Below are 115,343 nucleotides of genomic sequence, written 5' to 3'. Positions count from 1 at the left end.
CAGGACCACCCCTTTCCCGTGCTGCCGCTGCTCGGCCCGTAGTCCGTAGCCCGCAGTTCGCAGTTCGTAGTTCGCCGTCCGACCCTCATGTGGTCGCCCCGTTGACTAATCAACAGGGTGTTACGTTTGCTTCATGGCTCTTCGCAACGCGGTGATGGCGGCGCTTCTGGAGGGCGAGGCGTCCGGATACGACCTCGCCAAGGGGTTCGAGGCCTCGGTCGCCAACTTCTGGATGGCGACCCCGCAGCAGATCTACCGCGAGCTGGAGCGCATGGAAGGCGAAGGGCTCGTCGCCGCTCGCGTCGTGCTGCAGGAGCGCCGCCCCAACAAGCGCCTCTTCTCGCTCACCGAGGCCGGACTCGCCGCCGTGCACGCCTACACCGCCGAACCTCCCGCCAGGCCCACCGCGATCAGGGACGAGCTGCTGGTCAAGGTGCAGTGCGTGGACGTCGGCGACATCGGGGCCGTACGGGCCGCCATCGCCGAGCGGATGGAGCTGGCCGCGGCCAAGACCGTGCGCTACGAGCGGATCCGGGAGCGGCTGCTGGCCGGACGCACCGAGGACGAGTTCTTCGACACCGCCGAACGCATCGGGCCCTACCTCACCTGTCTGCGCGGCCTGGCCCTGGAACGGGACAACCTGACCTGGGGCGAGATGGCCCTCGAACGTCTCGGCCGACGCGCGGGGACACGCGACTCCCCGGCCGACGACTGACAGGGCAGGCCGCAGGGGCGGGCCGGACGGACTACGTCACCGGCGGCCCGGGACGCACCGCAGCCATCGCCGGCAGCCTCCGGGCGCGTTCCAGCACCGGCTGTCGACCATCGGCGCCCGAGGAGGCCGCCCCTTGTCGAAGCGGTCGGGCGGGGGCGTCATCCGAAGGCCACCTCCGCCGTGGCGTGCCGTTCCTCCCGGTGGGTGGCGACACGCAGTTCGGCACGGTCGCCGACGGGGGCGCCGCAGGCCACGAGGCGCTCGCCCGCGAACACCGGCCGCCGCAGCCGGTACGACAGGGAGCGCACCCGTCGGTCCGGGGCGTGTCGGCGCGGCAGTTCCAGCATGAGCAGGGCGAGCAGGGGGCCGTGGACGACGAGCCCGGGGTAGCCCTCCTCGGCACGGCAGTAGGGAGCGTCGTAGTGGATGCGGTGGGCGTTCGCGGTGAGGGCGCTGAAGCGGAACAGCAGGGCGGGGTCCGGTCGCAGCGGGAGCTGCCAGGGGGCGCCGGGGTGGGGGAGGGCGGAGTCGTCCACGGTGGGCGGGTGCTGTCCGGCGCTGCGCCCGCAGCGGTAGACGATGTCCTGTTCCTCCACCAGGCGCAGGCGGCCGTGCTGGCGGAACTCCCGGCGTTCGGTCACGAAGAGCAGCTCCCCGGTGCGGCCCTCCTTGGCGAGGACCGAGGCCAGGCTGCTGACGCGTTCGGCGGGTTCGCCGAGCCGGAGCGGTTCGGCGATCTCGCAGCGGCCGCCCGCCCACATCCGCTGCCGGTGGGGGAGGGGCGGCAGGAAGTGCCCGTGCAACGGGTGCCCGTCGGCCCCCAGATCACGCTGTGCGGGCCAGGCGAGGAAGGACAACCAGTGCCACAGCGGAGGGACCGGGTCGCCGGCCTCGGCGACGGCGCCGGGCAGGTTCAGCACCGCCGACAGGGCCGCCACCGGACCGGCGGGCAGCGGGTCGACGTCCGTGACCGGACCCGGAGCCCACGACTCCACGTACGAGCTGAGCGGCGGCGGATCCGGTGCGTGCGTCTGACTCATCCGGGGCGACTCCGTTGCTCGGCGGGGCTCGGCGGGGCTCGGCGGGGCTCGGTCGGTTCCAGCGCTTCTCATCATGGGCTCTGATGGATGGGATTGGACAATAGAAAGAGCTGATGCCCATATGCCTCGTACGCATGGCGGGGACCCGTTGCGGCTGAGCGCGCGAGGTCAGTCGCCCTCGGCCGGAGCGTCCGCGTCCGCTCCCTGCGGCTGCGCGGACGGCCAACTGCCCTGGGCGACCGTCGAGTCGATCCGGTGGATCAGTTCGCGGGCGACTGCCTCCACGGCGGGCGGGGTGCGCCCGGACCGCTGGGTGCACAGGACGATCGAGCGCCACACGTCGGGCTCGCTCAGGGGCGCGGCGCTCAGCGTCCCCCGGGCGACGTCCTCGGCGATGCCCATGCCCGGCAGGACGGTCCAGCCGTGCCCGGCCCGAACGAGCTGTTTCTGCACGCGCATCGAGTTGGTCTGCACGGCGACGTCCATGGCGGACCGGGCCCGCACCGCCGCCGCGTCGATCAGCCGGCGCAGCGCGTGTCCCGAGGCGGGCAGGACGAGGGGATGCGTGGCTGCTTCCGCGAAGGGGACGGGCCGGTCGGAGCGCAGCCCCGCGGAGGCGGGAGCGACGACCCACAGACGCTCCCGCACCAGGGGGCGGGCGTTGAGGGAGGGCGTGCTGCCGAGGTTGTAGAGCAGGGTCAGATCGAGGTCGCCGTCGTCGAGCCACTGCTGCAGATGCCCGGAGTAGGCGGTCATCAGCCGGAGTTCGATGCCGGGGTGGCGACGGGCGATCGCCGTCACCAGCGGTTCGGCGAGCAGGTCGCTGGTGCTCTCCAGCAGGCCGACGGTGACGATGCCGGTCACCTCGCCGGGGGTCGGCTGCACCTCGGCGCGGGCCCGCTCCAGCTCGTCCAGGGCGCGCCGGGCGCGGCCCACCATGATCGCTCCGGCCTCGGTGGGCCGCATGCCCTGCCCGGTCCGTTCGAAGAGGGGGACGCCGAGTTCCTGCTCCAGGGTGCGGATCTGCCGGGTGACCGCGGGCTGCACCAGATGCAGCAGCTCGGCGGCCCGGGTGACGCTGCCCACCTCGGCCACGGTGACGATCGCTTTGAGCTGCTTGATGTCCAAGGCACTCTTCTTCCCGCGTTCGCCCGCCATCCGCAGCGGGCATAGGGGCATCACGTATCGCTATTTCACTCGCTGCCCCATGAGCGTTCATGATGATAGTCCGGGTACGGGACCGCACCCCCAGGAGGCCACCGCATGACCGAGCAGCCCGAGCGCCCCGAGCAGCTGCCGCTGTCCGGCATCACCGTCGTCAGCGTCGAGCAGGCGGTCGCCGCCCCCTTCGCCACCCGTCAGCTGGCCGACCTCGGAGCCCGGGTCATCAAGGTGGAACGCCCGGGCGGAGGCGACTTCGCCCGCCGCTACGACACCACCGTGCACGGGCAGTCCAGCTACTTCGTGTGGCTCAACCGGTCCAAGGAGTCCGTCACCCTCGACCTGAAGTCCGAGCGGGGCCTGCGGATCCTGGAGCGACTCCTCGCCGGCGCCGATGTGTTCGTCCAGAACCTGGCCCCGGGCGCGGCCGCCAGGATGGGCCTCGGCGCGCAGGCGCTCGCCGCCCGCTTCCCCTCCCTGATCCCGTGCTCCGTCACCGGATACGGGTCCAGCGGCCCCTGGGCCGACCGCAAGGCGTACGACCTGCTGGTGCAGTGCCAGACCGGCCTGGTCTCGCTGACCGGGAACGAGCACGGCTCCGCCCGCGTGGGGGCGTCGGTCGCCGACATCGCCGCCGGGATGTACGCGTACTCGGGCGTCCTCACCGCGCTCTTCGCACGCGCCACCACGGGCGTCGTACGGGCGGTGGAGGTGTCGTTGTTCGAGGCGCTGGCCGAGTGGGTCAGTCAGCCCGCCTACTACACCCGCCACGGCGGCGCGCAGCCCCCGCGCATCGGCACGCAGCACGCCACCATCGCCCCGTACGGGGCCTACACCGCGGCCGACGGCAAGGAGGTGTTGCTGACGGTGCAGAACGAGCGCGAGTGGGCCGCGCTGTGCGAGCGGTTCCTCCAGCGTCCCGACCTCGTCGCGGACCGGCGTTTCGCCACCACCTCCGACCGGGTGGCGCACCGCGCGGAGCTGAACGAGATCCTGGCCGCCCGCTTCGGCGAGCTCGACGGCGAAGCGGCGATGAAGCTGCTGGACCAGGTCGGCATCGCCAACGCCGGGGTCAACGACGTCGAGGAGTTCCTCGCCCACCCGGTCCTGGAGGCGCGCGGCCGTTGGCGGGACGTGGCGCTTCCCGGGGGCGCCGTGATGCCCGCGCTGCTGCCGCCGGTCGACCTGGCGGGCACGGCCCCGCGCATGGAGGCCGTCCCCGCCGTCGGGGAGCACACCGAGAGCGTCCTCGCCGAACTGGGCTACAGCGCGGCCGACATCGACGGCCTGCGGACCGACCACGTCATCTGAACCGCACGACCTCAACGGCCCGAGACGGCACCGGCGTTCACGTCAGTCAAGGAGGAGCGGCACCGCATGAGCACCCTCGACATCCTGTCCGCGGACGAGCGGTTCATCGTCCGTACCGTGCGCGACTTCGTCGACAAGGACGTGAAACCCGTCGTCCGGGAACTGGAGCACGCAGACGCCTACCCCGAGGCCCTGATCGAGCGGATGAAGCAGCTCGGCGTCTTCGGCCTCGCCGTCCCGCAGGAGTTCGGCGGCACCCCGGTCTCCACCCCCTGCTACGTCCTGATCACCGAAGAGCTGGCGCGCGGCTGGATGAGCCTGGCCGGGGCGATGGGCGGCCACACGGTCGTCGCCAAGCTGCTGCTGCACTTCGGCACCGAGGAGCAGCGCCGCCGCTGTCTGCCGAGGATGGCCACCGGCGAGCTCCGCGCGACCATGGCCCTGACCGAGCCGGGCGGCGGCTCCGACCTCCAGGCCCTGCGCACGGTCGCCCGCAAGGACGCCGCCGGCGACTACCGGGTCGACGGGGCCAAGACCTGGATCACCAACTCCCGCCGGTCCGGGCTGATCGCCCTGCTGTGCAAGACCGACCCGGACGCGGTCCCCGCCCACCAGGGCATCTCCATCCTCCTCGTCGAGCACGGCCCCGGCCTCACCGTCTCCCGCGACCTGCCCAAGCTCGGCTACAAGGGCGTCGAGAGCTGCGAGTTGTCCTTCGACGACCATCGCGTGCGGGGCGACGCCGTGCTCGGCGGGGTCGAGGGCAGGGGCTTCGCGCAGATGATGAAGGGCCTGGAGACCGGCCGGCTCCAGGTCGCCGCCCGCGCGCTCGGCGTCGGCCGGGCGGCGTTCGAGGACGCCCTCGCCTACGCCCAGGAACGCGAGTCCTTCGGCAAGCCCATCTGGAAGCACCAGTCCATCGGCAACTACCTCGCCGACATGGCCACTTCGCTCACCGCGGCCCGCCAGCTCACCCTGTACGCGGCCCGGGAGGCGGACGCCGGGCGGCGGGTGGACATGGAGGCGGGCATGGCGAAGCTCTTCGCGTCCGAGACCGCCATGCAGATCGCCCTCAACGCCGTCCGCATCCACGGGGGTTACGGCTACTCCACCGAGTTCGACGTCGAACGCTACTTCCGCGACGCCCCGTTGATGATCGTCGGCGAGGGCACCAACGAGATCCAGCGCAACGTCATCGCCGCCCAGCTCGTGAAACGCGGCGGCCTCGACGCCTGAACGAGCGCGCCCACGGACCCGGCCTGCCCCGCGGACCCGGTCCGCCGCGCCGACTCAGCCCGCCCCGCCGCCGAACGCCCGCAGAATGCGCTCGGCGGCCAGCGTGGCCGTCAACTCGCCGTTTCTGACCTGCTGTTCGAGCGTCGGCCCGAGGGCGCGTACGGCGGGGTCGGCGTGCAGGCGGCCCAGCAGCTCGTCGCGCACCATCGTCCACGTCCAGTCGACCTGCTGGTCACGGCGCTTGGCGGCGAGCCGCCCGGTCGAGTCCAGCAGCGCACGGTGCTGTTCGAGCCGCTCCCAGACCGTGTCCAGGCCGGTCGACTCCCGGGCGCTGCAACTCAGCACCGGCGGGGTCCAGGCGGCGTCGACGGGATGCATCAGCCGCAGCGCGCCCGCCAACTCCCGTGCCGCGCCCCGGGCGTCGCGCTCGTGCGGCCCGTCCGCCTTGTTGACGGCGAGCACGTCCGCCAGCTCCAGGACGCCCTTCTTGATGCCCTGCAACTGGTCCCCGGTCCGGGCGAGGGTGAGGAGCAGGAAGGAGTCGACCATGTTCGCGACGGCGGTCTCGGACTGGCCGACGCCGACCGTCTCCACCAGGACGACGTCGTAGCCCGCCGCCTCCATCACCACGATCGACTCCCGGGTCGCCTTCGCCACCCCGCCGAGCGTCCCCGCGGTGGGGGAGGGGCGTACGAAGGCCGCCGGGTCGACGGCCAGGCGTTCCATACGCGTCTTGTCGCCCAGGATCGACCCGCCGGTACGGCTGGACGACGGGTCGACGGCGAGGACCGCGACCCGGAATCCGAGCGAGGTGAGCAGCGTGCCGAACGCGTCGATGAACGTCGACTTGCCCACGCCCGGCACACCGCTGACGCCGATCCGCCGCGCCTTCCCGCTGTGCGGCAGCAGCTCGGTCAGCAGCTCCTGGGCCATGGCCCGGTGTTGGGGCCTCGTCGACTCCACGAGCGTGATGGCGCGTGCCACCAGCGCCCGCTTCCCGTCGAGGACGCCCTTCACATAGGTGTCGAGGTCGATCGCCATGCGGGTCAGAGGTCGTGGCCGAGGTCGGTGGACAGGCGCTCGACGAGGTCGTAGGCCGCGTCCGGGATCACCGTCCCGGGCGGGAAGACGGCCGCCGCGCCCATCTCCAGGAGCGTGGGCATGTCCTGCGGCGGGATCACCCCGCCGACCACGATCATGATGTCCTCGCGGCCCTCCTCGGCGAGCGACTCCCGCAGCGCCGGTACGAGGGTGAGGTGCCCGGCGGCCAGCGACGACACCCCGACGATGTGCACGTCCGCCTCGACCGCCTGCCGGGCCACCTCGCCCGGCGTCTGGAACAGCGGGCCGACGTCGACGTCGAAGCCGAGGTCGGCGAAGGCGGTGGCGATCACCTTCTGGCCGCGGTCGTGGCCGTCCTGGCCCATCTTGGCGACCAGGATGCGGGGCCGGCGGCCCTCGGCCTCCTCGAAGGAGTCCACCAGCGTGCGGGTGCGCTCGACGGACGGGGACTCGCCTGCTTCGGTGCGGTACACACCGGAGATCGTACGGATCTGGCTCGCGTGCCGCCCGTACACCTTCTCCAGGGCGTCGGAGATCTCGCCGACGGTGGCCTTCGCGCGGGCCGCGTTCACGGCGAGCTCCAGCAGGTTGCCCTCGCCGCCCGCCGCCCGGGTCAGCGCGTCCAGCGCGTCCTGGCAGGCCCGCTCGTCGCGCTCGGCGCGCAGCCGCCGCAGCTTCTCGATCTGCTGGGTGCGCACGGAGGAGTTGTCGACCTTGAGGACGTCGATCTGCTCGTCGGTCTCCACGCGGTACTTGTTGACGCCGATCACCGGCTGCCGTCCGGAGTCGATCCGGGCCTGGGTGCGGGCCGCCGCCTCCTCGATGCGGAGTTTGGGGATGCCAGCGTCGATGGCCTTGGCCATGCCGCCCGCCGCCTCGACCTCCTCGATGTGCTGCCAGGCCCGGCGCGCGAGGTCGTAGGTCAGCTTCTCGACGTACGCGCTGCCGCCCCACGGGTCGATGACCCGGGTGGTGCCCGACTCCTGCTGGATCAGCAGCTGGGTGTTGCGGGCGATGCGCGCGGAGAAGTCGGTGGGCAGGGCGAGCGCCTCGTCGAGGGCGTTGGTGTGCAGGGACTGCGTGTGGCCCTGGGTCGCCGCCATCGCCTCGACGCAGGTACGCGTCACGTTGTTGAACACGTCCTGCGCGGTCAGCGACCAGCCGGAGGTCTGCGAATGGGTGCGCAGGGAGAGGGACTTGGCGTTCTTCGGGTCGAACTGCTTGACCAGCCTGGCCCACAGCAGCCGCGCCGCCCGCATCTTCGCGATCTCCATGAAGAAGTTCATGCCGATCGCCCAGAAGAAGGACAGCCGGGGCGCGAACGCGTCCACGTCCAGCCCCGCGCCCAGCCCGGCGCGCAGATACTCCACCCCGTCCGCGAGCGTGTACGCCAGCTCCAGGTCGGCCGTCGCGCCCGCCTCCTGGATGTGATAGCCGGAGATGGAGATGGAGTTGTAGCGCGGCATCCGCTGCGAGGTGAAGGCGAAGATGTCGGAGATGATCCGCATCGACGGCTTCGGCGGATAGATGTAGGTGTTGCGGACCATGAACTCCTTGAGGATGTCGTTCTGGATGGTCCCGGCCAACTTCTCGGGCGGCACGCCCTGTTCCTCGGCCGCCACGATGTACAGCGCGAGGACGGGCAGCACCGCGCCGTTCATCGTCATCGACACGGTCATCTTGTCCAGCGGGATGCCGTCGAAGAGCTGCCGCATGTCGTAGATCGAGTCGATCGCCACGCCCGCCATGCCGACGTCGCCCGTCACCCGCGGGTGGTCGCTGTCGTACCCGCGGTGCGTGGGCAGGTCGAAGGCGACGGACAGGCCCTTCTGGCCGGCCGCGAGGTTGCGCCGGTAGAAGGCGTTGGACTCCTCGGCGGTGGAGAAGCCCGCGTACTGGCGGATCGTCCAGGGCTGGTTGACGTACATCGTCGGGTACGGGCCGCGCAGATACGGGGCGATGCCCGGGTAGGTGCCCAGGAAGTCCAGGCCCTCCAGGTCCTGCCCGGTGTAGAGCGGCTTGACCGCGATGCCCTCCGGGGTCTCCCAGAGCAGGTCGTCCCCGCCGGCCGCCTTCTTGAGGGCGTCGCCCCACTCGTCGGGGCCGCCGCCGGCGGTCGGGACCCCCAGCTCGATCCCGGAGAAGTCGGGGATCCCCGGCCCACCCGGCGTTCCCATCAGGCCCATCAGGACACTCCCATGCGGTCGAGGGTCGCGGACAGGACGGCAACGGCGTCACAGCCCGCGAAGACGTAGGCGTCGACACCGGGGTACTGCCCCGGACGCCCGGCGAGGAACACCTGCGAAGCGCCCGCCGCCCTGAGGGACGCGGCGACCTCGGCGGCCCGCTCCTCGTACAGCGCGTCGCTGGAGCACAGGCAGACCTCGGTGGCGCCGCTGTCCTCGAACGCGCCTTCGGTGACGGGCTCGATGCCGCCCGCCTGGAACAGGTTCGAGGCGAAGGTGAGACGGGCGGTGTGGGCGGCGGCGGGGCCGAGCGCGGCCAGGAAGATCCGCGGCCGGGCGCCGGTCGCCGCGAGGTGGGCGTCGGAGCGGGCGCGCAGCCTCTCGTACGCCTCGTCGCGGCGCACCCGGGGCAGTCCGCCGGAGGGCGGCTCGGGCGCGGGCTCGCGCGCCACCGACCGTTCGGCGAGGTGCGGGAACTCGCTGACCCCGGTGACCGGTTCGCGCCGCTTGGCGAGCTTCGCGCTGCGCGCCGCCCAGGTGGCGGCCAGCTCCTCGCCGACCCGCCCCGACCGCAGCGCGGCCGCCTGACCGCCGGCCCGCTCGATGGACTGGAAGAACTCCCAGCCCGCGTGCGCCAGTTCGTCGGTGAGCCGCTCCACGTACCAGGAGCCGCCCGCCGGGTCGATCACCCGGGACAGATGCGACTCCTCGACCAGGATCGTCGAGGTGTTGCGGGCGATGCGGCGGGAGAACGCGTCCGGCAGGCCCAGCGCGTGGTCGAACGGCAGCACGGTGACCGCGTCGGCGCCGCCGACCCCGGCCGCCAGCGTCGCGACCGTCGCGCGCAGCATGTTCACCCACGGGTCGCGGCGGGTCGTCATCACCGACGACGTCACCGCGTGCTGCACCTGCCCGCCCGGGGCCCCGCAGACCTCGGCGACCCGCGCCCACAGCCTGCGCGCCGCCCGCAGCTTGGCGATGGTCAGGAACTGGTCGGCGGTCGCCGCGTACCGGAACTCCAGCTGCGCACAGGCCTGTTCGACGCTCAGCCCCGCCTCGGTCAGCTGCCGCAGATAGGCGACGCCGGTCGCCAGCGAGCAGCCCAGCTCCTGCGCGGCGGACCCGCCGGCCTCGTGATACGGCAACGCGTCCACGGTCAGCGCCCGCAGCCCCGGGTACTCCTCGGCGCACCGTCGTGCGAGGGCGGCGACCGGCGCGAAGTCGAACCCGCCGTCCCCCGTACGGGCCTCGTGGGCGAGCGGGTCGGCGCCGAGGTTGCCGCGGGCGGCGTCGCGTGCGACTCCCCGCTCCTCGTACAGCCGCAGCAACTCGGCCGCGGCGGGCTCGACTTCGCGTCCCGCGTCGAGGACGACGGGGGCCAGGTCGAGATAGACGCCGTCGAGGACCCGGCCGAGCGACGACACGGGGAAGCCGCCCGCGCCGACGACCAGCCAGAGCGAGGTGACCCCGTTCTCCAGGTCCGCGAGAACCAGCTCGCCGTCGTCGGCCGCGTGCCGCTGCCGTACGTCCCAGCCGCCGAGGGCGTTGCCCTCGGCGCGGCCGCCCCTGACGAAGGGGGCGAAGCCGGGCAGGCCGGGGTCGGGCGCGGAGTCGTGTGCGCTGTAGAGGGGGCGGGCGCGCAGCCCGTCCTCCAGCGCGGTGGACAGAGCTTCCTCAGCCGCCTCGTCCGAGACTTCCCTGCCCGACTTGCGCAGCACACCCGCCACAAGGCGCTGCCACTGCTCATGGGTCGCGTCAGGGAACTCGGCGGCCAGCGAAAGCCCGTCGTCGGGCAGGACCGTCATGCTCGGATGCTAGGCCAGAACCGCAGGTGAGCAGCAGAGGGCGCGGCTGTGACCTTGCCCATCCAGAGGTGGCCTTGATCCCCGGGGCGGGTTCGTACTACGGCAGGGCCGGGGCCGACGCCGGAGCCGACGCCTGGAACGGCCCGGAATCGGATTCCGGCCGCCGAGGCGTCGACAGAGGCGTCAACACCCGGTCGCCGTCGGCGTGCGAAACAGTTTCGGAAACACACCGGTGACATGGCGTCTTCGCGTCCCAATACTGATCCCCACCCCGCGCCCCCGACGTTCAGCAGAGGAAACACCTTGAGAAGAACATGGCTGAGAAAGGCGCTCGCGACGGCGTCCGCATTCGGCGTCGGCCTGGCATTCGCCATCGCCTCCGCGGAGAATGCGTCGGCATATCAGCCGAGCCCGTCGAATCTTTATGTCGCCGACAACACCGCCGCCTGTAACAAGAATCCCTGTGTGCTCTACCCGAAGTCGGCCCAGCTGCCGAGCGGCCGGATCGTGGCGGCGTTCGAGAACAGCCAGAGCGCTCCGGTCGGACAGACGATGCCCGTCTACAAGAGCGACGACTCCGGCGCCACCTGGCAGAAGCTGGCCGACGTCAAAGCGCCCGCCTACCTGTCGAGCGACGCCCAGTACGCGAAGTACACGAGCAACTGGACGAACCCGTATCTCTACGTCCTCCCGCAGGACGTCGGCTCCCTGAGCGCCGGCACGCTGCTGCTCGCCAGCATCGTCTCGGGGGACGACTACTACTACAAGGAGCACAAGGCCGCCGACGCGAGCTGGACGCCGTCCGGCGACGGCGACCGCAAGGACGTGGCGCTCGCCCTGTACTCCAGCACGGACGACGGAGCCACCTGGACCGTCCAGAACATCGTCGCCACCGGCGGCTGGCAGGGCGGAAGCGCGGGAGCCGTCGGCCGGGTCTCGAACGCCAACGCCTCCGCGCAGGTCGACCCCCTCTGGGAACCGCACCTGGTGGCCCGGGGCGGAAAGCTCGTCGCGTACTACTCCGACGAGAACGACTACACCGGTTTCAACGCCGGCACCGGAGTGCCGACCCTCGACCCGGACAACGACACGGCGACGGACTCGGGCGGCCAGATCCTCGTCCACCGGACCTGGGACGGCACCACCGCGGCCTGGAGCCAGCCGGTCGTCGACGTCGCGGGAAGCACCGTGAACAACAACGGCAAGACGGAGATCGGCGGCGGCCGCCCGGGCATGACGACCATCGCCCCGACCGCCGACGGAAAATGGCTGCTCACCTACGAGTACTGGGGCGGCGGCACGAACGTCCGCTACAAGCTCGCCGACGACCCGCTGAAGTTCTACGCCTCCGGGGTGACCGACGCCGCGATCACCGCACTGCCCGTGCCCTCGGGCGGCCGCACGCTGTCCACGGGCGGCAGCCCGGTCCTGCTCGCGATGCCGGACGGCCGGATCGTCTACAACGCGTCCGGCAGCGGAGACGTCTGGGTGAACGAGTCCGGTCTGAGCACCGGCGCCTGGAAGGAGTACCAGACGACGATCGCCGCCGGGTACAGCCGCAATCTCCAGTACGTCCAGGGCACCGGACGCGTCCTCGTCCTCCAGGCCGGGTGGAGCGGCGGCAGCGTCGGGCCCGTGAAGTACGCCGAGGTCGACCTCGGCCGTTCCGACGGCGTCTACGACACCCTCGTCAACCGGCTGACCGGTCAGGCCCTCGCCACCGCGTCCGGGAAGACCCAGGACGCGAACCTCACCGGAGACACCCCCGACCTCGTCCTGGGCGCGGCCGACTCCACCGCCGACACCCAGCGCTGGCACCTGACCGCCAAGGGCGGCGACGTGACCCTGCTCAACAAGGCCGGGGGCCGCGCGGCCGCGATCTGGACCGGCACCGCGACGGCCGGGCAGAGGCTGGCCCAGTGGGTCGACGACGGAGCCACCGACAAGCAGTGGACCCTCGTCGCCTCGACCAGCGGGTACTACAAGCTCCGCTCGGTCCGTAACACGAGCCTGTTCATGACGGGCGCGAGCGCGGGCGGCTCCGTCACCCTGGCGTCGTCGACCGCTGACGGCTCACAGGACTGGCAGCTCGTCCAGGACCCCCTGCCGACCGACGCGACCTTCACCCTGAAGGGCGCCAACTCCGGCCGCTGCCTCGACGTCCCGAACGGCGCGACGGGCGTGCAGGTGCAGATCTGGGACTGCTCCGGGAACGCCAACCAGCTGATCACGCAGACCACCGCGGGCGAGCTGCGCATCGCGGGCAAGTGCCTCGCCGCGGACGGCGACGGCACCGTCGCGGGCACCAAGCTCATCCTGTGGACCTGCAACGGCAAGACCAGCCAGAAGTGGTCGTTCCGGCTGGACGGATCCGTCGTCAACCGCTCCAACGGTCTCGCGATCGACGTCACGAGCTGGGGCACGGCCAACGGATCGAAGGTCCAGCTGTGGACGGCCCTCGGCAACGCCACCCAGCGGTGGAGCCGCGCATAGTCCGCATGGTCACAGTCCGCAGGCTCATCGAGCCTCGTGGCGACGGGGCACGGACGTCGACGTCCGCAGCACCAGCTCCGTCGCCAGCTCGATCCGCGGGGACGCGGGCGGCCGGCCCTCGGCGAGCTGCATGAGGACCCGGGTCGCCTCGTGTCCCAGCTCCTCGAAGGGCTGGCGCACCGCGCTCAGCGGCGGACAGGCCATGGCCGCCACCAGGGTGTCGTCGAAGGACATGACGGCCAGCTCGTCCGGCACCCCGAGCCCCGCCTGGCGGGCGGCCTCCAGCACCCCGAGGGCCTGCGCGTCGCTCGCCGCGAAGACGGCCGTGGGCGGCTCGGCGCAGCGCAGGATGTGCAGGGTGGCGGCCAGCGCCTCGTCGTAGTCGAAGTCGGTGGAGCGGACGATCGCCGGGTCGTAAGGGATCCCGGCCTCTTCCAGGGCGGCCCGGTAGCCGTGCAGACGGGCCGCGCCGGCCAGGGAGTGCGACCGGCCCGCGAGCATGCCGATGCGGGTGTGCCCGAGCCCGAGGAGATGCTGCATCGCGTCCCTGGCCCCGCTCCAGTTGGTCACCCCGATGCTCGGGATGTCCGGGGAGGGCGCGCTGAGCGGGTCGACCAGCACCACCGGGAGACGCTGCTCGACGATCCGGCGCTGGTCGTCCTCGGAGAGCATCGAGATCACGATGATCAGCCCGGCCGCGTCGAGCGCCACGCACTCCTCCAGCCAGCGCGAGATGGGCCGCCGGCTCGTCGTCCCGGTCACCACGTTGATGCCGAGCTCGCCGGCCGCGTCCACGATCCCGCGGGCGACCTCCAGGGTGTAGGGCCCGGACATGTCCCGGAACACCGCGATGATCTGCCGCGGCCGGGCCGCCTCCCGCTCCCACGGGCGGACGTATCCGCTGCGGTCCAGCAGCTCCTCCACGCGGGCGCGGGTCGCCGCACCGACGTCACGACGCCGGTGCACCACCTTGGAAACGGTGCTGAGGGACACCCCCGCCTGGGCGGCTATGTCCGTCAGGAGTCCGTACTGCGCCTCCTGATGAGCCTTGCTCCGAGCTGTCACCCGATCCCGTCCCACTGCCGACACCCACGCGCCGAACCGCACCGCATCCCTGGTCAGAACCTCCGCCGCAAGCTAACGGGCCCGGGCGACCGGGGACAAGACCGCCGCACGCACGGTCCGCCCCCGCCCCCGGGCCCGAGCCCCTCCCGCGCTCACGCCCGCTCGACGCTCACGGGCACGCCGTGGTGTCGTACGGCCGTCGCGTCCCGTTCCTCGCCGACCAGGACGACCGCCCCCCGGGCCGGGGTGTCCAGGCTCGACGATCCCGCGTGCAGCAGGATCTCGCCGGGCTCCACGACCCGCCGCCCCGCCAGCCCGGTGAAGGCCAGGCGGTCGGTGTGGACGGTGAAGCGGACGGTGGCCCGCTCGCCGGGTCCGAGGGGGACCTTGGCGAAGGCCAGCAGCGACCGCACCGGCCGGGTGACCTGGGCCACCGGGTCGACGGCGTACAGCTGGACCGTCTCGGCGCCGGGCCGCGCCCCGGTGTTGCGCACCCGCACGGAGACGGTGAACTCCCCGTCCGTGGGCACCCGTTCACGGTCGACGCCCAGCCCGTCGATCTCGAAGGAGGTGTACGACAGCCCGTGCCCGAAGGGGAACGCCGGGCTCGGATCGAGATTGGAGAGCCAGCTCTGCCGGTCGCCCAGCGGCGGATGCAGATAGGTGTACGGCTGTCCGCCCGGGGAGGTGGGCAGCTGCACCGGCAGCTTTCCGCTGAAGTTCACCGTGCCGGACAGCAGCTCGGCCACCGCCCGGCCCCCCTCCTCGCCGGGCAGGAAGACCTGCACCATGGCCCCGGCGTCCCGGGCGAACCGCCCGACGGCATAGGGCCTGCCGCTGCTGACGACCAGCACGACGGGCCTGCCGGTCGCCAGCACGGCCTCCACCAGCTCCTCCTGTACGCCGGGCAGCCGCAGGTCCTCCACGTCGCAGCCCTCGCCGGAGGTGCCGACGCCGAACATGCCGGCCTTGTCGCCGACGACCAGGACGGTCGCCTCGGCGGCCGCGCAGGCCGCCACCGCGGCCGGGATCCCGGAGCGGTCCTCCTCGCGGATCGGGCAGCCCTGGACGAACTCCCAGTCCACACCCGGCAGTTCGGCGGCCAGCGCGGCGCGCAGCGGGATCGCCTCGACGCCGTCGCCGAGGTCGTCGCGGTCGGCGAGGACGTGGTTGGGGAAGCTGTAGCAGCCGAACAGGGTGCGGACGTCGTCGGCACACGGGCCGATCAGGGCGATCCGGCCCGTGGCGGGGAGGGGCAGGATCCCGTCGTTCGCCAGCAGCACGGCGCTCGCCCGGGCGACCTCGCGGGCCAGCCGCCGGTGCTCCGGCTTGTCCAGCTCGAGCGCGCCCGCGCGCAGGCCCGGCGGCCGTGGATCCCAGTCGGGGTCGAGGAGCCCCAGCTCGACCTTCTGCCGCAGTACCCGGCGCACCGCCCGGTCCACCACGCTCTCGTCCACCAGCCCTTGCTGCACCGCGCCGACGAGCGCCGTGCCGAAGCCGCGCTGGTCCGGCAGCTCGACGTCCATGCCGGCCCGCAGGGCGAGCGCCCCGGCGGCGGGCAGGTCGGCCGCCACCCGGTGGGCGTTCACCAGGAACGGCAGCGACCAGTAGTCGGAGACGACGGTGCCCTCGAAGCCCCACCGGTCGCGGAGCACGGACGTGAGCAGCCACTCGCTGGCGGCGGGAGCCACGCCGTCGATCTCGGCGTACGAGTTCATGACGGACCCCACCCCCGCGGCGACGAGCCGTTCGAAGGGCGGCAGGATCACGTCGAAGAGCTCCCGGCGGCCCATCTGGACGGGCGCGTGGTTGCGGCCGCCCATGGAGGCGGAGTAGCCGGCGAAGTGCTTGAGGGTGGCGATCACTCCCGCGCTCTGCACGCCCAGGACATAGGCCTCGGCCATCTCGCCGACCAGGTGGGGGTCCTCGCCGAAGGTCTCCTCGCAGCGGCCCCACCGGTAGTCGCGGATGACGTCGACCACCGGGGCCAGGCCCTGATGGACCCCGGCCTCGGCCATGTCGGCGCCGATGGCCGCACCGACCCGGCGGACCAGCTCCGGGTCGAAGGCGGCCGCCATGCCCAGGGAGGTGGGGTAGATCGTGGCGCCGTAGGCGGTGAAGCCGGTCAGGCACTCGTCGTGGGCCATGGCGGGGATGCCGAACCTGCTCTGTCCCGTCACCTGCCGCTGGTGTGCGGCCAGCAGCCGGGCGTGTTCGAGGGCGGGCCGGGGGAGGGTGCCGTAGGGGCGGGTGAGCTGGCCCAGACCGTGCCGGGCGGTCTCGTCGAGGTCGCCGACCCGGCCGAAGTGGTTGCTGCCCGGGGCCACCTCCGGGCCGTCGGCCTCGATGTCCTCCCAGGTACTGCTGAGCTGGGCGACCTTCTCCCGGAGGGTGAGCCGGGCGAGGAGGGTCTCGACGCGCTCGGCGGTCGGCAGGGTGATGTCGGTCCAGGGCCGGTCGTCCTCCGTGTGCGGGATGCCGCCGTGGTCCGGGACGGTGGTCGTCATTCACGACTCCTCGTGAGAAGCGCAGGGGTACGCGCACGGCAGCCGGGCATGCCGACGGGCCGCCGCGCGGGACGTGCTTTGGGGAAATGGGGGCTCTATGAGGAAGGGGGGTGCTACTTGGAGAAGCCGGCGGTGAGACCGGCGACGAGCTGCCGTCGGGCGAGGACGAACACCACCAGCACGGGCAGCGTGGAGAGCACCACGGCGGCCATCGTGGCCGGGACGTCGATGCCGAACTGGCCCCGGTAGAGGGTCAGCGCCAGCGGAAGCACCGCCTTGTCTCCGCTCTGGGTGAGGATGAGCGGGAAGAGGAAGCCGTTCCAGACCTGGAGGCCGTCGTACACGGCGACGGTCACGAGGGCCGGGCGGGCCATGGGGGCCGCCAGCGACCACAGCATGCGCCAGTCGCCCGCCCCGTCCACGATCATCGCCTCGAACAGCGAGCGGGGCACGTCCCGCAGGAAGTTCACCATGATCATCACGGTGATCGGCAGGGCGAAGGCCACCGACGGCAGCACGATCGCGAGCAGGCTGTCGTAGAGGTTCATCCGGATGATCAGCAGATACACCGGGATGATCACCGCCTGCAGCGGGATCGCCAGCCCGAGCAGGAACAGCCGGAAGGTCAGCCGCGACCAGCGGCTGTCCGAGTTGCGGACGATCGCGAACGAGGCCATCAGGGCGACGGCGACGGTGAGCGCGACCGTCGCCACGGTCACGACGACGCTGTTGAGCAGATAGGTCGTGAAGTCGCCGGCGAGGACGGTCCGGTAGTTCGCGAGGGTGGGGTCGCCGGGCAGCGCCAGCGGGCTGTCGGCGGTGAAGTCCGTACGGCTGCGCAGACTGGTCACCACCAGCCAGTACAGGGGCACGACGACCAGCGCCGTCCACAGCAGCGCGGCACTGCCGGTGACGGCACGGCGCACGGTCATGACGGTGCTCACATGCCCTCCTGCTGGCTGTCCATCCGGGTGAAGCCGGACAGCCGGGTGGTCAGCAGCGACAGGCCGAGGCCGGTGACCACCAGAAGGGTGGCGACGGCGCTGGCCCGGCCCATGTCGTGGGCCTGGAAGCCGGTGATGTACATGGCGAGGGGAAGGACGCGGGTGGCGGTGCCGGGGCCTCCGGTGCCGCCTGACAGGACGAAGATCAGGTCGAAGTAGGTCAGCGAGCCGACCAGCATGAGCGTGCTCGACGTGACCACCGTGTACTTCAGCTGCGGCAGGGTGATCCGCAGGAGGCGGGTGGTGGGCCCGGCGCCGTCGAGGGCGGCGGCCTCGTACAGCGAGACGGGAATCTGCCGTAGCCCGGCCTGGTACAGCAGGGCGTGGAACGGCACGAACTGCCAGGCGATCACGGCGATCACCGTGTAGAGGGCCAGCTCCGGGGAGCCCAGCAGCGGCTTGGCCAGCCAGTGCAGTCCGGGCGTGGCGCCGACGCCGAAGGAGGGGTCGAGCAGCGCCTGCCAGGTCAGGCCGATCGCCACGGCCGACAGCAGCAGCGGCAGGAACCACAGCACCGCCAGCAGCGCGCGCAACCGGCCCGGGGGAGCCTGGAAGAGCCCGAGCGCCAGGGCGAGCGGCGTCTGGACCAGCCAGCTGATCACCATCACCTTGACCGTGAGCCACAGCGCCTGCCAGGTCGCCCCGTCCGTGAGGACTCCGCTCCAGTTGTCGAAGCCCGCCCAGCCGAGGTCGCCCAGGCCGTCCCAGCGGGCGAAGCCGAGCGCCACCACGCCCACCAGCGGGACCAGGCCGAACAGACCGAACAGGAGCAGGGCGGGAGCGGCCATCAGGACGCCGGTGAAGCGACGCCTCCCGTGGGGCCTGCCGTGGGCCCTGCCCGGCCGCGCCTCCTTGGGCGCGACCGGGTTCGGGGTGGAGACCAGGGTCGTCATTACTGCGCCGCCTCGCTCATGTTCTCGCCGAACTGCGTGGGCTCGATCTGCCGCAGGAACGACTTGTCCACGTTGGTCAGCAGCGGATCGGCCTGGTCCGACGGCAGCGCCTGGTCCCAGGACAGCTGGAAGCTCGGTGCCGTCTGCACCAGGTCGTAGACGAACGTCAGCCACTCCTTGTCGGACGACGACGGCGTGGCCGCCAGCTTCGACTCCAGACCGTTGACGGGCGGGACGCTGCCGGCCGCGAGGTAGGCGTCCATCTGGGAGGCGTTCATCACATAGTCCTTCAGGTACTCCAGCGCCGCCTTCTTGTGCGTGCTCGCCGAGTTCAGCGACAGGAAGTTCGAGGGGTTGCCGACGATGTTCTTCGCGCTGCCGGCCCCGTCGGTCAGCGCCGGGAAGGCGACATAGCCCAGGTCCTTCTTCGCGAAGTCCGGAGCGGCCTTGACCAGGTTGGCGTACTCCCAGGTGCCCATCAGCTCCATGCCCGCCTTGCCGGTGTAGAGCAGGGCCGTGGAGGCGCCCTGGTCGTAGCTCACGGAGGAGGCGTTGTCGCCGAAGGCGCCGGCCTTCGCCAGGTCCTGGAGCTTCTGGTCGGCCGCGGTGACCGACGGGTCCTTCCAGGCGGAGGCGTCACCGGAGGCGATCTTCGAGAACACCCGCGAGCCGCCGGTGCGGTCGAGCAGGTACTCCAGGTACATCAGCGTGGGCCACTTGGAGTTCGCCGCGAGGGACAGCGGCACCTTGCCGTCGCCCTTCAGCTTCTTCACGGCCGTCAGCAGTGCGTCGTACGTCGTCGGCGGCTCGACGCCCGCGTCCTTGAGGACCTTCTTGTTGTAGTAGAGGACGACCGGGGCGAGGCCGTTGGCGGGAACGCCGTAGGTCTTGCCGTCGAAGGTGGCGCTCTCCATCACACTCGGCGTGAACCGGCCGGTGTCCACCTGCGCGTCCGTGAGCGCGTCGACCTTGTCCGCCTTCACGTAGTCGTTCAGCGCGCCGCCGCCCCAGTTGAAGAAGAGGTCCGGCGCCTGGCCCGCGCCGAAGGCGACCCGCAGCTTCTGCTTGTAGTCGTCGTTCGCGTACAGCCGCAGCGTGATCTTCGCGTCGGGGTGGTCCTTGTTGTAGGCGTCCACGGACTCCTTGAGGATCGTCTGGTCGTTCAGCGCCCACATCGTCAGACCCGCCGAGGACGACGACGTGGACGGTCCCGACGTGCCGCAGGCGGCCAGCGCCAAGGCGGCCGACACGGTGGTGAGGGACACGACGACTCGCCGCGTTCTGCTTCTCGGGATCCCGTGCATGCTCTGTCTCTCTTCACTCGCACTGCCATGGGTGACGCAAGGCAGATCAGAAAGCTGAGCGAAAGCCTTTCGAATGCACCGCCACGGCGGCCTGCCTGCTGGAGCGGGACACTGACACGTGCTTCACGCCCAGGACAAGGAGGAGAAATGCCCCGGTTACGAAACTCTTTCGCATACGCGGGCGGGAGTGCGGGCCGGAGGGGGCGGGAGCAGGCGGGGGTGCGCGGGGTACGCGGCGGTGGGCAGGGTGGGCAGGGTGGGCAGGGGCGCCGGGTCAGGCCGTGGCGTCCTGGTACTGGCCCAGCCAGCGGAAGCGGCCGCCGGACGCCTCGAACAGGTACAGCCCGTCCACGGTGTAGCCGGTGCTGGACGAGGTGTAGCGCAGCCGTTTGGTGATCCCCCGGTAGTCGGTGGCGCGCAGCCGGTCCACGATCGCGCCCCGCTCCGCGTGGGACGCGCCCAGCGTCGTCATCGCGCGGGCCACGAACAGCGTCGCGTCGTAGGCCTCGGCCGAGTACCAGGGCGGAGCGGCGTCGAAGCGTGCGCGGTAGGCGGCGACGAAGGGCTTCGCGGCCGTCACCCGGGTCGGGTCGAGGAACGCGGTGGCGAAGACCCAGCCTTCGGCGGCGGGCCCCGCCAGGGTGAGGAAGCGGGGGTCGAGGGCGCGCTGGGTGGCCAGCCGGGCGCCGGTGTAGCCGGCGGAGTCCAGCGCCCGGGCCAGTTTCGCGGCGCGCGCGTACCCGCCGCCGAACACCACCGCGTCCGCGCCCGAGCCGGTCAGCGTCTCGGCCAGGGCGCGGAAGGCGTCGGCCGAGTCGTCCTTCGCGGCGAGGGTGCGCCGGGTCGTGGTGCCCTGTCCGGAGCGCATGGCCTCGCTGACGCGCGTGCAGATCTCCCAGCTGAAGTCGCCCTCGGCCGCGTCGTCGACCAGCACCGTCCGACGGGCCCCGTCGGTGCGGACGAGGTGGGCGACGATCGGCGCGGCCAGGGTGGCGTCGGGCGGGCGGGTCGCCGCGTACACCCGGTTGGCGGAGGCGGACACGTCGTCCAGGCCGACGGACACGGAGACCATGGCGAGCCGCGCCTTCCCGTACTGCGCGAGGGAGGCCTTCGCGCAGGCGTCCGTGGTCGGGCCGATCACCGCGCGGACCCGGTCGTCGGCCGTCAGCCGCTGCGCGAGCTGCCGCGCCCGGGTGGCGCTGCCCGCGTCGTCGTGCACCTGGAGCGCCAGCTCGAAGCCGCGGTCGGCGCGGGAGTTGAACCGGTCGACGGCGACTCGGACGCCGTTCTCCTGGGCACGGCCCGTCGTACGGCCGCCGCCGCTCAGGTCGGCGTGCAGCGCCACGACCAGCCGCGGCAGCCGGGCGGGGGCTCCCTGCGCGGTCGTAGGGTCCCGTCGGTCCGCCGTCCACCAGGCCGCCGTACCGCCCGCCGCGAGCACCCCGGCGGCCGAGCCCAGCACCAGGAGACGGCGTCGCGTGGAGCCGGTCGGCGCCTCGTCCGTGCGGGGCTCCGGATCGTCGTACGGCGCCGCCCCCGGCACCTCGGTCGCCGTCACGTCCGGCAGGGCGAGGACGGCGGCCGATCGGCGCGCGATGAGACGGGTGACCGGCTCGGGCAGCCAGCCCCCGCCCGTGCCGTCCCGGCCCTGCGGCCGCGCTCCGTCCAGCGTCCGACGGACCTCGGCCACGGTGGGGCGGGCCTCGGGGGACTTCTCCAGGCAGTCCCGCAGCAGCGGCAGCAGCTCCGAGGGGACGCCGTCGAGGTCCGGCTCGTCATGGACCGTGCGCATCAGGACCCCGGCCGCTGAGCCCGCGCCGAAGGGGCGTTCGCCCGTCACCGCGTAGGCCAGCAGACAGCCGAGGGAGAACACGTCGCTGGCCGGACCGATCTCCCGGCCCCGGCCCTGGGCCTGCTCGGGGGAGAGGAACCCGGGGGAGCCGACCACCATCCCGCTGGCGGTGAGCGCGGTGTCCTCCGGCGTCCGGGCGATACCGAAGTCGATCATCCGGGGTCCGTCGACCGCGAGCAGCACATTGCCCGGCTTGACGTCCCGGTGCACCAGCCCCGCGCCGTGCACGGCGTCCAGCGCCTCGGCGAGCCGGGCTCCCAGGAAACGGACCGAGGCGTGCGGCAGCGGACCGCATTCCTGCACGGCCTCCGACAGCGAGGGGCCCGGCACGAACGCCGTCGCCAGCCACGGCGACTCCGCGTCCGGATCCGCGTCGAGCAGCGGCACCACCCAGGGGTCGGCGACCCGGCCCGCGGTCTCCACCTCGCGGCGGAACCGGGCCCGGAAGCCCGCGTCGTCCGCGTGCGCGGCCCGGATGACCTTCAGCGCGGCGAGCGAGCCGTCGGTCGAGCGGGCCAGGTACACCACGCCCATGCCGCCCGCGCCCACCCGGCGCAGCAGCCGATAGCCCGCGATCCTGGCCGGGTCGCCGCCGCGCAAGGGCTCCATCAGCGGCCCCTCACGTGGACACCTGGTACGGCGCCGCACCTCGGTACCGGAACCGGCCGCCGATCACCTGCCACAGGAAGACCCCGCCGCCGTCGATGACCAGCCCCCCGGTCTTCTTGTCGAAAGCGAAGTTCTTCGTGATGCCCTTGTACGTCGCCGAGCGCAGCGCCGTGGTGAGGTGCGCGCGGGTGACGTCCCCGGCGGGCAGCCCGCTCATCGTCTTCAGCGTCAGCTGGGCCACGTCGTACGCCTCGACGGCGTACCGCTGCGGATCCGCGCCGAAACGCTTGCGATACGCGGTCGCGAACGTCTTGGCCGCAGGGTCGACGGAGGAGTCCATCACCGGGGCGACGACCACCCAGCCCTCGGCCGCGTCCCCGGCGGCGGACAGGAACCGGGGGTCGAGCACCCCCTCGGCGGCGGCCCTGGCCCCCGTGAAGGCACGGCTGCCGAGCTCCCGGGCCAGCAGCGCGGCCCGGTCGTGGTAGCCGGCGAAGACCAGGGAGTCCGCGCCGTCGGCCAGCAGTGCGTCGAGGGTCGGCCCGAAGTCGGTCCGCAGCGCGCTGACCACCTTCGGCACGGCCGGCAGCCGGGCGTCCCGCAGGACCCTGCTGAGCTGGCTGCTGATCTCCCAGGAGTAGGCGTCCGCCGCGCGGTCGTCGACGATCCCGACCGCGCGCGACTTGGCGGTGCCCCGCAGATACGCGCTGAGATAGAACGGCAGGATCGTGTCCGTGACCCGGGCGTGCAGGAACGACCGGCTGCCCAGCACCGACAGCACGGTCGCGCCGGGCGACACCGCGACGAGGGGCAGCAGCGCCGCGTCGTACGTCAGGAGCGAGGCCTGGGCGGTGGCGTCCGTGGTCGGGCCGATCACGGCGAGCACGGAACGGTCGGCGACCAGCCGGGCCGCGGCGGCGGGCGCGGCGGCCGGGTCGCCGCCGTCGTCCACGGTCTTCACGGCGAGCGTGAAGGGCTGGTCCGCACGGGCGTTGAACTGCTCGACCGCCAGCCGCAGCCCGTTCTCCTGGGCCTGACCGACCTCTTTCTGGTCACCGGTCAGGTCGGCGTGCAGTCCGATGGCGTACGCGGGGCGGGCGGCTCCGGAACCCTTCCCGCCGTCCTTGTCCTCGCCGTCCCCGGAGAGCGCCGCCCAGGCGGCCAGGCCGCCACCTGCCGTGACGGCCGCCGCGCCGCCGGCCAGCAGGAGCAGCCGGCGCCTGCCGACGGCCCGGCCGGGCGGCGGGGCGGCGGCCGGCTCCGTGACGGAGTCGCTCGCCGCGCCGTCGACCTCGGTGTCGTCGACGCCGGGCAACGCGAGCCCGGCGGCCGACCGCTCGGCGATGAGCCGCACCAACGGCTCGGGCAGCCAGGCGGCTTCGTCGCCGAGAGCTTGGTCGCCGGGAGTTTCGGCACCGGGAGTTTCGTCGGCGGGAACTTCGTCTACGGGGGGCTCGTCAACGGGCGTGTCGTCAACGGGCGTGTCGTCGACGGGGGGCTCGTCGGCGGGGGGCTCGTCCACGGGGGTGCCGTCGACGGGGGTGTCGTCGACGGGGCGTTCGCCGTCGGGCGACCCTTCGGCTTCGCCCTCGGTCAGCCGACCGGACGCATCCCCGGGCAGCTCACCGGCTTCGGCGCCGGACGCGACCTCGGCTCGTGGCGCTCGTAGGGCCTCCCGTGGGTCGGCAGGCGAGGCGGGCGTGACCTTCGGCTCGGGACGGAGCACGACGGTGCGCGGGTCGGCCGCCAGGGCGTCGGCGTCGGCGAGGGCGGTGGTGAGGTTCTCCCGGAGCGCCTCGGCCGTGGGCCGTCGGAGGGGGTCCTTCTCCAGGCAGTCGCCCACCGCCCCGGCGATCTCCCGCGGAACCCCTTCCAGATCCGGCGCGTCGTGCACCGCGCGGTACAGCAGCGCGTCGAGCGCGCCGGTCCCGAACGGGGGGCGGCCGGTGGCCGCGTAGGCCAGCACACAGCCCAGCGAGAAGACGTCGCCGGCCGGGCCCACGTCCCGCCCGCCCCGCGCCTGCTCCGGGGAGAGGAAGCCGGGCGTGCCGACCACGACGCCGGTCGAGGTGAGCGCGGTGTCCGCCGGATCGCGGGCCACGCCGAAGTCGATCAGACGCGGTCCGTCCAGCGCGAGCAGCACATTGCCCGGCTTGACGTCCCGGTGCACCAGACCGACGGCGTGCAGATCCCGCAGCGCCTCGGCGAGCCGCGCCCCCAGCACCCGCAGACTGCGCGCGGGGAACGGGCCGCACTCGGCCACGGCCTCGCCGAGCGAGGGCCCCGGTACGAAGGCGGTGGCCAGCCAGGGCTGCGCCGCCTCGGGGTCCGCGTCCACCAGGGCGGCCACCCAGGGGCTGGTCATCCGGCGGGCCGTGTCCGCCTCGCGCCGGAACCGCTCCCGGAAGTCGGGGTCCTCGGCGTACTCGGCCTGGATCACCTTCAGCGCGACCAGCGTGCCGCCGGCCGTGCGGGCCAGGTACACCACGCCCATGCCGCCCGCGCCGAGCCGTCCGAGCAGCCGGTGGCCCGCCAGCTTGGCCGGGTCGGAGGCACGGAGCGGTTCCATCACTCTCCCCACTCGCTCACTTCCCCTTCAGCCGCTGCTGGACGCGCGTCAGCATCTGTGCGAGGGCGTCGGCGCCCACCTTGTCGAGTTCCGCCGGCGTGTGTCCCTCGCCGCCGGTGACGGAGACGGCCGCGACGACCGTGCCGAGCCGGGCGACCATCCACCGGTACGACTCGGCGGCGCCGCCCTGTTCGACGGAGGAGCCGAGTTCGTACACGGAGTCGTCGGCGTACTGCTGCTCGCGGGCGCCGAAGGGGGTGCCCACCGACATCAGGCCGGTGATCCGCTCGTCGGTGCGGGGCTGCTGGTCCGGGCAGCGCAGCACCTCCTCGAGAGTGGTGCTCAGTTGGTCGTCGGCGCCGAGGACCGAGGCGTGCGCGGTGACGGCGGCCGTCACTTTTACGGCGCTCCTGCCCGCGCCGCCGGGCAGCCGGCTGTAACGGGAGGCGCTGGCCAGCACCCCGCGCGGGAGCTTCTCGCGCTGCCAGCGGCAACTGTCGTCCAGTACCGCCCAGGTGCCCTGCTTTCCGGCGGCCGGGTTCTGGGCGACGAAGCCGCGGCCCCAGTCGCCCGGCGCGAGCACCACCGAGTCGACCAGTTCCCGTCCGTCCTTCGCGGTCTTCGGCACGAGGGCGGGATCGGGGGCGGCGGGGGCGCCGGGGACGGATGCGGATGCGGACGCGCTGTTCGAGCCGCCCGGAGTGGTCGCCGTGGCTTCAGGCGAGGCGCTGATCGTAGGTGAGCCCGTCCGCCGGGGAGACGCGCCGTCCGTCCCCTTGGCCGCAGCGCCGGAACCGCCGCCGGCGCAACCGGTCAGCAGACTCCCCGCCACCAGGACGGCCGTCGCCCAACTCCCCCGTACACCACCGGTGTTCCCTCTCACCCAGTCCCCTCTGAACCGCCCGCCTCGTTCGACCCCCGAAGGTACACGGCCGCGATGGAGGCCGCCTCGGTAAAAGCACGTAGTCACTTACGTAGTGCGCCCCGGACCCGCTCCCAGCCCGAGACGGGTCAGGAGTCCGGCCAACGCCGACCGGGACGGCACGGACGCCTTGCGGTAGACGGCGGACAGATGGGTCTCGACCGTACGGCGGCTGAGGTGGAGCCGGGCGGCGATGTCCTGGTTGCTCAGGCCCGCCGCCACCAGTTCGGCCACCTCGAGCTCACGCGCCGTCAGCTCGGCCAGCTCCGCGGGGAGCGCGGGCGCGTCCGCCGTCATCTGGGGACGTGTCAACTCGGCCAGGTCCACCAGCAGACGTGCGCCGCCGTCGACGGCGATCCGATGGGCGCGACGCCACATCGCGGCGGCGCGCGGTCCCTGCCCGGTGCGCCGGACCAGGGGCGCCGCCCGCAGCAGGGAGTACGCCTCCCACAGGGGCTGGCCGCAGCGGACGTACTCCTCGGTCGCCGCGTCGAGGAGGCGTACGGCTTCGCCGGTGTCGCCGTGGTGCTCGGCCAGGGCGGCCTCGGCGCGCAGGGCGGCCGCGCGCTGACCTGAGAGGCCGAGCCGGTCGGCCTCGCGCGCCGCCTGCGCCGCCCAGCGTCGGGCCTGGGCGACGTCGCCGGCGGCGAGGGCCGCGTTGACCAGGGTGTCCAGCTGGCCCGGGCGGATCGACGGTTGCAGCAGGGGCAGGTCGCGGCCCCCGCCGGCCGTCATGACGGCCTCCTGGGCGCGATGCGGATCGCCGGCCACATAGGTCGCGTGGCCGAGCATGCACCAGGCCAGGGCCGACCACCAGCCCTTGGTCCCGCCGGTCGTGGCGACGGCCTCCTCGGCGGTGGCGAGGGCGCTGCCGTCGCCGAAGGGACGGGCCAGCAGGAGCACCAGCGTCTTGATGGCGAGGGTGAAGGCCAGCAGGTCGCCGCCGCCCACGGCCCGGGCGATGGACTCTGCCTCCTCGGCCGCCTCCAGCGCGGACGGCAGTCGGCAGGTGGTGAGGCGGACGAACGCCTGGCTCGTCAACAGGTGCGGCAGCATGGCGAGTTGTCCGCTGCGGCGGGCTATGTCCAGGCCGCGTGTGATGTGCCGTTCGGCGTCGGCGTAGCGCTCCAGCAGGGTCTCCGCCCAGGCCAGCCAGACCAGCGCCTCGCACAGGTCCGTGAGCCCGGGGTCGGTCAGCGCGTCCGTGAGCGCGCAGGCGGCGTCGGCGAAGCCCTCGGCGGCCGCCGTCTCGCCCTCGTACGCCTCTCCCAGGGCCGCCAGCGCCAGGGCGGCCGCCTCGCCCGTGGGGTCGTCGTCGTGCCGCGCGACGGCGGCGGCCTGCGCCACGTCCGCGCGCACCTGTGGATAGGACGCGGTGAGCAGGGCGGACATGCCGAGGGAGAGCCGCAGGGAGACCTCGTGGCCGGGGGACGGCGCGGGCGAGCGCGACAGCTCCCGGCGCAGCAGGGCGGTGGCCTCCGGGGAGTGCCCGAGGTGTCGTTCCATCACGGCGCACTGCGCGACGGCCGCCGTACGCAGTTCGGGGTGGTCCTTGCCCGCCGTCTCGATCAGGGCGTGCAGCAGGGCCCGGCTCTCCCGGGGGCTGCCGCTGACGCCGAGCGCACGGGCGCGCGCCAGGAGGAGTTCGCCGCGCCGCCGGGTGTGGTCCGGCGTGTCCGGCAGACGGGTGAGGACGGCGTCCAGCAGATGGGCGGCGGTGGCCGGGGCGGTCGACGCGAACTGCGCGGCGGCTTCGACGAGCACGTCCGCGGCCTTGGGGTCCCAGCCGGTCAGCGACCGTTCGACGTGGTGGGCCCGCTCGGTGACGGGGGCGTGGCCGCGGGCCAGTTCCCGTGCGGCGCGGCGATGGACCTCGGCGCGCGGGCCCGGGGCCATGTGCTCGTAGACGAGTGCGCGCACCAGCGGGTGGCGCAGCGCCCACCGGCCGCCCGGCCCGGCGCGCAGCACGTCCCGCGCCGCCAGAGCGCCGGTCTGGTCCTCGACGTCCGGGAGCGGGAGCCCGGTCGCCACGGTCAGCAGGGGCGGTGTGGCATGGTCGCCGAGCACCGCGACCGCGTCGACGAGACGGCGCTGCGGCCCGGTCAGCGCGGTCAGCTCGTCGAGCAGCAGCGCCGCGAGCCCGCTGGGCACGCCGACCGCGGCCGAGGCGTCGGCGGGGGCGCCCACGGGGGCGGTGAGGGTGTGCAGCGGCGTTCCGTCGCGGTAGGCGTGCACCAGGGAGAGCAGATAGAGGGGGTTGCCCTCGCTGGCCGCGTACAGCCGGCGGGCGTGGTCCTCGGGGACGTCCGAGGCGAGGGCGTGCAGGGACTCCTGCTCGGGGAGCGGCTCCAGGGCGATGTGGAGCACGGCTCCGTCGTCGGCGCCGCGGGTCAGGGCCGCGGTCAGGGACGTCGGCGTCTGCCGGGCCCGCCGGGCCACGACCAGCAGCACCCGGCCGTGCGCGGGGTGGCGGATCAGATGGTCCACGAGTTCCCGTGACGCCGGATCAGCCCAGTGCAGGTCGTCCATGGCCAGCACCAGACCGCGCTCGCCCAGGCGGGCGAGGAACGCGCCGATCGCACGGTGCACCTCGAAGCGGGCGGCGCCGTCCCGGTCGGAGGCGACGCCGGGCGCGTGCCGGAGGCGGTGCAGCACGGAGTGCACGGCGGATTCGGCCGCGGATCCGGCTCCAGATCCATAGCCGGCTCCATAGCCGGATCCGGCCATGGAGCCGGCTGCTGGGCCTGCTACGGAGCTTGCCGCGCACCCGGCTGCGGGGCTTGTTCCGGCCGGGTCGGAATCAGCGTCCGGCGTCCCCGCAGAGGCGGGCGGCTCGAGCAGCTCGACCGGTTCGAGGTCGGCGAGCGCGTCGGCGAACACCTGGAAAGGCACGTGCTGTTCGTACTCCGTGGCCCGGCCGCGCAGCACCGTGCACCCGGACCGCCGGGCCCGGGCGCACACCTCTCCGAGCAGTCGGCTCTTCCCGATGCCCGGTTCGCCGACGAGGTCGACGACGGTGGGGACTCCGGGTCGCCCCAGGTCGGCGAGCAGGGCGTCGAGCCGCGCGAGTTCCGAGAACCTGCCCACCAGTTGTGCCACGCTCGCGTCCCCCACTCGCAACCTGCCGGCCCGTCGTTCGCCACCCTCACAACGCACCCTAAGGTCAGGCACTGACACACACCGCCGCAGGGGCACCCAAAGACCCCCAGACCGGCCGGGGTGCCGGTACCCCCGCTACTCCGTTGAACCGGTACTCCGGTGAACCCGCGGCCCGTTGACCCTCACGTGCGGCGGCTGAGATCCGCCCGCGCGCCCGCCCGTGCGGAGGCCGCCAGCGCCCGCACCCAGCCGAGCAGCATCACCGAGCACACGGCCGCGAACGCGCACCAGGTGGAGACGAACGCCAGCCGCCACAGCGCCCAGCAGAGCAGCGCGCCCACGGCGACCACGATGCCCAGCCCCCGCAGCCGTCGGTCTCCGGACAGCAGCAACGAGCCGACGGTGGCCAGGAGATAGCCGCTCACCAGCACGGCCGGATGGGGAACGTCGAGCGCGTATCCGATGGTGCGGCCCCGGATCTCGGCCGTCACGGGACCGGTGGCGAGGTCGTAGGCCAGCACGGCGGCGGTCGCCGCGCCGACCGCGAGGAGGAGGACCAGTCGGCCGCGGGCCCGCGCCGGGGCGGCGCACAGGACTCCGGCCGGCACCCACACGGCCAGCAAAGGCAAGGCGATCACGGCCCAGACGACGGTGGCGGGACCGCTGCCCCCGCCCGCGTCCCACACCGCCGACTCGACGATCTGGTGAGCGCCGAGCAGCAGCGGCAACGCGGCGAGCGGCAGCTCCCGGCGGCTGGGCGCCCGAGCCGTACAGGCCACCCCGACGGCCGCGACGCCGACGCCCGCCACGAGATCGGCCGTCGCACTCCAACACATCTCGCCACCAGGGTTTCGACCGTCGAGCGCATCCGCCCTCCTACGACCGCCACGCTACGTTCCGTCGCGTGGCCGACCGGGGTGACACGAGGGGGGCGGCCGAGGTGTCGAACCAGGACAGGTCCTCAGGCCCAGCAGCCGTTGACGGTGGCGGCGAGGCCGTCCATGGCGTCCTTGATGGCGGCGGGGTCGGCCGTGGAGTTGTTCTCGACGAAGGAGAACACCTTCCACTTGCCGTCCTTGCCCTGGGTGAGACCGCTGAGGGCGATGGCGCCGGTGAGGGTGCCGGTCTTCGCGTGCACCTTGCCGACGGCGCACCGGGAGTTGGCGTCGTCAAAGCGGCCCCACTCCGGGCCGAGGGTGCTGCCGGCCTCGCCGGAGACGGGCAGACCGTCCAGGATCGAGCCGAGGGTGGACGCGTAACGGGTTTCCGTCAGCAGTTCCAGGATCTGCGCGAGGGTCGCGGCCGGAATGCGGTCGGCCCGGGACAGGCCGCTTCCGTCGTAGATCTGGAAGTCGGTGAGGGACACGCCGTAGCGCTGGCCGAGGATCTCGCGGACGACCTCCGTGCCGCCCTCGAAGGTGGCCGGGCGGCCCGCGCCGAGGGCGGTCATGCGCAGCAGGGTCTCGGCGATGTTGTTGTCGCTGGTCTTGAGCATCGTGTGGACGATGCCCGACAGCGGGGCCGACGTGTGCTGTGCGACCGGTACGTCAGTGGGGCTCGCCGTGGCGCGGGCGACGCTGCCGGTGACGGTGACGCCGGCCGCGGTGAGCCGCTGGGCGAAGACCTGCCCGGCGTCGAGGGAGGTGTCCTGGACGCCGTGTCCGTCGACGACGAGCGCGCGGACCGGGGCGACGGAGTCGGGGTAGTAGCCGGTGTTCCAGCCGTTGGCCAGCGTCGGCGCGGGGAAGAGGCTGTCGTCGACGGCGACCTTCACGGACGTCAGCCCCGCGGCTTTGAGTCCGGCGACCGCGGTCTGCGCCAGCGTGGCGAGGTCGGCGCTGGTCAGCGTCCGGTCGCCGCCCCCGACGAGGGTCAGGGTGCCGTTGCCGTAGACGACGTTCGTGGTGAACCGGTGGTCCGGGCCGAGGACGGTGAGGGCGGCGGTCGAGGTGGCGAGCTTGGCGTTGGACGCCGGCATCAGCGCGGTGGAGCCGTTGTGGTCCCACACAGTGTCGTCCGACTCGGCGTCCAGGACCACGCCGCTGACGTCGGAGCCCAGCCGTTGGTCGACGACGCGTGCGTCGAGGTTGACGGCCATCTGCCGGTCGTCGGCGTCGAGAGCGGTCGGCGCGGTGTCCTTCGCCGTGGTGCCGATGCTCTTCTCGGCGGCGAAGGCCGAGGGGCCCGCCAGCGCGGCCGAGGCGACGGGCACGGCCATCGCGAGCACGATCGCGCGCCGGACGCCGGTCCCGCCGGGACGGGGCCTACGGTGCCTGCGCCGCCCGCCCGGGACGAATTCGGGCACGGAATCTTCCGCCGTCGACTCACTCATGGGGGTTCTGGGCCTTTGCGTGTGGGGGCCTTGCGCAACAGAATTCCGGCGCACCCTATCACCCGGCACGTGCGACCCACGGGCAGTCAAATCCCCTGCGGGGGAGCGGATGTGAGGGGTTGTCAGTCCTCGGTGACGTTCGCCGTGACGAGCCGCAGAAGGTGCTTGGCCATGGCGTCCTGCTCGGGGGTGAGCCCCATGGCGTCGCCGATGGCGAGGGGGACGGAGCCCGCCCGTTCCCGGAGTCGCGCGCCCTCCTCGGTGAGGCGAAGGGCGACGGAGCGCTCGTCGTCGGGACGACGTTCACGGCGCAGCAGACCGTTCGCCTCGAGGCGCTTGAGGAGGGGGGAGAGGGTGCTGGACTCCAGCTGGAGAGCGGCGCCCAGTTCACGCACGGAGATCGAGTCCTGCTCCCACAGCACGAGCATGACCAGGTACTGCGGATAGGTCAGACCGAGCTCGTCCAGCAGCGGCCGGTAACGGGCGGTGACCGCCCGGGAGGCCGCGTACAGGGCGAAGCAGAGCTGGTCGTCCAGGAGCAGCGACCCGTCGGTCGGTTCGGCGGCTCGGTCCACGGCACGGCTCCCGGTTCCTGTGCTGGTCATCGGCGCTCACCACTCTATCGTTCGAGTCCCCTCGATTCTATCGAGCCCTAATGAGTAGTGCACGACTTAATCGTGCGCTACTGTTATGGATGTGCCGCCGCCCCCGACGGGGACTACCGTCGGAATCTGCCCGCGGTGCCCGAACCGAGGAGGCCGTCATGACCGACACCACCGCCCGCCCCGTCCTCGAACCCGCAGCCCAGGCCTTCGTGGAAGCCACCGCGAATCCGCCGTACCTCTTCGACCTGTCTCCGGCGGAGGGGCGCAAGGCGGTCGACGAGGTGCAGTCCGGGGAGATCGCCAAGCCGGATGTCGACGAGGAGTGGGTCACCGTCTCGGGGGGTCCCACGGGCAGTGTCCGTGTCCGTGTGGTCAGGCCGGCGGGCGTCGGGGGCGCTCTGCCGGTGATCCTCTACATCCATGGCGCCGGCTGGGTGTTCGGCGACGCTCACACCCATGACCGTCTGGTGCGCGAGCTCGCGGTGGGGGCGGGGGCGGCGGTGGTCTTCCCGGAGTACGACCTCTCGCCGGAGGCGCGTTATCCGGTGGCGATCGAGCAGAACTACGCGGTGGCCCGGTGGATCGTCACCGAAGGTGCACAGCACTCCCTCGACGCTTCGCGTCTGGCGGTGGCCGGTGACTCGGTGGGCGGCAACATGACGGCGGCCCTCACGCTGATGGCCAAGGAGCGTGGGGATGTTCCGCTGGTGCAGCAGGTGTTGTTCTATCCGGTGACGGACGCGAGTTTCGACACCGGTTCCTACCGTCAGTTCGCCACGGGTTATTTTCTGCGGCGGGACGGGATGCAGTGGTTCTGGGACCAGTACACGACCGACGAGGCGGAGCGTGCGCAGATCACCGCGTCCCCGCTGCGTGCGACGGTCGAGCAGTTGACCGGGCTGCCTCCGGCGCTGGTGATCACGGGTGAGGCGGACGTGCTGCGTGACGAGGGCGAGGCCTACGCCAACAAGCTCCGCGCGGCCGGCGTGCCGGTCACGGCGGTCCGCTACCAGGGCATCATCCACGACTTCGTGATGCTCAACGCCCTGCGGGAGACCCATGCGGCCGAAGCGGCCATCGGGCAGGCGATCGGCGCGCTGCGCACGGTCTTCGCCGGAGCCTGAACCTCTGCGGCCCCGCTACGGCCCGCGACGGCACTCGACCTCGCGGTCCGGGACGCCCTGCCGTCACTCTGCCGACAGGGCGTCCAGCGCCGTCACCGAGTTCGGCTCGGCCGGCTACGCGGGCGTGGCCGACTACTACGGCGCCGTGAGGTCGTAGCGCAGGACTCCGCCCCGGGCCGGGAAGGCGTCCGGCAGCCAGGAGCCCTGCACCGGACGGCCGTCGAGGGTCAGGCCGCGCACCCGGGAGGCCGTCTCCGACGCGTCCGGCGCGAGGACGGTGAGGTCGACCCCGTCGCCCCGGTGGACGGTGGCGGCGGGGAACAGCGGGCTCGCCAGGGCCAGTCGGGAACTTCCGGGCGTCTGCGGGTACATGCCGAGGGAGGCCCAGACCGCCCAGGAGGACATCGCGCCGAGGTCGTCGTTGCCGACCAGGCCCTCCGGGCGGTCGTTGAAGAGGGTGGTGAGCGCACGCCGTACGACATCCTGGGTGCGGTCGGGGCGACCGGCGTAGTCGTAGGCCCAAGGGGTGTTGAACGAGGGCTCGTTGCCGAGGTAGGAGTACGGCTCGTCGGCGCCCGCGTTGAGGTGGGTGAAGAACGCGTCCAGGCGGGCGGTGACGGCGGCGTCGCCGCCCATCGCGGCGAACAGGGCCGGGAAGTCGTGCGGGACCATCCAGGTGTACTGCGCCGCGTTGCCCTCGACGTACTCCTTGCGCTGGGTCGGGCTGAAGGCCGGCCAGGCGCCGTCGGCGGCGCGGGGCTGGAGGTAACGGCTGTCGGGGTGCAGTAGGTTGCGCCAGTTGCCGGACGCGCGCCGCAGCTCGGTCTGCGTGGCGGTCTCGCCGAGGCGTCCGGCCAGCTGGGCGAGGGCGGCGTCGGCGACGGCGTACTCCAGCGTGGTGGCCGCGCTGCCCCACACGCCCTTGGTCCCGGCCGGAATGTAGCCCAGCGTGTCGTACGTCTCGTGCCCCGGGCGCTGTCGGTCGTCCTGGCGTCCGGCGACGGCGGAGCGCAGCAGCGCGCGGGCGTCGAAATCGGTTGCCCCGAAGGCGTGCAGCGAAGCCGCCATGGCGGGCAGCGGGTCGCCGACCATCACCCGGGTGCCGCCGTTGGCGAGGGTCCAGCGGTCGAAGTATCCGGCCTGGACACCCTGGTCGAGAATGGAGCGGGCGACGTCCGAGGCCTCGCGCGGGGCGAGCAGGGCCAGGAGCTGGACCTGGGAGCGGTAGACGTCCCAGCCGGAGAAGTTCGCGTACTGCACATGCCCGGCCTCGGTCCGGTGGACCTCGCCGTCCATGCCGCGGTACCGCCCGTCGGCGTCGCTGAACGTGCTGGGGTGCAGCAGGGAGTGGTACAGCGCGCTGTAGAACATCCGGCGCTGCGCCTGCGTACCCCCGCGGACGGCGATCCGGCCGAGCCAGTCGTTCCACCGGCCGCGCACGACCCGGCGGACCGCGTCGTACGGCAGACCGCGCTGCTCCGCGCGCGCGTTGTCGCGGGCGGCGGCCACGCTGACGAAGGAGACGCCCACGCGCGCGGTCACCGTGCGGGTCCCGGGGGCGAAGGAGACGTACGCCCCGGACGTCTTGCCGTCCAACGGCTCGGTGTGGGCGAAGGGCTGGTCGAAGACCGCGTGGAAGTAGAGGCGGTAGCGGTTGGTCGACTTGCAGAAACCGCCGCTGTCGGTGAACCCGGACAGCGTGTCGGAGCCGACGGTGATCTCTCCGGTGGCCTTGTTGGCCGCCTGCCCGGCGTCCACCGTCAGCCCGGCGGAGCGTTCCGGGTCCGCCGGATTCACCGGGTCCGCCGGGTCCGCCGCGTTCGCCGGGTAGCTGAAGCGCGCGATGCCGGAGCGCGCGGTGGCGGCCAGCTCCGTACGGATGCCGTTGCCGAGGTCGACGCGGTAACTGCCCGGCGTCGCCTCCTCGTCGGTGTGGGAGAAGGCGGCGTGGCGGGCCGCGGGGTCCGGCGCGGGGCGGCCGGTCAGGGGCATGAACGGTACGTTGCCGTAGTCGCTGCAGCCCGCTCCGGAGAGATGGGTGAGGCTGAAGCCGCGGATCCGGTTGTCGCCGTAGGCGTATCCGCCGAACTGGGGCGTGACCGTGTCCGGGCTCCACTGGATACCGCCCAACGGCGCGGAAGCGCCCGGAAACGTGTTTCCGCCGCCGCCTCCATTGCCGTAGTCGAGTCCGCCCGGAGCGGTGCCGACGAAGGGGTTGACGTAACGGGCCGGATCGTCGACGGAAACGGCCTGATCGGCGGTCGGGGCGTCGGCGGCCCGTGCCGGCGGGGCCAGCAGCAGGGCCGCCGCCGCCAGCGCGGCCCCTAGGGGGGACAGGCGCACGGAGATCTCCTCGCGTCGCAGGGGGAGCCGGCGATTCGCACGGCGGGGGGAGGCGCCCACTCTCACCTCCGGTGCCGCCCGCGCCACGCTGCCGTGCCGCACGGCGCGCGGATGTCAGGCGCACGGCGCAAGAGGGGAGGGGGGAAACGGTGGCGGGGGAGGCGGCGGCGACCCGCCCGCCGAGGGGATGACGGCGGGCGGGCGGCCGCGCGTCCGTCCGTCCGTCGGACGGTCACCGCCCGGCGCGGCCGGGACGACGGCACGACCTGAGCCTCCGGTGGTCTGAACAGCGGGGATGTGTGATCCGTAACCCTGGGTGACTTCCTCCGTGACGTACAGTCGAGCGGGGGAGAGCGCTGTCGAAAAGGAGGGACGACGTGCCGCTGGAGTCGGTGCGGTTCGGGGTGCTGGGCGCTGTTCGGGTGCGCCGGGGAGCGGCCGACCTGGACCTCGGGGGACCGCAGGAACGGGCCTTCCTCGCTCTGCTGCTCGTGCGGGCGGGACAGCCTGTCGCCGTGAGCGAGATCGTCGACGTGCTGTGGGGAGCGGAGCCGCCGCGCAGCGCGGTCAACGTGGTCCGCCGGCACGTGGGTTCGCTGCGCCGGCTGCTGGAGCCCCGCCTCCCCGTCCGCGCGGAGGGCCGCTGGCTGCTGCGGGAGGCGGGCGGATACCGGCTGGCGGCCGACGAGGACTCCTCGGACCTCCTGCGGTTCCACGCGCTGCGCGAGGCGGGCCGCCGGGCCGCGGACGAGTCGCCGGGCCGCGCGGTCGAACTCCTCACCGAGGCACTGTCGTTGTGGCGCGGACCGGTCGCCGCGGGCATCCCCGCCCAGGCCCGAGCCCACCCGGCGTTCGCCGCGACCGACCGCGAACGGCTCGCCGCCGTAAGGGAGCTGGCCGACGCGGCCCTGCGCGCCGGGCGACCGGACACGGTCCTGCCCGAGCTGCGCCGGGCCGCCGCCGAGCACCCGCTGGACGAACCGGTGCAGGCCGGGCTGGTCCTGGCGCTCGCCGCGGCCGGCCGACGGCCCGAGGCGCTGGCCGCCTACGAGACCGTACGGGCCCGGCTGGCCGAGGAGTTGGGCATCGACCCGGGCGTCGAACTGCGGGACGCGCTCGCCGCCGCCGGACTCGAGGCCGAGCCCGCCCCACCCCTCCCCGTCGACCCCGACCTGTCCGCTCCTCCTCTCCTTCCTCCCCTCCCGGTCCTTCCTCCCGCCCAACTGCCGCACGACATCGCTACGTTCACGGGGCGACAGCCGGAACTGGACGAGGTGCTCACGCTGTTCGGCGAGGACGTCCCGCCTCCCGGGATCTCGAATCCTGGGATCTCGAATCCCGGGATCCCGCATCCGGGGATCTCACATCCCGGGACCGTCGTCATCAGCGCCATCGGCGGTATGGCGGGCGTCGGCAAGACCACCCTCGCCGTGCACTGGGCGCACCGGGTCGCCGACCGCTTCCCCGACGGCCAGCTCTACGTCAACCTGCGCGGCTTCGACCCGTCCGGCGCGGTGCTGGAACCGGGGGAGGCCGTCCGTGGATTCCTGGACGCGCTGGGCGTGCCGCCCGACCGGGTCCCGCACGGCGTGGACGCCCAGGCCGCCCTCTACCGCAGCACGCTGGCCGGACGACGGGTCCTCGTGGTGCTGGACAACGCCCGCGACGCCGAGCAGGTACGCCCGCTGCTGCCCGGCACGCCCGGCTGTCTCGCCATCGTCACCAGCCGCGACGAACTGCCCGGCCTGGTCGCCGCCCACGGCGCGCACTCACTGACCCTGCGCCCCTTCGACGCGGGCCAGGCCCGGACGTTCCTCGTGCGCCGGCTGGGCGCCGAGCGCGTCGCCGCCGAGCCCGCGGCCGCCGACGAGATCGGCGAACTGTGCGCCGGACTGCCCCTCGCCCTCGCCTGCGTCGCCGCCCGCGCCGCCCTCCACCCGCACTTCCCGCTCGCCGCCGTCGCCGCCGAACTGCGCGAGGCCCACGGCAGCCTCGACGCCTTCACCCGCTCCGACGCCTCCGTGGACGTCGGCACAGTGTTCTCCTGGTCCACACGCGCCGTGTCCGAGGCGGCCGCCCGGCTGTTCCGGCTGCTCGGCCTCCACCCCGGCCCCGACTTCTCCCTGCCGGCCGCGGCCGCCCTGGTCGGCCTCCCGGTACGCCGGACCCGCCCGCTGCTGGCCGAGCTGACCGGTCTGCACCTCGTCGCCGAGTACAGCCCGGCCCGCTACGCCTTCCACGACCTGCTGCGCGCCCACGCCGCCGAACTCGTCCACGAGCAGCACACCGAGACCGAACGGCAGGCGGCCCTGGACCGGCTGCACCACCACTACCTGCACACCGCGCACACCGCCGACCGGCTCCTCGCCCCCAACGCCGACCCGCTGCCCCCGCCGCCCGCGCCCGAGGGCGTACACCCCGAGCCGCTCGGCGACGACGACCGCGCCCTGGCCTGGCTCACCGCCGAGCACGCGGTGCTGCTCGCCGTCGTCGACACCGCCGCCGCCTCCGGGCGCCCGGAGCAGGAACGTCTCGCCTGCCAACTGGCCTGGTCCCTGGAGCCGTTCTTCGACCGGCGCGGCCACTGGCATGACGGGCTGACCGTGCAGCGCACCGCGCTCGACGCCGCCCGACGGCTCGCCGACCCCGTCCTGGAGGCCCGCGGACTGCGCGGACTGGCCCGCGTCGAGGGCCGGCTCGGCCTGCACTCCCGGTCCGTCCCCCGGCTGCAACAGGCGCTGGAACGATTCGCCGAGCTGGGCGACGACACCGGCCGCGCGCACACCCACCGCAGCCTCGGCTGGGAGAGCGAGCAACTCGGCGACCTCCCCGGCGCCCTGCGCCACAACCAGCTGGCCCTCGCTCTGTTCCGCACCCTCGACGACCGCGCCGCCCAGGCCAGCGTCCTGAACTCCGTCGGCTGGTACCACGCCCTGCTCGGGGAGCACCGGCAGGCCCTGACCCACTGCTTCGAAGCCCTGACCATGCTCCAGCAGCTCGGCGACCGCTACGGCCAGGCCGCCACCTGGGACAGCATCGCCTACGCCCACCACCACCTCGGCCGCCATCCGCACGCCCTCCTCGGCTACCGCAACGCCCTCGCCCTCCTGCGCGACCTCGGCGTGCCCTACGTCGAGGCCGACATCCTCGTCCGCGTCGGCGACACCCACCTGGCCATGGGCGACGGCCCCGCCGCCCGCACCGCCTGGACCCAGGCCCTCACCCTCCTCAGAGCCCTCGACCACCCCGACGCCGAACGCGTCGAGGCCCTGCTGAGCGGACGGGAGGGACGCGTCGATGCCGGCTGAGAAGAGGGACGCAACTGCTGTGCCTGAGGCATCTGCTGCTCCTGCTGCTCCTGCTGCACCTGCTGCACCTGATGTGACGGGCGCGGCCTGCCCCCCGGGCACGACCCTGCTCACCACGCTCGGCGGACGTCGCTCATCGCTGCCGGTCCCACGGCGTACTCCGGCCGTTGACCGAGCGTGCACCGGATCTGTCCGCACAGCGCCCCTGGACCGTGCCGCCGCCGGACGGGTTCCTACGCTGGTGCGGGGAAGTCCGGCACGGTCTTGACCGGAGAGGCGGGGTGAGGTCGGAGCTGGGTGGGACGATGCGGTTCGAGGTGCTAGGGCCCGTACGGGTGTGGCGCGAGGAGCGGGAGCTCGATCTCGGCTTCCCCCAGCAGCGCGCCCTGCTCGCTCTGCTCCTGGCACACGCGGGCCGCCCCGTGCCGACCGGCGAGATCCTCGACGCCCTGTGGGCCGAACGCCCGCCCGCCAGCGCCCTGAACGTCGTGCGCCGTTACGTCGGCGCGCTGCGCAAGCTCCTGGAACCCGGGCTGCCGCCCCGCGCCCCCGGCCGGCGTCTGCTGCGCCGCGCCGGCGGCTACCTCCTGGAGGCCGCCGCCGACGAGGTCGACCTGCTGCGCTTCCGCGAACTGACCCGGCAGGGCAAGCGGGCGGCGGCCACCGGCCGGCCCGAGACCGCGACCGGCCACTTCGCCCAGGCGCTGGAGGAGTGGCGGGGGCCGGTCGCGATGGGGATCCCCGAGTCCGTGCGCGCACACGTCCAGTTCACCGCCGTACAGCGGGAACTCCTGCACACCGTGCGGCTGGCGGCCGATGCGGCGCTGCTGTGCGGCCGCGCCGGGCAACTGCTGCCCGCCCTGCGCCGCGCCACCGCCCACGAACCCCTCGACGAACCGCTGCACGCCCGGCTCGTCCTTTCCCTGGCCGCCTGCGGCCTGCAGGCGGAGGCCCTGAAGGCGTACGACGACCTCCGCCGGCGCCTCGCCCGGGAACTGGGCGTCGCCCCCGGCCCCGAACTGGCCGCGGCGCACACCCGCGTGCTGCGTCAGGACGTACGACGGCTGACGACCGGCCCCACGGTGGACCTGGGGCAGGAGGCCACGATCGTCCGGATGGGCGCGCGGTCCGGCTCCGCCGACGCAGAGGCGACCTCCCCGCCCGCTCAACTCCCCTCCGACCTGGCCGTCTTCGGCGGGCGGAAGGCCGAGCTGGAGTGGCTGACGGAGGTCGCCGACGCGGCGACGGACTTCACGGGGGCGCCGCAGGCCGTGGTGATCGGCGGGATGGCCGGCGTCGGCAAGACCGCCCTCGCGGTGCACTGGGCGCACCGCACCGCCGACCGCTTCCCGGACGGTCACCTGTACGTCGCCCTGCGCGGCGCCGACCCTGACCGGCCCGCCCTGGCGCCCGCCGACGCCCTGCGCGGGATGCTCACCGCGCTCGGCGTGCCCCCGCCGCGCCTCCCGGACGGCCTCGCCGCCCTGACCGGCCTCTACCGCACCCTGCTGGCGGGCCGGCGCGTCCTCGTGCTCCTCGACGACGCCGCCGACACCGAGCGACTGCGTCCGCTGCTGCCCGCCGCGCCCGGCTGCCTGGCGCTGGTCACCAGCCGCAACGCCCTGCCCGGCCTGGTCGCCTCCGGAGCCCGGCCGCTGCGCCTCGAACCGCCGTCCGCCGAGGACGCCCGCGAGACGCTGGACCGGCGGATCGGCGTCGACCGATCGGCCGCCGAGCCCCGGGCCGCCGACGAGATCGTCGCCCGCTGCGGCCGACTGCCCCTGGCCCTCGCCTGCGTCGCCGCCCGCGCCGTCAGCAGACGGGACTTCCCCCTCGCGGCCGTGGCGGCCGAACTCCGCGCCTGCGACGGCAGCCTCGACGCCTTTCCGGCCGTACGCGCCGCCTTTGCGACCTCCTACCGGCTGCTGCCGCCCGAGAGCGCGCGCCTGCTCCGGCTCCTGCCCCGGCACCCCGGACCCGACGTCACCCCGGCGGCGGCCGCCGCGTTCGCCGGCCTGCCGGTCCGCCGGGCCCGGCAACTCCTCGACGCACTCGCCGACGCCCACCTCCTCACCGAGCACGCGCCCGGCCGCTACACCCTGCACGTCCTGCTCCGGGCCTTCGCCACCGAGCAGGCCGAGCAGGACCGGGAGGACGCGGAGGACGAGTCGGACGGGGGCGACGAGTAGGACGGGGGCGACGAGTAGGACGGGGGCGACGAGTCGGACGGGGAGGACGGGGAAGCCGGAGAAGAAGGCGCTGTCACTCCGTTGTCACTCTTTTTGCACATCCTCCGACCTACCGTCCGGACAAGCGATTGACGTCCCCCCGGAGGCAACGGCGGAAGATGACCACCACCAGCACCATCGACACCCACACCTACCGGACACCCCCCGGTATCGAGATCGTGACCTGCGAGAACGCCCCGGCCCGGCTGCCGGGCCGGGGCCACGGGCAATCCCACCCGACGCACCTGCTGGCCGCCCGCGACGACGGCGAGTACCTCTTCGTCGGCCTGCGCGGCGGCAACGGCCTGCCCGACTCCGACCTCGACCCCGAGCCCACCCGTCTGCACCTGACGCCCGGCGACATCTGCTTCTACGACGCCCAGCACACCCCCGCCCTCGACTTCCCCGAGCGGTTCCGGGCGACGGTGTTCCTCGTCCCGGGCGAGCTGCTCGGGCTGACGGAACCCGACGTACGGCGCATCGTGCGCACGCCCGTCGACCGCGCGTCCCGGCTCGGCGCCCTGCTGTCGCCGCTGCTGTCCGACCTCGCCCGCACCGAGGCCGAGGCCGGGCCCCCGGTCGGCGACATGCTCGCCTGGAACGCCGTGAACCTCCTGGCGACCCTCGCCACCGAACACCTGGGCGCCCGGGCCCCCGGCGCCCAGGGCACGCAACCACCGGTCCTGGCACGGATCATGCAGTACGTCGAACTGCACCTCACCGACCCCGACCTGTCCCCGGAGGTCATCGCCCGCGCCCACCACATCTCCGTGCGCTACCTGCACAAGCTGTTCAAGGACGAGGGCGCCACGGTCGGCCGGTGGATCCTGCGCCGCCGTCTGGAGGAGTGCCGCCGCGACCTGATGCGTCACGGGCGCGGCAGCCGCACCATCGCGGCGGTGGCCGGCCGGTGGGGCTTCCTCAGCGCCACCCACTTCAGCCGGGTGTTCCGGGCCGCGTACGGGATGTCCCCGCGCGAGTGGCGGGACACCGTGGGACGCCCGCGGGTCAGCCCGCCGCGTGCTCCCCGATGAACGCCTGGGCGTAGACGATGCCCAGGCCGTAGGCGCCGCCGTGCTCCTTCACCACGTCCGTCGTGGCGGCGTACGTGTCCGTACGGGCCCAGTCCCGCTGGAGCTCCAGTAGCACCTGCACCCAGGTCACCGGGATCGCGCCGCCCTGCACCAGGCGCTGGATCGCGTGCTCGTGGGCCTGCGGGCTGACGCCGCCGGACGCGTCCGTGACGACGTACACCTCGTAGCCCTGGGCGAGTGCGGAGAGGGCGGGCAGGACCACGCAGACCTCGGTCCACAGGCCCGCGATGACGAGCTTCTTGCGGCCGGTGGCCTTGACGGCCTCGACGAAGGCGACGTCCTCCCAGGCGTTCATCGTGGTCCGGTCGACGGTCTTGCGCCCGGGGAAGACGTCCGCGAGCTGCGGCAGGATCGGGCCGGAGAACGACTCGGCGGCCACGGTGCTCAACACCACCGGCACGTCGAACGCCTTCGCGGCCTTCGCCAGACCCACGGTCGCGTTGATGATCGCGGTGCGGTCGCCGCTGCCCGTGCCGAAGAACATCTGCGGCTGGTGGTCCACGAAGAGCACCGCACAGTTCTCCGGCGTGAGCAGATCGGGGCTGGGGGACGCGGTGACCTGAGTGATGTCGACCATGGGCGAGCCTTTCGAGAGAGATTCCAGAATTCCGGCTGAAAATCGTACGAGGCGCAGGGAATTCCCGGCCCTCCACACAAGCCGCTCGGGCCGGGACCATGTGTTCCGCGAGCGCATGGGGTAATTCCCGACAGCGCATGGCGTTCTGTGTGTTGTGTACGTTCTGTGCACTGTGAGGACATCGGTCGTGCACCCGCGGGCAATTTCCGGCCGCCTGGCGGAATTAGCTTGAAAGGGCAGGACAGTGCGAGACAACGCACCCAGCTTTCAGAGCACACACCGAGAACAGCAGGAGAAGCTCATGTCCGACGTCGTCGAGCCGGTCACGCCGGTGCTCGAACCCGAGGCCGCGGCGTTCGCCGAGGCGACCGCGAATCCGCCGTACCTCTTCGACCTGTCTCCGGCGGAGGGGCGCAAGGCGGTCGACGAGGTGCAGTCCGGGGAGATCGCCAAGCCGGATGTCGACGAGGAGTGGGTCACCGTCTCGGGGGGTCCCACGGGCAGTGTCCGTGTCCGTGTGGTCAGGCCGGCGGGCGTCGGGGGCGCTCTGCCGGTGATCCTCTACATCCATGGCGCCGGCTGGGTGTTCGGCGACGCTCACACCCATGACCGTCTGGTGCGCGAGCTCGCGGTGGGGGCGGGGGCGGCGGTGGTCTTCCCGGAGTACGACCTCTCGCCGGAGGCGCGTTATCCGGTGGCGATCGAGCAGAACTACGCGGTGGCCCGGTGGATCGTCACCGAAGGTGCACAGCACTCCCTCGACGCTTCGCGTCTGGCGGTGGCCGGTGACTCGGTGGGCGGCAACATGACGGCGGCCCTCACGCTGATGGCCAAGGAGCGTGGGGATGTTCCGCTGGTGCAGCAGGTGTTGTTCTATCCGGTGACGGACGCGAGTTTCGACACCGGTTCCTACCGTCAGTTCGCCACGGGTTATTTTCTGCGGCGGGACGGGATGCAGTGGTTCTGGGACCAGTACACGACCGACGAGGCGGAGCGTGCGCAGATCACCGCGTCCCCGCTGCGTGCGACGGTCGAGCAGTTGACCGGGCTGCCTCCGGCGCTGGTGATCACGGGTGAGGCGGACGTGCTGCGTGACGAGGGCGAGGCCTACGCCAACAAGCTCCGCGCGGCCGGCGTGCCGGTCACGGCGGTCCGCTACCAGGGCATCATCCACGACTTCGTGATGCTCAACGCCCTGCGCTCGACGCACGCCGCCGAGGCCGCCATCAAGCTGGCCACGAGCACCCTGCGCGACGTCCTGCACACGGCCTGACCCGAGGAGACACCACAGCCATGACCACCCCCACCGTCGTCCTCGTCCACGGCGCGTTCGCGGACGCCACGAGCTGGTCCGGCGTCATCGCCGAACTCCAGAAGCACGGCGTCTCCGTCGTCGCCCCGCCCAACCCGCTGCGCGGTCTCGCCTCCGACGCCGCGTACATCGCGTCCTTCGCCGCCCAGATCGACGGCCCCGTCGTCCTCGTCGGCCACTCCTACGGCGGCGCCCTGATCACCGTCGCCGGCACGACCGAGAACGTCGTCGGTCTGGTCTACGTCGCCGCCTACGCCCTGGAGGAGGGCGAGAGCCTCGGCGAGCTGCAGGGCCGCTTCCCGCTCTCGTCGCTGGTCGACAACCTCAAGGAGTGGACCTACCCGGTACCGGGCGGCGACCCGGCCGTCGAGGTCACCATCGCCGAGGACGCCTTCCCGTCGGTGTTCGCCGCGGACGTGCCCGCCGACGTCACCAAGGTGCTCGCCGCGGCCCAACGTCCGCTGGCCGCCGCCGCGTTCGGCGAGACGGCGGCCGCGGCCGCCTGGCAGACCAAGCCGTCCTGGGCGTTGATCGCCGGCGCGGACGAGGCGATCAACCCCGAGGTGGAGCGCTTCGGCGCCAAGCGGGCCGGGGCGATCGTCGTCGAGGTCGAGGGCGCCTCGCACGCCGTCGCCGTCTCGCAGCCGAAGGCGGTCGCGGACCTGATCCGCGACGCGGTGCGCGCGACGAGCTGACATCCGAGACGGCCGAGACGGCCGAGACGTCCGGCCACCGGTCGGCCGCGCGGGCGCGATTCCCCCGTATCGCGCCCGCGCGGCCCGCCGTGGTGCTGTCCACGTCGGCGCCGCCTGCGTCGGCGCCCCCAGGTCAGCTCGCCTCGCTCACCAGGCCACCGGCAGCTCGTACACCCCGTACACGATCCCGTCGTTCTTGAACGGGATCTCCTTCAGGTCGGCTGCCACGCGCAGTTCGGGCACCCGGCGGAACAACGTGCCGTAGACCACCTGGAGTTCGATGCGGGCCAGCGGCTGGCCGAGGCACTGGTGGATGCCGAAGCCGAACGCCATGTGCCGGCGCGCGTCGCGGCGTACGTCGAGCCGGCCGGGGTCGGGGAAGCGGTCCGGGCTCCAGTTGCCGGTGGCGCCCGGGATGATGACGCCCTCACCGGCGCGGATGAGCCGGCCGCCGACCTCCAGGTCCTCCAGCGCGAGCCGGCGCTGACCGCTGTGCACGACGGTCAGATAGCGCAGCAGCTCCTCCACCGCGCCCGCCATGACCTGGGGATCGTCGGTGTCGCGGACGATCGCCAGCTGCTCGGGGTGCTCCAGCAGCGCCAGGACGCCCAGCGCGATCATGTTGGCGGTGGTCTCGTGCCCGGCGCCGAGCAGCAGCACGCCCAGGGTGGCGGCCTCGTGGCGGGTCAGGTCGCCCGCGTCCGTCCGTGCCGCCAGGTCGGAGAGCATGTCGTCGGCCGGAGTGGCGAGCTTCACGTCGAGCAGCCTGTCCAGGTACTGGTACAGGGCGATGTTGGCGGCGCGGGCCTGCTCCGCCGTCGAGTCGCGGCTCACCCCCACCTTGCTGTGGGTCTGGAAGAAGTCGTGATCCTCATAGGGGATTCCCAGCAGTTCGCAGATCACCAGCGACGGCAGCGGCAGCGCCAGCGCGTCGACCAGGTCGACGGGGTTCGGCCCGGCCAGCATCGCGTCGATCAGGTCGTCGGCGATGCGCTGCACCACGGGTCGCAGAGCCTCCATCCGCTTGATCGCGAAGGGGGCGGTGACCATCCGGCGGATCCGTGCGTGGTCGGGGTCGTCCATGTTGAGGAACGACGGCGGGGTCTTGCCCGCGGTCTCCTTGAACCCCTGGCTCAGGTAAGGGAATCCGGACCGGGTGACGTCGACGCTGAGCCGTTGGTCGCCGTAGAGGGCCCGCTGGTCGTCGTAGCGGGTGACGAGCCAGTGCGTGGTGCCGTCCCACAACCGGACCTTGGCGACCGGCTGTTCGTCGTGCAGTCGCAGCATCTCCGGGGGCGGCGCGAACGGACAGGCGGCGTCCCGGGGCATCGGGAAGTCCGGTACGGACTCGGACGGATCGTGCGCAAGGGTGGGGGTCATGGCACTCCTCGTGGGGGGAACGTCCGGCGCCATCGAACCGCAGGTTCCTGACAGCCCGCCGTCAGACGCCTGACACCCAACTGTTAGTGACCCACGTCACCTTGACCGACGGCCGACGGCCGACGGCCGGCAGCCGGCCGCCGGCCGCCGGTAACCGGTGGCCGACGTCATCGGTCAGCGCTCGCGCACCCGCCCTACGAGGTCCTCGGCGGCCTGCGGCCATTGTGCGTGGTCGAAGGCGAAACCCGCCGTGAGGAGGCGGCCGGGGACGACGCGCCGGCTCTTCAGGAGCAGTTCGGTGTCCGAGCGCAGGGCGAACGCGCCGAGTTCCGCCATCCACCTCGTCGCGGGCAGACCCACCGGGACGCCCCACGCGGCGCGCAGCGCCCGCATGAACGCGCGTTGGGGGAGGGGGGTCGGCGCGGCGAGGTTCACCGGCCCGGCGAGATCCTCGCGCGCGATGAGGAACTCGACCGCACGGACGAAGTCGTGGTCGTGGATCCAGGACACGTACTGCGCGCCGCCCGCGACCGGGCCGCCGAGGCCGAGCCGGGCCAGCCGCAGCAGGACGTCGAACACCCCGCCCCGGTCGGGGCTCATCACCATGGCGGAGCGCAGGGCCACCTTGCGGGTGTGCGGGGTGTCGGCCTTCTCCTGTTCCCGCTCCCACGCCGTGGCGATGTCGACGCTGTAGCCCCAGTAGCCCGGAACGCCCGCTTCGGCGCCGCCCAGCAGGCCGGTGAACTCGTCGTTGGGGGCGTCGAAGCGGTGGGCGTAGATCGTGGCGGTGCTCATCTGCAGCCAGACCTTCGGGGGGCGGCCGGCGGCGGCGATCGCCTCGCCCACGACCCGCGTCGAGTCGATCCGGGAGTCCATCATGGCCTGCAGGTTGGCCGGGGTGTAGCGGCAACTGACGCTGCGCCCGGCCAGGTTGACCACGACGTCGCTGCCGTCGACCGCCTCGGCCCAGCGCCCCGGGGTCCGGCCGTCCCAGCCGATCTCACCGGGCCCCGAGGGGCGTCTGCTGAGCACCACGACCTCGTGCCCGGCCGCGCTCAGCGCCCGCCGCAGCACCGAGCCCACCTGCCCGGTCCCACCGGGCATCACGATCTTCATCAGCGGGGTCCCTTCCGTCTTGGAAGAGGACCCTACCTTGTTTTGAACGCGTTCAAAACACGTCGACTCCTCTTGGGCTCCATCAGGTCAACTGTCCCGGACTATTGACTCGGAATCCGCCAGTCGCGATCCTCAACGCATATCTTGCGTCGGTCATGACAACCCCAAGGGCGATCAAAACGCCCTAGTCGACCGCGCGATCCCGTCGACCGAGGGACGTGTGCCCATGACCATGACCGGACGCTCGTACCGCAGACGCAGACAAGTCACCCTCGTCTCGCTGCTCCTGCTCGTGCTGGGCACGATCCTCGGCCCCACGCCGAGTTCGGCGGCCGCCGCCGACTGGTGGACGCCGACCGCGCGGCCCACACCGGACTCCCAGGTCAACGTCACCGGCGAGCCGTTCACCGGTACCAACTCGGCAGGGGAGGTGAAGGGGTTCATCGACGCCCACAACCACCTGTTCTCCAACGAGGCCTTCGGCGGGCGGCTGATCTGCGGCAAGGTGTTCTCCGAGTCGGGCGTGGCCGACGCCCTCAAGGACTGTCCCGAGCACTACCCGGACGGCACGCTCGCGCTCTTCGACTACATCACCCACGGCGGCGACGGAAAGCACGACCCGGTCGGCTGGCCGACGTTCAAGGACTGGCCGGCGTACGACTCGATGACCCATCAGGCGAACTACTACGCCTGGGTGGAGCGGGCCTGGCGCGGCGGACAGCGCGTCCTGGTCAACGACCTCGTCACCAACGGCATGATCTGCTCCATCTACCCGTTCAAGGACCGCAGTTGTGACGAGATGACGTCGATCCGCCTCCAGGCGAAGCTGACGTACGACCTCCAGGCGTTCATCGACAAGATGTACGGCGGCACGGGCAAGGGCTGGTTCCGGATCGTCACCGACAGCGCGCAGGCCCGACAGGTCATCCAGCAGGGCAAGTTGGCGGTCGTCCTGGGCGTCGAGACCTCCGAGCCGTTCGGCTGCAAGCAGATCCTCGACATCGCGCAGTGCAGCAAGGCCGACATCGACAAGGGCCTGGACGAGCTGTACGCGCTGGGCGTGCGCAGCATGTTCCTGTGCCACAAGTTCGACAACGCGCTGTGCGGCGTCCGCTTCGACGAGGGCGGCCTCGGAACGGCCATCAACGTCGGCCAGTTCCTGTCGACCGGCACCTTCTGGCAGACGGAGACCTGCAAGGGCCCGCAGCACGACAACCCGATCGGCACCGCCGCGTCCGAGGCCGAGGCGGACCTCCCCGCCGGCACGGACGTCCCGGAGTACGACACGGCCGCCCAGTGCAACACCCGCGGGCTCACCAGCCTCGGCGAGTACGCCGTACGCGGGATGATGAAGCGCAAGATGATGCTCGAGATCGACCACATGAGCGTCAAGGCCACCGGCCAGGCGCTCGACATCTTCGAGGCCGCCTCCTACCCCGGCGTGCTCTCCTCGCACAGCTGGATGGACCTCAACTGGACCGAGCGCGTGTACAGCCTCGGCGGCTTCGTCGCCCAGTACATGCACGGCTCCGAGGCGTTCGCCACCGAGGCCGAGCGCACGAACGCCCTGCGCGACAAGTACAACGTCGGCTACGGCTTCGGCACCGACTTCAACGGCATCGGCGACCACCCCGCCCCGCGCGGAGCGGACGCCGCCAACAAGGTGACGTACCCCTTCAAGAGCGTCGACGGCGGTTCCGTCATCGACAAGCAGACCGTCGGCACCCGCACCTTCGACTTCAACACCGACGGCGGCGCCGACGTCGGCCTGATCCCCGACTGGATCGAGGACATCCGGCTCGTCGGCGGCCAGGACGTGGTGAACGACCTCTTCCGGGGTGCCGAGTCCTACCTCGACACCTGGGGCGCGGCCGAGCAGCACCAGGCGTCGGTCAACCTCGCCAAGGGCCAGACGGCCACGGCCAGTTCGTCGGAGTCCAACCCGTTCACCAGCTACCAGCCGGGCCGGGCCGTGGACGGCGACGACGACAGCCGCTGGGCCAGCGACTGGAGCGACGACCAGTGGTGGCAGGTCGACCTGGGCTCCACCAACCTGGTGTCCCGGGTCACCCTGGACTGGGAGCGCGCGTACGGGAAGTCGTACCGCATCGAGCTCTCCACCGACGGCACGACCTGGACGACCGCCTGGTCCACCACCTCCGGCGACGGCGGTCTGGACACGGCCAAGTTCACCGGCACACCGGCCCGCTACGTCCGCGTCCACGGCCTCGACCGGGGCACCGACTGGGGATACTCGTTGTACGAAGTGGGCGTCCACAGCGCCTGACGTACGACACCGGGGGACTCACACATGGCACGCATGCCGTCGGCCGAGCGACGCAGACAGCTGACGGAAGCGGCGATCAGGGCGATGGCCCGGGACGGCGTCCCCAGGACGACCACCCGGTCCATCGCCGCCGAGGCCGGTGTGTCCCTGAGCGTCTTCCACTACTGCTTCGACTCCAAGGAGGCCCTGGTCGAGTCGGTCATCACGACGCTCACCGACCACTCGGTGAGCGTCGTGAAGGACGCGATCCGGCCCAGGGCCACCCTGGAGGAGACGGTCCGGGCCGGCTTCCAGGCGTACTGGGACCACGTCCGAGCCCACCCCGACGAGCACATGCTCACCTACGAACTCACCCAATACGCCCTGCGTCAGCCCGGGTTCGAGCATCTGGCACGCCGCCAGTACGAGCTGTACGGCGAGGCGTACGCCGAACTCATCGAGGAACTGCGCCGGAGCATGGAACTCCGGCTCGCCGTGCCCGTCTCCGTCCTGGCCCGCTACCTCGCCGCCATGACCGACGGCCTGACCCTCAACTACCTCGTCCTCGGCGACGAGGCCGCCTGGACCGACATCCTGGACACCGTCACCGCCCATATCGCCGGGCTGGTCCAGCGGCCGTAGCCGTCAGGCACGCCGGGACGGCCAGGTGAAGACGAGTCGGCTGTGCGGCTTGTCCAGGACCCGGCCCTCGGGGAGGTCCCGGTCGGCGGCTCCGGCCGGGTGCACCGTCAGGCGGGGGACCGTGTCGCGTGCGTCGCGGTCCCAGGCGGTGACGAGGCCCGCCATGGCGTCGGCGAGTCCGTCGGCGTGCGGGCCGTACGCGTGCACGCCGAACTCCCAGAGAACGGCGCCGGATACGGCGTCCGGGGCGAGTCTGCGGGTCAGGAGACGGGCGAGGGAGCCGTCGCGGACGAGGGCCGCGGCGTCCCACCGGCCGGGGCGGTGCAGGACGCCGGTGTCGAGGTCGGCGTCGACGGCGATCCGGGCGAACCCGTCGCCCAGATGCGTCGCCAGCCACAGCAGGAGCATGTCGAACGGCACGTCGCCGGGGACGGTGACCCCGGTCCACCGTTCGACGCGGGGCAGGTCGAGGGCCGCTTCGAGCGAGCCGGTGTCCACGGGGACGCCGTCGGCGAAGCGCACGCCGACCTCCCCGCCGCGCAGCCGGGTCACGGCGTCCTCACGGTAGCCCGGACCCTGCAGCGGGACGAACCCGCACACGGTGAAGGAGTCGGCGACCAGGTGTCCGCCGCGCTTGGTGAACGGGATCGACCAGGTGTAGCCGTGCACGCGCAACGGCACGACGAGGCGTCCGCCTTCGACGAGTGCGCCGATCCAGGCGGGCGGGATGTCACGGGCCTCCACGGTGACGACCACGGCGTCCACGCTGCCGGGCGCCGCGAGGCGGGCCGGGGCGGTGACACCGTCGCCGAGGTGGACGTGAATCCGGTGGTAGCCGGTGTCGGCGAGGAAGCGGCGGGCGCGGTCGGTGACGTAGGGGTCGATGTCGACGCTGATCACGGTGCCGTGCGGGCCGACGACCTCCTGGAGGAGGGCGGCGTGGTAACCGCCGGAGCCGATCTCGACAACGGTGTCTCCGGGGCGGAGCGCCGCGTCGCGCAGCATCAGGGCCTGCAGCCAGGGGGCCGAGACGCTGCTGGTGGCCTGCCCGCCGGGGGCGTGCCTGGTCACGGGCGACTGATCCACGGCGTACGCCTCCGCCAGGGCGATCCCGGGCAGGAAGCGATGCCGCGGGACCTGCCGGAAGGCCGCCTCGATCACGCCGCCCGCGTCGGCCCGGCCCTCCGCGACCAGCCGGTCGGCCATCGCGTGCCGCAACTCGACTGCTTCTGCCGCCTGTTGGGCGACCCCGGGTGTCTCAGACCTTTCCGTCGGGGCGATCGGGTAGCGGCGGACCGGCGGCAGGCCGGTCAGCAGGCCGGGCCAGACGGTGTCGATGACATGCGCGCTCGGGGTGAACAACGGCTGGGCGAGCGTCGGCAGGTCGCTCACCTCGTGCCACTCCAGACGGTGGAGCAGATGCGGTTCGGCGACCGTCGGCTCGCCGGTGCAGTCGGTGATCCGGACGGCGGCCGTCATCCGGGGGATCCCGTGGACGGAGTCCATCAGGAAGGCCAGCAGCCGCGCGTTCGCGGGGTCGGCCTTCAGCCCGGTCTCCTCCTCCAACTCCCTTACCGCGGTGTCGACGTAGTCCTCGTCGGCGTCGTTCTTCCCGCCGGGCAGCTCCCAGACCCCGCGGACCGACCAGCCCAGCAGGATCCGCCCCGCGGGGTCGGTGACGACGACTCCGGCGCCGGTGAGCGCATGCGGGGAGGGACGCCCCTTCGCGGCGCACCTGACATGGTCGGGTGCGGGAACGGGGTCGCGCAGCACGACGAAGGCCAGCCCGTCCGCGTCATGGCGTTCGACGACCGACCAGCCCGAGCCCAGCAGCGCGAGCTCGTCCTCGTCGAGGGCGATGTTCCGCCTGTCGTCGGTTACGGACGTGGCGACCGGCGTGATGACGCAGAGGGCGCCGCCTGGACGCAGTCGCTCGCGCAGCCGGTTCGTCACCCGGGTGCGGTCGCGGACGAAGGCCCAGCTGAGGCGGAAGACGATCAGGTCGTAGACGGGACGGGGCAGGTCGTCGAGGGAGTCCTGCTCGATGTCGAATCGCCGGTAGACGATGCCTTCGCCGCCTTCGCGGTGGTTGCGGGCGAGGTCGAGGGCGGCGGGGGCGTGGTCGACCGCGTCGACCTCGTAGCCGATGTCCGTGAGATGGCGGGCGAGTTCGCCCAGCCCGCAGCCGACGTCCAGGGCGAGCCCGCCCTCGGGAGCCGGGAGGTGTTCGGCGAGCAGCCGCCGCTCGGCCTCGCCGAGACCGTGGAAGCTCCTGCCGCTGGTGTAGTGCGCGTCCCACTCGTCGGGCGTGGTGTATCCCACCGTGAGGGTCTCCTTAGGTGTGAGGCGACGGACGGTCAACGATCATGGGACAACGCCAGGAGTTCGGCGAACAAGCCGCCGCCGTGGGCGAGTTCGTCGTAGGCCCCCTGTTCGGCGATCCGGCCGTGCTCCATCACGATGATCCGGTCGGCGATGCGGGTGTTGACCAGCTGGTGGGTCACCACGATCGTGATGCAGTCGCCGGCGAGCGCCTTGATCTGTTCGAGGATCCGGTGCTCGCCGCGGGCGTCCATCTGGCTGGTCGGCTCGTCCAGGATCAGCAGGCCCGCCCTGCGGTACAGGGCCCGGGCGCATGCCAGACGCTGCCACTGCCCGCCGGACAGCTCCGTGCCGCCCCACAACTCCCGGGCGAGCAGCGTGTCCAGGCCGTTCGGCAGCTCCTCGACGGCCTCGCGCAGGCCGACGGCGTCCAGCGCCTGCCACACCAGGTCGTCCCCCTCGGCCCGGGGCTGTCCGAGGGTGACGTTGTCCCGGACCGACAGCGGCCACTGGGCGAAGTGCTGCGGGACCAGCCCGGACTGGTCCCACAGGCGGTCCGGATCGAGCCCGGCGACGTCGTGACCGTTCCAGCGGACCGTCCCCTTGTCGGGGAGGAAGAGCGCGGCGAGCAGCCGGGTGAGCGTCGATTTTCCGGAACCGTTCTCACCGACCACGGCGAGGATCTCGCCCCGCCGCACCGTCAACGACACCCCGGCCACGGCGGGCGACTCCTTGCCCGGATAGCGGTAGACGCCCTCGTCGACCCGGATCTCCTCCAGCGGGCCGGTGAGCGCCGACTCGCCACGGTCGGGGGCGCGCCTGGCGGCGTAGTCGAGGAAGCCGTCCATGTCGGCGAGGTAGAGGGAGCTGTGGAACATGGCCGCGCCGTAGACGACGAACTGGCTGAGCGCGGCCAGGGTGGTCTGCACGGCGACCACCGCGGTCGCGGCGATCGCCGCCTCGACCCGTCCCGTCGCCGCCAGCCAGGCCAGCGCCGCCCAGGTGAGGACGAGGAAGACGCCGCCGATCGCCGAGCTGGCGAGCACGATCCGCAGCATCCTGGGGGCCACGGCGAGGATGCGGGCGTCGATGCGCTCGGAGATCGCCCGGTACCAGAACACCAGGTAGCCGGTCATGCCGTTGGCGCGGATCTCGTCCGTGAACTTCACGGTGGTCGCCCAACCGCGCATGTTCTGCCGGACGTTGCGGTCGCCCACGTTGGCGTAGTGCGTCTCGTAGGTGACCTTCGCGTGCAGCACCGCGCCCACCGCGGAGGGGACGACGGCGAGGAGCAGCAGCGGCAGCATCAGCGGATGCAGCACCGACAGCACCCCGCTCGCGGTGACCATGCGGACCACGGAGGCCGTGAACCGGGTGGCGTCCTGCACCATCAGATGACTGCGCACCACCCCCATCTCCGCGGCCTCCTGCCGGTCCGTGCAACCGTCCTCGGCCCGCGCCGCGGCCTCCATCCGGCATACGGCCGCCACCAGCGCGCTGTCCGCCTCCGTCGTCAGCCGGGGCGTGATCCGCCCGTCCGCGTACGAGGACAGCGCGCTCGCGATCCGGCCGGCCCCCGCGGCGAGCGCGATGACCACCAGTGCGGGGAGCGCCTGATGCACCCGGTCGGCCACCTCCCCGGCAGCCAGCAACGACCGCATCGCACGGGCGGTGGAGGTCAGCAGGACGGCGGCGCTCACCCCGACGGCCAGCTGGCAGCCCGCCAGCAGCAGCACGGCCCGGCGGTCGATGGCCCACGCCATCCTGGCGGTCTGCGTCAGCACCGACGGCAGCCGCCGGCACATCGCCGCGAACGTGGCCTCTTCCAACGGGTTCCTGCCGTGGCGGCCGCCGTAGCGCAGCTCGGCGGGCGGCGGAGGCGGTAACCGGCGAGGCGCGGCCGACGTCTGCGAAGCGCCGGCCTGCTGCCGGTGCGTGGACGTCATTCCCCGCACCCCGACTCCGGTCGAACGGCGTCAACACCGTGCATCGGACGCATCCGACCGGCGGCAGCGATCCGAGCGGGCTGTTCGAAGGCCGAAGGCGTGGGGACGAGGGCGGGGACGGTAGGCACGGGTTCCTCCTGCGATCGCTCGGGTGGATCGGACACCTCAAGAACGTGCCTGATCAAGAAGCCGTCACGGGGGAGGGCGGGCGAATCATCGGGCGAAAGTTCGAGCAGGGGGGTGCTGCCCCGGTGGCCCTTGGGGGATGCCGCCGACATGTCGTGTTCGACGACCCGTGTGGAGCACTGTCACCCGATCGAGCGATTGCGGGCACGGCAGCGGACATACGACAGCGGGCCCCGGCGGAAGGGAATCCGCCGGGGCCCGCTGCCCAGGTGTGCACGACGCGTACGACCGCCGACCGGCCTCAGTCCGTGCCGGACTCCATCGCGGCGCGGTCCAGCATGGTCTCCTCGTCCGTGGCCTCGCCGCGCGAGGCGATCACCTCGGCGCCGCCCTCGTCCATGGCGCCGATCAGACCGGTCGACGCGGCCTGCGCGGCGCCGATCGGCCTCGGGTGGTCGCTGCCGACCAGGCCCAGGCCCGCGTACTGCTCGAGGCGGGCCCGCGAGTCGGCGATGTCCAGGTTGCGCATGGTGAGCTGGCCGATCCGGTCCACCGGGCCGAACGCCGAGTCCTCGGTCCGCTCCATGGAGAGCTTGTCCGGGTGGTAGCTGAGCGCCGGGCCCCGGGTGTCGAGGACCGAGTAGTCCTCGCCGCGCCGCAGCCGGACGGTCACCTCGCCGGTGATCGCCGTGCCGACCCAGCGCTGGAGCGACTCGCGCACCATCAGCGCCTGCGGGTCCAGCCAGCGGCCCTCGTAGAGCAGCCGGCCCAGGCGCCGGCCCTCGTTGTGGTACGCGGCGATGGTGTCCTCGTTGTGGATCGCGTTGACGAGGCGCTCGTAGGCGATGTGCAGCAGCGCCATGCCTGGGGCCTCGTAGATGCCGCGGCTCTTGGCCTCGATGATCCGGTTCTCGATCTGGTCGGACATGCCGAGGCCGTGCCGGCCGCCGATCGCGTTGACCTCCATGACGAGATCGACGGGGGAGGCGAACTCCTTGCCGTTGACGGTGACCGGGCGGCCCTGGTCGAAGCCGATCGTCACGTCCTCCGTGAGGATCTCCACCGACGGGTCCCAGAACCGCACGCCCATGATCGGGTCGACCGTCTCGATGCCCGTGTCGAGGTGCTCCAGGGTCTTCGCCTCGTGCGTGGCGCCCCAGATGTTGGCGTCCGTGGAGTACGCCTTCTCCGTCGAGTCCCGGTACGGCAGCCCGTGCGCGAGCAGCCACTCCGACATCTCCTTGCGGCCGCCGAGCTCCGTGACGAAGTCCGCGTCCAGCCAGGGCTTGTAGATCCGCAGGTGCGGGTTGGCGAGCAGCCCGTACCGGTAGAACCGCTCGATGTCGTTGCCCTTGAACGTGGAGCCGTCGCCCCAGATCTGGACCCCGTCCTCGAGCATGGCCCGCACCAGCAGCGTGCCGGTCACGGCCCGTCCCAGCGGCGTGGTGTTGAAGTACGGACGCCCGCCCGACTTGATGTGGAACGCGCCGCAGGCGAGCGCCGCCAGTCCTTCCTCGACCAGCGCGGCACGGCAGTCGACGAGCCGGGCGATCTCGGCGCCGTACGCGTTGGCACGGCCGGGCACGGACGCGATGTCGGGTTCGTCGTACTGGCCGATGTCGGCGGTGTACGTGCACGGGACGGCGCCCTTGTCGCGCATCCAGGCGACGGCGACGGAGGTGTCGAGCCCGCCGGAGAAGGCGATGCCGACGCGCTCGCCGGTGGGAAGGGAGGTGAGGACCTTGGACATAGCAAGACTATGCATCAGAATGAATTTTCATGCAACGTCGGCAGGTGGGGCCGGTCGCCTCCGGGCCGGATCCGGGGTAGGGCGTCGAGGCCGGCGCCGAGGCCCGGCGTCGAGCGGGTGCGGGGCGCCGGGCCGTCGACTGCCGATCCTTTAGGCGTGGGGCGCTGTGGGGCGGCCGGTCTGCGGCGCGTCTCCGCTCGTTTCCGGTCCCGGTTCGGCTTCCTCCGGTACGAACGCGATCTCGCCGTCGAGCACCTTCTTGACCCGGTCCATGTCCAGCGCGCCCTCCCAGCGGGAGACGGCGAAGACGGCGACGCAGTTGCCGAGGAGGTTGGTGGCGACGCGCATCGAGTCCATGATCCGGTCGACGCCGAGGAGCAGGGCGACCGCGCCGACGGGGATGACCCCGAGCGCGGACGCGGTCGCCGACAGCGCGAGGAACGCCGAACCGGGCACGCCTGCCATGCCCTTGCTGGTCAGCATCAGGACGAGGACGACCGTGACCTGCTGGCCGAGGGAGAGGTCCACGCCGACCGCCTGCGCGATGAACAGGGTGCCGATGGAGAGGTAGATCGACGCGCCGTCGAGGTTGAAGGAGTAGCCGGTCGGCAGGACCAGGCCGACGGCGTCGTCGCGGCAGCCGGCCTGGCGCAGCTTCTGCATCATGCGGGGCATGACGGTCTCGCTGGAGGCGGTGCCGAGCGCGAGCAGCATCTCCTCGCGGGTGTAGCGGACGAACTTCCAGAGGCTGACGCCGGAGACGGCCTTGAGGGCGACGGCCAGCAGCAGGAGGAAGAGCAGCGCCGACGCGTAACAGACGCCGATGAGCTTGCCGTACGTGGACATGACGCCGATGCCGTACTGGCCCACGAGGTGGGCCGTCGCGCCGAAGACCGCGAGCGGGGCGAGCTTCATGACGAAGCCGACGATCGCGAAGACGACGTCCTGGGCCTGCTCTGTCGCGGGCAGGATCTTGGGCACTCTGGTGTGGCCGAGGTGCAGCACGGCGGCCCCCACCAGACAGGCCAGCACCAGCACCTGGAGCAGCGAGTTCTCGGCGAACGCGCCGACCGCGCTGTCGGGCAGCGCGTGCAGGACGAACTCGGACGTCGAGGGCAGTGAGCCGCCGCCCGTCTTCTCGTCGACCGCCGCCGCGTCCAGCTTCGCCGGGTCCACGTTCATGCCGACGCCGGGCTGGACGAGGTTCCCGGCCAGCAGGCCGATCAGCAGCGCGAACGTGGTCGCGACCTCGAACCAGATCAGGGCCTTGAGGCCGATCCGTCCGAACGCCTTGAGGTCTCCGGCCTTGGTGATGCCGACGACGACCACGCAGAACACCAGGGGCGCGATGACCGCCTTGATGAGACGGACGAAGCCGTCGCCGAGCGGCTGGGCGGCCGTGCCGACGTCGGGCCACAGCCTCCCGACGGCGACTCCGAGGACGAGGGCGAAGGCGACCTGCGCGAACAGCGAGGTGCGCAGGGTGCGTGCGAAGCGTCGTGGCAGGGACGGTACGGACGATGGCACGGTATTCCTCCAAGCAACTTCTGCTATGCGGAAACTCACTTCCGTATAGTGGTGAGCGCCACTCTGGACCAGCGGCACGCATCGTGGAAGACCCCGGTCTCCGGCCGCACCGAATCTTGTACGTTGCTCCAAGAGCGCCCGCGGTGACGGCGGCGCCCGCCCCGGCCGGCGATCGAGGCGCCCCCCGGCCGGCGATCGACGGGTCTTCGGCCTTCACGATGTGTACGTCACCCCATCGCGGCAAGTTAGTGAGTAGAATCTCACTATGAGCTCTATGTCGACGACGAGGCCGGTGACGTACACACAGGCACGGGCGTGCCGGCTGGCCATCGGGGTGGCCGCCATGGCGCAGTGGGTGGCCATGTTCAACGCCACCCTCCCGACCGCCTTCCCGCTGGCGGAGGTCGCCGCGGGAGGTTTCGACGCGGCCACGTGGCGGCTGACCGTCCTGTACGCCTGCGCGCTCGCGGCTCCCCTGGTGTCCGCCGTCGCCCTCCGGCGGAGGGCCGGCCCGCGGTCGGCGTTCCTCGTCGGCCTGTCCGGGACCGCGGCCACCTCGGTGCTCCTGGCGGCGGCGCCCAACGCCGGCGCTTTCGCGGCCGGCTGCGTCCTGGAGGCGGCCTTCGCCTCGCTCGTCCTGTCCGGATCGCTCTCGCTCGCACTCACCGCGTTCGCGCGCCCGCCGTCCCCGCCCGCCCGCCGCCCCGCCGCGCGCGGCGGCCCGCTGAAGGTCATCGGGCTGTTCGGCGTGATCGCCGGACTCGGGGCGGCCGCGGGACGGTCCGTCGGCGACCTCCTCACCCGGCAGCTCAGCTGGCGCTGGGTGCTGTGCGGCAGTTCGACCCTGGCGCTGTTGACCCTCGCGCTCGGCGTCGTCAAATGCCTGCGCCACCCCGCCCCGCCGGAACCCCGGTTCCCGGCCGACGACCGGACCAGGACCCGGCTCCCCGCGCGCGCGGTGGCGGCCGTGGCCGTGGCCGTCGCGCTCGCCGTCGCCCTCCTGCTCCTGCTCCTGCGCTGGTGGCGGCCCGGACCGGCCGTCCTCGACCTGCTCCCCTTCTGGGCGCTGACCACGGCCGCCGCCGTGGCGGCGCACGCGTTCCGCCGACGACGCGGACACGTGTCCACCACCGTGACGGACCGGCCCGGCCCGGACGAACCGCAGGCCCGCGTGCTCGGCAGCGTACGGTCCGACGACGGCAGGCCGCTGGCAGGCGCCGTACTCACCCTCCTGACCCCCGAGGGAGCCGAGGTGTCGCGTACGCACACCGACACGGAGGGACGGTTCGCCCTCGAGGCCCCCGGCGCGGGCGGGTTCTTCCTCGTCACCGACGCCGGCACCCATCACCCGGCCGTCACCGAACTCGTGCTGCCCTCGGTCGAGACGGAGCTGCGCCACCAGGTGACCCTCGCCGCCGACCCCGTACGCTCCGACACCCACTCGGTGACCGGACGCGCGTGGGACGCCTCGGGCGGTGCTCCCGTGCCCGGCGCCCGGGCCATCCTCATGGCCTCCGACGGCGCTCTCGCCCGTACCGCCCCGACGGACGAGGACGGCCTGTTCCTCCTGGCCAGACTCGCCCGGGAGACCTACACGCTCGTCCTGCTCCACGAGGGCTACCGCCCCTCGGCCCTCTCCCTGCAGATCACCTCGACGGGCCCGTCCCCCTTCGACGTCGTGCTCACTCCCCGGGCGGACCTCGGCCGTCTCGAAGGGGTGATCCGGAGCGAACGCGGCACGCCCTTACCGGGGATCCTGCTCACGCTCACCGACCGCAGCGGCCTCGGGCTCACCACCACCACCGAGCCGAACGGCAGCTACCGCTTCGCCGACGTTCCGGTGGGCGACTACACCCTCGTGGCCGCCGGCGACCCGCCCACGGCGGCGGCGGTGCGCATCACCCAGGCGCGCCTCGAGAGGAACCTCCTGCTGCGCACCCCCCGATAGGACGTCCGACCGGGCCCGGCCGGCGTACGACGACGCCGGCCGGGCCCGGGGACGAGGACTACAGCAGGACGGCGTTCGACTGGAAGAGGGCCGGCGACAGGTCCTCACGCCGGTTGATGCTGAGCTTGCGGTAGACCCTGGTGAGGTGCTGCTCGACCGTGCTGATGGTGATGTGCAGCTTCTGCCCGATCTCCCGGTTGGAGTAGCCGAGCGACGCCAGCATCGCCACCTTCTCCTCGGCCTTGCTCAGCTCGTCGGCGCCGCCCAGACCCCCGCCCTCCGCCACGGCCGGATGCTCCGCCAGGGCGAGTTCCTCACCGCACGAACTCAGCTGCGCGACCAGGGCCTCCGCTCCACAGGCCTCCGCCACCCGGCGCGCCCGTCGGGCGATGTGCCGGGCGCGGTGACTCTCGCCCAGTACCTCGTGCGCGTCCACCAGATCCCGCAGAACCCTGGCCAGGCCGTAGCGGTCGCCGCAGTTCTTGAGCACCTCGGCGGCCCTGCGCAGGATCTCCGGACGCCGTTCCGGCTCCGACACCGCGGCCAGCTGCCTGAGCGCCATGCCGTACGAGCGGCTGCGGCTGTCGCCCCGCAGGAGCCCGAGCTGTTCGTCGACCAGGCCCTTGGCGCGCGCGTGTTTGCCCATGCGCGTCAGTGCCTCCGCCGCACCCGACCGCCAGGACACCAGACCGGGCGTGTCCATGTTCCACCGCCGCATCAGCGCGCCGGCGTCCGTGAAGTCCCGCAGCGCCGCGTGCGGCTTGTCCGTGGCCAGGTAGTAGTGGCCACGCGCATAGCGGTAGTGCAGGCAGCTGCGGTTGTGCAGCGAGGTGTCCAGGTCCCCGAGCCGGAGGGCCTCACCGGCCTCGTGGACCCGTCCGGCGGCCAGTTGGGCCAGGACGAGGGCGGCGACCGGGTACCCGATGTCGGTTCCCCACTCCTTGGCCGGCATCTCGGTCAGCGCAGCCTTCGCGCACCGGGTCGCCGTCTCCAGTTCGCCCGTCTGCAGAGCGGTCTCCGCGCGTAGGTGGAGGAACGTGGCGCGCCAGGACGGCGCTTGCATCCGCTCGGCCTCGGCGAGCAGCGCAGCACACCACCGGTTGACGCTGCCGGCCCGGTCCGCGTAGATCAGGGCGGTCAGCCCGGACACCAGCGGATCGAAGGTGTCCTCGTTCAACTGGTAGACCCGCAGCGCCTGTTCGGCTTCCTTGATGTCTCCGTCGCCCGCCGTACGACTCAGCACGGAGCCGAGCAGGGCGGTCGTCCACATCGGCAGCACGTTGCGCTCGGAGACCGTCTCCGCCGTGTCGGACCCCGTGAGATCACGGGAGAACTGCTCCGCCACGCCCGGGAACGCCACGGGCAGCCAGGCGCGCAGCAGGCACATCTCCTCCGCCGTCTCGGGGGACGAGTCGGCGGTCTCCATGAGGCAGTGCAGCAGCTTCCGCGCCTCCTTGAGCTGTCCGCGGTGCAGGAGGTAGCGGACGAGCAGGAAGTCGTGCGAGGTGATGTGGCCTTCCTGGTGATGCCGGCTCATGATCGGCGCGAGGCGACGGAACGCCGCCCTCGGGCTGTGCTTCCACAGCAGTCTGGCCAACGAGGCGAGGATCGCCGCCCGTTCACCCTTGTCGGTGGAGAGGAGATGGGCCCGCTCCAGGCAGGCCTCGGCCCGGTGCGGGTGACCGCTGTCGAGCGCGTGGTCGGCCGCCTCCTTGAGCGCGGTGACGCCCCAGGTGTCCAGCATGCTCCCGTCGTCGACGTCGGGCCTGACCCCGAGCAGGTGCTCGGCCACGTTCTCGCTCGGCGCCCCGCTCTCGTAGAGGACGCGCGCGGCCCGCAGTTGCAGGGCGGCACGGGGCTCGTCCGCCATCTGCTCCAGCACGATCCTGCGGGTGACCGGATGCCGGAACCGGCCCTTGTGCAGCAGGCCCGTCACGCCGACCGAGCGGAGCGCCCGCTCGGCCGACGGGGTGCCGATCTGCAGGACCTCGCCGAGCAGTTCGGCCGAGGCCGCGCTCCCCACCAGGGCCAGGGCCTCCGCTGCCTCCCTGGCCTCGGGATCGAGGCGGCCGAGAAGCAGCGCCACGGCCTGCCCGAACGATTCTCCGGCCAGCTGGTCCGGTTCGACGGCTTCGGCGCTTCCCGGGCTCCCGGCGGTCTCGTGGTCCGTGGCCAGGGCGGCGGTCAGCAGGGGATTGCCCCCCGCGAGCTCCGCGCAGGCGCCCTCGATCGACTCCGCCGCCACCGGACCGAGGCGCTGGGAGAGCAGGGCGGCCACGCCGTTGCGGCTCAGCAGCGGCAGCCTCAGATAACCCAGTTCCGGCTGCTGCATCAATTCCGCGCGGAAGAGCGGATGTGGGGGACGTACATGGTCCGACTCTATGAACACCATGAAGATGCGAGTCAGCCTGACGCGCCGCACGAAATAGAGAAGGAATTGCAGGGAGAGTGGATCCGCATAGCGGGTGTCATCGATCACCAGAATGATCGGCGCCTTTTCCGAGGCGGCCACCAGAATGCACCAGAGTTTTTCCGCTATTTCCGCGTGCGGCTGGATGATCGTCGACGTCGGAGGATGTTCCGTCCGCGCGATTCCCGCCTCGATCAGTTTCTCCGCCGCCCCCGACTGGTCGGGGGCCAGATCCGCTCCGGCGAAGAGCTGGCGGACGACGCCGAGCGAGATGCTCTCCTCGGCGGGCGAGGAGGTCGCGCTCAGCACGAGAGCCCCCTGTTGTAACCAGCGATCGGCGGCTTCCCGGGCCAGTAGGGTCTTGCCGGTGCCGACGGCGCCGCTGAGTACGACGGTTTTCCCTCGCCTTTGGGTGGCCTCCAGGAGAATACTGTCGAGTAAGGAGAGTTCTCTGTCCCTCTCAATCAAAGGCATGAATATCTGAACCCCCGTGATTCCGCCCTGTCGCTGGTGAGAACGTATCGATCGGGGACAAAACGACGAAGATCGCAACTCGGCGGTCGTCCCCCGGTTCCGCCCAACTTTACCGTTGACAGTGAAGCATAAAAATATTAAAGAGTCGATAAATTCTTCCTCATGGTCGGATAAACGCACGGCCGTGAACGGGGATACGGCGGCGACGGGTCCGGAAAGCGAGGAAGTGCAGGGAAATTAGCCCGTTGACCTTCGGGCTCGCGATGCGGAACGACGGTGAATGAGAAGCGTAGATTCCGGTTCCGTATCTCGTGTGCGGGAAACTCAGCCGGCCGTGGCGCTGCGTTCCAGGACGTCGGCGGCGCGCAGGGTGCCGCCGGCCGCCCGTATGTGCTCACGCATCTCGGCCACCCGGCCGCGGATCTCCAGCGAGTCCGCGGCAGTGGAGACGGCCTTGTGCACCTCGGCGGCGGACGGCTCGCCCGGCGCCAGCATCACGCCCAGCCCGAGCTCGACCGCCCGGCCGGCGTCGATGACCTGCTCACGGCCGTGAGCGGCGAGAACCAGCGGGGTACCGCAGGCGAGCGCCTCCATCAGACTGCCCATCCCGGCCTGGCACACGAACGCCTCGGCGTGCGGCAGCACCGCCAGGTGCGGCAGCCAGCGGTGCACCTCGACGTTGGCCGGCAGCGGCTCGAGCACCGCCGGGTCGACCCCGTTCTGACCGAGGGTCATGACCACGTGCCAGGGGCCGTCGGCGAACGCCTCGACGCAGGCGCGGAAGAACTCGGGGCGGTTGCCGTAGGTGGTGCCGAGGGAGACCAGCACCACGCGCCTGCCGTCCGTCGGCGGTTCCCAGGCGCCCCGGGCGGCCTCGAAGTCCAGACAGGGCCCGACGAAGGCGAAGTGGTCGGCGAAGAGCTCGCCGCCCTGCTGGAACTCCCGGGGGAAGAACGCCAGCCGGGTTCCCCCGAATCCGGCGGCGAATTCCCGCAGGGAATAGTCCTCGGCTCCGTGTTCGGCGAGAAAGCCCGACATGGCCTCGTGGAAGGCGCGCATCGCGGGACGCGGCCCACCGCCGCCGTTCCCGCCCTCGGCCCCCTCGACCAGTTTGCCGAGGGAGAAGGACTTGACGCCCTGCCCCTGCGGAAGGAAGACCGGGAACATCTCCACGCCGGGGCGGTCCCACTGGCGTGCCAGCAGCCGTCCGGCCGCGTTCATCGCCGAGTCGTAGGCCAGTACGTCCGGGGGAGTGGCCGGGAAGCGCGCTCTGAGAACGGGCACCAGTGCCGAGGATTCGGCGACGGCCATGGTGAGCGCGAGCGCGAGCCAGTCCTCGGCGTCGGCGGGGACCTCCTTGGCGAGGTCCTCGACCGTCGATTCGTAGAGCAGCACCTCGGCGCCGGTGGCGGCCACGTCGTCGTGGAACTGTGCGGTCGTGGCGTAGCTGACGCGGTGACCTCGTCGGACGAGCTCTGCGGCGATGGGCAGGGTGGGCCGCACATGGCCATGGGCGGGGGTGGAGAAGAACGCGAAGTGGCGTTTCGCGGACGAGGTCGCCGGAAGGGTCGGCACAGCCGATTCGGAGGGCACTCGGGACACGGGCGGGATCTCCTGGAGAGGCGCTGTGGACGGATGGGGTGGAACGCGGCGCCGGGCCGGGTCCTACTCCGTGCGCAGGGCCTCGCGCACCAGAGGGGCGGACGCGGTCGCCCGCCGGACGATCTCGCAGACACGGTCGACGTCGGGGTGGCCGACGCCGGTCCCGGTCGGCAGGGAGATCACCCGCTCGCCCAGGGCCTCGGAGTGCGGCAGCGGCAGGGGGGCGTGCCGCCGCGGATCCCTGACGTAGGGCTCGGTGCGGTGACAGCCGGGATGGAAGTGGGTCCGGATCAGTACGTTCTCCGCCTGGAGGACCGCGGCGAGCTCGTCCCGGGTGAGGCCGGCCTGTTCCGCCTCGACCTCGATGACGACGTACTGGTGGTTGGCGTCCTCCGGGGCCGGGTCGCGCAGCCGGACGCCGGGCACGTCGGCGAACCCGGCGAGGTAGCGCAGGTGATGGGACCGGTTCACCTCGATGAGGGCCGGCATGTTCTCCAGGGAGGTCAGCCCCATCGCCGCCGCCACCTCGGTCATCTTCGCGTTGGTGCCGATGCCCGAGACGTGCTCGCCCTCGCCGCGGCCGTAGTTGTGGATCGAGCGCACGCGCGCCGCCAGTTGGTCGTCGTCCGTCACGATCGCGCCGCCCTCGAAGGAGTTGATGAACTTCGTGGCGTGGAAGCTGAACACCTCGGCCGTGCCGAACGAGCCGACGGGGCGTCCCAGGTGCCGGCTGCCGATGGCGTGCGCGCTGTCGAAGAAGAGCGGGATGCAGTGGTCCGCGGCGAGCTCGCTCAACGGCCCGACCGGGGCGGGGTTCCCCCACAGGTGGACGCCGACCAGGGCGGCGGTGCGTTCGTTGATCAGGAGCCGGGCGTGCTCGGGGTCGATGTTGCCGGTCTTCTCGTCGATGTCGCAGAAGACGGGGGTGACGCCCTCCCACAGCAGGGTGTGCGCCGTCGCGATGAACGTGAACGACGGCAGGACGACCTCCCCGCGCAGACCGAGGGCGCGGATGAGCACCTGCAGAGCGATGGAGGCGTTGCACGTGGCGATGCAGTGTCTGACGCCGGCCGTTTCGGCGATACGCGCTTCGAATTCCTTGACCAAGGGACCGAAACTCGTCAGCCAGCGACGGTCGAGTGCGCCCTTGATGCGCTCGAGGACCCGTTCGGGATCGAGTACGTTGGGACGGCCCACGTGCAGCGGTTCGGCAAAAGCGGGGGTGCTGCCCAGAACGGCGAGTCCGGCAGAAGTGCTGGTCATGTGTTTTCACTCCAACTCACCGGTAAAGGCGGACGAACTCCCGTAGGGACTCGGTCATGTAATCCGTCATCTCCTGGGTGATGCCGGGATAGACGCCCACCCAGAACGTGCGGTCCGTGACGATGTCGCTGTTGGCGAGGTCTTCCGATATCCGGTAGGGGCGGTCCAGATAGGCGGGGTGGCGTGCCAGGTTTCCGGCGAACAGCAGACGCGTGCCGATCTTGCGGGATTCCAGGAACTCCACGACGTCCTTGCGGCCGAACGGGGCGTCCTCCGTGAGCGTCAGCACGAATCCGAACCAGCTGGGATCGCTGTCGGGCGTGGCGGAGGGCAGCAGGAACCAGGGCAGACCGTCCAGCCCCTCGCGCAGCCGGCGCCAGTTCTCCCGCCGGGCGGCGCCGAATTCCATCACCCTGGTGAGCTGGCTGAGTCCCAGCGCGGCCTGCATGTCGCCGGCCTTCAGGTTGTAACCGACGTGCGAGAAGATGTACTTGTGGTCGTACCCGTACGGGAGGTTCCCCAGCTGGTAGGAGAACCGCTTGTGACAGGTGTCGCTCTCGCCGGGTTCGCACCAGCAGTCGCGGCCCCAGTCGCGCAGTGACTCCACGATGCGGGCGAGCACGAGGTTGTCGGTGAGGACGCAGCCGCCCTCGCCCGTGGTGATGTGGTGGGCCGGGTAGAAGCTCACCGTGCTCAGGTCGCCGAAGCCGCCGGTGAGGCGGCCCTTGTAGGTGCTGCCGACGGCGTCGCAGTTGTCCTCGACCAGGTAGAGGTCGTGCGAGGCGGCCAGTTCGGCGACCTCCTGCACCTGGTAGGGGTTGCCGAGCGCGTGCGCGATCATGATCGCTCTGGTGCGCGGGCCGATCGCGGCCGCTATGCGCTCGACCGTGGTGTTGTAGGTGCCCAACTCGATGTCCACGAAGACCGGGGTGAGGCCGTTCTGGACGATCGGGTTGACCGTGGTCGGGAAGCCGGCCGCCACGGTGATCACCTCGTCGCCCGGCCGCAGCCGGGCGTCCCCGAGCTGGGGCGAGGTCAGGGAGGCGAGCGCGAGAAGATTGGCGGAGGAGCCGGAGTTGGTGAAGTGCGCCTTGCGGGTGTTCAGCGTGCGGGCGAGCAGCCGCTCGAACCTGCGGGCCGAGACTCCTGCGGCGATCCGCATCTCCAGCGCGGCCTCGACCAGAGCCATCCGGTCGTCCTCGTTGAGCACCGCTCCCGAGGGGAGGATCGGTGTGATGCCCGGCTGGAAGGGAGAAGTCCGCTGCGAGGACTCCTGATCGTATTTGCGTACCAGCTCCAGGATCTGCGTTTTGGTGTCCACCTCGGACTCGCTTCCTCCGTGCGTCGTCGGGTAACCCGGGAATCCCGGGCGCGGTCGTACGGAATCGACCGAAACGGCGGGTTGTGCGGTCGTGGACGGACGCCGGCGTCGTGCGTCGGAAATCTGCGGATGCCGGAGAAGTGGCCGTCGGGAACGTGAATTGTTCGGTGTTCCCGCCTTGTCGGCCCGGGGCCTTCGAGCCGGGGCCTTCGGAATCGTCCGTCGAGGGCCGATCCTACTGAGGGGCTGAGCCCGGGGGTCAACCCCTAGAAGTCCCTGTGCCACCCCTAGCCCGTACTTTTTCGACGGGCCCGGATCAAGGGGTGGCCGGGTGGTCCTGTTCCTTTTTCGTGTCGGACTGCTCGCCGCCCGTTTCGGGACGGGAATCAATGAGCCAGAACACCGCGATCGTGCCGACCGCAATGAGAGCACTGGACCAACTGGCGGCCACTGCCGTACCGTGCACCAGTGCCTCCGCCGTGAATTGCTCGGTCGTGCCCGTGGCGGTGTGCGAGACGACGTAGGACGCGACCGCGCTGGCCGCGAGGGTGTTGGCGAGGGCCAGGCCGACGGAGCCGCCGACCTGCTGGGACGTGGTGCGGAACGCGGCCGTGATGCCCCGGTCGTGCGGCAGGGTGCCGAGCATCACCGTGTTGGTCGCGGAGGGAGTGATCAGGCCGAGGCCGAGCCCGAGTACGGTCCAGATCGGCAGGATCGTGCCCAGATAGGTGCTGTCGGTCGACATCAGGTTGAACATCGCGATGCCCCCCGCGATGCACAGCAGGCCGGGCGCGATCAGCCAGCGGGACGACACATGGGGCAGCAGCCTGGCCGCGATCTGGGTGGCCGCGACGACGGTCACGACGACCATCGGAAGGAACGCCAGCCCGGCCTTGACGGGGCTGTAGTGCATGATCACCTGAAGCTGGTAGGTGGCGAACAGCGACACCCCCAGCAGGCCGAACTCCGAGAGGGCGACGGCGAGGAACGCGCCCGCGCGGTTGCGGTCGTTCAGCACCCGCAGGGGCAGCAGCGGCTGACTCGCCCGCGCCTGGCGCAGCACGAATCCGGTCAGGAGGACGACGGACAGGGCCAGCAGGCCCAGGACCCGGCCGGAGCCCCAGCCGTGCCCCTCCACCTCGGAGAAGCCGAAGACCAGTGCGGCCATGCCGACGCCGGCCAGCGCGATGTCGGGCACGTTGGGCCTTGCGGTGCGGTCGCCCGGGACGACCGGCAGCAGGAAAGGCGCCGCGGCGAGCGCCATCGCGGCGATGGGGACGTTGATGAAGAGGCACCAGCGCCACGACAGGTACTCGGTCAGCATGCCGCCGATCAGCAGACCCAGGACGGCGCCGCTGGCGATGATGCCGCTGTAGACGCCAAAGGCCTTCGCGCGCTCCTTCTTGTCGGCGAAGAGGGCGGTGACCATGGACAGCGTCGACGGGGAGAGGACGGCGGCGAACACGCCCTGCAGTGCGCGGGCGGCGATGAGCATGCCCCCGCTGCCGGCGGCGCCGCCGACGGCGGACATCACGGCGAAGCCGGTGATGCCCACCATGAAGGTGCGTTTGGGGCCGAAGCGATCGGACAGCCGGCCGCCGAAGAGCAGCAGACCGCCGAAGGCCAGGGTGTAGGCGGTGATGATCCACTGGCGGTCCGCGTCCGCCATGTGTAAGGACCTCTGCGCCGAGGGGAGCGCGATGTTGATGACGGTCTCGTCGAGCATGGCCACCAACTGCGCGGACGCCACGACGACGAGACCGGCCCAGCGACGTCGGTGCCGGGCCGTGCTGAGGACGAGCGCCTCGGCGCTGCTCGCACTGGTCATGACTCCGGTGTCCCTTCCGGGCGTGGGGTGCGTACCTTGGCCAGCAGCTTCGCCAGCGCCACCCGCTCGTCGGCCGGCATCTGCGCGAAGAGCTCCTCCGCCAGTTCGGCGGACGTCTGCTCGATCTGCTGCATCAGCGCCTCGCCCTTCTCGGTCAGCGAGACCAGGATGACCCGGCGGTCGTCCGGGTCCGGTGTGCGTGCGGCCAACCCCCGCTTCTCCAGTCCGTCCACCAGGGACGTCACGGTCCGGGGCGCCACGCCGTGGGCCTGGGCCAGCACCGCCATCCGCCGGGGGCCGCCCACCTCGTGCATCTGAACCAGCAGATTGGCCTGGGAGAACGGCACCTGATGGCTGGCGAAGATGTCGGCCGTGCGGTCCAGCAGCGGGCTGACCACCTCGGCGAAGGCGTTCAGCAGGGAGTGCGCGTCGGGCACGTCCTCGTGCTGCGCCGTCACGACAGGACCCCCGCGCCCGGCCGGCACGGCCTCCGGGAGTGACGGTGTTCTCTTAGTGTGTAGGTGCTCATACTGAGATGGTACACGCTATCTCGGTCCGTGGCGGCGGCCCGCGCACTCCGGTGAGAGCGCACACGAAGAACCGGCCCGTGTTCGCACGGGCCGGTCTGTTCGTCTCGTTCCGCCGGGTCAGGCGCTCGCGCAGGCGACGTCCATCACGTAACGCCCGTACTCGGTCGACCCTCCGGTGCGCCGGCCGAGTTCGAAGAGCTGGTCGGCGTCGATGAAGCCCAGACGGTAGGCGACCTCCTCGATACAGGCGATGCGGATGCCCTGGCGCTTCTCGATGAGCTGGACGAACGTCGCCGCGTCGAGCAGGCTGTCGTGCGTCCCCGTGTCGAACCAGGCGCTGCCCCGGCCCAGGTTGACCAGGCGGGCCCGGCCCGCTGCCAGGTACTTGTTGTTGAGATCGGTGATCTCCAGCTCCCCCCGGGCCGACGGGGTCAGCTCACGGGTCAGCGCCAGTGCGTCGTTGTCGTAGAAGTACAGTCCCGTCACGGCCAGGTTCGAGGTCGGCTTCTCGGGTTTCTCCTCCAGCGAGACGAGCGTCCCGTCGGCGTCGGTGACCGCGATGCCGTACCGCTCGGGATCGGCGACCGGGTAGCCGAACAACGTGCAGCCGTCGAGGAGCACCCGCTCGTGCTGGAGCATCGTGGGCAACTGGTGGCTGTAGAAGATGTTGTCACCGAGGATGAGCGCGATCTGCTCGTCTCCCACGAAGTCGCTGCCGATGCGCAGGGCGTCGGCGAGGCCGTCCGGGCTCGGCTGCTCGGCGTACCGCAGATCGAGCCCGAGCCAGGACCCGTCACCGAGCAGGCTCCGGTACGCCTCCAGGAACCCCGGGGTGGTGATGATCAGGATCTCCCGGATCTCCGCACACATCAGCACCGAGAGCGGGTAGTAGATCATCGGCTTGTTGTAGACCGGGAGCAGCTGTTTCGAGGCGACGCGGGTGACCGGCCGCAGCCTGGTGCCGGAGCCGCCGGCCAGCAGGATTCCACGCATGATGTCCTTCCGACTCCGCGTCAGGGCAGCAGCGGCTTCCACCAGGAGCTGTTCTCCCGGTACCAGTTCACGGTCGCCCGCAGACCTTCACGGAAGGGGACCCGGGGCCGGTATCCGAGGGCGCGGAGTTTTGAGTCGTCGAGTGAATAACGTCGGTCGTGGCCAGGCCGGTCGGGGACCTGCTCGATCATGTCCGTGGTGCAGTCGAATTCGTCGAGGAGAAGCCGGGTCAACTCCCGATTGGACAGCTCGACCCCGCCGCCGATGTGATAGACCTCGCCCGGTTCTCCCCTGTCGAGGACCAGCCGGATTCCCGCGCAGTGGTCGTCCACATGAAGCCAGTCCCGCACATTCCCGCCATCGCCGTAGAGCGGGATCCGGTGTCCTCCCATGAGGAGGGTCACAAAATACGGAATCACCTTCTCCGGGTATTGGTGGGGGCCGTAGTTGTTGGAACACCGGGTGACGGAGACGTTCATTCCGTAGGTGCGCTCGTAAGCCAGCGCCAGATGATCGGCGGCCGCCTTGGACGCGGCGTAGGGCGAGTTGGGGTCCAGCGGGGAGCTCTCGGTCCACGAGCCCTCGTCGATCGACCCGTACACCTCGTCCGTGGAGACCTGCACAAACCGCTTGACGCCGGCCCGAAGCGCCGCGTCCAGCAGCGTCTGCGTGCCCAGGACGTTCGTCCGCACGAACACCGAAGGACCCTCGATCGAGCGGTCCACATGGGTCTCGGCGGCGAAGTTCACCACGGCGTCATGCCCGGGCAGCACGGCGGCCAGGTGATCCGCGTCGGTGATGTCCCCCCGTACGAAAGTGAATTCGGGCCGATCGGCGACAGGGGCCAGGTTCTCCAGGTTTCCCGCGTAACTGAGCGCGTCGAACGCGGTTATATCCAGCTCGGAGGGCTCGGATCCAGAATTCAGGAGGGCGTTTCGGACGAAAGCCGAACCGATGAATCCAGCAGCCCCGGTAACTAGGGCACGCATTTGCATTCTCCCTGGTTGCCCCATTAATTGGCCGCTACTGTAATGGGGCGTCACCAGGTTGGTCCAGCCCCTCATCAGGGGCCACCCCGGACGCATTTGATAGGGGGCTTTAGGGGTTCGGTTCGGGTAGGGGCGGCTGCTTAGGTTTCCTGGCGAGGCGGCCTGGAGCCGTCGCCGCAGGTCGAGCGGCGATCCCGGTTTCCACCTCGGTCGACGGGAAGACACGGAGCATTCCCGAGGATCTCGGAACGATCCGCAGTCGTCGCAACGGGCACGTGACGGGGGACCACGCCCCCTCGTCACGTCGCCCGCCGCGCCCCGGCCGCCTCGCCGGCGAGCAGGTGAACACCCCTCACACACGACCTCGGTCGAAAGGTTGGCAGACATGGACATGGACATCATGGGGTTGGCCGCGATGGGCTGGGTGGGCAAGTCGCTCAGCGCCGCGGCGGAGCTCCGCCTCGCCGACCGCCTCGCCGAGCGTCCGATGACCGTCGCGGAACTCGCCAAGGAGACCGACACCCAGCCGGACGTGCTGGAAGCGCTGATGCGCATTCTGCCCGTACTCGGCCTCTTCCAGCGCGACGACGCCGACGTCTACCGCAACTCCCCGCTCTCGGAGCGGCTGCGCGAGGACCACCCCCAGTCGATGCTGCACTACGTGCGGCTCTCGACCGGCCTGTACGCCGACACCTTCACCGCCATCACCCACACCCTGCGCACCGGCGAGTCCGCCTTCCGGTCCCTGCACGGCACACGGATCTACGAATACCTGGAGCAGAACTCCGAAGCGGCCGACCTGTACGACAAGGCCATGGCCGACCTGGCCCGCCCGGTCGCCGCGGCGCTCGCCGACACGTACGCCTTCGAACGCGTCGGCACCGTCCTCGACGTCGGCGGCAACAGCGGAGAACTGCTCAAAGGCCTCCTGCGGGCCCATCCGCACCTGAAGGGCGTCAGTTTCGACCGCTCCGGCGTCTGCGAGCGCGCCACCGCCGACCTCGCCGCGTCCGACCAGGCCGCACTCGCCGAGCGCCTCACCTTCCACCCCGGCAGCTTCCTGGAGGAAGTACCGGCCGGCGCCGACCTCTACCTCGTCAAGAACGTGCTGCACAACTGGAACCACGACAACAGCGTCGTCATCCTCAGCCGCATCCGCGAGGCCGTCGAACGCACCGGCGCCGACCGCGCGCCGAGCGACCGGCCCCGCCTGCTGGTCATCGAACCCCTCGTCGAGACCGACGTGGACTGGATCCGCGTGCTCTTCCAGATGGTGGTCTGCGAGGACGGCACCCGCGGACGCACCGACGACGTACAGCGCGCGCAGATCACCGAGGCCGGGTTCGAGGTGCGCTCCACCTTCCGCCTCGCCACGGGCCACACCGTCCACGAGTGCGTCGTAGGCGCCGAAGGAGCCTCGTGACCGTCTCGCAGCAGCCCCTGACCACGACCGCCTCGCCCGGCTGGAAAGTACTCGACGAAGGAGACGGCGAAGGCGTCGTGCTCGCCGTGGACTTCGCCGCCTCCGGGCGTCCGGAGTCCACCTTCACCGAGCTGGCAGGCCTGCTGGACCCGCGTCTGCCCATGTGGGAGACCCGGCAGCCCGCCCCCGACGACGCCCGCCTCTTCCACGGCGAGGACTTCGTCGCCCACTGGGCCCAGGCCGTGCGCACGGCCGGCCGCCCCGTGCGCGCCGTACTCGGCTACTGCGTCGGCGGCCTGTACGCCGCCCGGCTCGCCCAGCATGTGTCCACCTGGCAGGACACCGCACCACTCGTCCTGCTCCTCGACCCCGAACCGCCCACCGTGCCCGGCATGACCGCCGACTTCCGCGCCGCGATCTCCCGGCTCTCGTCGGTCCTGACCGCACAGGAAACGGACCTGGCCGCCGCGGCCGCCGAGGAGGCGGCACACGACTTCACCGCCTTCCCCGACCTCGGGGCCGGCCTCGTCAAGATCTTCGACGACATCGCCCGCGCGGCCTTCGACCGGGCCGGACTGCCCGCCGAGCTCGCCGACGAACTCAGCACCGCCTACGGCGCGTTCGTCTCGTACATCGCCGCGGCCTCCGCCTTCGACCCGGCGCCCCTGTGGACGACCGCCACAGCGGTCACCTCCACCGGCGCCGACCCGCACGCCCGGCACGCCGGCCACCGCCTGCGCGTGGACGTGGCGCACGACGACATCCTGCGCAGCACGCTCACCGCAGACCTCGTCTCCGGCCTGCTCCTTCAGCCACCGTCGGCGCCACGCGACACCGTCGGCGGCCACCGCTCCTCAGGAAAGGGGTGATCCACCGTGCACCCAGTCGAGAAGCCGACCCCGGCCGGCGGCGCCGCGGCGGCGCTGCTCGCCGCGCTGACCCGTAAGAGGCGCCTCGACGCCGCCACGCCCAAGGAGACCGGGCTGTGGCTCCTCGACCGGCTGCTGCCCGACGCCGGGGTCAACAACGTGCCCTTCGCGGTCCGCGTCGCCGGACGCCTCGACCCGGACACACTCCAGACGGCCTTCGACACCGTGGTGCGCCGCCACGAGGTGCTGCGCACCGTCTACCTCGACCGGCAGGCCGGCCTCGTCCGCGAGCTGCTCGACCCGGACACCCCCGGACCACGCGTCGAACTCCGCGCCACCGACACGGACGCACCCCACGCCGAACTGCGCGCCTTCGCCGCCGCGCCGCTGCGCTGCGACGGCACCCTCATGCTGCGCGCCACCGTGCTGCGCGGACCGCGCACGGACGTCCTCGCCGTGGCCGTCCACCACCTCGTGTTCGACGCCCTGTCCGTACCGCTCCTGCTCGGCGAACTCGCCACCGCCTACGACGCCGTCCGCGCCGGCGGCGACCTCCCCGAGGCCCTGCGCACCCCTGCCCCGGCCCTCGTCCCGCCCCCGCCGAGCGAGGACAGCCTGACCCACTGGCGCACGGCACTGGCCGGATTCGACCCGGCCCGACTCGACCTGGACCTGGGCAGCGGCGGCGTGGCACGGCCCACCCTGGCCGGCGACATCGTCCTGCACGTCCTGGGAGACGAAGCCCGCGACGCGGTCCGCGCACTGCAGCGCACGGCCCGGGCGCCGGAGGCGGTGGTCCTGCTGACGGCCTTCTACCTGCTGCTCGCCGCCCACGGCGCCGGACCGGACCTCGTCGTCGGTTCACCCGTCAACGTCCGGCCTCCCGAGGCGCAGACCGCACTCGGCTACCACGTCAACACACTGCCCCTCCGACTGACCGTGGACACCGGCCGCAGCTTCCGCGCCCTGGTCGCCGAGACCCGCCAGGTCTTCTTCGGCGCGCTCGCCCACGCGGACGTCCCCGTCGACGCCATCGCCCACGAGACGCGCCGCGAGACCGTGTCCTGGCGGGACACCCTCTTCCAGCACATGTTCAACTACGTGCCCCAACAGGCCTCCGGCGCACTGACGGTCGGCGGCCTGGAGGTCCAGCCGCTGCACGTGGAGACCGGCTACAGCAAGTTCGACCTGGAACTGTTCGTGCAGTCCGGCGCCGACCGCGTCGTACTGCGCGTGCTGTACTGCACCGAGACGCTCGCCCGCGCCGACGCCGAAGCCCTGACCAACCGGTACGAGGCCCTGCTGCGCGCCGTCGCCGCCGAACCCGACCGCCCGGTGGGCGAGTTCGACGTGTGGGCCGCCGACGACCACACCCTGCTCGACGGCCCCCGCGGCGCCGGCACGACCCGGACCGCCGCGGACCGCGCCGACGAGGCGGACCGCGACCACGACGCCTTCCACGTCGCCCCGGACGGCCCCGCCCTGAGCCTCGCGGACGCCTGGACCGCCGCACGCCGCACCGACACCGCCTACCCGTACGCCGTCCACCCCCTGCACCGCGCACACGTCGCCGTGACCGGACCGACCGGCCGCCGACTGCCCGCCGGCGTACGCGGCGAGGTGTGCCTGGTACGGGCCGACGGCACCCACCACGTGCCCACCGGCTGGACGGGACGGTGGCGGCACGACGGCGCCCTGGAGCTGTTCGGACGCGCCGACCGCGCCCTGCGCACCCGCGGCCGGCTGCTGCACCCCGAACGGGTGGAGGCCGCCCTGCTGCGGCACCCCGACGTCACGGACGCCCGAGTCGTCACCCGCGCCGGGGCGGACGGCACCGCAGAGAGCCTCGCGTTCGTCGTCGCGCCCGACCGACCCGGCCTGGCCGACGCCCTGGCCGCCCACGCCGCCCGTCTGCTGCCACGGGCCGCCCAGCCCGCCAGGGTGCTGCGCACGGACGAACTGCCCACCCGCGCGCAGGGCGGCGTGGACACCGACGCGCTGCTGAGCCTGGCGGCCAGGCAACCGGGACTCGTCACCGACGACACCGACGACGGCCTCCTCGGCGACCTCCGCAAACTCTGGTGCGAACTCCTCGGGCTGGAGGAGGTCGCCGCCGACGCCAACTTCTTCGCCCACGGCGGCCACTCGCTCCTGGGCGCACAACTCCTCCAGCGCGTCGAACAGGTCACCGGGATCCGCATCAGACTGGCCGATCTCTTCGACAACCCGACCCCCACCGCGCTGGCCCTCCAGGTGCGGACCCTGGACGACGCCGTCTGACCAGCCCCCTGACCGCCACCTCGGTGGCAGTGCCCCTGCCGCGCCACCCCCGTCGCGGCAGGGGCACACCGACGGCCGAACGGCCGCCGCTGAGCCTCGTGTGAAAAGCCGACGACGGGAGCAAGATCGTGTCCGAACACAGTGGCAGCGCCGGCGCCTCCCCGCTGTTCCCCTCGCCCGACGCCGTGCTGCCCTGGGTTCTGACGGGCCCCACGAGCATCGCCGTGCGGGCCCGGGCCCGGGCGCTGCACGCACATCTGACCGGACACCCCGGCTGGACGCGCGCCGGCGTCGCGCACGCGCTCGCCACGGCCGCCGACCGCGCGGCCGACACGGTGTGCCGGGCCGTCGTGCTCGCCGCCGACGACGCCCAGGCGCTCCGGGCGCTGGAGGCCCTGTCCGACGGGGAACAGCACCCCGCCCTGGTCACCGGCGAACCCGACACCCCCGCCCACCGCATCCCCCACGCCGGCCCCGTCTTCGTCTTCCCGGGCCAGGGCTCGCAGTGGCCCGGCATGGCGCGTGAACTCCTCGAGGCGTCACCGGTGTTCGCCCGGCAGCTGCACGACTGCGCGGACGCCTTCGCTCCCTATCTGGACCACTCGCTCCTGGACTCCGTGACCGGCGCACCGGACGGACCCCCGCTCGACGGCGCCGACGTCGTCCAGCCCGCCCTCTTCGCCGTCATGCTCTCGCTGGTCGCCCTCTGGCGCGCGGCCGGCGTCGAACCGGCCGCCGTCCTCGGACACAGCCTCGGCGAACTGGCCGCCGCCCAGGTGGCGGGCGCCCTCTCGCTCGACGACAGCGCCCGCGTCGTGGCCCGCTGGAGTCAGGCCCAGGCCACCCTGACGGGCCTCGGCGACATGGTCTCCGTCCTGATGCCCGAGGACCGGGTCGCCGAACTCCTCGCACTGCGCTGGCCAGGACGCCTCGTCGTCGCCGCGGAGAACAGCCCCGGCTCGGCCGTCGTCTCCGGGGACGCCGACGCGGTCGCCGAACTCGTCGCCCACCTCACCGCCCGGGGCGTCCACGCCCGGCGCGTCGACGTGGGGCTCGCCGCGCACTCCCCGCACATCGACGGGATCCTCGCCCGGATGCGCGAGGACTTCGCCCCGATCCGCGCCAGGAACCCGCACCTGCCGTTCTACTCCGCGCTCCTCGGCGGTCGACTCGACGGCCTGGCCACCGACGCGGCCTACTGGTGCCGCAACCTGCGCTCCAAGGTGAGCTTCGCGGCCGCGACCCGCGCCGCCCTGGACGACGGACACCGCACCCTCATCGAGGTCAGCCCGCACCCGGTGCTCACCTCCGCCATGGAGGTCACCGCCACCGCCGCCGGCCGCCCGGTCACCGTCCTGGGCACCGTACGCCGTGGCGACGGAGGACCCGCGCGCTTCCTCGCCTCGCTCGGCGAACTCCTCACCGCCGGCGACGACGCCGACGTCCAGGCCGTCCTGCCCGCCGCCGAAGACCACACCCTCCGGCTGCCCGCGGACGTCCTCGACGCCGCCCCCGCCGCCGACGACGACGCCACACCCGCCACGGACGAAGCCGGATCCGCGCTGCGCACCCGGCTGTCCGCGCTGCCCCCGGCCGAGCGCCGGGCCGAACTCCTCATCCTGGTACGCGCGCACACCGCCGCCGTCCTCTTCCCCGACGACGACAACGCCGCCCGAACCCTCGACGCCCGGCGCGCCTTCCGCGACCTCGGCGTCGCCTCCCTGGCCGCCGTCGGCATCCGCGACCGCCTGCGCGCCGCCACCGGAACGCGACTGTCACCGACGGCCGTCTTCGACCACCCCACCCCCGCCGCCCTCGCCGACCACCTGGACACGGAACTCTTCGGCGAGCCCCACGACACCACCGACACCGACACCATCGATCTCGCCTCCGCCGCCCCGGCCGTCCTGGACGAACCCATCGCCATCGTCGGCATGGCCTGCCGCTACCCCGGAGACATCTCCACGCCCGCCGACCTCTGGCAGGCCGTCGCCTCAGGGAGCGACATGATCGGCGGCCTCCCCGCCGACCGTGGATGGAACATCGCCGACGGCTACGACCCCGAACTCCGCGGCCCCGGCCGGTTCTCCCAGCGAGAGGGCGGATTCCTGCACGACGCCGCCGAGTTCGACGCGGAACTCTTCGGGATCTCCCCTCGCGAGGCGCTCGCCATGGACCCCCAGCAGCGGCTCGCCCTGGAGTCGGCATGGGAGGCGATCGAGGACGCCGGACTCGACGCCGGCACGCTGAAGGGCTCCCGCACCGGGGTGTACCTCGGCCTCATCACCCAGGACTACGGCCCCCGCTCCGGCGAGCCCACCCCGGAGGCGGGTCAGGTGGAGGGCTACGCCTTCCTCGGCAGCACCGGCAGCGTGGCGTCGGGCCGCATCTCCTACGTCCTCGGTCTCGAGGGCCCGTCCCTGACCATCGACACGGCCTGCTCCTCCTCCCTGGTCGCCCTGCACCAGGCCTGCCAGGCGCTGCGCACCGCCGAGTGCGATCTGGCGCTCGTCGGCGGCGTCACCGTCATGCCGAGCACCGGCATGCTCGTCGAGTTCTCCCGCCAGCGCGGCCTGGCCCCCGACGGGCGGTGCAAGGCGTTCTCCGCCGCCGCCGACGGATTCGGCCTCGCCGAGGGTGCGGGGATGCTGTTGGTGGAGCGGTTGTCGGATGCGCGGCGGTTGGGGCATCGGGTGTGGGCGGTGGTGCGGGGGAGTGCGGTGAATCAGGACGGTGCGTCGAACGGGTTGAGTGCGCCGAGTGGTCCGGCGCAGCAGCGGGTGATCCGGCAGGCGTTGGTGAATGCGGGTCTGCAGGCGGGTCAGGTGGATGCGGTGGAGGCGCATGGTACGGGTACGCGGTTGGGTGATCCGATCGAGGCGCAGGCGTTGCAGGCGGTGTACGGGCAGGCGCGTGGGGATGGGCAGCGGCCGTTGTGGTTGGGGTCGTTGAAGTCGAACATCGGGCATGCGCAGGCTGCTGCGGGTGTGGGCGGTGTGATCAAGATGGTGATGGCGTTGCGGGCGGGTGTGCTGCCGCGGACGTTGCATGTGGAGGAGCCGTCGTCGCACATCGACTGGTCGGCGGGTGAGGTGCGTCTGCTGGCGGAGGAGCAGGAGTGGCCCGCGACGAGTGAGCCGCGCCGGGCCGGAGTCTCCTCGTTCGGCGTGAGCGGCACCAACGCCCATGTCCTCATCGAAGAGGCGCCCGAAAGCGCCCCCACCGAGCGGGAAGCGGGCCGCAACGCCCCTTCGACCCCCGAACTGCCCTGGGTGCTCTCGGCCGCGTCGGCTGACGGCCTGAGGGCCCAGGCGGCGAAGCTGCGGGAGTTCCTCGTCGAGCGGCCCGAACTGTCGCCCGCCGACGTCGCCTTGTCGCTCGCCACCCGACGCACCGCTCTCGACCACCGCGCCGTCGTCCTCGGCGCCGACCGGACGGAACTCCTCACCGGCCTCGACGACCTCGCCGCCGTCCGGCAGACCCGCCGCACCGTGGTCGGCGGCACGCCCGCGTACCCCCGTAACCCTGTGTTCGTGTTTCCGGGGCAGGGGGCGCAGTGGGTGGGTATGGCGGTGGAGTTGTTGGGGGCGTCGCCGGTGTTCGCGTGGTGGATGGGGGCGTGTGGGGAGGCGTTGGGGGAGTTTGTGGAGTGGGATCTGTTGGAGGTGGTGGGGTCGGGTGATGAGGGTGTGTTGGGGGCTGTGGATGTGGTGCAGCCGGTGTTGTGGGCGGTGATGGTGTCGTTGGCGGGTGTGTGGCGGGCGTGTGGGGTGGAGCCGGGTGCGGTGGTGGGGCATTCGCAGGGGGAGATTGCGGCGGCGGTGGTGTCGGGTGGTCTGTCGTTGCGTGAGGGTGCGCGGGTGGTGGCGTTGCGGAGTCGGGTGATCGGGGGGTCGTTGGCGGGTCGGGGTGGGATGGCTTCGGTGGTGTTGTCGGAGGGTGAGGTGCGGGGGCGGTTGGCGGGTTGGGAGGGGCGGTTGTGGTTGGCGGCGGTGAATGGGCCGTCGTCGTGTGTGGTGTGTGGGGGTGTGGATGTGTTGGAGGAGTTTTTGGGGGGGTTGGAGGGTGAGGGGGTGAGGGTGCGTCGGGTGGCGGTGGATTATGCGTCGCATTCGGCGGTGGTGGAGGAGGTGGAGGGTGTGTTGGCTGGTGTGTTGGGGGGTGTTGAGGCGTGTGGTGGTGGGGTGCCGTTTTATTCGACGGTGACGGGTGGGTTGTTGGAGACGGGGTTGTTGGACGGGGGGTATTGGTATCGGAATCTGCGGGAGACGGTGTGTTTCGAGGGGACGGTGCGGGGGTTGGCGGGGCGGGGGTTCGATGGGTTTGTGGAGGTGAGTGCGCATCCGGTGTTGGCGGTGGGGGTGCAGGAGACGTTGGATGCGGTGGGGGTGCGGGGTGTGGTGGTGGGGTCGTTGCGTCGGGGTGAGGGTGGTGTGCGGCGGTTGTTGTCGTCGTTGGGCGAGGCGTGGGCGGGGGGTGTGGACGTCGACTGGACGGCCGTTCTGCCGGCCGCGCGTCCGGTGGAGTTGCCGACGTACGCCTTCCAACGAGAGCGCTACTGGCTCGACAGCACCTCCCGGGCCCCCGGCCGAACCGGCGCCGACGAGGACGCCGCCTTCTGGGACGCCGTGGAGAACGCCGACCTCAACAGCTTCGCCGACGCCCTCGCCGTACCCGCCGACGCCCCGCTCACGGCCGTGCTGCCCGCGCTGGCGGACTGGCGGCAGCGCACCCGCGCCGAGCACACCGTGGACGACTGGCGCTACCGCGTCACCTGGCAGCGGCTGCCCGAGCCCGCCACACCGGCCAACCTCAGCGGACACTGGTTCGTCGCGATCCCCGCAGGCCACCGTGAGCACCCGCTGGTCGCCACCGCGCTCCAGGCCCTGGAGGACGCCGGCGCCCAGACCGTTCCCCTGGAACTCACCGACGCCGACGCCGACCGCGACCGGCTCACGGAGCGACTGCGCAAGGCCGTCGCGGACCAAGGCGCCGCACCCGCGGGCGTGCTGTCCCTCCTCGCCCTGGACGAGAGCCGCCATCCCGACCTTCCCGCTCTGGCCACCGGCCTCGCCACCACCCTGTCCCTCATCCGCGCCCTCGGCCGTGCCGAGGTGACCGCGCCCCTGTGGCTCGCCACCGCCGAAGCGGTCGCGGCAGGCGGCGCCGAACACCCGCAGCATCCGCTGCAGAGTCTGGTCTGGGGCCTCGGACAGGTCGCCGCCCTCGAACACCCCGCCCGCTGGGGCGGCTTGGTCGACGTGAGCGCCGAGCCCGACGAGCGGACGGGGCTGCGGCTGTGCGCCGCCCTGGCCGGCCACGGAGCCGAGGACCAGCTGGCCGTCCGCCCCTCCGGCACCTTCGTACGACGGCTCGTCCACGCCGGCGCCGACGAACGCCCCGCCCACCGCGGCTGGCGACCCCGCGGCACCGTCGTCGTCACCGGCGGCACGGGCGCCCTCGGCGTCGTACTCGCCCGATGGCTGGCCGAGAACGGAGCCGAACACCTCGTCCTCACCGGCCGCCGGGGCCCCGACGCCCCGGGCGCGGCCCGCCTACGGGACGAACTGACCGCCGCCGGCGCACGGGTGACCCTCGCCGCCTGCGACACCGCCGACCGTGAGGCCGTCAGGCAACTGCTGGACCGGCTCGCCGCCGACGGCGAGACGGTACGCGCGGTCCTGCACGCCGCCGGCGTCGCCGACCTCACCTCCATCGAGGACACCGGCCCCGAGGCCTTCGCCGCCGGCATCGCCGCCAAGGTCGACGGAGCACTGCACCTCACCGAACTCCTCGACCACAGCGAGCTGGACGCCTTCGTCCTCTTCTCCTCCATCGCCGGCGTGTGGGGCAGCGGCGACCACGCCGCCTACGCCGCCGCCAACGCGCACCTCAACGCGCTCGCCGAGGCCAACCGGGCCCGGGGCATCCCCACCGTCTCGGTGGCCTGGGGCGTGTGGAACGCCTTCGGCGTCCAGGGCTCCGGCGGCATCTCCGAAGCCATCGACACCGACCAGCTGCACCGGCGCGGCCTGCCGATGATCGAACCGGAACTCGGTCTCACCGCCCTGCAGCGCGCCCTGGACCGGGACGAGACCTTCCTGACCGTCGCACCCGTCGCCTGGGACCGGTTCTTCCCCCTGTTCAGCGCGGCCCGCCCCCACCCTCTGTTCGACGACCTCCCGCAGGTCCGGGCGCTGGCTGCACCGGAACCCCGCATCCTCGCCACGGACGGCGCCACGGCCGGACCGACCGGCACGCTGGGCGCGGAACTCACCGCCCTCCCGGCCGCCGACCGGGAGAGCGCCCTGCTCGGCGCGGTCCGCGCCGAGGCGGCCGCCGTCCTCGGATTCGAACGTCCGGAACACCTGGAACCCGACCGCGCCTTCCGCGACGTCGGCTTCGACTCACTGACCGCGATGGAACTGCGCAACCGGCTGGGGGTCGCCACCGGCCTCACCCTGCCCGCCTCCCTCGTCTTCGACCACCCCACCCCGCTCGCCGTCGCCCACCACCTCAGGACCGAACTGTTCGGCCCCGACACAGCCGACGCCGGCTCCGTGCTCGGCGAACTCGACCAGCTGGCGAAGCGACTGGACGACCTGGACCCCGACGGGAACACCCGGCTGGAGGTCACCCTGCGTCTGCGGTCCCTCCTGACGCGCTGGACCGACGAGAGCGGCGCCCAGCCGACCGCCCGACAGGCGGCGAACGAACTCGAGTCGGCCAGCGTCGACGAGGTCCTCGCCTTCATCGACAGCGAACTCGGCAGCTGACTGCACCGACAGCACACCGCACCACGTACCACGTACTACGCACCACGTACTACGCACCACGTACCACTCGTCTCCGACGAAATCTCCACAACGCAACGCAACGCAACTCGCGACGCATCTCCGCAACGCATCTCGGCAGACGCAACTCCGCAACGAAGTCTTTGCAGCGACATGTTTTCGACGAACCACGGGGGCTGGAACTGATGGCGGATCACGACAAGCTGGTGGACTACCTGAAGCGGGTCACGGCTGATCTGCACCAGACGAAGCAGCGCCTGCGCGAGTACGAGGCCCAGGACGCCGAGCCGATCGCCATCGTCGGCATCGGCTGCCGCTACCCCGGAGAAGTCGCCTCGCCCGACGACCTGTGGCGGCTCGTGCGCGACGGCGTCGACGCCGTCGGCGGCCTCCCCACCGACCGCGGCTGGGACGTCGACGCCCTCTACGACCCCGACCCCGACCGCCCCGGCACCACCTACGCCCGAGAAGGCGGATACCTCACCGGCGCCACCGAGTTCGACGCGGACTTCTTCGGCATCTCACCCCGCGAGGCCCTCGCCATGGACCCCCAGCAGCGCCTCGTACTCGAAGTGGCCTGGGAGAGCGTAGAGCGCGCCGGCATCGACCCCGCCACCCTGAAGGGCTCCCGCACCGGCGTCTTCGTCGGCTGCAACTACCAGGAATACCGGGCCCGGCTCACCGAGGTGCCGGAGGGACTCGAAGGCCATCTGGTCACCGGCAGCGTCTCCAGCGTCGTCTCCGGCCGTGTCTCCTACGTCCTCGGTCTCGAGGGCCCCGCGCTGACCGTCGACACGGCCTGCTCCTCCTCCCTCATCACCCTGCACCTCGCCTGCGAAGCGCTGCGCCGCAAGGAGTGCACCATGGCGCTCGCGGGCGGTGTCGCCGTCATGAGCACCCCGCACACCGTCACCGGCTTCAGCCGCCAGCGGGGGCTCGCGGCTGACGGGCGGTGCAAGGCGTTCTCCGCCGCCGCCGACGGCATGGGCTTCGGCGAGGGTGCGGGAATGCTTCTGCTGGAGCGGTTGTCGGATGCGCGGCGGTTGGGGCATCGGGTTTGGGCGGTGGTGCGGGGCAGTGCGGTGAATCAGGACGGTGCGTCGAACGGGTTGAGTGCGCCGAGTGGTCCGGCGCAGCAGCGGGTGATCCGGCAGGCGTTGGTGAATGCGGGTCTGCAGGCGGGTCAGGTGGATGCGGTGGAGGCGCATGGTACGGGTACGCGGTTGGGTGATCCGATCGAGGCGCAGGCGTTGCAGGCGGTGTACGGGCAGGCGCGTGGGGATGGGCAGGGGCCGTTGTGGTTGGGGTCGTTGAAGTCGAACATCGGGCATGCGCAGGCCGCTGCGGGTGTGGGTGGTGTGATCAAGATGGTGATGGCGTTGCGGGCGGGTGTGCTGCCGCGGACGTTGCATGTGGAGGAGCCGTCGTCGCACATCGACTGGTCGGCGGGTGAGGTGCGTCTGCTGGCGGAGGAGCAGGAGTGGCCCGCGTCGGGTGAGCCGCGCCGGGCGGGCGTCTCGTCGTTCGGGATCAGCGGCACCAACGCTCACGTCATCCTCGAAGAGGCTCCGACCGCTGAGCCCGTCGACGCCGGGGAACCGGCCGTAGCCGAGGGACCCGGCGAGGCCGAGGGCCTCGTGGGCGCCGAGGCGCTGTTGTCGGCAGAGAACGAGCTCGTCCCCTGGCCGATCTCCGCCGCCTCGCCGGAGGCTCTGCGCGGCCAGGCGGCGAAGCTGCGGGACTTCCTCGTCGAGCGGCCTGAACTGTCGCCCGCCGCCATCGGCCACGCCCTCGCCACCACCCGCTCCGCCCTCGCGCACCGTGCCGTAGTCGTCGGCGCCGACCGCGAAGAACTCATGGCCGCACTGGACTCCCTCGCCGCCGGCCGCCCCGGAGCGGGCCTGGTCAGGGGCGTCGCCGATGCCGGCACCAACCCTGTGTTCGTGTTTCCGGGGCAGGGGGCGCAGTGGGTTGGTATGGCGGTGGAGTTGTTGGGGGCGTCGCCGGTGTTCGCGTGGTGGATGGGGGCGTGTGGGGAGGCGTTGGGGGAGTTTGTGGAGTGGGATCTGTTGGAGGTGGTGGGGTCGGGTGATGAGGGTGTGTTGGGGGCTGTGGATGTGGTGCAGCCGGTGTTGTGGGCGGTGATGGTGTCGTTGGCGGGTGTGTGGCGGGCGTGTGGGGTGGAGCCGGGTGCGGTGGTGGGGCATTCGCAGGGGGAGATTGCGGCGGCGGTGGTGTCGGGTGGTCTGTCGTTGCGTGAGGGTGCGCGGGTGGTGGCGTTGCGGAGTCGGGTGATCGGGGGGTCGTTGGCGGGTCGGGGTGGGATGGCTTCGGTGGTGTTGTCGGAGGGTGAGGTGCGGGGGCGGTTGGCGGGTTGGGAGGGGCGGTTGTGGTTGGCGGCGGTGAATGGGCCGTCGTCGTGTGTGGTGTGTGGGGGTGTGGATGTGTTGGAGGAGTTTTTGGGGGGGTTGGAGGGTGAGGGGGTGAGGGTGCGTCGGGTGGCGGTGGATTATGCGTCGCATTCGGCGGTGGTGGAGGAGGTGGAGGGTGTGTTGGCTGGTGTGTTGGGGGGTGTTGAGGCGTGTGGTGGTGGGGTGCCGTTTTATTCGACGGTGACGGGTGGGTTGTTGGAGACGGGGTTGTTGGACGGGGGGTATTGGTATCGGAATCTGCGGGAGACGGTGTGTTTCGAGGGGACGGTGCGGGGGTTGGCGGGGCGGGGGTTCGATGGGTTTGTGGAGGTGAGTGCGCATCCGGTGTTGGCGGTGGGGGTGCAGGAGACGTTGGATGCGGTGGGGGTGCGGGGTGTGGTGGTGGGGTCGTTGCGTCGGGGTGAGGGTGGTGTGCGGCGGTTGTTGTCGTCGTTGGGCGAGGCGTGGGCGGGGGGTGTGGACGTCGACTGGACGGCCGTTCTGCCGGCCGCGCGTCCGGTGGAGTTGCCGACGTACGCCTTCCAACGAGAGCGCTACTGGCTGGATGCGCCTGTTGGTTCCGGTGATGTGACGGCTGTGGGCCTCGACTCCGTCGGCCATGGGCTGTTGGGTGCGACGGTGGCGCTTGCGGGGAGCGGCGGATCGGTGCTGACCGGTCGTGTTTCGTTGGCGTCGCATGCGTGGCTGGCTGATCACGCGGTGCGTGGTGTGGTTCTGGTGCCGGGTGCGGCGTTGGTGGAGTTGGCGTTGCGGGCGGGTGAGGAGGTGGGCTGCGATCGCCTGGAGGAGCTGACGCTGCAGGCGCCGCTGGTGTTGCCGGGGGCGGGTGGTGTGCAGGTTCAGGTGGTTGTCGGTGGTGCGGGTGAGGGGGGTGTGCGGGAGGTTGGTGTGTATTCCCGGTTGGAGGTGGCCGGGGGCGGGGGTGTGTGGACGTTGCATGGGAGTGGTGTTCTGGGTTCGGGTGGTGGGTCGGGTGGTGGTGTGGATCTGTCGGTGTGGCCGCCGAGGGGTGCGGTGTCGGTGGATGTACGGGACTTCTACGAGGGTCTGGCGGGGCGGGGGTATGAGTACGGGCCTGCGTTCCAGGGGTTGCGTGGGGTGTGGCGGCGTGGTGACGAGGTGTTCGCGGAGGTGGTGTTGCCGGAGGTGGTGGCGGGGTCTGTAGGGGAGTTCGGTCTGCACCCCGCTCTCCTCGACGCCGGCCTCCAGTCCGGCCTGACCAGCCTCTTCGCGCCCGCAGACGACCACGAAACCAGCAACCGGCTGCCGTTCTCGTGGCGGGGCGTGACACTCCACGCGGTCGGCGCGACATCCCTGCGCGTACGCATGGCGCCCGCCGCTGGCGACCGGGCCACGGTGACCCTCGATGTGGCGGATGCGTCGGGTGCGCCGGTGGCTTCGGTGGAGGAGCTGGTGACTCGGGAGGTGTCGGAGGAGCAGCTTGCTGCTGCGGCGGTGGCGGTGGCTTCGGTGGGTGGGTCGGGTGCTGAGTCGTTGTTCCGGGTGGAGTGGGTTCCGGTTCCGGTTCCGGGTTCGGGTTCGGGTTCGGGTTCGGGGGCTGGTTCGGTTTCGGGTGGGGTGGTGTCGGATGAGTCGGTGGTGGTGTGGGAGTGCCCGGTGCTTGAGGGTGGGGTTGTGGAGGTGGCTCGTGAGGGGTTGGTGCGGGTGTTGGAGGTGGTGCAGGGGTGGCTGGCCGATGAGGAGTCGGCTGGTCGGCGGTTGGTGATTGTCACGCGGGGTGCGGTGGCCGCCGGCGCCGGCGCCGGTGCTGGTGGTGCGGTTGTGGATGTGCGGTGGGCTGGTGTGTGGGGTTTGGTGCGGTCGGCGCAGGCGGAGCATCCGGGTCGGTTGGTGTTGGGTGATGTTTCTGTCGATGCGGGTGTGGAGGCGGTTGAGGCGGGGTTGGCGTCGGGTGAGGCGCAGTGGGCGGTGCGGGAGGGTGTGGTGTTGGCGCCGCGTCTTGCCCGGGCTGGGTTCTCTGTCGGTGATGTGCCTTCGGCCGGTGTCGTGTTCGGTGGGGGTGCGGTGTTGGTGACGGGTGCGTCGGGTGTCTTGGGTGGTGTGGTGGCCCGGCATCTGGTGGGTGTGCACGGGGTGCGGGACTTGCTCCTGGTGAGTCGGCGTGGTCTGGGGGCCGAGGGTGTGGGGGAGTTGGTGCGGGAGTTGACGGGGATGGGGGCTCGGGTGGAGGTGGTGGCGTGTGATGTGGCTGATCGTGACGGGTTGGCGGGTGTGTTGTCGGGTCGGGTGTTGTCGGGTGTGGTGCATGCGGCGGGTGTGCTGGACGACGGGGTGGTGGAGTCGTTGGACGGGGGGAGGTTGGGTGCGGTGTTGGCGCCGAAGGTGGATGCGGCGTGGCATCTGCATGAGCTGACCCGGGACATGGACCTCTCCGCCTTCGTTCTCTTCTCTGCGGGCGCCGGCACACTGGGGACGGCGGGTCAGGCGGGTTATGCGGCGGGGAATGTGTTCCTGGACGCGTTGGCGCAGGCGCGTCGGGCGGAGGGTCTGCCCGGTCTCTCGCTCGCCTGGGGCCTGTGGGCGCAGAAGAGCGCGATGACCGGCACGCTCGACGAGACCGACCTGAAGAGGCTGGCCCGGCTGGGTGTCGTACCCATGGAGTCGGACAAGGCTCTCGCCCTCTTCGACGCGGCGATCGCCGCCGACGACTCCTTCCTTCTTCCTATGGGGCTCGATCTGGCGGCCCTGCGGCAGCGCGCTGCCGTCGACGAGGTACCCCCGCTGCTGCGCGGCCTGGTGCCGCAGCGCGTCAGGCGGCAGGCCGTCGGCGCCGGTGCCCCGGCCTTCGAGGGCGAACTCGGCCGCCGACTGGCCGAGATGAGCGGAACACAGCGGCAGGCGTTTCTCCTTGACATGGTCCGAGGCGAGGTGGCCGCCGTACTGGGGCATGCCTCGCCGGACGCCATCGAAGCCGAGCGCGCTTTCAAGGACATCGGCTTCGACTCCCTCACGGCGGTCGAGTTCCGTAATCGGCTCGGTGCCGCCACCGGTCTGCGCCTGCCCGCGACTCTCGTCTTCGACCACCCCAACTCCGCCGCGGTGGTGCGACTTCTGTCATCCGAACTGGGTGGCGCAGCGACCTCCGCGACCGACGCTCCGATACGGCCACGTTCTGCCGCCACCGACGACGAGCCGATGGCGATCATCGCCATGAGCTGCCGTTTCCCCGGCGATGTGGCGTCCCCGGAGGAACTCTGGGACCTGGTGCTCGCAGGCAAGGACGCCATCACCGCGATGCCCGACGACCGGGGCTGGAACCATGAGTCCCTCTATGACCCGACACCGGGCGTCCCCGGCCGGATCTACGCCCGTGAGGGTGGGTTTCTGGGGGGCGCGGCGGAGTTCGATGCGGGGTTCTTTGGTATTTCGCCGCGTGAGGCGTTGGCGATGGATCCGCAGCAGCGGTTGTTGTTGGAGGTGTCGTGGGAGGCGTTTGAGCGGGCGGGTGTGGATCCGGTGGGGTTGCGGGGGAGTCGTACGGGTGTGTTCGCGGGGGTGATGTATCACGATTACGGGTCGCGGTTGGGTGTGGGTGCGGTGCCGGAGGGGGTGGAGGGGTACGTCGGCAACGGGAGTGCGGGGAGTATCGCGACGGGTCGGATCGCTTACACGTTCGGGCTGGAGGGTCCGGCGGTGACGGTGGACACGGCGTGTTCGTCGTCGTTGGTGGCGTTGCATCTGGCGATGCAGGCGATCCGGCAGGGTGAGTGCACGATGGCCCTCGCCGGCGGCGTCACCGTCATGTCGTCCGTCGAGATGTTCCTCGAGTTCAGCCGCCAGCGAGCCATCGCACCGGATGCCCGGTGCAAGGCGTTCGGCTCGGGGGCGAACGGAGCCGGGTTCAGCGAGGGTGCGGGGATGCTGCTGGTGGAACGGTTGTCGGATGCGCGGCGGTTGGGGCATCCCGTTCTGGCTGTGGTGCGGGGCAGCGCGATCAATCAGGACGGTGCGTCGAACGGGCTGACGGCGCCGAGCGGTCCGTCGCAGCAGCGGGTGAGCCGGGTTGTCGGCGGGTCAGGTGGATGCGGTGGAGGCGCACGGGACGGGCACGACGTTGGGGGATCCGATCGAGGCGCAGGCCCTCTTGGCGACGTATGGGCAGGAGCGGGCTGATGCCGGGCGGCCGTTGTGGTTGGGGTCGTTGAAGTCGAATATCGGGCATGCGCAGGCTGCTGCGGGTGTGGGTGGTGTGATCAAGATGGTGATGGCGTTGCGGGCGGGTGTGCTGCCGCGGACGTTGCATGTGGAGGAGCCGTCGTCGCACATCGACTGGTCGGCGGGTGAGGTGCGTCTGCTGGCGGAGGAGCAGGAGTGGCCTGCGACGGGTGAGCCGCGCCGGGCCGGCGTGTCGTCCTTCGGAGCCAGTGGGACCAACGCGCATGTGATCTTGGAGCAGGCGCCTGGTCAGGAGCTGGACGCGGAGGTGGAGGCGCCGGGGCTGGTGGATGGGGTGGTTGATGGGTCGGTGGTGCCGTGGGTGATCAGTGGCGGGTCTGAGTCGGCGTTGGTGGCTCAGGCGGGGCGGTTGCGGTCGTTCGTGGCGCGGCGGCCGGGGGTGCGGCCGGTGGATGTGGCGTTCTCGCTGGCCACGGAGCGTGGTGTGCTGGAGCACCGGGCGGTGGTGGTGGGCGCCGATCGGGAGGAGTTGCTGGCGGGGCTTGCTTCTGTGACGTCGTCGGAACCGGTCGTCGGGGGCATGTCGGCGTTCTTGTTCACGGGGCAGGGTGCGCAGCGGCTGGGTATGGGCCGGGAGCTGGCGCGTACGTTCCCGGTGTTCGCGAGGGTGTTGGATGAGGTTTTGGGGGTGTTGGAGCCGCTGGTGGCGGGGTCGGGGGTGCTGCGGGATGTGATGTGGGGCGAGGACGCGGGTGTGTTGGCGCGGACGGAGTTCGCGCAGCCTGCGTTGTTCGCGTTGGAGGTGGCGCTGTTCCGGCTGCTGGAGTCGTGGGGGATCCGTCCGGACATGGTGGCGGGGCATTCGATCGGTGAGATCGCGGCCGCGCATCTGGCGGGGGTCTTCTCGCTGGAGGATGCCTGTGTTCTGGTCGCGGCTCGTGGCCGGCTGATGCAGCGGCTGCCTTCCGGCGGTGCGATGGCCGCGGTGGAGGCGGGCGAGGACGAGGTGCGTGGGCTGTTGGCGGGGCGTGAGCACGAGGTGGGCGTCGCGGCCGTGAACGGGCCGGCCTCTCTCGTCGTCTCCGGTGTGGAGGCGGCTGTTGAGCGGGTGGTGGAAGTTCTGGCGGGGCGGGGGCGTCGGGTGCGACGGTTGGCGGTGAGTCATGCCTTCCACTCCCCGTTGATGGAGCCGATGCTGGACGATTTCCGCGCGGTCCTCGAGGGTCTGCGCTTCACCGCTCCGACGCTGCCGTTCGTGTCGGCGGTGACGGGCGCCGTCGTGGGCGAGGAGATCGCCACCGCTGACTACTGGGTGCGGCACGTACGCGAGGCGGTGCGTTTCTCGGACGCCGTCGTCGTTCTGTATGGCCAGGGTGCGCGGGTGTTCGTGGAGGTGGGTCCGGACGCGGTGCTGGCCGGGCTGGTCGGTCAGTGCCTCCAGGACGTGGCGAGTGTGCCGGTGTTGCGGCGTGATCGGGACGAGGCGCGGTCGGTGATGTCGGCTGTGGGGCGGTTGCATGCGGCCGGCATGGCGGTGGACTGGAACATGGTGGTGCCGGGTGGTCGGCGGGTGGAGTTGCCGACGTATGCCTTCCAGCGGGAGCGGTACTGGCTCGATGCACCTGTTGGCGTTGGTGACGTGACGGCTGCGGGTCTGGGGTCTCCTGGTCATGGTCTGTTGGGTGCGTCGGTGGCGCTTGCGGGCAGTGGGGGGACCGTGTTGACCGGGCGTGTCTCGCTGGCGTCGCATGCGTGGTTGGCCGATCACGCGGTGCGTGGTGTGGTTCTGGTGCCGGGTGCGGCTTTGGTGGAGTTGGCGTTGCGGGCGGGTGAGGAGGTGGGCTGCGATCGCCTGGAGGAGCTGACGTTGCAGACGCCGCTGGTGTTGCCCGAGACGGGCGCGGTCCAGCTTCAGGTGTCGGTCGGGAACGCTGATGCGGAGGGACACCGGACATTCGAGATTCACTCACGGCCCGAGATCGACACAGGAGAGGCGACCGGCTGGTCCTGCAACGGCCGCGGCACGCTTGCTCCAGCAGATGAGGACTCGGTCCTCACAGGTCCGCAGGTCTGGCCTCCTCAGGGTGCGGTGTCGGTGGATGTACGGGACTTCTACGAGGGTCTGGCGGGGCGGGGGTATGAGTACGGGCCTGCGTTCCAGGGGTTGCGTGGGGTGTGGCGGCGTGGTGACGAGGTGTTCGCGGAGGTGACGTTGCCGGAGGAGGCAGCAGGGTCTGCGGCGGAGTTCGGTCTGCACCCGGCTCTCCTCGACGCGGCCCTGCACGCCATGAACTTCACGTCGGTGGCCGACGGCATGGCTACACCGCTGCCGTTTGCCTGGTCGGGCGTGTCGTTGTATGCGACGGGTGCGAGGGCGGTGCGGGTGTGTGTGTCGGTGGTCGAGCGTGGTGGTGTGGTGGGGGTGGCTCTGTTCGATGAGGGCGGTCTGCCGGTGGCTTCAGTCGAGTCCTTGACTCTTCGGGAGGTGTCGGAGGAGCAGCTTGCTGCTGCGGCGGTGGCGGTGGCTTCGGTGGGTGGGTCGGGTGCTGACTCGTTGTTCCGGGTGGAGTGGGTTCCGGTTCCGGTTCCGGGTTCGGGTTCGGGTTGGGGGGCTGGTTCGGTTTCGGGTGGGGTGGTGCTGGATGAGTCGGTGGTGGTGTGGGAGTGCCCGGTGCTTGAGGGTGGGGTTGTGGAGGTGGCTCGTGAGGGGTTGGTGCGGGTGTTGGAGGTGGTGCAGGGGTGGCTGGCCGATGAGGAGTCGGTCGGTCGGCGATTGGTGATTGTCACGCGGGGTGCGGTTGCCGCTGGCGGCAGTGCCGCTGCTGGTGGTGCGGTTGTGGATGTGCGGTGGGCTGGTGTGTGGGGTTTGGTGCGGTCGGCGCAGGCGGAGCATCCGGGTCGGTTGGTGTTGGGTGATGTTTCTGTCGATGCGGGTGTGGAGGCGATTGAGGCGGGGTTGGCGTCGGGTGAGGCGCAGTGGGCGGTGCGGGAGGGTGTGGTGTTGGTGCCGCGTCTTGCCCGGGCTGAGCTCGTTTCGTCCGTTGTTCCCGCCGGTGTCGTGTTCGGTGGGGGTGCGGTGTTGGTGACGGGTGCGTCGGGTGTCTTGGGTGGTGTGGTGGCCCGGCATCTGGTGGGTGTGCACGGGGTGCGGGAGTTGGTGTTGGTGAGTCGGCGTGGTCTGGGGGCCGAGGGTGTGGGGGAGTTGGTGCGGGAGTTGACGGGGATGGGGGCTCGGGTGGAGGTGGTGGCGTGTGATGTGGCTGATCGTGACGGGTTGGCGGGTGTGTTGTCGGGTCGGGTGTTGTCGGGTGTGGTGCATGCGGCGGGTGTGCTGGACGACGGGGTGGTGGAGTCGTTGGACGGGGGAGGTTGGGTGCGGTGTTGGCGCCGAAGGTGGATGCGGCGTGGCATCTGCATGAGCTGACGCGGGGTATGGGCTTGTCGGCGTTCGTGTTGTTCTCGTCGGCGGCCGGTGTGTTCGGGACGGCGGGTCAGGCGGGTTATGCGGCGGGGAATGTGTTCCTGGACGCGTTGGCGCAGGCGCGTCGGGCGGAGGGTCTGCCGGGTCTGTCGTTGGCGTGGGGTCTGTGGGCGCGGGCGAGCGCGATGACCGGCGACCTGACGGAGGCGGATGTGAGGCGGCTGGAGCGTTCGGGTGCGCGGGCGTTGTCGGACGAGGAGGGTCTGGCGTTGTTCGACGGGGCGCTGGCCGGGGGTGAGCATGACGGTCTGCTGGTGCCGATCCGGCTTGATCTGGCGGCGTTGCGTCGGGGTGTGGAGGGTGTGCCTGGGGTGTTGCGGGGGTTGGTGCCGGTGCGCGCGAGGCGTCAGGCGGTGGCCGGTGTGGGTGAGGGTGAGGGTGGTGGGCTGGCTGGGAGGCTGGCGGCGATGGGTGAGGAACAGCGCTCCGCTCACCTGCTCGAACTCGTGCGCACGGAAGTGGCCGGCGTACTGGGGCACGGCTCTCCGGCGCTGATCGAACCCGGGCACGCCTTCAAGGAGTTGGGCTTCGACTCGTTGACGGCGGTGGAACTGCGCAACCGACTGAATGCGGTTACCGGCCTGAAGCTGGGCGCGACGTTGGTCTTCGACTACCCGACGGCCGGAGAACTCGCCCAGCATCTGCGGATGCGGATCCCGGGCCTTGAGGCTCCCAGCCTCAGCGGAGTGCTCGACGAACTCGACCGGATCGAACGGACGTTGACCGAAGTCGACGCGACCGACGAGGAGAACGTCGACATTCAGCGCCGGCTCTCCGCGTTGCTCGCCCGATTCGAGGAGAGGGCGAGGTCGACGGAGGCCGACGGCGTCGCCGACCAGCTGGACTCCGCCACGGACGACGAGATCTTCGCCTTCATCGACAACGAACTCGGCTGAGCGCCGACCGTACTCAGCGATCCCGGCCGACAACGGCCGTTCTGTACAGCGAACCGGGCTGAATGCCGATCGTCCCCGACGACGACTTGGACGACGACGCGAAATGGTGAGTGACTGATGTCCAACGAGCAGAAGCTGCGCGACTACCTCAAGCGGGTCACGACCGACCTGCACGAGACTCGGCGTCGGCTCAACCTGGCCGAGGCGGCACAGCACGAACCCATCGCGATCGTGGGAATGGCCTGTCGCTACCCCGGCGGCGTGGAGTCCCCCGAGGGCCTGTGGGAGCTGGTCGCGGCGGGCCGCGACGCCGTCGGCGACATGCCCGACGACCGGGGCTGGGACATCGACGACCTCTACGACCCGGACCCCGAGAGCCCGGGCAAGAGCTACGCCCGTGAGGGTGGGTTTTTGCATCGTGCGGCGGAGTTCGATGCGGGGTTCTTTGGCATTTCGCCGCGTGAGGCGTTGGCGATGGATCCGCAGCAGCGGTTGTTGTTGGAGGTGTCGTGGGAGGCGTTTGAGCGGGCGGGTGTGGATCCGGTGGGGTTGCGGGGGAGTCGTACGGGTGTGTTCGCGGGGGTGATGTATCACGATTACGGGTCGCGGTTGGGTGTGGGTGCGGTGCCGGAGGGGGTGGAGGGGTACGTCGGCAACGGGAGTGCGGGGAGTATCGCGACGGGTCGGATCGCTTACACGTTCGGGCTGGAGGGTCCGGCGGTGACGGTGGACACGGCGTGTTCGTCGTCGTTGGTGGCGTTGCATCTGGCGATGCAGGCGATCCGGCAGGGTGAGTGCACGATGGCCCTCGCCGGCGGCGTCACCGTCATGTCCACTCCCGAGACGTTCATCGAGTTCAGTCGGCAGCGGGGGCTTGCGGCTGATGGACGGTGCAAGGCGTTCTCCGCCGATGCGGACGGCACGGGGTGGGCTGAGGGTGCGGGGATGCTGTTGGTGGAGCGGTTGTCGGATGCGCGGCGGTTGGGGCATCCGGTGTGGGCTGTGGTGCGGGGCAGTGCGGTGAATCAGGACGGTGCGTCGAACGGGCTGACCGCGCCGAACGGTCCGTCACAGCAGCGGGTGATCCGCCAGGCCCTGGCCTCGGCCGGACTGCAGGCGGGTCAGGTGGATGCGGTGGAGGCGCATGGTACGGGGACCACGTTGGGGGACCCGATCGAGGCGCAGGCGTTGCAGGCGGTGTACGGGCAGGCGCGTCTCGGGGAGCGGCCGTTGTGGTTGGGGTCGTTGAAGTCGAACATCGGGCATGCGCAGGCTGCTGCGGGTGTGGGTGGTGTGATCAAGATGGTGATGGCGTTGCGGGCGGGTGTGCTGCCGCGGACGCTGCATGTCGATGAGCCGTCGCCGCACATCGACTGGTCGGACGGCGCCGTACGACTGCTCTCCGAGGAGACGTCCTGGCCCGAGACGGGCGAACCTCGCCGGGCCGGCGTGTCGTCGTTCGGCGTCAGCGGCACCAACGCGCACATCCTTCTCGAGCAAGCCCCGCAGCTCGAACCGGCCACCGCGTCCCCGGAGGGGGAGGCGACGGCGGAGAGCTCCGCGGTGATTCCCTGGGCGATCTCCGCCAAGACGGTCGACGGTCTGCGCGCACAAACCGCGCGACTGCACGCGCACCTTCTCGCCCACCCGGAGCAACACCCCCTCGACGTCGGGCTGTCACTCGCCTGCACTCGTACGGCATTCCCCCACCGGTTCGTCGCGCTCGGCAACGGCCGCGACGAACTGCTGCACGCCGTCGCCGAGTTCGCCATCGCCGAACTCCCGGCCGGCATTCCCACCGCTCCCACCCCCGGCACGACCGTCTTCCTCTTCTCCGGGCAGGGGTCGCAACGGGCGGGCATGGGGCGGGAGTTGTACGACAGGTTCCCGGTGTTCCGGCAGAGCCTCGACGCCGTGTGCACCGCACTCGCTCCCCTTCTCGAACAACCGCTGCGGGAAGTGATGTTCGCCGCGCAGGGCTCACCGGAGGCAGCGCTGCTCGACACCACCGCCTACACCCAGCCCGCCGTGTTCGCCCTGCAACTGAGCCTCTTCCGTCTTCTGGAATCGTGGGGCGTACGGCCCGACGTCCTCGTCGGCCACTCCATCGGTGAGATCGCGGCCGCCCACGTCTCCGGCATTCTCTCCCTGGAGGACGCCTGCACCCTGGTCGCCGCGCGCGGCCGCCTGATGCAGCGACTCCCCGCCGGCGGAACCATGGTGGCCGTTGAAGCCACCCAGGACGAGGTACGTCCACTCTTGACCGGACGTGAGCACGAGGTCGGCCTGGCCGCGGTGAACGGGCCCAGGTCGGTGGTCGTTTCCGGCACCCAGGCCGCGGTGGGTGAGATCGTCGCCCAGCTTGCCGCACACGGCGCCCGGACCAAGCGGCTCACGGTCAGCCACGCCTTCCACTCCCCGCTGATGGAACCGATGCTGGACGCGTTCCGCCGCACGGTCGAGAACATGACGTTCCATGAGCCGATGATCCCCCTCGTCTCGACGGTCACCGCGACCATGGACACGCAGGAGATGCGGTCGGCCGACTACTGGGTCGCCCACGTCCGCGGGACCGTCCGATTTGCCGACGCCGTCGCCACCCTGGAGACGCAGGGCGTCGGCAGATACGTCGAGATAGGACCGTCCGCCGCGCTCGTCCCCATGGTCCAGGAAGTCCTCGACCAGCAGGCGCAAGGGGATGAAGGCGAGCGGGGCGCCGCCGACGGCGGCGGTCCGTCGGCGCTGCTCGTGGCCGCGCTGCGTAGGGACCAGCCGGAGGAACAGACCCTCCTCGCCGCCCTCGGGCGGCTGTACGCGGCCGGTACGACCATCGATTGGGCTGCGGTTCTCGACGGTCTCGGCGGCAGCCGCGTGGAACTGCCGACGTATGCCTTCCAGCGGGAGCGGTACTGGCTGGATGCGCCTGTCGGCACCGGCGACGTGGCGGCCGTTGGACTCGGCGCCCTCCGTCACCCGCTCCTTGGCGCGTCGGTTGCTCTGGCCGAGGGTGACGGTGTTCTGCTCACGGGTCGTGTTTCGTTGGCGTCGCATGCGTGGCTGGCTGATCACGCGGTGCGTGGTGTGGTTCTGGTGCCGGGTGCGGCGTTGGTGGAGTTGGCGTTGCGGGCGGGTGAGGAGGTGGGCTGCGATCGCCTGGAGGAGCTGACGCTGCAGGCGCCGCTGGTGTTGCCGGGGGCGGGTGGTGTGCAGGTTCAGGTGGTTGTCGGTGGTGCGGGTGAGGGGGGTGTGCGGGAGGTTGGTGTGTATTCCCGGTTGGAGGTGGCCGGGGGCGGGGGTGTGTGGACGTTGCATGGGAGTGGTGTTCTGGGTTCGGGTGGTGGTTCGGGTGGTGGTGTGGATCTGTCGGTGTGGCCGCCGAGGGGTGCGGTGTCGGTGGATGTACGGGACTTCTACGAGGGTCTGGCGGGGCGGGGGTATGAGTACGGGCCTGCGTTCCAGGGGTTGCGTGGGGTGTGGCGGCGTGGTGACGAGGTGTTCGCGGAGGTGACGTTGCCGGAGGAGGCAGCAGGGTCTGCGGCGGAGTTCGGTCTGCATCCGGCTCTCCTCGACGCGGCCCTGCACGCCGTGGGACTGACGGCACTTGCCGCCGACGGAGGCACGCGACTGCCGTTCACGTGGTTCGGAGTGTCTCTGTACGCGGTCGGTGCGACAGCTCTGCGGGTGCGGCTCGCGGCAACCGGTGCGGACAGCTTCTCCGTTGATGTGGCGGATGCGTCGGGTGCGCCGGTGGCTTCGGTGGAGGAGCTGGTGACTCGGGAGGTGTCGGAGGAGCAGCTTGCTGCTGCTGCGGCGGTGGCGGTGGCTTCGGTGGGTGGGTCGGGTGCTGAGTCGTTGTTCCGGGTGGAGTGGGTTCCGGTTCCGGTTCCGGGTTCGGGTTCGGGTTCGGGGGCTGGTTCGGTTTCGGGTGGGGTGGTGTCGGATGAGTCGGTGGTGGTGTGGGAGTGCCCGGTGCTTGAGGGTGGGGTTGTGGAGGTGGCTCGTGAGGGGTTGGTGCGGGTGTTGGAGGTGGTGCAGGGGTGGCTGGCTGATGAGGAGTCGGCTGGTCGGCGGTTGGTGATTGTCACGCGGGGTGCGGTGGCCGCCGGCGCCGGCGCCGGTGCTGGTGGTGCGGTTGTGGATGTGCGGTGGGCTGGTGTGTGGGGTTTGGTGCGGTCGGCGCAGGCGGAGCATCCGGGTCGGTTGGTGTTGGGTGATGTTTCTGTCGATGCGGGTGTGGAGGCGGTTGAGGCGGGGTTGGCGTCGGGTGAGGCGCAGTGGGCGGTGCGGGAGGGTGTGGTGTTGGTGCCGCGTCTTGCCCGGGCTGAGCTCGTTTCGTCCGTTGTTCCCGCCGGTGTCGTGTTCGGTGGGGGTGCGGTGTTGGTGACGGGTGCGTCGGGTGTCTTGGGTGGTGTGGTGGCCCGGCATCTGGTGGGTGTGCACGGGGTGCGGGAGTTGGTGTTGGTGAGTCGGCGTGGTCTGGGGGCCGAGGGTGTGGGGGAGTTGGTGCGGGAGTTGACGGGGATGGGGGCTCGGGTGGAGGTGGTGGCGTGTGATGTGGCTGATCGTGACGGGTTGGCGGGTGTGTTGTCGGGTCGGGTGTTGTCGGGTGTGGTGCATGCGGCGGGTGTGCTGGACGACGGGGTGGTGGAGTCGTTGGACGGGGGGAGGTTGGGTGCGGTGTTGGCGCCGAAGGTGGATGCGGCGTGGCATCTGCATGAGCTGACGCGGGGTATGGGCTTGTCGGCGTTCGTGTTGTTCTCGTCGGCGGCCGGTGTGTTCGGGACGGCGGGTCAGGCGGGTTATGCGGCGGGGAATGTGTTCCTGGACGCGTTGGCGCAGGCGCGTCGGGCGGAGGGTCTGCCGGGTCTGTCGTTGGCGTGGGGTCTGTGGGCGCGGGCGAGCGCGATGACCGGCGACCTGACCGAAACGGACCGGAGGCGCATCGCGGACCTCGGCGGTGAAGCGCTGAGCGAGGAAGACGGGCTCGGTCTCTTCGACCTGGCGTTGAGCGACACAGCCGCGGCTCTACTGGTACCAGTGCGCCTCAACCGCCTCGCGCTCCGCACCCAGGCGGAGGCCGGAACGCTGGCTCCGATCCTGCGTTCCTTGGTGCCGGTGAATGCGCGGCGGCAGGCGTCCGGCAGTGCTGCGGTGGGCGCGGACGCCGGTGGACTGGGGAGCACTCTGGCAGGAATGTCGAGGGCTGAACAGGAGCAGTTCGTCAGCGACTTGGTGCGCCGTGTCGTGGCTGGTGTCCTCGGGCATGCCACTCCCGACACCATCCATGCGACACAGTCTTTCAAGGAACTGGGCTTCGACTCGCTGACGGCCGTCGAGCTGCGCAACCGCCTGACTGCGGCGACCGGTCTGCGCCTGCCGGCCACACTCGTCTTCGACTACCCGACCTCTGCGGAACTTGCCGGACATGTACTGGCCCAGGTGGTGGGTGCATCGGTCCAGACGCCTGCGGCAGCGGCAGCCACCGTCACGTTCAATGATGAGCCGATAGCGATTGTGGGGATGGGGTGCCGTTTCCCGGGTGGTGTGGAGTCGCCGGAGGATTTGTGGAGTCTGGTGACTGCTGGGCGGGACGCGATTTCCGAGTTTCCGACCGATCGTGGTTGGGATGTCGAGGCTCTGTACGACCCCGATCCGGATCATGCGGGTACGACGTATTCGCGTGAGGGTGGGTTTTTGCATCGTGCGGCGGAGTTCGATGCGGGGTTCTTTGGTATTTCGCCGCGTGAGGCGTTGGCGATGGATCCGCAGCAGCGGTTGTTGTTGGAGGTGTCGTGGGAGGCGTTTGAGCGGGCGGGTGTGGATCCGGTGGGGTTGCGGGGGAGTCGTACGGGTGTGTTCGCGGGGGTGATGTATCACGATTATGCGTCGCGGTTGCGTGAGGTTCCGGCGCATCTTGAGGGTTTGATGGGGACGGGGAACGCGACGAGTGTGATTGCGGGGCGTTTGTCGTACACGTTCGGGTTGGAGGGGCCTGCGGTCAGTGTGGACACGGCGTGTTCGTCGTCGTTGGTGGCGTTGCATCTGGCGGTGCAGGCGTTGCGGTCGGGTGAGTGTGAGATGGCGTTGGCCGGTGGTGTGACGGTGATGGCGACGCCTGAGGCGTTTGTGAATTTCAGTCGGCAGCGGGGGCTTGCGGCTGACGGGCGGTGCAAGGCGTTCTCGGCGGGTGCGGACGGCACGGGGTGGGCTGAGGGTGCGGGGATGTTGTTGGTGGAGCGGTTGTCGGATGCGCGGCGGTTGGGGCATCCGGTGTGGGCTGTGGTGCGGGGCAGTGCGGTGAATCAGGACGGCGCGTCGAACGGGCTGACCGCGCCGAACGGTCCGTCACAGCAGCGGGTGATCCGCCAGGCCCTGGCCTCGGCCGGACTGCAGGCGGGTCAGGTGGATGCGGTGGAGGCGCATGGTACGGGGACCACGTTGGGTGATCCGATCGAGGCGCAGGCGTTGCAGGCGACGTACGGGCAGGCGCGTGGGGATGGACAGCGGCCGTTGTGGTTGGGGTCGTTGAAGTCGAACATCGGGCATGCGCAGGCCGCCGCCGGGGTGGGCGGTGTGATCAAGATGGTGATGGCGTTGCGGGCGGGTGTGCTGCCGCGGACGCTGCATGTCGATGAGCCGTCGCCGCACATCGACTGGTCGGACGGCGCCGTACGACTGCTCTCCGAGGAGACGTCCTGGCCCGAGACGGGCGAACCTCGCCGGGCGGGCGTCTCGTCGTTCGGGTTCAGCGGCACGAACGCTCACGTGATCGTCGAGCAGGCGCCGCAGACGGCCGAGGTCCCTGAGGCGATGTTGGAGCCGGTGGATGGGTCGGTGGTGCCGTGGGTGATCAGTGCCGGGTCTGAGTCGGCGTTGGTGGCTCAGGCGGGGCGGTTGCGGTCGTTCGTGGCGCGGCGGCCGGGGGTGCGGCCGGTGGATGTGGCGTTCTCGTTGGCCACGGAGCGTGGTGTGCTGGAGCACCGGGCGGTGGTGGTGGGCGCCGATCGGGAGGAGCTGCTGGCGGGGTTGGATGCGGTGGTGCCGGTGGAGGCCCCGGGGGCGGGTCGGGCGGCGTTCTTGTTCACGGGGCAGGGTGCGCAGCGGCTGGGTATGGGCCGGGAGCTGGCGCGTACGTTCCCGGTGTTCGCGAGGGTGTTGGATGAGGTTTTGGGGGTGTTGGAGCCGCTGGTGGCGGGGTCGGGGGTGCTGCGGGATGTGATGTGGGGCGAGGACGCGGGTGTGTTGGCGCGGACGGAGTTCGCGCAGCCTGCGTTGTTCGCGTTGGAGGTGGCGCTGTTCCGGCTGCTGGAGTCGTGGGGGATCCGTCCGGACATGGTGGCGGGGCATTCGATCGGTGAGATCGCGGCCGCGCATCTGGCGGGGGTCTTCTCGCTGGAGGATGCCTGTGTTCTGGTCGCGGCTCGTGGCCGGCTGATGCAGCGGCTGCCTTCTGGCGGTGCGATGGCCGCGGTGGAGGCGGGCGAGGACGAGGTGCGTGGGCTGTTGGCGGGGCGTGAGCACGAGGTGGGCGTCGCGGCCGTGAACGGGCCGGCCTCGCTTGTCGTCTCGGGTGTGGAGGCGGCGGTGGGCGAGGTCGTGACGGAGCTCGCCGCGCGCGGGGCCCGCACCAGGCGGCTCACGGTGAGCCATGCCTTCCATTCGCCGTTGATGGAGCCGATGCTGGACGATTTCCGCGCCGTTCTCGAGGGTCTGCGCTTCACCGCTCCGACGCTGCCGTTCGTGTCGGCGGTGACGGGCGCCGTCGTAGGAGAGGAGATCGCCGCCCCCGAGTACTGGGTGCGGCATGTGCGTGATGCGGTGCGTTTCTCCGACGCTGTCGGTGTGCTGCACGCCCAGGGTGTGCGGGTGTTCGTGGAGGTGGGTCCGGACGCGGTGCTGGCCGGGCTGGTCGGTCAGTGCCTCCAGGACGTGGCGAGTGTGCCGGTGTTGCGGCGTGATCGGGACGAGGTGCGGTCGGCGATGACGGCTGTGGGGCGGTTGCATGCGGCCGGCACGGCGGTGGACTGGAACATGGTGGTGCCGGGTGGTCGGCGGGTGGAGTTGCCGACGTATGCCTTCCAGCGGGAGCGGTACTGGCTCGATGCACCTGTTGGCGTTGGTGACGTGACGGCTGCGGGTCTGGACTCCCCCGGTCACGGTCTCCTCGGTGCGTCGGTGGCGCTTGCGGGCAGTGGGGGGACCGTGTTGACCGGGCGGGTGTCATTGACCTCGCACCCGTGGCTGGCCGATCACGCCTTGAGCGGGACGGTCCTGGTCCCAGGCTCCCTGTTGGTGGAGTTGGCGTTGCGGGCGGGTGAGGAGGTGGGCTGCGATCGCCTGGAGGAGCTGACGTTGCAGACGCCGCTGGTGTTGCCGGAGACGGGCGCGGTCCAGCTTCAGGTGTCGGTCGGAAACGCTGATGCGGAAGGACACCGGACCCTCGAGATCCACTCGCGGCCGTCTGACTCCGGTATGGCGCCAGGTGCGGAGTGGACGGTGCACGCTGATGGCGTTCTCGCCACGGCGGCCCAGGGGCCAGGCAAGAGTGAGGAGTCGTGGCCACCGAGCAACGCCACCGCCGTCGATTTGGCCGACGTGTATGGGCTGCTCTCTGAGAAGGGGCTGACCTACGGGCCTGCGTTCCAGGGGTTGCGTGGGGTGTGGCGGCGTGGTGACGAGGTGTTCGCGGAGGTGGTGTTGCCGGAGGAGGTTGCGGAGTCTGCGGCGGAGTTCGGTCTGCATCCGGCTCTCCTCGACGCGGCCCTGCACGTCATAGGGCTCCTGGTGCCCGCGGGTGAGAACGGCGCACGGTTGCCGTTTGCCTGGTCGGGCGTGTCGTTGTATGCGACGGGTGCGAGGGCGGTGCGGGTGTGTGTGTCGGTGGTCGAGCGTGGTGGTGTGGTGGGGGTGGCTCTGTTCGATGAGGGCGGTCTGCCGGTGGCTTCAGTCGAGTCCTTGACTCTTCGGGAGGTGTCGGAGGAGCAGCTTGCTGCTGCGGCGGTGGCGGTGGCTTCGGTGGGTGGGTCGGGTGCTGAGTCGTTGTTCCGGGTGGAGTGGGTTCCGGTTCCGGTTCCGGGTTCGGGTTCGGGTTGGGGGGCTGGTTCGGTTTCGGGTGGGGTGGTGCTGGATGAGTCGGTGGTGGTGTGGGAGTGCCCGGTGCTTGAGGGTGGGGTTGTGGAGGTGGCTCGTGAGGGGTTGGTGCGGGTGTTGGAGGTGGTGCAGGGGTGGCTGGCCGATGAGGAGTCGGCTGGTCGGCGGTTGGTGATTGTCACGCGGGGTGCGGTTGCCGCCGGCGGCAGTGCCGCTGCTGGTGGTGCGGTTGTGGATGTGCGGTGGGCTGGTGTGTGGGGTTTGGTGCGGTCGGCGCAGGCGGAGCATCCGGGTCGGTTGGTGTTGGGTGATGTTTCTGTCGATGCGGGTGTGGAGGCGATTGAGGCGGGGTTGGCGTCGGGTGAGGCGCAGTGGGCGGTGCGGGAGGGTGTGGTGTTGGCGCCGCGTCTTGCCCGGGCTGAGCTCGTTTCGTCCGTTGTTCCCGCCGGTGTCGTGTTCGGTGGGGGTGCGGTGTTGGTGACGGGTGCGTCGGGTGTCTTGGGTGGTGTGGTGGCCCGGCATCTGGTGGGTGTGCACGGGGTGCGGGAGTTGGTGTTGGTGAGTCGGCGTGGTCTGGGGGCCGAGGGTGTGGGGGAGTTGGTGCGGGAGTTGACGGGGATGGGGGCTCGGGTGGAGGTGGTGGCGTGTGATGTGGCTGATCGTGACGGGTTGGCGGGTGTGTTGTCGGGTCGGGTGTTGTCGGGTGTGGTGCATGCGGCGGGTGTGCTGGACGACGGGGTGGTGGAGTCGTTGGACGGGGGGAGGTTGGGTGCGGTGTTGGCGCCGAAGGTGGATGCGGCGTGGCATCTGCATGAGCTGACGCGGGGCATGGGCTTGTCGGCGTTCGTGTTGTTCTCGTCGGCGGCCGGTGTGTTCGGGACGGCGGGTCAGGCGGGTTATGCGGCGGGGAATGTGTTCCTGGACGCGTTGGCGCAGGCGCGTCGGGCGGAGGGTCTGCCGGGTCTCTCGCTCGCCTGGGGCCTGTGGGCCGGTGATGAGTCGATGGCAGGTGGGCTTGGTGCGGTCGATCGGCAGCGGATCGCGCGGCAGGGCGGGGAGGCGTTGAGCGAGGTAGAAGGTCTGGCCTTGTTGGACGGCGCCCTCGCAGTGGCTGAGCATGACGGCCTGCTGGTCCCCACACGCCTCAACTTCCCTGCCCTTCGCGCGCTCGCTGATTCCGGACAACTCCCGGTCATTCTCAGTGGACTTGTCCGGACCCGAATCCGACGTGCGATCGAGGCGTCTGGCGATCCGGGTCTGCGTGAACGCCTGGCCGTCATGGGCGAGGCGGAGGCCATACGGCACTTGGTTCAGTTGGTACGGAGCGAGGTCGCCGTAGTGCTGGGGCATACGACACCGGACGCAGTGGGTGCCGAGAAGCCGTTCAACGACCTGGGCTTCGATTCACTGACAGCAGTGGAACTGCGCAACCGGCTGAGCTCGGCGGCCGGTATGCGGCTGCCTGCCACCCTCGTCTTCGACTACCCGAATCCCACACAGCTTGCCGAGCAGATCTGGCGTGAGATTGCTCCCGAAGGTTCCATGACGGAGCTGGACCCCGAGGAAAAGGCATTCCAAGAGGCCATTTCCTGCATCCCCATGTCTCGATTCCGCGAGGCCGGCCTGCTGGACCTCGTGCTGAAACTCGTCGATCCGGCGAGGGAAAACAGGACGGACGGCGAAGCGGAGGCGGAGTCCATCGACGAGATGGACGTCGACAACCTCATCCGCATGGCACTTGACGGCAAAGACTCCTGACCGACCTCGTATCTCGGAGCGCACATCATGGCTACGCCCAATGACAAGCTCGTCGAAGCACTTCGCGCCTCCCTCAAGGAAAACGAGCGGTTGCGTGAGCAGACCGGCGCTCTCCTCTCCGCATCGAGCGAAGCCATTGCGATCGTGGGGATGGGGTGCCGTTTCCCGGGTGGTGTGGAGTCGCCGGAGGACTTGTGGAGTCTGGTGGCATCGGGGGGCGATGCCATATCCGAGTTTCCGACCGATCGTGGTTGGGATGTCGAGGCTCTGTACGACCCCGATCCGGATCGTCCCGGGAAGACTTACGGGCGGAGCGGTGGGTTTTTGCATCGTGCGGCGGAGTTCGATGCGGGGTTCTTTGGCATTTCGCCGCGTGAGGCGTTGGCGATGGATCCGCAGCAGCGGTTGTTGTTGGAGGTGTCGTGGGAGGCGTTTGAGCGGGCGGGTGTGGATCCGGTGGGGTTGCGGGGGAGTCGTACGGGTGTGTTCGCGGGGGTGATGTATCACGATTATGCGTCGCGGTTGCGTGAGGTTCCGGCGCATCTTGAGGGTTTGATGGGGACGGGGAACGCGACGAGTGTGATTGCGGGGCGTTTGTCGTACACGTTCGGGTTGGAGGGGCCTGCGGTCAGTGTGGACACGGCGTGTTCGTCGTCGTTGGTGGCGTTGCATCTGGCGGTGCAGGCGTTGCGGTCGGGTGAGTGTGAGATGGCGTTGGCCGGTGGTGTGACGGTGATGGCGACGCCTGAGGCGTTTGTGAATTTCAGTCGGCAGCGGGGGCTTGCGGCTGACGGGCGGTGCAAGGCGTTCTCGGCGGGTGCGGACGGCACGGGGTGGGCTGAGGGTGCGGGGATGTTGTTGGTGGAGCGGTTGTCGGATGCGCGGCGGCTGGGGCATCCCGTTCTGGCTGTGGTGCGGGGCAGTGCGGTGAATCAGGACGGTGCGTCGAACGGGCTGACCGCGCCGAACGGTCCGTCACAGCAGCGGGTGATCCGCCAGGCCCTGGCCTCGGCCGGACTGCAGGCGGGTCAGGTGGATGCGGTGGAGGCGCATGGTACGGGGACCACGTTGGGGGACCCGATCGAGGCGCAGGCGTTGCAGGCGACGTACGGGCAGGCGCGTGGGGATGGACAGCGGCCGTTGTGGTTGGGGTCGTTGAAGTCGAACATCGGGCATGCGCAGGCCGCCGCCGGGGTGGGCGGTGTGATCAAGATGGTGATGGCGTTGCGGGCGGGTGTGCTGCCGCGGACGTTGCATGTGGAGGAGCCGTCGTCGCACATCGACTGGTCGGCGGGTGAGGTGCGTCTGCTGGCGGAGGAGCAGGAGTGGCCTGCGTCGGGTGAGCCGCGTCGGGCGGGTGTGTCGTCGTTCGGGTTCAGCGGCACGAACGCTCACGTGATCGTCGAAGAGGCGCCTGATCGTCTGGTGGACGCGGAGGTGGAGGCGCCGGGGCTGGTGGATGGGGTGGTTGATGGGTCGGTGGTGCCGTGGGTGATCAGTGGCGGGTCTGAGTCGGCGTTGGTGGCTCAGGCGGGGCGGTTGCGGTCGTTCGTGGCGCGGCGGCCGGGGGTGCGGCCGGTGGATGTGGCGTTCTCGTTGGCCACGGAGCGTGGTGTGCTGGAGCACCGGGCGGTGGTGGTGGGCGCCGATCGGGAGGAGTTGTTGGCGGGGCTTGCTTCTGTGACGTCGTCGGAACCGGTCGTCGGGGGCATGTCGGCGTTCTTGTTCACGGGGCAGGGTGCGCAGCGGCTGGGTATGGGCCGGGAGCTGGCGCGTACGTTCCCGGTGTTCGCGAGGGTGTTGGATGAGGTTTTGGGGGTGTTGGAGCCGCTGGTGGCGGGGTCGGGGGTGCTGCGGGATGTGATGTGGGGCGAGGACGCGGGTGTGTTGGCGCGGACGGAGTTCGCGCAGCCTGCGTTGTTCGCGTTGGAGGTGGCGCTGTTCCGGCTGCTGGAGTCGTGGGGGATCCGTCCGGACATGGTGGCGGGGCATTCGATCGGTGAGATCGCGGCCGCGCATCTGGCGGGGGTCTTCTCGCTGGAGGATGCCTGTGTTCTGGTCGCGGCTCGTGGCCGGCTGATGCAGCGGCTGCCCTCCGGCGGTGCGATGGCCGCGGTCGAGGCGGGCGAGGACGAGGTGCGTGCGCTGTTGGCGGGGCGTGAGCACGAGGTGGGCGTCGCGGCCGTGAACGGGCCGACCTCTCTCGTCGTCTCCGGCCTGGAGGCGGCGGTGGGCGAGATCGTGACGGAGCTCGCCGCGCGCGGGGCCCGCACCAGGCGGCTCACGGTCAGCCATGCCTTCCACTCCCCGTTGATGGAGCCGATGCTGGACGACTTCCGCGCGGTCCTCGAGGGTCTGCGCTTCACCGCTCCGACGCTGCCGTTCGTGTCGGCGGTGACGGGCGCCGTCGTAGGAGAGGAGATCGCCGCCCCCGAGTACTGGGTGCGGCACGCACGCGAGGCGGTCCGATTCGCTGACGCCGCTGCCGCCCTGCACGCCCAGGGTGTGCGGGTGTTCGTGGAGGTGGGTCCGGACGCGGTGCTGGCCGGGCTGGTCGGCCAGTGCCTCCAGGACGTCGCGAGTGTGCCGGTGCTGCGACGCGACCGGGACGAGACGCGGTCGGCGATGACGGCCGTGGGACGGCTGCACACGGCCGGCACGGCGGTGGACTGGAACATGGTGGTGCCGGGTGGTCGGCGGGTGGAGTTGCCGACGTATGCCTTCCAGCGGGAGCGGTACTGGCTCGATGCACCTGTTGGTGCAGGCGATGCGTCGGCCATGGGTCTCAGTGCCGCACGGCACCCTCTGCTCGGCGGCTCTATCACACTGGCGGACAGGACCGGTGTATTGCTCACCGGACGGCTGTCGCTCGCGACGCATCCGTGGCTGGCCGACCATGAGATCCACGGCACGGTCCTTGTCCCCAGCACCGCCCTTGTGGAGCTGGCGCTGAGGGCGGGTGACGAAGTCGGCTGCGACCGCCTGGAGGAACTGACTCTCCAGGCACCGCTCGTCCTGTCGCCCACCGGTGCCGTACACGTACAAGTGGTGGTCGGAGAGCCGGACTCGCGCAACGCTCGTGCTATCGACGTGTACGCGCGCTCGGCGGACGACACCGGCGACGCCCCGTGGACCTGCCATGCAACGGGCTTCGTCGCGCCCGGCGCGGCGCGGGCGGAGGCTGCTGACCTGGCCGTGTGGCCTCCGCGAGGGGCCGAGCGGGTGACTCTGGAGAGCTTCTACGAGGGTCTGGCGGGGCGGGGGTATGAGTACGGGCCTGCGTTCCAGGGGTTGCGTGGGGTGTGGCGGCGTGGTGACGAGGTGTTCGCGGAGGTGACGTTGCCGGAGGAGGCAGCAGGGTCTGCGGCGGAGTTCGGTCTGCATCCGGCTCTCCTCGACGCGGCCCTGCATGCTGCGGTAGCGGCGGTGCCTGGGGATTCGGGGAGTGCGCGGGTTCCGTTCGCGTGGCGTGGGGTGTCGTTGTGGGCTGGTGGTGCCACGAGTCTTCGGGTGCGTCTGGGGCTCGGTGGTGATACGGGTGTCTCGTTGGTGGCTGTGGATGGTGCGGGTGAGTTGGTGGTGTCCGTCGAGCAGCTGGTGACTCGGGAGGTGTCGGAGGAGCAGCTTGCTGCTGCGGCGGTGGCGGTGGCTTCGGTGGGTGGGTCGGGTGCTGACTCGTTGTTCCGGGTGGAGTGGGTTCCGGTTCCGGTTCCGGGTTCGGGTTCGGGTTCGGGGGCTGTTCCGGTTTCGGGTGGGGTGGTGTCGGATGAGTCGGTGGTGGTGTGGGAGTGCCCGGTGCTTGAGGGTGGGGTTGTGGAGGTGGCTCGTGAGGGGTTGGTGCGGGTGTTGGAGGTGGTGCAGGGGTGGCTGGCCGATGAGGAGTCGGTCGGTCGGCGGTTGGTGATTGTCACGCGGGGTGCGGTGGCCGCCGGCGCCGGCGCCGGTGCTGGTGGTGCGGTTGTGGATGTGCGGTGGGCTGGTGTGTGGGGTTTGGTGCGGTCGGCGCAGGCGGAGCATCCGGGTCGGTTGGTGTTGGGTGATGTTTCTGTCGATGCGGGTGTGGAGGCGGTTGAGGCGGGGTTGGCGTCGGGTGAGGCGCAGTGGGCGGTGCGGGAGGGTGTGGTGTTGGCGCCGCGTCTTGCCCGGGCTGAGTTCTCTGTCGGTGATGTGCCTTCGGCCGGTGTCGTGTTCGGTGGGGGTGCGGTGTTGGTGACGGGTGCGTCGGGTGTCTTGGGTGGTGTGGTGGCCCGGCATCTGGTGGGTGTGCACGGGGTGCGGGACTTGCTCCTGGTGAGTCGGCGTGGTCTGGGGGCCGAGGGTGTGGGGGAGTTGGTGCGGGAGTTGACGGGGATGGGGGCTCGGGTGGAGGTGGTGGCGTGTGATGTGGCTGATCGTGACGGGTTGGCGGGTGTGTTGTCGGGTCGGGTGTTGTCGGGTGTGGTGCATGCGGCGGGTGTGCTGGACGACGGGGTGGTGGAGTCGTTGGACGGGGGAGGTTGGGTGCGGTGTTGGCGCCGAAGGTGGATGCGGCGTGGCATCTGCATGAGCTGACGCGGGGCATGGGCTTGTCGGCGTTCGTGTTGTTCTCGTCGGCGGCCGGTGTGTTCGGGACGGCGGGTCAGGCGGGTTATGCGGCGGGGAATGTGTTCCTGGACGCGTTGGCGCAGGCGCGTCGGGCGGAGGGTCTGCCGGGTCTGTCGTTGGCGTGGGGTCTGTGGGCGCGGGCGAGCGCGATGACCGGCGACCTGACGGAGGCGGATGTGAGGCGGCTGGAGCGTTCGGGTGCGCGGGCGTTGTCGGACGAGGAGGGTCTGGCGTTGTTCGACGGGGCGCTGGCCGGGGGTGAGCATGACGGTCTGCTGGTGCCGATCCAGCTAGACCTGGCGGCGCTGCGCAGCCACGGGGCCTTTGCACAAGAAATGCCGACGATGCTCAGCGGTCTGATACCGCCCCAGACCCGGCGTAGGGCCGCGGGCTCCGGGGCTGGCGAGGCGAGTGGTGGCGAACTGGCGCGCACCCTGGCCGCACTGGACGCGCCCCGGCGAGGAGCTCATGTACTCGGAATCGTGCGCACGGCTGTGGCCGGGGTCCTCGGACATGCCTCCGTGGACGCTGTCGAGCCGGAGAAGTCCTTCCGCGACCTCGGGTTCGACTCGCTGACGGCTGTCGAGCTGCGCAACCGTCTCACCTCGGCGACCGGTCTGCGGTTGCCCGCCACCCTTGTCTTCGACTATCCGACCTCTGCTGAACTCGCTGAATACGTGCTGGCTCAGCTCGTAGGTGTACCGGCATTCACGGGCACAGCACCGGTGGCCAACGTGGTGGCCAATGATGAGCCGATAGCGATTGTGGGGATGGGGTGCCGTTTCCCGGGTGGTGTGGAGTCGCCGGAGGATTTGTGGAGTCTGGTGACTGCTGGGCGGGACGCGATTTCCGAGTTTCCGACCGATCGTGGTTGGGATGTGGAGGCTCTGTTCGATCCGGATCCGGATCATGCGGGTACGACGTATTCGCGTGAGGGTGGGTTTTTGCATCGTGCGGCGGAGTTCGATGCGGGGTTCTTTGGTATTTCGCCGCGTGAGGCGTTGGCGATGGATCCGCAGCAGCGGTTGTTGTTGGAGGTGTCGTGGGAGGCGTTTGAGCGGGCGGGTGTGGATCCGGTGGGGTTGCGGGGGAGTCGTACGGGTGTGTTCGCGGGGGTGATGTATCACGATTACGGGTCGCGGCTGCGTGAGGTGCCCGGGCATATGGAGGGGCTGATGGGCACGGGGACGGCGGCGAGTGTGGCGTCGGGTCGGCTTTCTTACACGTTCGGGCTGGAGGGTCCGGCGGTGACGGTGGACACGGCGTGTTCGTCGTCGTTGGTGGCGTTGCATCTGGCGGCGCAGGCGTTGCGGTCGGGTGAGTGCGACATGGCGTTGGCGGGCGGGGTGACGGTGATGGCGACGCCGGGTGCGTTCGTGAACTTCAGCCGGCATCGCGGTCTTTCCTCGGACGGGCGGTGCAGGGCGTTCTCCGCCGATGCGGACGGCACGGGGTGGGCTGAGGGTGCGGGGATGTTGTTGGTGGAGCGGTTGTCGGATGCGCGGCGGTTGGGGCATCCGGTGTGGGCTGTGGTGCGGGGCAGTGCGGTGAATCAGGACGGTGCGTCGAACGGGCTGACCGCGCCGAACGGTCCGTCGCAGCAGCGGGTGATCCGCCAGGCCCTGGCCTCGGCCGGACTGCAGGCGGGTCAGGTGGATGCGGTGGAGGCGCATGGGACGGGGACCACGTTGGGGGACCCGATCGAGGCGCAGGCCCTCTTGGCGACGTATGGGCAGGAGCGGGCTGATGCCGGGCGGCCGTTGTGGTTGGGGTCGTTGAAGTCGAATATCGGGCATGCGCAGGCTGCTGCGGGTGTGGGTGGTGTGATCAAGATGGTGATGGCGTTGCGGGCGGGTGTGCTGCCGCGGACGTTGCATGTGGAGGAGCCGTCGTCGCACATCGACTGGTCGGCGGGTGAGGTGCGTCTGCTGGCGGAGGAGCAGGAGTGGCCTGCGACCGGTGAGCCGCGTCGGGCGGGCGTCTCGTCGTTCGGGTTCAGCGGCACGAACGCTCACGTGATCGTCGAGCAGGCGCCGCAGACGGCCGAGGTCCCTGAGGCGATGTTGGAGCCGGTGGATGGGTCGGTGGTGCCGTGGGTGATCAGTGCCGGGTCTGAGTCGGCGTTGGTGGCTCAGGCGGGGCGGTTGCGGTCGTTCGTGGCGCGGCGGCCGGGGGTGCGGCCGGTGGATGTGGCGTTCTCGTTGGCCACGGAGCGTGGTGTGCTGGAGCACCGGGCGGTGGTGGTGGGCGCCGATCGGGAGGAGCTGCTGGCGGGGTTGGATGCGGTGGTGCCGGTGGAGGCCCCGGGGGCGGGTCGGGCGGCGTTCTTGTTCACGGGGCAGGGTGCGCAGCGGCTGGGTATGGGCCGGGAGCTGGCGCGTACGTTCCCGGTGTTCGCGAGGGTGTTGGATGAGGTTTTGGGGGTGTTGGAGCCGCTGGTGGCGGGGTCGGGGGTGCTGCGGGATGTGATGTGGGGCGAGGACGTGGATGTGTTGGCGCGGACGGAGTTCGCGCAGCCTGCGTTGTTCGCGTTGGAGGTGGCGCTGTTCCGGCTGCTGGAGTCGTGGGGGATCCGTCCGGACATGGTGGCGGGGCATTCGATCGGTGAGATCGCGGCCGCGCATCTGGCGGGGGTCTTCTCGCTGGAGGATGCCTGTGTTCTGGTCGCGGCTCGTGGCCGGCTGATGCAGCGGCTGCCTTCTGGCGGTGCGATGGCCGCGGTGGAGGCGGGCGAGGACGAGGTGCGTGGGCTGTTGGCGGGGCGTGAGCACGAGGTGGGCGTCGCGGCCGTGAACGGGCCGGCCTCGCTTGTCGTCTCGGGTGTGGAGGCGGCGGTGGGCGAGATCGTGACGGAGCTCGCCGCGCGCGGGGCCCGCACCAGGCGGCTCACGGTGAGCCATGCCTTCCATTCGCCGTTGATGGAGCCGATGCTGGACGATTTCCGCGCCGTTCTCGAGGGTCTGCGCTTCACCGCTCCGACGCTGCCGTTCGTGTCGGCGGTGACGGGCGCCGTCGTAGGAGAGGAGATCGCCAGCCCCGAGTACTGGGTGCGGCATGTGCGTGATGCGGTGCGTTTCTCCGACGCTGTCGGTGTGCTGCACGCCCAGGGTGCGCGGGTGTTCGTGGAGGTGGGTCCGGACGCGGTGCTGGCCGGGCTGGTCGGTCAGTGCCTCCAGGACGTGGCGAGTGTGCCGGTGTTGCGGCGTGATCGGGACGAGGTGCGGTCGGCGATGACGGCCGTGGGACGGCTGCACACGGCCGGCACGGCGGTCGACTGGGCCGCGGTCCTCCCCGCCGCCCACCGGGTAGAACTGCCCACCTACGCCTTCCAGCGCGAACGCTATTGGCTCGATGCACCTGTTGGTACCGGTGACGTGACGGCTGCGGGTCTCGACTCACCCGGTCACGGTCTCCTCGGCGCGTCGGTTGCTCTGGCCGAGGGTGACGGTGTCCTGCTCACGGGTCGTGTTTCGCTGGCGTCGCATGCGTGGCTGGCTGATCACGCGGTGCACGGTGTGGTTCTGGTGCCGGGTGCGGCGCTGGTGGAGTTGGCGTTGCGGGCGGGTGAGGAGGTGGGCTGCGATCGCCTGGAGGAGCTGACGCTGCAGACGCCGCTGGTGTTGCCGGAGGCGGGTGGTGTGCAGGTTCAGGTCGTCGTGCATGGTGTGGGCGAGGGGGGTGTGCGGGAGGTTGGTGTGTATTCCCGGTTGGAGGTGGCCGGGGGCGGGGGTGTGTGGACGTTGCATGGGAGTGGTGTTCTGGGTTCGGGTGGTGGTTCGGGTGGTGGTGTGGATCTGTCGGTGTGGCCGCCGAGGGGTGCGGTGTCGGTGGATGTACGGGACTTCTACGAGGGTCTGGCGGGGCGGGGGTATGAGTACGGGCCTGCGTTCCAGGGGTTGCGTGGGGTGTGGCGGCGTGGTGACGAGGTGTTCGCGGAGGTGACGTTGCCGGAGGAGGCAGCAGGGTCTGCGGCGGAGTTCGGTCTGCATCCGGCTCTCCTCGACGCGGCCCTGCATGCTGCGGTAGCGGCGGTGCCTGGGGATTCGGGGAGTGCGCGGGTTCCGTTCGCGTGGCGTGGGGTGTCGTTGTGGGCTGGTGGTGCCACGAGTCTTCGGGTGCGTCTGGGGCTCGGTGGTGATGCGGGTCTTTCGTTGGTGGCTGTGGATGGTGCGGGTGAGTTGGTGGTGTCCGTCGAGGAACTGGTGACTCGGGAGGTGTCCGAGGACCAGTTGGCTGTTGCAGGGCGTGCTGAGTCGTTGTTCCGGGTGGAGTGGGTTCCGGTTCCGGGTTCGGGTTCGGGTTCGGGTTCGGGGGCTGGTTCGGTTTCGGGTGGGGTGGTGTCGGATGAGTCGGTGGTGGTGTGGGAGTGCCCGGTGCTTGAGGGTGGGGTTGTGGAGGTGGCTCGTGAGGGGTTGGTGCGGGTGTTGGAGGTGGTGCAGGGGTGGCTGGCTGATGAGGAGTCGGCTGGTCGGCGGTTGGTGATTGTCACGCGGGGTGCGGTGGCCGCCGGTGTCGGCGGCAGTGCCGCTGGTGGTGGGGATGTGGTTGTGGATGTGCGGTGGGCTGGTGTGTGGGGTTTGGTGCGGTCGGCGCAGGCGGAGCATCCGGGTCGGTTGGTGTTGGGTGATGTTTCTGTCGATGCGGGTGTGGAGGCGATTGAGGCGGGGTTGGCGTCGGGTGAGGCGCAGTGGGCGGTGCGGGAGGGTGTGGTGTTGGTGCCGCGTCTTGCCCGGGCCCGGCTGAGGCCTGCCGCTGCAGGTCCTGCTGATGTCGTGTTCGGTGGGGGTGCGGTGTTGGTGACGGGTGCGTCGGGTGTCTTGGGTGGTGTGGTGGCCCGGCATCTGGTGGGTGTGCACGGGGTGCGGGAGTTGGTGTTGGTGAGTCGGCGTGGTCTGGGGGCCGAGGGTGTGGGGGAGTTGGTGCGGGAGTTGACGGGGATGGGGGCTCGGGTGGAGGTGGTGGCGTGTGATGTGGCTGATCGTGACGGGTTGGCGGGTGTGTTGTCGGGTCGGGTGTTGTCGGGTGTGGTGCATGCGGCGGGTGTGCTGGACGACGGGGTGGTGGAGTCGTTGGACGGGGGAGGTTGGGTGCGGTGTTGGCGCCGAAGGTGGATGCGGCGTGGCATCTGCATGAGCTGACGCGGGGTATGGGCTTGTCGGCGTTCGTGTTGTTCTCGTCGGCGGCCGGTGTGTTCGGGACGGCGGGTCAGGCGGGTTATGCGGCGGGGAATGTGTTCCTGGACGCGTTGGCGCAGGCGCGTCGGGCGGAGGGTCTGCCGGGTCTGTCGTTGGCGTGGGGTCTGTGGGCGCGGGCGAGCGCGATGACCGGCGACCTGACGGAGGCGGATGTGAGGCGGCTGGAGCGTTCGGGTGCGCGGGCGTTGTCGGACGAGGAGGGTCTGGCGTTGTTCGACGGGGCGCTGGCCGGGGGTGAGCATGACGGTCTGCTGGTGCCGATCCAGCTAGACCTGGCGGCGCTGCGCAGCCACGGGGCCTTTGCACAAGAAATGCCGACGATGCTCAGCGGTCTGATACCGCCCCAGACCCGGCGTAGGGCCGCGGGCTCCGGGGCTGGCGAGGCGAGTGGTGGCGAACTGGCGCGCACCCTGGCCGCACTGGACGCGCCCCGGCGAGGAGCTCATGTACTCGGAATCGTGCGCACGGCTGTGGCCGGGGTCCTCGGACATGCCTCCGTGGACGCTGTCGAGCCGGAGAAGTCCTTCCGCGACCTCGGGTTCGACTCGCTGACGGCTGTCGAGCTGCGCAACCGTCTCACCTCGGCGACCGGTCTGCGGTTGCCCGCCACCCTTGTCTTCGACTACCCGACCACGGCAGCGCTGGCCGACTTCGTGCTGGCACAGGTCATCGGCGAGACGCAGGACGCCGGTGCCGGCGCCGTGCCGACCCGCACAGGGATCGACGACGATCCGATCGTCATCGTGGGCATGAGCTGCCGTTACCCGGGTGACATCACCTCCCCGGAGGACCTGTGGGACCTGGTGTTGTCCGGCGGTGACGCGATCTCCGGCTTCCCGGAGGACCGTGGTTGGGATGTGGAGGCTCTGTTCGATCCGGATCCGGATCATGCGGGTACGACGTATTCGCGTGAGGGTGGGTTTTTGCATCGTGCGGCGGAGTTCGATGCGGGGTTCTTTGGTATTTCGCCGCGTGAGGCGTTGGCGATGGATCCGCAGCAGCGGTTGTTGTTGGAGGTGTCGTGGGAGGCGTTTGAGCGGGCGGGTGTGGATCCGGTGGGGTTGCGGGGGAGTCGTACGGGTGTGTTCGCGGGGGTGATGTATCACGATTACGGGTCGCGGCTGCGTGAGGTGCCCGGGCATATGGAGGGGCTGATGGGCACGGGGACGGCGGCGAGTGTGGCGTCGGGTCGGCTTTCTTACACGTTCGGGCTGGAGGGTCCGGCGGTGACGGTGGACACGGCGTGTTCGTCGTCGTTGGTGGCGTTGCATCTGGCGGCGCAGGCGTTGCGGTCGGGTGAGTGCGACATGGCGTTGGCGGGCGGGGTGACGGTGATGGCGACGCCGGGTGCGTTCGTGAACTTCAGCCGGCATCGCGGTCTTTCCTCGGACGGGCGGTGCAGGGCGTTCTCCGCCGATGCGGACGGCACGGGGTGGGCTGAGGGTGCGGGGATGCTGTTGGTGGAGCGGTTGTCGGATGCGCGGCGGTTGGGGCATCCGGTGTGGGCTGTGGTGCGGGGC

General features: G+C 71.2%; 55 protein-coding genes and 4 pseudogenes (2 of these 59 only partly in view). 26 read left to right on the top strand and 33 right to left on the bottom strand.

Going from position 1 to position 115,343, the window contains the following annotated elements:
* Both OG562_RS04600 and OG562_RS04595 read left to right on the top strand, forming a co-directional pair.
* Positions 1 to 42: the final stretch of a carboxylesterase/lipase family protein gene (locus OG562_RS04600; protein ID WP_266393842.1), read on the top strand. The gene continues 1,647 nt to the left of window position 1, outside the view; only the last 42 of its 1,689 coding nucleotides appear in the window; the start codon falls outside the window, past its left edge; its stop codon occupies positions 40 to 42.
* Positions 43 to 133: 91 nt separating this feature from the next.
* Positions 134 to 715, top strand: coding sequence for a PadR family transcriptional regulator (locus OG562_RS04595; RefSeq protein WP_266393840.1), 582 nt, complete (start codon positions 134 to 136; stop codon positions 713 to 715).
* 158 nt (positions 716 to 873) lie between these two features.
* On the opposite strand, the gene OG562_RS04590 is transcribed toward OG562_RS04595, so the two are convergent.
* Positions 874 to 1,755 (bottom strand): hypothetical protein, encoded by an 882-nt coding sequence (locus OG562_RS04590; protein ID WP_266393839.1) that lies wholly within the window; start codon positions 1,753 to 1,755, stop codon positions 874 to 876.
* Between the two features lie 168 nt (positions 1,756 to 1,923).
* On the bottom strand, positions 1,924 to 2,883 hold the full coding sequence (locus OG562_RS04585) for a LysR family transcriptional regulator (RefSeq protein ID WP_266393838.1): 960 nt from the start codon (positions 2,881 to 2,883) through the stop codon (positions 1,924 to 1,926).
* A 135-nt stretch (positions 2,884 to 3,018) separates the two neighbouring features.
* Between OG562_RS04585 and OG562_RS04580 the strand changes: the two genes are divergently transcribed.
* Together OG562_RS04580 and OG562_RS04575 are read left to right on the top strand one after the other, a co-directional pair.
* Positions 3,019 to 4,227, top strand: coding sequence for a CaiB/BaiF CoA-transferase family protein (locus tag OG562_RS04580; RefSeq protein ID WP_266393837.1), 1,209 nt, complete (start codon positions 3,019 to 3,021; stop codon positions 4,225 to 4,227).
* 66 nt (positions 4,228 to 4,293) lie between these two features.
* Positions 4,294 to 5,463: an acyl-CoA dehydrogenase family protein gene (locus OG562_RS04575; protein WP_266393836.1), complete on the top strand. Its 1,170-nt coding sequence runs from the start codon at positions 4,294 to 4,296 to the stop codon at positions 5,461 to 5,463.
* A gap of 54 nt (positions 5,464 to 5,517) precedes the next feature.
* On the opposite strand, the gene meaB is transcribed toward OG562_RS04575, so the two are convergent.
* Genes meaB through OG562_RS04560 form a run of 3 tightly spaced genes read right to left on the bottom strand, consistent with a single transcriptional unit; the run spans position 5,518 to position 10,516 of the window.
* Positions 5,518 to 6,504, bottom strand: coding sequence for a methylmalonyl Co-A mutase-associated GTPase MeaB (meaB, locus tag OG562_RS04570; RefSeq protein WP_266393835.1), 987 nt, complete (start codon positions 6,502 to 6,504; stop codon positions 5,518 to 5,520).
* Positions 6,505 to 6,509: 5 nt separating this feature from the next.
* Positions 6,510 to 8,702 (bottom strand): methylmalonyl-CoA mutase, encoded by a 2,193-nt coding sequence (gene scpA / locus OG562_RS04565; protein ID WP_266409017.1) that lies wholly within the window; start codon positions 8,700 to 8,702, stop codon positions 6,510 to 6,512.
* An 8-nt stretch (positions 8,703 to 8,710) separates the two neighbouring features.
* The gene (locus OG562_RS04560; protein WP_266393834.1) at positions 8,711 to 10,516 is read right to left on the bottom strand and encodes a methylmalonyl-CoA mutase family protein; all 1,806 of its coding nucleotides are present in this window, start codon (positions 10,514 to 10,516) and stop codon (positions 8,711 to 8,713) included.
* Positions 10,517 to 10,981: 465 nt separating this feature from the next.
* Between OG562_RS04560 and OG562_RS04555 the strand changes: the two genes are divergently transcribed.
* Positions 10,982 to 13,009: an RICIN domain-containing protein gene (locus OG562_RS04555; RefSeq protein ID WP_266393833.1), complete on the top strand. Its 2,028-nt coding sequence runs from the start codon at positions 10,982 to 10,984 to the stop codon at positions 13,007 to 13,009.
* Between the two features lie 24 nt (positions 13,010 to 13,033).
* On the opposite strand, the gene OG562_RS04550 is transcribed toward OG562_RS04555, so the two are convergent.
* From OG562_RS04550 to OG562_RS04495, 12 genes are all read right to left on the bottom strand, one after another.
* Entirely contained in the window at positions 13,034 to 14,074 is a 1,041-nt protein-coding gene (locus tag OG562_RS04550) for a LacI family DNA-binding transcriptional regulator (protein ID WP_266393832.1), read from the bottom strand.
* Positions 14,075 to 14,226: 152 nt separating this feature from the next.
* Positions 14,227 to 16,581 carry a glycoside hydrolase family 3 N-terminal domain-containing protein gene (locus OG562_RS04545; RefSeq protein WP_266393831.1) on the bottom strand — a complete coding sequence of 785 codons (2,355 nt, stop codon included), beginning with the start codon at positions 16,579 to 16,581 and terminating at the stop codon, positions 14,227 to 14,229.
* Between the two features lie 113 nt (positions 16,582 to 16,694).
* Positions 16,695 to 17,525 carry a carbohydrate ABC transporter permease gene (locus OG562_RS04540; RefSeq protein ID WP_266393829.1) on the bottom strand — a complete coding sequence of 277 codons (831 nt, stop codon included), beginning with the start codon at positions 17,523 to 17,525 and terminating at the stop codon, positions 16,695 to 16,697.
* On the bottom strand, positions 17,522 to 18,373 hold the full coding sequence (locus tag OG562_RS04535) for a carbohydrate ABC transporter permease (protein WP_266409015.1): 852 nt from the start codon (positions 18,371 to 18,373) through the stop codon (positions 17,522 to 17,524). Before OG562_RS04535 ends, OG562_RS04540 begins: the two co-directional genes overlap by 4 nt.
* Before the next feature lie 104 nt (positions 18,374 to 18,477).
* Positions 18,478 to 19,743, bottom strand: coding sequence for an ABC transporter substrate-binding protein (locus OG562_RS04530; protein WP_266393827.1), 1,266 nt, complete (start codon positions 19,741 to 19,743; stop codon positions 18,478 to 18,480).
* A gap of 313 nt (positions 19,744 to 20,056) precedes the next feature.
* A complete protein-coding gene (locus OG562_RS04525) occupies positions 20,057 to 22,243 on the bottom strand; it encodes a bifunctional serine/threonine-protein kinase/ABC transporter substrate-binding protein (RefSeq protein WP_266393825.1) in 2,187 nt (728 codons plus the stop codon).
* Between the two features lie 10 nt (positions 22,244 to 22,253).
* Positions 22,254 to 24,812, bottom strand: coding sequence for a bifunctional serine/threonine-protein kinase/ABC transporter substrate-binding protein (locus OG562_RS04520; protein WP_266393824.1), 2,559 nt, complete (start codon positions 24,810 to 24,812; stop codon positions 22,254 to 22,256).
* Positions 24,813 to 24,828: 16 nt separating this feature from the next.
* Positions 24,829 to 25,695 (bottom strand): hypothetical protein, encoded by an 867-nt coding sequence (locus OG562_RS04515; protein WP_266393822.1) that lies wholly within the window; start codon positions 25,693 to 25,695, stop codon positions 24,829 to 24,831.
* Positions 25,696 to 25,782: 87 nt separating this feature from the next.
* On the bottom strand, positions 25,783 to 28,833 hold the full coding sequence (locus OG562_RS04510) for an AAA family ATPase (RefSeq protein WP_266393820.1): 3,051 nt from the start codon (positions 28,831 to 28,833) through the stop codon (positions 25,783 to 25,785).
* Between the two features lie 182 nt (positions 28,834 to 29,015).
* Positions 29,016 to 29,669: a DUF6629 family protein gene (locus OG562_RS04505; RefSeq protein WP_266393819.1), complete on the bottom strand. Its 654-nt coding sequence runs from the start codon at positions 29,667 to 29,669 to the stop codon at positions 29,016 to 29,018.
* Positions 29,670 to 29,794: 125 nt separating this feature from the next.
* On the bottom strand, positions 29,795 to 31,165 hold the full coding sequence (gene dacB, locus OG562_RS04500) for a D-alanyl-D-alanine carboxypeptidase/D-alanyl-D-alanine-endopeptidase (protein WP_266393818.1): 1,371 nt from the start codon (positions 31,163 to 31,165) through the stop codon (positions 29,795 to 29,797).
* 122 nt (positions 31,166 to 31,287) lie between these two features.
* Positions 31,288 to 31,770 (bottom strand): MarR family winged helix-turn-helix transcriptional regulator, encoded by a 483-nt coding sequence (locus tag OG562_RS04495; RefSeq protein ID WP_266393817.1) that lies wholly within the window; start codon positions 31,768 to 31,770, stop codon positions 31,288 to 31,290.
* Positions 31,771 to 31,928: 158 nt separating this feature from the next.
* Here OG562_RS04495 and OG562_RS04490 point away from each other — a divergent pair, with 158 nt between their 5' ends.
* Positions 31,929 to 32,894, top strand: coding sequence for an alpha/beta hydrolase (locus OG562_RS04490; RefSeq protein ID WP_266393816.1), 966 nt, complete (start codon positions 31,929 to 31,931; stop codon positions 32,892 to 32,894).
* 135 nt (positions 32,895 to 33,029) lie between these two features.
* Here OG562_RS04490 and OG562_RS04485 read toward each other — a convergent pair whose 3' ends face one another.
* Complete coding sequence (locus tag OG562_RS04485; RefSeq protein ID WP_266393815.1) at positions 33,030 to 35,237, bottom strand: GH92 family glycosyl hydrolase; 2,208 nt, start codon at positions 35,235 to 35,237, stop codon at positions 33,030 to 33,032.
* A gap of 377 nt (positions 35,238 to 35,614) precedes the next feature.
* On the opposite strand from OG562_RS04485, the gene OG562_RS04480 reads away from it, so the two are divergent.
* The 3 genes from OG562_RS04480 (at position 35,615) to OG562_RS04470 (ending at position 41,807) form a co-directional block, all read left to right on the top strand.
* Complete coding sequence (locus tag OG562_RS04480; RefSeq protein ID WP_266393814.1) at positions 35,615 to 38,545, top strand: BTAD domain-containing putative transcriptional regulator; 2,931 nt, start codon at positions 35,615 to 35,617, stop codon at positions 38,543 to 38,545.
* 305 nt (positions 38,546 to 38,850) lie between these two features.
* Positions 38,851 to 40,734: an AfsR/SARP family transcriptional regulator gene (locus OG562_RS04475; protein WP_266393813.1), complete on the top strand. Its 1,884-nt coding sequence runs from the start codon at positions 38,851 to 38,853 to the stop codon at positions 40,732 to 40,734.
* A gap of 158 nt (positions 40,735 to 40,892) precedes the next feature.
* Positions 40,893 to 41,807, top strand: a complete 915-nt coding sequence (locus OG562_RS04470) for a helix-turn-helix domain-containing protein (protein ID WP_266393812.1) — start codon at positions 40,893 to 40,895, stop codon at positions 41,805 to 41,807.
* Here the strand turns inward: OG562_RS04470 and OG562_RS04465 are convergent.
* Positions 41,782 to 42,444: a hydrolase gene (locus OG562_RS04465; protein ID WP_266393811.1), complete on the bottom strand. Its 663-nt coding sequence runs from the start codon at positions 42,442 to 42,444 to the stop codon at positions 41,782 to 41,784. The genes OG562_RS04470 and OG562_RS04465 overlap by 26 nt on opposite strands.
* A gap of 301 nt (positions 42,445 to 42,745) precedes the next feature.
* Here OG562_RS04465 and OG562_RS04460 point away from each other — a divergent pair, with 301 nt between their 5' ends.
* Together OG562_RS04460 and OG562_RS04455 are read left to right on the top strand one after the other, a co-directional pair.
* Positions 42,746 to 43,717, top strand: a complete 972-nt coding sequence (locus OG562_RS04460) for an alpha/beta hydrolase (protein ID WP_266393810.1) — start codon at positions 42,746 to 42,748, stop codon at positions 43,715 to 43,717.
* Positions 43,718 to 43,737: 20 nt separating this feature from the next.
* Positions 43,738 to 44,451: an alpha/beta fold hydrolase gene (locus tag OG562_RS04455; protein ID WP_266393809.1), complete on the top strand. Its 714-nt coding sequence runs from the start codon at positions 43,738 to 43,740 to the stop codon at positions 44,449 to 44,451.
* A gap of 147 nt (positions 44,452 to 44,598) precedes the next feature.
* Here the strand turns inward: OG562_RS04455 and OG562_RS04450 are convergent, their stop codons facing one another.
* Positions 44,599 to 45,831, bottom strand: a complete 1,233-nt coding sequence (locus tag OG562_RS04450) for a cytochrome P450 (protein WP_266393808.1) — start codon at positions 45,829 to 45,831, stop codon at positions 44,599 to 44,601.
* Positions 45,832 to 46,005: 174 nt separating this feature from the next.
* Positions 46,006 to 46,947 (bottom strand): TIGR01777 family oxidoreductase, encoded by a 942-nt coding sequence (locus OG562_RS04445; RefSeq protein ID WP_266393807.1) that lies wholly within the window; start codon positions 46,945 to 46,947, stop codon positions 46,006 to 46,008.
* A gap of 226 nt (positions 46,948 to 47,173) precedes the next feature.
* Here OG562_RS04445 and OG562_RS04440 point away from each other — a divergent pair, with 226 nt between their 5' ends.
* Entirely contained in the window at positions 47,174 to 49,234 is a 2,061-nt protein-coding gene (locus tag OG562_RS04440) for a discoidin domain-containing protein (RefSeq protein WP_266393806.1), read from the top strand.
* 24 nt (positions 49,235 to 49,258) lie between these two features.
* Positions 49,259 to 49,855, top strand: coding sequence for a TetR/AcrR family transcriptional regulator (locus OG562_RS04435; protein ID WP_266393804.1), 597 nt, complete (start codon positions 49,259 to 49,261; stop codon positions 49,853 to 49,855).
* Between the two features lie 3 nt (positions 49,856 to 49,858).
* On the opposite strand, the gene fxlM is transcribed toward OG562_RS04435, so the two are convergent.
* The 4 genes from fxlM to OG562_RS04415 all read right to left on the bottom strand — a co-directional run bounded on the left by fxlM (position 49,859) and on the right by OG562_RS04415 (position 57,526).
* The gene (gene fxlM, locus OG562_RS04430; RefSeq protein WP_266393802.1) at positions 49,859 to 52,177 is read right to left on the bottom strand and encodes a methyltransferase, FxLD system; all 2,319 of its coding nucleotides are present in this window, start codon (positions 52,175 to 52,177) and stop codon (positions 49,859 to 49,861) included.
* A gap of 35 nt (positions 52,178 to 52,212) precedes the next feature.
* Positions 52,213 to 54,123, bottom strand: coding sequence for an ATP-binding cassette domain-containing protein (locus tag OG562_RS04425; protein ID WP_266393800.1), 1,911 nt, complete (start codon positions 54,121 to 54,123; stop codon positions 52,213 to 52,215).
* A gap of 427 nt (positions 54,124 to 54,550) precedes the next feature.
* Entirely contained in the window at positions 54,551 to 55,999 is a 1,449-nt protein-coding gene (argG, locus tag OG562_RS04420) for an argininosuccinate synthase (protein ID WP_266393798.1), read from the bottom strand.
* A 150-nt stretch (positions 56,000 to 56,149) separates the two neighbouring features.
* Positions 56,150 to 57,526 (bottom strand): cation:dicarboxylase symporter family transporter, encoded by a 1,377-nt coding sequence (locus OG562_RS04415; protein ID WP_266393793.1) that lies wholly within the window; start codon positions 57,524 to 57,526, stop codon positions 56,150 to 56,152.
* A gap of 274 nt (positions 57,527 to 57,800) precedes the next feature.
* Here OG562_RS04415 and OG562_RS04410 point away from each other — a divergent pair, with 274 nt between their 5' ends.
* The gene (locus OG562_RS04410; RefSeq protein ID WP_266393791.1) at positions 57,801 to 59,474 is read left to right on the top strand and encodes a collagen binding domain-containing protein; all 1,674 of its coding nucleotides are present in this window, start codon (positions 57,801 to 57,803) and stop codon (positions 59,472 to 59,474) included.
* Between the two features lie 58 nt (positions 59,475 to 59,532).
* Here the strand turns inward: OG562_RS04410 and OG562_RS04405 are convergent, their stop codons facing one another.
* The 8 genes from OG562_RS04405 to rfbB all read right to left on the bottom strand — a co-directional run bounded on the left by OG562_RS04405 (position 59,533) and on the right by rfbB (position 70,884).
* The gene (locus OG562_RS04405; RefSeq protein WP_266393789.1) at positions 59,533 to 62,358 is read right to left on the bottom strand and encodes a LuxR family transcriptional regulator; all 2,826 of its coding nucleotides are present in this window, start codon (positions 62,356 to 62,358) and stop codon (positions 59,533 to 59,535) included.
* A 324-nt stretch (positions 62,359 to 62,682) separates the two neighbouring features.
* On the bottom strand, positions 62,683 to 63,960 hold the full coding sequence (locus OG562_RS04400; RefSeq protein WP_266393787.1) for a macrolide family glycosyltransferase: 1,278 nt from the start codon (positions 63,958 to 63,960) through the stop codon (positions 62,683 to 62,685).
* A gap of 63 nt (positions 63,961 to 64,023) precedes the next feature.
* Positions 64,024 to 65,223 carry a DegT/DnrJ/EryC1/StrS family aminotransferase gene (locus tag OG562_RS04395; RefSeq protein WP_266393786.1) on the bottom strand — a complete coding sequence of 400 codons (1,200 nt, stop codon included), beginning with the start codon at positions 65,221 to 65,223 and terminating at the stop codon, positions 64,024 to 64,026.
* Positions 65,224 to 65,239: 16 nt separating this feature from the next.
* Positions 65,240 to 66,544, bottom strand: coding sequence for a lipopolysaccharide biosynthesis protein RfbH (rfbH, locus tag OG562_RS04390; RefSeq protein ID WP_266393785.1), 1,305 nt, complete (start codon positions 66,542 to 66,544; stop codon positions 65,240 to 65,242).
* A 316-nt stretch (positions 66,545 to 66,860) separates the two neighbouring features.
* Positions 66,861 to 68,372, bottom strand: a complete 1,512-nt coding sequence (locus OG562_RS04385) for an MFS transporter (protein ID WP_266393783.1) — start codon at positions 68,370 to 68,372, stop codon at positions 66,861 to 66,863.
* Positions 68,369 to 68,830, bottom strand: coding sequence for a MarR family transcriptional regulator (locus OG562_RS04380; RefSeq protein ID WP_323187485.1), 462 nt, complete (start codon positions 68,828 to 68,830; stop codon positions 68,369 to 68,371). Before OG562_RS04380 ends, OG562_RS04385 begins: the two co-directional genes overlap by 4 nt.
* A gap of 189 nt (positions 68,831 to 69,019) precedes the next feature.
* Positions 69,020 to 69,895 (bottom strand): glucose-1-phosphate thymidylyltransferase RfbA, encoded by an 876-nt coding sequence (rfbA, locus tag OG562_RS04375; protein ID WP_266393781.1) that lies wholly within the window; start codon positions 69,893 to 69,895, stop codon positions 69,020 to 69,022.
* A 20-nt stretch (positions 69,896 to 69,915) separates the two neighbouring features.
* A complete protein-coding gene (gene rfbB, locus OG562_RS04370) occupies positions 69,916 to 70,884 on the bottom strand; it encodes a dTDP-glucose 4,6-dehydratase (RefSeq protein ID WP_266393776.1) in 969 nt (322 codons plus the stop codon).
* 385 nt (positions 70,885 to 71,269) lie between these two features.
* On the opposite strand from rfbB, the gene OG562_RS04365 reads away from it, so the two are divergent.
* From OG562_RS04365 to OG562_RS45955, 12 genes and pseudogenes are all read left to right on the top strand, one after another.
* On the top strand, positions 71,270 to 72,307 hold the full coding sequence (locus tag OG562_RS04365; RefSeq protein ID WP_266393774.1) for a methyltransferase: 1,038 nt from the start codon (positions 71,270 to 71,272) through the stop codon (positions 72,305 to 72,307).
* Positions 72,304 to 73,176 (top strand): hypothetical protein, encoded by an 873-nt coding sequence (locus tag OG562_RS04360; protein ID WP_266393772.1) that lies wholly within the window; start codon positions 72,304 to 72,306, stop codon positions 73,174 to 73,176. Before OG562_RS04365 ends, OG562_RS04360 begins: the two co-directional genes overlap by 4 nt.
* A gap of 6 nt (positions 73,177 to 73,182) precedes the next feature.
* On the top strand, positions 73,183 to 75,456 hold the full coding sequence (locus tag OG562_RS04355; RefSeq protein WP_266393770.1) for a condensation domain-containing protein: 2,274 nt from the start codon (positions 73,183 to 73,185) through the stop codon (positions 75,454 to 75,456).
* Between the two features lie 128 nt (positions 75,457 to 75,584).
* Positions 75,585 to 82,232: a type I polyketide synthase gene (locus OG562_RS04350; protein WP_266393768.1), complete on the top strand. Its 6,648-nt coding sequence runs from the start codon at positions 75,585 to 75,587 to the stop codon at positions 82,230 to 82,232.
* A gap of 203 nt (positions 82,233 to 82,435) precedes the next feature.
* On the top strand, positions 82,436 to 88,816 hold the full coding sequence (locus tag OG562_RS04345; RefSeq protein WP_266393766.1) for a type I polyketide synthase: 6,381 nt from the start codon (positions 82,436 to 82,438) through the stop codon (positions 88,814 to 88,816).
* A pseudogene (locus OG562_RS04340) lies at positions 88,722 to 92,353 on the top strand (type I polyketide synthase); the annotation flags it as partial. The gene OG562_RS04345 and the pseudogene OG562_RS04340, both read left to right, overlap by 95 nt.
* 72 nt (positions 92,354 to 92,425) lie before the next feature.
* Positions 92,426 to 93,196 (top strand): beta-ketoacyl reductase, encoded by a 771-nt coding sequence (locus OG562_RS45970; protein WP_353962848.1) that lies wholly within the window; start codon positions 92,426 to 92,428, stop codon positions 93,194 to 93,196.
* Between the two features lie 117 nt (positions 93,197 to 93,313).
* Entirely contained in the window at positions 93,314 to 104,044 is a 10,731-nt protein-coding gene (locus OG562_RS04330) for a type I polyketide synthase (RefSeq protein ID WP_266393765.1), read from the top strand.
* A 27-nt stretch (positions 104,045 to 104,071) separates the two neighbouring features.
* Positions 104,072 to 107,668 (top strand): annotated as a pseudogene (locus tag OG562_RS45965) (type I polyketide synthase); the annotation flags it as partial.
* Positions 107,642 to 109,248: pseudogene (locus OG562_RS46200) on the top strand (beta-ketoacyl reductase); the annotation flags it as partial. The pseudogenes OG562_RS45965 and OG562_RS46200, both read left to right, overlap by 27 nt.
* A 150-nt stretch (positions 109,249 to 109,398) precedes the next feature.
* Positions 109,399 to 114,573: pseudogene (locus OG562_RS45960) on the top strand (beta-ketoacyl reductase); the annotation flags it as partial.
* Positions 114,574 to 114,596: 23 nt separating this feature from the next.
* A protein-coding gene (locus tag OG562_RS45955; RefSeq protein WP_353962847.1) for a beta-ketoacyl synthase N-terminal-like domain-containing protein crosses the window boundary here: on the top strand, positions 114,597 to 115,343 show its beginning. It continues 4,077 nt past the right edge of the window; the window shows 747 of its 4,824 coding nt (coding positions 1–747); it begins with the start codon at positions 114,597 to 114,599; its stop codon lies beyond the right edge, outside the window.

Origin of the sequence: Streptomyces sp. NBC_01275, from assembly GCF_026340655.1 — a bacterium.
Lineage (GTDB): Bacteria > Actinomycetota > Actinomycetes > Streptomycetales > Streptomycetaceae > Streptomyces.
The sequence above is the reverse complement of the archived record's forward strand: the minus strand, read 5'-3'. Positions and strand labels throughout refer to the sequence as shown.

Excerpts from the sequence above, each read along its gene's own strand:
- OG562_RS04595 (WP_266393840.1), top strand. The coding sequence starts at position 134 with ATGGCTCTTCGCAACGCGGTGATGGCGGCGCTTCTGGAGGGCGAGGCG.
- OG562_RS04590 (WP_266393839.1), bottom strand. The coding sequence starts at position 1,755 with ATGAGTCAGACGCACGCACCGGATCCGCCGCCGCTCAGCTCGTACGTG.
- OG562_RS04580 (WP_266393837.1), top strand. The coding sequence starts at position 3,019 with ATGACCGAGCAGCCCGAGCGCCCCGAGCAGCTGCCGCTGTCCGGCATC.
- OG562_RS04575 (WP_266393836.1), top strand. The coding sequence starts at position 4,294 with ATGAGCACCCTCGACATCCTGTCCGCGGACGAGCGGTTCATCGTCCGT.
- meaB (WP_266393835.1), bottom strand. The coding sequence starts at position 6,504 with ATGGCGATCGACCTCGACACCTATGTGAAGGGCGTCCTCGACGGGAAG.
- scpA (WP_266409017.1), bottom strand. The coding sequence starts at position 8,702 with ATGGGAACGCCGGGTGGGCCGGGGATCCCCGACTTCTCCGGGATCGAG.
- OG562_RS04560 (WP_266393834.1), bottom strand. The coding sequence starts at position 10,516 with ATGACGGTCCTGCCCGACGACGGGCTTTCGCTGGCCGCCGAGTTCCCT.
- OG562_RS04545 (WP_266393831.1), bottom strand. The coding sequence starts at position 16,581 with ATGACGACCACCGTCCCGGACCACGGCGGCATCCCGCACACGGAGGAC.
- OG562_RS04535 (WP_266409015.1), bottom strand. The coding sequence starts at position 18,373 with ATGGCCGCTCCCGCCCTGCTCCTGTTCGGTCTGTTCGGCCTGGTCCCG.
- OG562_RS04525 (WP_266393825.1), bottom strand. The coding sequence starts at position 22,243 with ATGGAGCCCTTGCGCGGCGGCGACCCGGCCAGGATCGCGGGCTATCGG.
- OG562_RS04520 (WP_266393824.1), bottom strand. The coding sequence starts at position 24,812 with ATGGAACCGCTCCGTGCCTCCGACCCGGCCAAGCTGGCGGGCCACCGG.
- OG562_RS04505 (WP_266393819.1), bottom strand. The coding sequence starts at position 29,669 with ATGTGTTGGAGTGCGACGGCCGATCTCGTGGCGGGCGTCGGCGTCGCG.
- dacB (WP_266393818.1), bottom strand. The coding sequence starts at position 31,165 with ATGAGTGAGTCGACGGCGGAAGATTCCGTGCCCGAATTCGTCCCGGGC.
- OG562_RS04495 (WP_266393817.1), bottom strand. The coding sequence starts at position 31,770 with ATGACCAGCACAGGAACCGGGAGCCGTGCCGTGGACCGAGCCGCCGAA.
- OG562_RS04490 (WP_266393816.1), top strand. The coding sequence starts at position 31,929 with ATGACCGACACCACCGCCCGCCCCGTCCTCGAACCCGCAGCCCAGGCC.
- OG562_RS04475 (WP_266393813.1), top strand. The coding sequence starts at position 38,851 with ATGCGGTTCGAGGTGCTAGGGCCCGTACGGGTGTGGCGCGAGGAGCGG.
- OG562_RS04470 (WP_266393812.1), top strand. The coding sequence starts at position 40,893 with ATGACCACCACCAGCACCATCGACACCCACACCTACCGGACACCCCCC.
- OG562_RS04465 (WP_266393811.1), bottom strand. The coding sequence starts at position 42,444 with ATGGTCGACATCACTCAGGTCACCGCGTCCCCCAGCCCCGATCTGCTC.
- OG562_RS04460 (WP_266393810.1), top strand. The coding sequence starts at position 42,746 with ATGTCCGACGTCGTCGAGCCGGTCACGCCGGTGCTCGAACCCGAGGCC.
- OG562_RS04455 (WP_266393809.1), top strand. The coding sequence starts at position 43,738 with ATGACCACCCCCACCGTCGTCCTCGTCCACGGCGCGTTCGCGGACGCC.
- OG562_RS04450 (WP_266393808.1), bottom strand. The coding sequence starts at position 45,831 with ATGACCCCCACCCTTGCGCACGATCCGTCCGAGTCCGTACCGGACTTC.
- OG562_RS04445 (WP_266393807.1), bottom strand. The coding sequence starts at position 46,947 with ATGAAGATCGTGATGCCCGGTGGGACCGGGCAGGTGGGCTCGGTGCTG.
- OG562_RS04440 (WP_266393806.1), top strand. The coding sequence starts at position 47,174 with ATGACCATGACCGGACGCTCGTACCGCAGACGCAGACAAGTCACCCTC.
- OG562_RS04435 (WP_266393804.1), top strand. The coding sequence starts at position 49,259 with ATGGCACGCATGCCGTCGGCCGAGCGACGCAGACAGCTGACGGAAGCG.
- OG562_RS04425 (WP_266393800.1), bottom strand. The coding sequence starts at position 54,123 with ATGACGTCCACGCACCGGCAGCAGGCCGGCGCTTCGCAGACGTCGGCC.
- argG (WP_266393798.1), bottom strand. The coding sequence starts at position 55,999 with ATGTCCAAGGTCCTCACCTCCCTTCCCACCGGCGAGCGCGTCGGCATC.
- OG562_RS04410 (WP_266393791.1), top strand. The coding sequence starts at position 57,801 with ATGTCGACGACGAGGCCGGTGACGTACACACAGGCACGGGCGTGCCGG.
- OG562_RS04405 (WP_266393789.1), bottom strand. The coding sequence starts at position 62,358 with ATGCCTTTGATTGAGAGGGACAGAGAACTCTCCTTACTCGACAGTATT.
- OG562_RS04395 (WP_266393786.1), bottom strand. The coding sequence starts at position 65,223 with ATGACCAGCACTTCTGCCGGACTCGCCGTTCTGGGCAGCACCCCCGCT.
- OG562_RS04385 (WP_266393783.1), bottom strand. The coding sequence starts at position 68,372 with ATGACCAGTGCGAGCAGCGCCGAGGCGCTCGTCCTCAGCACGGCCCGG.
- rfbA (WP_266393781.1), bottom strand. The coding sequence starts at position 69,895 with ATGCGTGGAATCCTGCTGGCCGGCGGCTCCGGCACCAGGCTGCGGCCG.
- rfbB (WP_266393776.1), bottom strand. The coding sequence starts at position 70,884 with ATGCGTGCCCTAGTTACCGGGGCTGCTGGATTCATCGGTTCGGCTTTC.
- OG562_RS04365 (WP_266393774.1), top strand. The coding sequence starts at position 71,270 with ATGGACATGGACATCATGGGGTTGGCCGCGATGGGCTGGGTGGGCAAG.
- OG562_RS04345 (WP_266393766.1), top strand. The coding sequence starts at position 82,436 with ATGGCGGATCACGACAAGCTGGTGGACTACCTGAAGCGGGTCACGGCT.
- OG562_RS45970 (WP_353962848.1), top strand. The coding sequence starts at position 92,426 with ATGACCGGCGACCTGACGGAGGCGGATGTGAGGCGGCTGGAGCGTTCG.
- OG562_RS04330 (WP_266393765.1), top strand. The coding sequence starts at position 93,314 with ATGTCCAACGAGCAGAAGCTGCGCGACTACCTCAAGCGGGTCACGACC.